The sequence below is a fragment of the Amaricoccus sp. genome, from assembly GCF_017993425.1.
In the GTDB taxonomy this organism is placed as follows: Bacteria; Pseudomonadota; Alphaproteobacteria; order Rhodobacterales; family Rhodobacteraceae; genus Amaricoccus.
The window spans coordinates 1-112,606 of record NZ_JAGOMQ010000002.1 but is presented as its reverse complement, the minus strand read 5'-3'; the positions used below and the strand labels follow the sequence as shown (position 1 = coordinate 112,606).

101 protein-coding genes, 1 other RNA gene and 1 pseudogene (1 of these 103 cut by a window edge) are annotated in these 112,606 nt (G+C 73.2%); 46 read left to right on the top strand and 57 right to left on the bottom strand.

All coding sequences use genetic code 11. The features are described 5' to 3' along the window. The 4 genes in view from KBB57_RS01515 to KBB57_RS01500 are tightly spaced (each overlapping or abutting the next) and all read left to right on the top strand, a layout consistent with a single transcriptional unit that may run on beyond the window. Positions 1–393 carry the end of an HlyD family efflux transporter periplasmic adaptor subunit gene (locus tag KBB57_RS01515; RefSeq protein ID WP_290745706.1) on the top strand. 603 nt of this gene lie to the left of the window's left edge, so 393 of the gene's 996 nt are visible here — the last part of the coding sequence; the start codon falls outside the window, past its left edge; the stop codon is at positions 391–393. Beyond that, positions 390–2,138 (top strand): ATP-binding cassette domain-containing protein, encoded by a 1,749-nt coding sequence (locus KBB57_RS01510; RefSeq protein WP_290745703.1) that lies wholly within the window; start codon positions 390–392, stop codon positions 2,136–2,138. Before KBB57_RS01515 ends, KBB57_RS01510 begins: the two co-directional genes overlap by 4 nt. Next, entirely contained in the window at positions 2,135–3,277 is a 1,143-nt protein-coding gene (locus KBB57_RS01505; protein WP_290745700.1) for an ABC transporter permease, read from the top strand. The genes KBB57_RS01510 and KBB57_RS01505 overlap by 4 nt, the downstream gene beginning before the upstream one ends. Beyond that, positions 3,277–4,389: an ABC transporter permease gene (locus KBB57_RS01500; protein ID WP_290745697.1), complete on the top strand. Its 1,113-nt coding sequence runs from the start codon at positions 3,277–3,279 to the stop codon at positions 4,387–4,389. Before KBB57_RS01505 ends, KBB57_RS01500 begins: the two co-directional genes overlap by 1 nt. 13 nt (positions 4,390–4,402) lie before the next feature. Here KBB57_RS01500 and KBB57_RS01495 read toward each other — a convergent pair whose 3' ends face one another. Genes KBB57_RS01495 through KBB57_RS01480 form a run of 4 tightly spaced genes read right to left on the bottom strand, consistent with a single transcriptional unit; the run spans position 4,403 to position 11,183 of the window. Continuing rightward, positions 4,403–6,478 carry a hypothetical protein gene (locus KBB57_RS01495; RefSeq protein ID WP_290745694.1) on the bottom strand — a complete coding sequence of 692 codons (2,076 nt, stop codon included), beginning with the start codon at positions 6,476–6,478 and terminating at the stop codon, positions 4,403–4,405. 1 nt (position 6,479) lies between these two features. Then, positions 6,480–9,245 (bottom strand): DUF4159 domain-containing protein, encoded by a 2,766-nt coding sequence (locus KBB57_RS01490; protein ID WP_290745691.1) that lies wholly within the window; start codon positions 9,243–9,245, stop codon positions 6,480–6,482. A gap of 10 nt (positions 9,246–9,255) precedes the next feature. Further along, complete coding sequence (locus tag KBB57_RS01485; RefSeq protein WP_290745688.1) at positions 9,256–10,179, bottom strand: DUF58 domain-containing protein; 924 nt, start codon at positions 10,177–10,179, stop codon at positions 9,256–9,258. Beyond that, positions 10,176–11,183 carry a MoxR family ATPase gene (locus KBB57_RS01480; RefSeq protein WP_290745685.1) on the bottom strand — a complete coding sequence of 336 codons (1,008 nt, stop codon included), beginning with the start codon at positions 11,181–11,183 and terminating at the stop codon, positions 10,176–10,178. The genes KBB57_RS01485 and KBB57_RS01480 overlap by 4 nt, the downstream gene beginning before the upstream one ends. 455 nt (positions 11,184–11,638) lie before the next feature. Between KBB57_RS01480 and KBB57_RS01475 the strand changes: the two genes are divergently transcribed. The 7 genes from KBB57_RS01475 to KBB57_RS01445 all read left to right on the top strand — a co-directional run bounded on the left by KBB57_RS01475 (position 11,639) and on the right by KBB57_RS01445 (position 16,260). Further along, positions 11,639–12,046 carry a hypothetical protein gene (locus KBB57_RS01475; RefSeq protein WP_290745682.1) on the top strand — a complete coding sequence of 136 codons (408 nt, stop codon included), beginning with the start codon at positions 11,639–11,641 and terminating at the stop codon, positions 12,044–12,046. Further along, positions 12,043–13,008: a sulfotransferase domain-containing protein gene (locus tag KBB57_RS01470; protein ID WP_290745679.1), complete on the top strand. Its 966-nt coding sequence runs from the start codon at positions 12,043–12,045 to the stop codon at positions 13,006–13,008. Before KBB57_RS01475 ends, KBB57_RS01470 begins: the two co-directional genes overlap by 4 nt. A gap of 22 nt (positions 13,009–13,030) precedes the next feature. Continuing rightward, complete coding sequence (locus KBB57_RS01465) at positions 13,031–13,609, top strand: DUF1285 domain-containing protein (protein ID WP_290745676.1); 579 nt, start codon at positions 13,031–13,033, stop codon at positions 13,607–13,609. Positions 13,610–13,792: 183 nt separating this feature from the next. Continuing rightward, positions 13,793–14,428, top strand: a complete 636-nt coding sequence (locus KBB57_RS01460; protein ID WP_290745673.1) for a TetR/AcrR family transcriptional regulator — start codon at positions 13,793–13,795, stop codon at positions 14,426–14,428. Then, positions 14,425–15,120, top strand: a complete 696-nt coding sequence (locus KBB57_RS01455; protein ID WP_290745669.1) for a glutathione S-transferase family protein — start codon at positions 14,425–14,427, stop codon at positions 15,118–15,120. Before KBB57_RS01460 ends, KBB57_RS01455 begins: the two co-directional genes overlap by 4 nt. A gap of 220 nt (positions 15,121–15,340) precedes the next feature. After that, positions 15,341–15,766: a VOC family protein gene (locus KBB57_RS01450; RefSeq protein ID WP_290745666.1), complete on the top strand. Its 426-nt coding sequence runs from the start codon at positions 15,341–15,343 to the stop codon at positions 15,764–15,766. Between the two features lie 11 nt (positions 15,767–15,777). Then, on the top strand, positions 15,778–16,260 hold the full coding sequence (locus KBB57_RS01445; protein ID WP_290745663.1) for a VOC family protein: 483 nt from the start codon (positions 15,778–15,780) through the stop codon (positions 16,258–16,260). Positions 16,261–16,467: 207 nt separating this feature from the next. On the opposite strand, the gene KBB57_RS01440 is transcribed toward KBB57_RS01445, so the two are convergent. Continuing rightward, positions 16,468–17,451, bottom strand: a complete 984-nt coding sequence (locus KBB57_RS01440) for an AraC family transcriptional regulator (protein WP_290745660.1) — start codon at positions 17,449–17,451, stop codon at positions 16,468–16,470. Positions 17,452–17,616: 165 nt separating this feature from the next. On the opposite strand from KBB57_RS01440, the gene KBB57_RS01435 reads away from it, so the two are divergent. Next, entirely contained in the window at positions 17,617–18,999 is a 1,383-nt protein-coding gene (locus tag KBB57_RS01435) for an FAD-binding oxidoreductase (RefSeq protein ID WP_290745657.1), read from the top strand. Between the two features lie 862 nt (positions 19,000–19,861). Continuing rightward, positions 19,862–20,182: a quaternary ammonium compound efflux SMR transporter SugE gene (gene sugE, locus KBB57_RS01430; RefSeq protein WP_290745654.1), complete on the top strand. Its 321-nt coding sequence runs from the start codon at positions 19,862–19,864 to the stop codon at positions 20,180–20,182. Between the two features lie 740 nt (positions 20,183–20,922). Here the strand turns inward: sugE and KBB57_RS01425 are convergent. Next, entirely contained in the window at positions 20,923–22,743 is a 1,821-nt protein-coding gene (locus KBB57_RS01425) for an ABC-F family ATP-binding cassette domain-containing protein (protein ID WP_290745652.1), read from the bottom strand. A 157-nt stretch (positions 22,744–22,900) separates the two neighbouring features. Between KBB57_RS01425 and KBB57_RS01420 the strand changes: the two genes are divergently transcribed. Further along, positions 22,901–24,100: an aminotransferase gene (locus KBB57_RS01420; RefSeq protein WP_290745649.1), complete on the top strand. Its 1,200-nt coding sequence runs from the start codon at positions 22,901–22,903 to the stop codon at positions 24,098–24,100. A gap of 79 nt (positions 24,101–24,179) precedes the next feature. On the opposite strand, the gene KBB57_RS01415 is transcribed toward KBB57_RS01420, so the two are convergent. Beyond that, a complete protein-coding gene (locus KBB57_RS01415) occupies positions 24,180–25,664 on the bottom strand; it encodes a hypothetical protein (protein ID WP_290745646.1) in 1,485 nt (494 codons plus the stop codon). A 277-nt stretch (positions 25,665–25,941) separates the two neighbouring features. Between KBB57_RS01415 and KBB57_RS01410 the strand changes: the two genes are divergently transcribed. The 7 genes from KBB57_RS01410 to KBB57_RS01380 all read left to right on the top strand — a co-directional run bounded on the left by KBB57_RS01410 (position 25,942) and on the right by KBB57_RS01380 (position 38,133). Beyond that, positions 25,942–27,807 (top strand): peptidylprolyl isomerase, encoded by a 1,866-nt coding sequence (locus KBB57_RS01410; protein ID WP_290745643.1) that lies wholly within the window; start codon positions 25,942–25,944, stop codon positions 27,805–27,807. A gap of 7 nt (positions 27,808–27,814) precedes the next feature. Continuing rightward, a complete protein-coding gene (gene trpE, locus KBB57_RS01405; RefSeq protein ID WP_290745640.1) occupies positions 27,815–29,329 on the top strand; it encodes an anthranilate synthase component I in 1,515 nt (504 codons plus the stop codon). Positions 29,330–29,406: 77 nt separating this feature from the next. After that, positions 29,407–30,489: an efflux RND transporter periplasmic adaptor subunit gene (locus tag KBB57_RS01400; RefSeq protein ID WP_290745637.1), complete on the top strand. Its 1,083-nt coding sequence runs from the start codon at positions 29,407–29,409 to the stop codon at positions 30,487–30,489. Positions 30,490–30,499: 10 nt separating this feature from the next. Beyond that, positions 30,500–33,583: an efflux RND transporter permease subunit gene (locus tag KBB57_RS01395; protein WP_290745634.1), complete on the top strand. Its 3,084-nt coding sequence runs from the start codon at positions 30,500–30,502 to the stop codon at positions 33,581–33,583. Then, on the top strand, positions 33,580–34,773 hold the full coding sequence (locus KBB57_RS01390) for an MFS transporter (protein WP_290745633.1): 1,194 nt from the start codon (positions 33,580–33,582) through the stop codon (positions 34,771–34,773). The genes KBB57_RS01395 and KBB57_RS01390 overlap by 4 nt, the downstream gene beginning before the upstream one ends. A 169-nt stretch (positions 34,774–34,942) precedes the next feature. Next, positions 34,943–36,781, top strand: a complete 1,839-nt coding sequence (locus KBB57_RS01385; RefSeq protein ID WP_290745631.1) for an ATP-binding protein — start codon at positions 34,943–34,945, stop codon at positions 36,779–36,781. Next, the gene (locus tag KBB57_RS01380; RefSeq protein ID WP_290745628.1) at positions 36,778–38,133 is read left to right on the top strand and encodes a sigma-54 dependent transcriptional regulator; all 1,356 of its coding nucleotides are present in this window, start codon (positions 36,778–36,780) and stop codon (positions 38,131–38,133) included. Before KBB57_RS01385 ends, KBB57_RS01380 begins: the two co-directional genes overlap by 4 nt. A gap of 193 nt (positions 38,134–38,326) precedes the next feature. On the opposite strand, the gene KBB57_RS01375 is transcribed toward KBB57_RS01380, so the two are convergent. Then, the gene (locus KBB57_RS01375) at positions 38,327–38,791 is read right to left on the bottom strand and encodes an SspB family protein (protein WP_290745626.1); all 465 of its coding nucleotides are present in this window, start codon (positions 38,789–38,791) and stop codon (positions 38,327–38,329) included. A 140-nt stretch (positions 38,792–38,931) separates the two neighbouring features. After that, positions 38,932–39,284, bottom strand: a transfer-messenger RNA (tmRNA) gene (ssrA, locus tag KBB57_RS01370). A 71-nt stretch (positions 39,285–39,355) separates the two neighbouring features. Between ssrA and KBB57_RS01365 the strand changes: the two genes are divergently transcribed. Then, positions 39,356–39,709 carry a cupin domain-containing protein gene (locus tag KBB57_RS01365; protein WP_290745623.1) on the top strand — a complete coding sequence of 118 codons (354 nt, stop codon included), beginning with the start codon at positions 39,356–39,358 and terminating at the stop codon, positions 39,707–39,709. Here KBB57_RS01365 and KBB57_RS01360 read toward each other — a convergent pair. From KBB57_RS01360 to KBB57_RS01350, 3 genes are all read right to left on the bottom strand, one after another. After that, on the bottom strand, positions 39,688–40,662 hold the full coding sequence (locus tag KBB57_RS01360) for an SGNH/GDSL hydrolase family protein (protein WP_290745620.1): 975 nt from the start codon (positions 40,660–40,662) through the stop codon (positions 39,688–39,690). The two genes, KBB57_RS01365 and KBB57_RS01360, sit on opposite strands and share 22 nt — an antisense overlap. 165 nt (positions 40,663–40,827) lie before the next feature. Further along, entirely contained in the window at positions 40,828–41,556 is a 729-nt protein-coding gene (locus KBB57_RS01355) for a DUF1194 domain-containing protein (protein ID WP_290745617.1), read from the bottom strand. Next, positions 41,523–41,951: a VOC family protein gene (locus tag KBB57_RS01350; RefSeq protein ID WP_290745615.1), complete on the bottom strand. Its 429-nt coding sequence runs from the start codon at positions 41,949–41,951 to the stop codon at positions 41,523–41,525. The genes KBB57_RS01355 and KBB57_RS01350 overlap by 34 nt, the downstream gene beginning before the upstream one ends. A gap of 75 nt (positions 41,952–42,026) precedes the next feature. Between KBB57_RS01350 and thyX the strand changes: the two genes are divergently transcribed. Next, the gene (gene thyX, locus KBB57_RS01345; RefSeq protein WP_290745612.1) at positions 42,027–42,950 is read left to right on the top strand and encodes an FAD-dependent thymidylate synthase; all 924 of its coding nucleotides are present in this window, start codon (positions 42,027–42,029) and stop codon (positions 42,948–42,950) included. Positions 42,951–43,119: 169 nt separating this feature from the next. On the opposite strand, the gene KBB57_RS01340 is transcribed toward thyX, so the two are convergent. The 9 genes and pseudogenes from KBB57_RS01340 to KBB57_RS01300 all read right to left on the bottom strand — a co-directional run bounded on the left by KBB57_RS01340 (position 43,120) and on the right by KBB57_RS01300 (position 54,217). Beyond that, positions 43,120–43,785 (bottom strand): RluA family pseudouridine synthase, encoded by a 666-nt coding sequence (locus tag KBB57_RS01340; protein WP_290745928.1) that lies wholly within the window; start codon positions 43,783–43,785, stop codon positions 43,120–43,122. A 64-nt stretch (positions 43,786–43,849) separates the two neighbouring features. Beyond that, on the bottom strand, positions 43,850–45,454 hold the full coding sequence (gene pgi, locus KBB57_RS01335) for a glucose-6-phosphate isomerase (protein WP_290745609.1): 1,605 nt from the start codon (positions 45,452–45,454) through the stop codon (positions 43,850–43,852). Beyond that, positions 45,454–46,107, bottom strand: coding sequence for a bifunctional 4-hydroxy-2-oxoglutarate aldolase/2-dehydro-3-deoxy-phosphogluconate aldolase (locus tag KBB57_RS01330; protein WP_290745606.1), 654 nt, complete (start codon positions 46,105–46,107; stop codon positions 45,454–45,456). The genes pgi and KBB57_RS01330 overlap by 1 nt, the downstream gene beginning before the upstream one ends. 29 nt (positions 46,108–46,136) lie before the next feature. Then, positions 46,137–46,697: pseudogene (locus KBB57_RS01325) on the bottom strand (dienelactone hydrolase family protein); the annotation flags it as partial. A gap of 841 nt (positions 46,698–47,538) precedes the next feature. Next, entirely contained in the window at positions 47,539–49,347 is a 1,809-nt protein-coding gene (gene edd, locus KBB57_RS01320; RefSeq protein ID WP_290745603.1) for a phosphogluconate dehydratase, read from the bottom strand. A 28-nt stretch (positions 49,348–49,375) separates the two neighbouring features. Further along, positions 49,376–50,092 (bottom strand): 6-phosphogluconolactonase, encoded by a 717-nt coding sequence (gene pgl / locus KBB57_RS01315; protein WP_290745600.1) that lies wholly within the window; start codon positions 50,090–50,092, stop codon positions 49,376–49,378. Next, the gene (gene zwf, locus KBB57_RS01310) at positions 50,089–51,546 is read right to left on the bottom strand and encodes a glucose-6-phosphate dehydrogenase (RefSeq protein WP_290745597.1); all 1,458 of its coding nucleotides are present in this window, start codon (positions 51,544–51,546) and stop codon (positions 50,089–50,091) included. Before zwf ends, pgl begins: the two co-directional genes overlap by 4 nt. A gap of 9 nt (positions 51,547–51,555) precedes the next feature. After that, positions 51,556–52,488 (bottom strand): carbohydrate kinase, encoded by a 933-nt coding sequence (locus tag KBB57_RS01305; RefSeq protein ID WP_290745595.1) that lies wholly within the window; start codon positions 52,486–52,488, stop codon positions 51,556–51,558. An 85-nt stretch (positions 52,489–52,573) separates the two neighbouring features. Next, positions 52,574–54,217, bottom strand: a complete 1,644-nt coding sequence (locus KBB57_RS01300) for an alpha-amylase family glycosyl hydrolase (protein ID WP_290745593.1) — start codon at positions 54,215–54,217, stop codon at positions 52,574–52,576. Positions 54,218–54,546: 329 nt separating this feature from the next. Between KBB57_RS01300 and KBB57_RS01295 the strand changes: the two genes are divergently transcribed. From KBB57_RS01295 to KBB57_RS01285, 3 genes are all read left to right on the top strand, one after another. Further along, a complete protein-coding gene (locus KBB57_RS01295) occupies positions 54,547–56,004 on the top strand; it encodes an APC family permease (RefSeq protein WP_290745591.1) in 1,458 nt (485 codons plus the stop codon). A gap of 195 nt (positions 56,005–56,199) precedes the next feature. Beyond that, positions 56,200–56,586, top strand: a complete 387-nt coding sequence (locus tag KBB57_RS01290) for a helix-turn-helix transcriptional regulator (protein WP_290745589.1) — start codon at positions 56,200–56,202, stop codon at positions 56,584–56,586. Beyond that, positions 56,579–57,115, top strand: coding sequence for an SRPBCC family protein (locus tag KBB57_RS01285; protein WP_290745587.1), 537 nt, complete (start codon positions 56,579–56,581; stop codon positions 57,113–57,115). The genes KBB57_RS01290 and KBB57_RS01285 overlap by 8 nt, the downstream gene beginning before the upstream one ends. A 380-nt stretch (positions 57,116–57,495) precedes the next feature. Here the strand turns inward: KBB57_RS01285 and serB are convergent, their stop codons facing one another. Both serB and KBB57_RS01275 read right to left on the bottom strand, forming a co-directional pair. Beyond that, entirely contained in the window at positions 57,496–58,359 is an 864-nt protein-coding gene (serB, locus tag KBB57_RS01280) for a phosphoserine phosphatase SerB (protein WP_290745585.1), read from the bottom strand. A gap of 7 nt (positions 58,360–58,366) precedes the next feature. After that, positions 58,367–59,737 carry a class II 3-deoxy-7-phosphoheptulonate synthase gene (locus KBB57_RS01275; RefSeq protein ID WP_290745582.1) on the bottom strand — a complete coding sequence of 457 codons (1,371 nt, stop codon included), beginning with the start codon at positions 59,735–59,737 and terminating at the stop codon, positions 58,367–58,369. Positions 59,738–59,899: 162 nt separating this feature from the next. Between KBB57_RS01275 and KBB57_RS01270 the strand changes: the two genes are divergently transcribed. Together KBB57_RS01270 and KBB57_RS01265 are read left to right on the top strand one after the other, a co-directional pair. Further along, a complete protein-coding gene (locus KBB57_RS01270; RefSeq protein WP_290745579.1) occupies positions 59,900–60,877 on the top strand; it encodes a GlxA family transcriptional regulator in 978 nt (325 codons plus the stop codon). A gap of 99 nt (positions 60,878–60,976) precedes the next feature. Continuing rightward, positions 60,977–61,747 (top strand): SDR family NAD(P)-dependent oxidoreductase, encoded by a 771-nt coding sequence (locus KBB57_RS01265; protein WP_290745576.1) that lies wholly within the window; start codon positions 60,977–60,979, stop codon positions 61,745–61,747. A 545-nt stretch (positions 61,748–62,292) separates the two neighbouring features. On the opposite strand, the gene glmM is transcribed toward KBB57_RS01265, so the two are convergent. Genes glmM through KBB57_RS01240 form a run of 5 tightly spaced genes read right to left on the bottom strand, consistent with a single transcriptional unit; the run spans position 62,293 to position 66,803 of the window. Further along, positions 62,293–63,633: a phosphoglucosamine mutase gene (gene glmM / locus KBB57_RS01260; RefSeq protein ID WP_290745573.1), complete on the bottom strand. Its 1,341-nt coding sequence runs from the start codon at positions 63,631–63,633 to the stop codon at positions 62,293–62,295. Continuing rightward, on the bottom strand, positions 63,630–64,658 hold the full coding sequence (gene folP, locus KBB57_RS01255) for a dihydropteroate synthase (protein WP_290745569.1): 1,029 nt from the start codon (positions 64,656–64,658) through the stop codon (positions 63,630–63,632). The genes glmM and folP overlap by 4 nt, the downstream gene beginning before the upstream one ends. After that, positions 64,655–65,320, bottom strand: a complete 666-nt coding sequence (locus KBB57_RS01250) for an HAD-IA family hydrolase (protein WP_290745566.1) — start codon at positions 65,318–65,320, stop codon at positions 64,655–64,657. The genes folP and KBB57_RS01250 overlap by 4 nt, the downstream gene beginning before the upstream one ends. After that, positions 65,317–65,865, bottom strand: a complete 549-nt coding sequence (locus KBB57_RS01245) for a thioredoxin family protein (RefSeq protein ID WP_290745563.1) — start codon at positions 65,863–65,865, stop codon at positions 65,317–65,319. Before KBB57_RS01245 ends, KBB57_RS01250 begins: the two co-directional genes overlap by 4 nt. 5 nt (positions 65,866–65,870) lie before the next feature. After that, entirely contained in the window at positions 65,871–66,803 is a 933-nt protein-coding gene (locus tag KBB57_RS01240; RefSeq protein WP_290745560.1) for a dihydroneopterin aldolase, read from the bottom strand. 598 nt (positions 66,804–67,401) lie between these two features. On the opposite strand from KBB57_RS01240, the gene KBB57_RS01235 reads away from it, so the two are divergent. Further along, positions 67,402–67,896 (top strand): CAP domain-containing protein, encoded by a 495-nt coding sequence (locus KBB57_RS01235; protein ID WP_290745557.1) that lies wholly within the window; start codon positions 67,402–67,404, stop codon positions 67,894–67,896. A gap of 5 nt (positions 67,897–67,901) precedes the next feature. Further along, positions 67,902–68,483 (top strand): CAP domain-containing protein, encoded by a 582-nt coding sequence (locus KBB57_RS01230; RefSeq protein WP_290745553.1) that lies wholly within the window; start codon positions 67,902–67,904, stop codon positions 68,481–68,483. A gap of 10 nt (positions 68,484–68,493) precedes the next feature. Here the strand turns inward: KBB57_RS01230 and KBB57_RS01225 are convergent, their stop codons facing one another. The 11 genes from KBB57_RS01225 to pyk all read right to left on the bottom strand — a co-directional run bounded on the left by KBB57_RS01225 (position 68,494) and on the right by pyk (position 84,146). Next, positions 68,494–69,267 (bottom strand): cell wall hydrolase, encoded by a 774-nt coding sequence (locus KBB57_RS01225; protein WP_290745550.1) that lies wholly within the window; start codon positions 69,265–69,267, stop codon positions 68,494–68,496. Positions 69,268–69,438: 171 nt separating this feature from the next. Next, positions 69,439–70,377 (bottom strand): ArgK/MeaB family GTPase, encoded by a 939-nt coding sequence (locus KBB57_RS01220; protein WP_290745547.1) that lies wholly within the window; start codon positions 70,375–70,377, stop codon positions 69,439–69,441. Then, positions 70,374–72,959 carry a putative PEP-binding protein gene (locus KBB57_RS01215; protein WP_290745544.1) on the bottom strand — a complete coding sequence of 862 codons (2,586 nt, stop codon included), beginning with the start codon at positions 72,957–72,959 and terminating at the stop codon, positions 70,374–70,376. The genes KBB57_RS01220 and KBB57_RS01215 overlap by 4 nt, the downstream gene beginning before the upstream one ends. Positions 72,960–73,661: 702 nt before the next feature. After that, positions 73,662–75,797: a glycine--tRNA ligase subunit beta gene (glyS, locus tag KBB57_RS01210; RefSeq protein WP_290745541.1), complete on the bottom strand. Its 2,136-nt coding sequence runs from the start codon at positions 75,795–75,797 to the stop codon at positions 73,662–73,664. A gap of 462 nt (positions 75,798–76,259) precedes the next feature. After that, positions 76,260–76,835, bottom strand: a complete 576-nt coding sequence (locus KBB57_RS01205; protein ID WP_290745538.1) for a dihydrofolate reductase family protein — start codon at positions 76,833–76,835, stop codon at positions 76,260–76,262. 38 nt (positions 76,836–76,873) lie between these two features. Then, a complete protein-coding gene (gene gltS, locus KBB57_RS01200; RefSeq protein ID WP_290745535.1) occupies positions 76,874–78,085 on the bottom strand; it encodes a sodium/glutamate symporter in 1,212 nt (403 codons plus the stop codon). A 79-nt stretch (positions 78,086–78,164) separates the two neighbouring features. Next, positions 78,165–79,109: a protease modulator HflC gene (hflC, locus tag KBB57_RS01195; protein WP_290745532.1), complete on the bottom strand. Its 945-nt coding sequence runs from the start codon at positions 79,107–79,109 to the stop codon at positions 78,165–78,167. Between the two features lie 8 nt (positions 79,110–79,117). Then, entirely contained in the window at positions 79,118–80,338 is a 1,221-nt protein-coding gene (hflK, locus tag KBB57_RS01190) for an FtsH protease activity modulator HflK (protein ID WP_290745529.1), read from the bottom strand. Between the two features lie 39 nt (positions 80,339–80,377). Further along, complete coding sequence (gorA, locus tag KBB57_RS01185; protein WP_290745526.1) at positions 80,378–81,766, bottom strand: glutathione-disulfide reductase; 1,389 nt, start codon at positions 81,764–81,766, stop codon at positions 80,378–80,380. Between the two features lie 7 nt (positions 81,767–81,773). After that, on the bottom strand, positions 81,774–82,535 hold the full coding sequence (rpiA, locus tag KBB57_RS01180) for a ribose-5-phosphate isomerase RpiA (RefSeq protein WP_290745523.1): 762 nt from the start codon (positions 82,533–82,535) through the stop codon (positions 81,774–81,776). Positions 82,536–82,685: 150 nt separating this feature from the next. Further along, positions 82,686–84,146 (bottom strand): pyruvate kinase, encoded by a 1,461-nt coding sequence (gene pyk / locus KBB57_RS01175; protein ID WP_290745520.1) that lies wholly within the window; start codon positions 84,144–84,146, stop codon positions 82,686–82,688. 126 nt (positions 84,147–84,272) lie between these two features. On the opposite strand from pyk, the gene KBB57_RS01170 reads away from it, so the two are divergent. Together KBB57_RS01170 and KBB57_RS01165 are read left to right on the top strand one after the other, a co-directional pair. Continuing rightward, entirely contained in the window at positions 84,273–85,043 is a 771-nt protein-coding gene (locus tag KBB57_RS01170) for an N-formylglutamate amidohydrolase (RefSeq protein WP_290745517.1), read from the top strand. Next, positions 85,036–85,308, top strand: a complete 273-nt coding sequence (locus KBB57_RS01165; RefSeq protein ID WP_290745514.1) for a DUF1244 domain-containing protein — start codon at positions 85,036–85,038, stop codon at positions 85,306–85,308. The genes KBB57_RS01170 and KBB57_RS01165 overlap by 8 nt, the downstream gene beginning before the upstream one ends. A 99-nt stretch (positions 85,309–85,407) precedes the next feature. On the opposite strand, the gene KBB57_RS01160 is transcribed toward KBB57_RS01165, so the two are convergent. From KBB57_RS01160 to KBB57_RS01105, 12 genes are all read right to left on the bottom strand, one after another. After that, complete coding sequence (locus KBB57_RS01160; RefSeq protein ID WP_290745512.1) at positions 85,408–85,653, bottom strand: hypothetical protein; 246 nt, start codon at positions 85,651–85,653, stop codon at positions 85,408–85,410. Between the two features lie 114 nt (positions 85,654–85,767). Continuing rightward, the gene (locus KBB57_RS01155) at positions 85,768–86,028 is read right to left on the bottom strand and encodes a hypothetical protein (RefSeq protein WP_290745509.1); all 261 of its coding nucleotides are present in this window, start codon (positions 86,026–86,028) and stop codon (positions 85,768–85,770) included. A gap of 220 nt (positions 86,029–86,248) precedes the next feature. Beyond that, positions 86,249–87,472 carry a cysteine desulfurase gene (locus KBB57_RS01150; protein WP_290745506.1) on the bottom strand — a complete coding sequence of 408 codons (1,224 nt, stop codon included), beginning with the start codon at positions 87,470–87,472 and terminating at the stop codon, positions 86,249–86,251. Next, positions 87,469–88,047 (bottom strand): YIP1 family protein, encoded by a 579-nt coding sequence (locus KBB57_RS01145; RefSeq protein ID WP_290745504.1) that lies wholly within the window; start codon positions 88,045–88,047, stop codon positions 87,469–87,471. Before KBB57_RS01145 ends, KBB57_RS01150 begins: the two co-directional genes overlap by 4 nt. Positions 88,048–88,055: 8 nt before the next feature. Continuing rightward, positions 88,056–88,580, bottom strand: coding sequence for a hypothetical protein (locus KBB57_RS01140; protein WP_290745501.1), 525 nt, complete (start codon positions 88,578–88,580; stop codon positions 88,056–88,058). 2 nt (positions 88,581–88,582) lie between these two features. Next, entirely contained in the window at positions 88,583–89,815 is a 1,233-nt protein-coding gene (locus tag KBB57_RS01135; RefSeq protein WP_290745925.1) for a SufD family Fe-S cluster assembly protein, read from the bottom strand. A gap of 77 nt (positions 89,816–89,892) precedes the next feature. Then, positions 89,893–90,648 carry a Fe-S cluster assembly ATPase SufC gene (gene sufC, locus KBB57_RS01130; protein ID WP_290745498.1) on the bottom strand — a complete coding sequence of 252 codons (756 nt, stop codon included), beginning with the start codon at positions 90,646–90,648 and terminating at the stop codon, positions 89,893–89,895. Between the two features lie 102 nt (positions 90,649–90,750). Further along, a complete protein-coding gene (locus tag KBB57_RS01125) occupies positions 90,751–90,999 on the bottom strand; it encodes a hypothetical protein (protein ID WP_290745495.1) in 249 nt (82 codons plus the stop codon). After that, the gene (locus KBB57_RS01120) at positions 90,996–91,169 is read right to left on the bottom strand and encodes a hypothetical protein (RefSeq protein WP_290745494.1); all 174 of its coding nucleotides are present in this window, start codon (positions 91,167–91,169) and stop codon (positions 90,996–90,998) included. The genes KBB57_RS01125 and KBB57_RS01120 overlap by 4 nt, the downstream gene beginning before the upstream one ends. Continuing rightward, the gene (sufB, locus tag KBB57_RS01115) at positions 91,166–92,689 is read right to left on the bottom strand and encodes a Fe-S cluster assembly protein SufB (protein ID WP_290745492.1); all 1,524 of its coding nucleotides are present in this window, start codon (positions 92,687–92,689) and stop codon (positions 91,166–91,168) included. The genes KBB57_RS01120 and sufB overlap by 4 nt, the downstream gene beginning before the upstream one ends. A gap of 11 nt (positions 92,690–92,700) precedes the next feature. Next, positions 92,701–93,768, bottom strand: a complete 1,068-nt coding sequence (locus KBB57_RS01110) for an aminotransferase class V-fold PLP-dependent enzyme (protein ID WP_290745490.1) — start codon at positions 93,766–93,768, stop codon at positions 92,701–92,703. Between the two features lies 1 nt (position 93,769). Then, positions 93,770–94,228 (bottom strand): Rrf2 family transcriptional regulator, encoded by a 459-nt coding sequence (locus KBB57_RS01105; RefSeq protein ID WP_290745487.1) that lies wholly within the window; start codon positions 94,226–94,228, stop codon positions 93,770–93,772. Between the two features lie 184 nt (positions 94,229–94,412). On the opposite strand from KBB57_RS01105, the gene KBB57_RS01100 reads away from it, so the two are divergent. Continuing rightward, positions 94,413–95,063, top strand: coding sequence for an alpha/beta hydrolase (locus KBB57_RS01100; protein WP_290745484.1), 651 nt, complete (start codon positions 94,413–94,415; stop codon positions 95,061–95,063). A gap of 362 nt (positions 95,064–95,425) precedes the next feature. Here KBB57_RS01100 and KBB57_RS01095 read toward each other — a convergent pair whose 3' ends face one another. The 3 genes from KBB57_RS01095 to KBB57_RS01085 form a co-directional block, all read right to left on the bottom strand. Continuing rightward, positions 95,426–95,617, bottom strand: coding sequence for a hypothetical protein (locus KBB57_RS01095; protein ID WP_290745482.1), 192 nt, complete (start codon positions 95,615–95,617; stop codon positions 95,426–95,428). After that, positions 95,614–96,060, bottom strand: coding sequence for a DMT family transporter (locus tag KBB57_RS01090; protein WP_290745479.1), 447 nt, complete (start codon positions 96,058–96,060; stop codon positions 95,614–95,616). Before KBB57_RS01090 ends, KBB57_RS01095 begins: the two co-directional genes overlap by 4 nt. Before the next feature lie 110 nt (positions 96,061–96,170). Next, on the bottom strand, positions 96,171–97,247 hold the full coding sequence (locus KBB57_RS01085) for an anhydro-N-acetylmuramic acid kinase (protein WP_290745477.1): 1,077 nt from the start codon (positions 97,245–97,247) through the stop codon (positions 96,171–96,173). An 85-nt stretch (positions 97,248–97,332) separates the two neighbouring features. Between KBB57_RS01085 and tyrS the strand changes: the two genes are divergently transcribed. Next, positions 97,333–98,580 carry a tyrosine--tRNA ligase gene (gene tyrS, locus KBB57_RS01080; protein WP_290745474.1) on the top strand — a complete coding sequence of 416 codons (1,248 nt, stop codon included), beginning with the start codon at positions 97,333–97,335 and terminating at the stop codon, positions 98,578–98,580. A 15-nt stretch (positions 98,581–98,595) separates the two neighbouring features. Here the strand turns inward: tyrS and KBB57_RS01075 are convergent, their stop codons facing one another. Beyond that, entirely contained in the window at positions 98,596–98,850 is a 255-nt protein-coding gene (locus KBB57_RS01075) for a hypothetical protein (protein ID WP_290745471.1), read from the bottom strand. A 207-nt stretch (positions 98,851–99,057) separates the two neighbouring features. On the opposite strand from KBB57_RS01075, the gene KBB57_RS01070 reads away from it, so the two are divergent. Further along, positions 99,058–100,251, top strand: a complete 1,194-nt coding sequence (locus tag KBB57_RS01070; RefSeq protein WP_290745468.1) for an MFS transporter — start codon at positions 99,058–99,060, stop codon at positions 100,249–100,251. 98 nt (positions 100,252–100,349) lie between these two features. Here KBB57_RS01070 and KBB57_RS01065 read toward each other — a convergent pair whose 3' ends face one another. Together KBB57_RS01065 and KBB57_RS01060 are read right to left on the bottom strand one after the other, a co-directional pair. Continuing rightward, complete coding sequence (locus KBB57_RS01065) at positions 100,350–101,087, bottom strand: SDR family NAD(P)-dependent oxidoreductase (protein ID WP_290745464.1); 738 nt, start codon at positions 101,085–101,087, stop codon at positions 100,350–100,352. A gap of 16 nt (positions 101,088–101,103) precedes the next feature. Beyond that, on the bottom strand, positions 101,104–101,793 hold the full coding sequence (locus tag KBB57_RS01060; protein WP_290745461.1) for a GntR family transcriptional regulator: 690 nt from the start codon (positions 101,791–101,793) through the stop codon (positions 101,104–101,106). A gap of 130 nt (positions 101,794–101,923) precedes the next feature. Here KBB57_RS01060 and KBB57_RS01055 point away from each other — a divergent pair, with 130 nt between their 5' ends. From KBB57_RS01055 to KBB57_RS01005, 11 genes are all read left to right on the top strand, one after another. Then, the gene (locus KBB57_RS01055; RefSeq protein ID WP_290745457.1) at positions 101,924–102,964 is read left to right on the top strand and encodes a TIM barrel protein; all 1,041 of its coding nucleotides are present in this window, start codon (positions 101,924–101,926) and stop codon (positions 102,962–102,964) included. 2 nt (positions 102,965–102,966) lie between these two features. Further along, positions 102,967–104,109: a Gfo/Idh/MocA family oxidoreductase gene (locus KBB57_RS01050; protein ID WP_290745454.1), complete on the top strand. Its 1,143-nt coding sequence runs from the start codon at positions 102,967–102,969 to the stop codon at positions 104,107–104,109. A gap of 5 nt (positions 104,110–104,114) precedes the next feature. Next, positions 104,115–105,206: an ABC transporter ATP-binding protein gene (locus KBB57_RS01045; protein ID WP_290745451.1), complete on the top strand. Its 1,092-nt coding sequence runs from the start codon at positions 104,115–104,117 to the stop codon at positions 105,204–105,206. A 39-nt stretch (positions 105,207–105,245) separates the two neighbouring features. Next, the gene (locus tag KBB57_RS01040) at positions 105,246–106,670 is read left to right on the top strand and encodes an ABC transporter substrate-binding protein (protein ID WP_290745448.1); all 1,425 of its coding nucleotides are present in this window, start codon (positions 105,246–105,248) and stop codon (positions 106,668–106,670) included. A 70-nt stretch (positions 106,671–106,740) separates the two neighbouring features. Continuing rightward, positions 106,741–107,796, top strand: a complete 1,056-nt coding sequence (locus KBB57_RS01035; protein WP_290745445.1) for a carbohydrate ABC transporter permease — start codon at positions 106,741–106,743, stop codon at positions 107,794–107,796. Then, positions 107,796–108,713, top strand: a complete 918-nt coding sequence (locus KBB57_RS01030; RefSeq protein ID WP_290745442.1) for a carbohydrate ABC transporter permease — start codon at positions 107,796–107,798, stop codon at positions 108,711–108,713. Before KBB57_RS01035 ends, KBB57_RS01030 begins: the two co-directional genes overlap by 1 nt. Next, on the top strand, positions 108,713–109,801 hold the full coding sequence (locus KBB57_RS01025; protein ID WP_290745439.1) for an ABC transporter ATP-binding protein: 1,089 nt from the start codon (positions 108,713–108,715) through the stop codon (positions 109,799–109,801). Before KBB57_RS01030 ends, KBB57_RS01025 begins: the two co-directional genes overlap by 1 nt. Then, positions 109,798–110,226, top strand: coding sequence for a hypothetical protein (locus KBB57_RS01020; protein WP_290745436.1), 429 nt, complete (start codon positions 109,798–109,800; stop codon positions 110,224–110,226). Before KBB57_RS01025 ends, KBB57_RS01020 begins: the two co-directional genes overlap by 4 nt. Beyond that, on the top strand, positions 110,226–111,170 hold the full coding sequence (locus tag KBB57_RS01015) for a carbohydrate kinase family protein (RefSeq protein ID WP_290745434.1): 945 nt from the start codon (positions 110,226–110,228) through the stop codon (positions 111,168–111,170). The genes KBB57_RS01020 and KBB57_RS01015 overlap by 1 nt, the downstream gene beginning before the upstream one ends. A 2-nt stretch (positions 111,171–111,172) precedes the next feature. After that, positions 111,173–111,502: an L-rhamnose mutarotase gene (locus KBB57_RS01010; RefSeq protein ID WP_290745431.1), complete on the top strand. Its 330-nt coding sequence runs from the start codon at positions 111,173–111,175 to the stop codon at positions 111,500–111,502. A gap of 325 nt (positions 111,503–111,827) precedes the next feature. Next, entirely contained in the window at positions 111,828–112,343 is a 516-nt protein-coding gene (locus KBB57_RS01005; RefSeq protein ID WP_290745428.1) for a histidine phosphatase family protein, read from the top strand. Positions 112,344–112,606: the final 263 nt, after the last annotated feature.

Genomic DNA, 112,606 nt, shown 5'->3' with positions numbered 1-112,606 from the left:
CAGATCGGCCAGGGCGAGCTGCGCGCGCCCGGCGACGCGGTGATCCGCTCGCGCCTGCGCGAGCCCGGCGACATGGTGACGCCCGCCTCGCCGGTCTTCGCGCTCGCCCTGACCAAGCCGAAATGGGTCCGCGTCTTCGTGTCGGAGCCGGACCTCGGGCGGATCCGGCCCGGCATGACGGCCGAGGTGCTGACCGACAGCCGCCCGGAGCCGGTCCCGGGCAGGATCGGCTACATCTCGTCGGTGGCGGAGTTCACCCCGAAGCAGGTGCAGACCGAGGAGCTGCGCACCAGCCTCGTCTACGAGGTGCGCGTCCTCGTCGAGGACGCCGCCGACACGCTGCGGCTCGGCCAGCCGGTGACGGTGCGCATCCCGGTCGAGGCGGCCTCGTGAGCGAGCGGACGGTCGCGGCCGAGGGCCTGCGCAAGGTCTTCCACGACCGCGACCTCGGCGAGGTCACCGCGATCGACGGGCTCTCGCTCTCCGTCCGCAAGGGCGAGCTGACCGCGCTGGTCGGCCCCGACGGCGCCGGCAAGACCACGCTGATGCGGATGCTCGCGGGCCTGCTGCGGCCCGACGAAGGCAGCCTCTCGGTCCTCGGCGTCGACGTCGCCCGCGATCCGCAGACGGTGCAGGACCGGATCGGCTACATGCCGCAGCGCTTCGGCCTCTACGACGACCTGACCGTGCAGGAGAACCTCGACCTCTACGCCGACCTGCACGGGGTGCCGATGGCCGAGCGCCGCGAGCGCTTCGCCCGGATGCTGGCGATGACCGACCTCGCCCGCTTCACCGCGCGGCCGGCGGGCAAGCTCTCGGGCGGCATGAAGCAGAAGCTCGGCCTCGCCTGCACGCTGGTGCGCTCGCCCGACCTCCTCCTCCTCGACGAGCCGAGCGTCGGCGTCGATCCGCTGTCGCGGCGCGACCTCTGGGAGATCGTCCGGCAGCTCGTCGAGGGCGAGGGGCTGAGCGTCCTCGTCAGCACCGCCTACATGGACGAGGCCGAGCGCTGCGCGCAGGTCTTCGTCCTGCACCGCGGCCGCCTCCTCGCCGACGGCCCGCCCGCGGCGCTGCGGGCGCGGGCTGACGGCCTCACCTTCACCGCGACGCCGCCCGCGGACCAGCCGGCGCGCGAGCTGCAGGCCCGGCTGATCGACGCGCCGGCCCTCGTCGTCGACGCGGTCCCCCGGGGCGGCGCCGTCCGCTTCATCCGCCAGCCGGACGCCGACCCGGCCCGCCTCGCCTCGCTCCTCGGCGGCGCCCCCGTCGAGCCGCGGCCCGCGGAGCTCGAGGACGCCTTCATGATGCTCCTGCGCGCGCAGGCGGACGAGGCGCCCGCCGCGGCCCCGCCCGCCGCGCCCCCCGCCGGCGGGGCGGACGACGGCCGCCCCGTCATCGTCGTCCGCGACCTCGTCCGCACCTTCGGCGACTTCACCGCCGTCGCCAGCACCTCCTTCGAGGTCGCCCGCGGCGAGATCTTCGGGCTGCTCGGCCCGAACGGCGCCGGCAAGACCACGACCTTCCGAATGCTCTGCGGCCTGCTGCCCGCGACCAGCGGCACGCTCGAGGTCGCCGGGCGCAACCTCCGCACCGCGCGGGCCGCGGCGCGGGCGCGGATCGGCTACGTCGCCCAGAAGTTCGCGCTCTACGCCAACCTCTCGGTGCGCGAGAACCTGCAATTCTTCGGCGGCGCCTATGGCCTGCGCGGCCGGGCGCTCCGCGACCGCATCGCCGGAGTGGTCGCGCAGTTCGACCTCGACCCCGCGGCGCGGAGCGGCCTCCTGCCCGCCGGCTACAAGCAGCGGCTGGCCATGGCGACCGGCCTCCTGCACCGCCCCGAGATCCTCTTCCTCGACGAGCCGACCAGCGGCATCGACCCGCTCGCCCGCCGGAGCTTCTGGCGCACGATCACCGCGCTGGCGCAGGGCGGCGTCACCATCGTCGTCACCACCCACTTCATGGAGGAAGCGGAATACTGCGACCGCATCGCCATCCAGGACGCGGGCGAGATGCTGGCGATCGGCACGCCGCGCGAGGTCCGCGCCCTCGCGGGGGAGGACGGCGCCGCGGACATGGACAGCGCCTTCATCGCCATCGTCGAGGACGCCCGCGCGCGGCGCGAGCGGCAGGCGGCGTGACCGGCTCCGCGCCCCGGGCACCCGCCCTCCGCCGCCTCGTCGCGCTGACCCGCAAGGAGACGCGGCAGATGCTGCGCGACCGCTCGAACCTCGTCGTCGGCATCCTGCTGCCCGTGGTGATGATCCTGCTCTTCGGATACGGCCTCTCCTTCGACGTCACCGACGCGCGGGTGGCGGTGGTGATGGAGGAGAGCTCGGCCGCCGCCGTCAACGCGGTCGCCGGCCTCGTCGGGTCGGAATACATCACCCCGGTCTGGACCCGCTCCATGGTCGAGGCCGAGGGCCTCGTCCGCGCCGGCAAGGCCGACGCCATCCTGCGCGTCCCAGCCGACTTCATCCGCACCATCGCCGCCGGGCACGGCGAGCTGCAGCTGATCCTGAACGGCGTCGACTCGAACACCGCCCAGGCGATCGAGGGCTACGCGCAGAGCGCGGTGATGACCGCCCTCCAGCATCAGGCCGACCGCCAGGGCGACCCGCCCACCGCCTCCGCCAGCGTCGAGATCGTCCAGCGCATGTGGTTCAACGAGGCGAACGACTCGACCTGGTTCCTCGTCCCCGGCCTGATCGTGCTGGTCGCCACGCTGATCGGCGCCTTCCTGACCTCGCTCCTCATCGCCCGCGAATGGGAGCGCGGCACGCTTGAATCGCTCTTCGTCACCCCCGCCCGCCCGATGGAGATCGTGCTGGCGAAGCTCGCCCCCTACCTCGTCGTCGGCGCCGTCGACATCGCGCTCTGCCTCCTCGCCGCGCGCTTCGTCTTCGACGTGCCGATCCGCGGCTCGCTGCCGATCATCGTCGCCTCGTCGATGCTCTACCTGCTCGTCTCGCTGGCGCTCGGCCTCGTCATCTCCGGCGTCACCCGCAACCAGTTCGCCGCGAGCCAGATGGCGCTCCTCGCCAGCTTCATGCCGGCGATGATGCTGTCGGGCTTCGTCTTCGACCTGCGCAACGTGCCGGTAGCGGTGCAGGTGGTGAGCCACGTCCTGCCCGCCACCTACTTCATGGGCCTGATCAAGACCCTGTTCATGGCCGGCGACTACTGGCCGCAGATCCTGCGCGCCAACGCCGCGCTCGCCGCCTACGCGATCGCGCTGATCCTCGTCGCCCGGCGGACGCTCGCCAAGCGGCTCGACTGATGCAGGCGGCGCTCCTCTTCGTCTCGCAGACGCTGGCGCTGATCCGCAAGGAGTTGCTCGCGCTCCTCAAGGACCCGGCGAACCGCACCCTCCTTTTCGCGCCGGCGCTGATCCAGGCGCTGCTCTTCGGCTACGGCGCCACCTTCGACCTCACCCACGCCCCCTACGCCGTCCTCGACCAGAGCGGCGGGGCGGCGTCGCGCGACATCCTCGCGCGGATCGACGGCACCGGCGTCTTCGAGCGGATCGCGACGCTCGACGGCGCCGGCCAGATCGCCCCGCAGATCGACAGCGGCGCGGCGCTCCTCGTCGTGGTCTTCCCGCCCGACTTCGAGGCCCGCCTCGCCGCCGGGTCGGCCGCGCCGATGCAGGTGATCCTCGACGGCCGCAACTCCGCCACCGCCGGCGCCGCCTCGGCGCAGGTCGGCGCCATCGTCACCGCCTACAACGCCGGGCTCGGGTCCGCGTCGCCGGTGACGATCGTGCGGCGGGCGTGGTTCAACCCGAACTACGAGTCGCGCTGGAACCTGATGCCCGCGATGATCGCCTCGCTCTCGATGCTGCAAACGCTGATGATCGCCGCCCTCTCGGTCGCCCGCGAGCGCGAGCAGGGCACCTTCGACCAGCTCCTCGTCACGCCGTTGCGCCCCACCCAGATCCTGATCGGCAAGGCGCTCCCGGCCATCCTCGTCGGGCTCGTCCAGTCGACGATCATCTTCCTGATCATCCTCTTCTGGTTCCGCATCCCGATGAACGGCTCGGTGCCGCTCCTCTACCTCGGCCTCCTCGTCTTCACCGCGGCCGCGGTGGGCATCGGCCTCTCCATCTCGGCCGTGGCGCTCACCATGCAACAGGCGATGCTCTACACCTTCATGCTGATCATGCCGCTGATGCTGCTCTCCGGCCTGCTGACCCCGGTGCGCAACATGCCGTGGGCATTGCAGGTCGCCACCTACGCCAATCCGCTGCGCTTCGGCATCGACACGGTGCGGCGCGTCTACCTCGAGGGCGCGAGCTTCGCCGACGTCGCCCCGAACTTCGTGCCGCTGCTGGCGACGGCCGCGGTCACCCTGCCCCTCGCCGGCTGGCTCTTCCGCCACCGCCTCGGCTGACGAAGGCCGCCGCTCAGCGTCCCTCGACCCGCCAGGCGGCGAAGGCGAAGCCGCCGGCGAGGAGCAGCATCAGCCAGCCGGGGGCGAGGCTCACCTGCCTTATATCGCGCAGCTGGTAGGCCTCGCGGTCGGCGAGGCCGATCCAGCCGCGGCCCTCGGCCACCCTGCCCTCGCGCACCAGCCGGACGCCCGGCAGCCCGTCCTCCAGCCGCTTCGCGCCGCCGCCCGTCGCCGCGACGAGCGCCGCCAGCGGCGCCGGGGTCGAGACCGGATCGGCGAACTCGCGCGGCGCCCGTGGCCCGACCACCGCCACCGCGGAGATGTCGCCGTTCACCAGCCGCCATACGCCGTTCTCCTCCGCCGGCAGCCGGCCCTCCCAGCGCCCGGGCGCCACCTCGGTCATCGCCACCCGCGCCGTCTCGCCGGAGGGGCTCGTCACCTCGGTCTCGCCGATCTCCCCGGCCAGCGTGCGGCGGCTGATCAGCAGGTCCTCGTCGCGGCGGACGCCGGACAGCGTCTCCTCCTCGAGCTCCGGCTCCTTCATCAGCCAGTGCGCCAGCCGGCGCAGCAGCTCCGCCTGCGGGCCGCCGCCCTCGAAGCCGCGGCTCCAGAGCCAGGCCTGGTCGGAGGAGAGCGCCGCGACCCGCCCCTCGCCCTCGCGGGCGAGCACCAGCAGCGGCCGCCCCTCCGGCCCCTCCATCACCGCGGTCCCGGTCTTCGCCTCGACCTCGGCCATGCGGAACCAGCGGCCCCAGCCCGGCGTGCCGTCCGCCTCCGGCGGGTGCGGCGCATGGGCCTCGAGCCCCGCGGTCACCGGGTGGCGGGCGCCCACCTCGCTGACGAGCGGCTTGAAGCCCTCCTCGAAGACATGCCCGGTCGGCGTCACCGGCAGCACCGCGTTCAGCGGCGAGCGTGCGAGGCTGTCCGCCCCGGCGATCTCCTCGCCCGAGGAGACCAGCAGCGCGCCGCCGTCGCGGACATAGCGGACGATGTTCTCGAAGTAGTTGTTCGGCAGGATGCCGCGCCGGCGGTAGCGGTCGAAGATGATCAGGTCGAACTCGTCGACCTTCTCCATGAACAGCTCCTGCGTCGGGAAGGCGATCAGCGAGAGCTCGAACACCGGCACGAAGTCCTGCTTGTCCGGCGGCCGCAGGATGGTGAAATGCACGAGATCGACCCCGCTGTCCGACTTCAGCAGGTTCCGCCAGGTGCGCTCGCCCGGATACGGCTCGCCGGAGACGAGCAGCACCCGCAGCCGGTCGCGCACCCCGTTGATCGACACGATCGCCGCGTTGTTGCGGTCGGTCAGCTCGCCCGCCACCGCCGGCGTCGCGATCTCCAGCACGTTCGCCCCGCCGCGGTTCAGCGTCACCGGCAGCGTCACGCTCTCGCCCACCGGCACGTCGAAGCGCAGCGGCGCGCCGCCGTCGAGCGAGATCAGCAGCGGCGCCTCGCCCGAAGCGGGCGGCGCCGCGCCGAGGTCCTCGACCCGCAGGCGCAGCTCCACCGGCTCGCCGACGATGGCGAAGGCGGGCGCCGTCTCGACCACGACCCGGCGGTCCCAGTCCTCCGCCGACCCGGTCAGCAGCTCATGCACCGGCCCCGGAAAGGCGGTCAGCGCCTCGGGATCATGCGCCTGCCCGTCGGTGATCAGGATCGCCCCGGCGATGCGGTCGGGCGGCAGGCCCGCCGCCGCCTCGGCCAGCGCGCCGGCGATCAGGGAGCCCTCGTCGCCGTGGTCGGCGACATGCACCACCCTCGTCTCCAGCCGCCCGCCCTCGCCGAGCCGCTCCAGCGCCGCCTCGACCCCCGCAAGCGCCTCCGCCGTCTGCTCCGGCCGTCCGTCGATGCGGTTCGAGGCGCTGTCGTCGACGACGACGACCGCGATGCTCGACACCGGCGCCCGGTCCTCGTCGCGCAGCGACGGGTTCGCCAGCGCGACCAGCAGCGTCGCCGCCGCGAGCGCCCGCAGCCACCAGCCGCCGAGGCCCCGCCACAGCGCCAGCCCGACCACGACGAGCGACGCCGCCGCCAGCACGGCCAGCGCCGCCCAGGGCAGATGCGGGTCGAAGGCGATCGTCTGCCCCACGCTACTGCCCCAGCCGGTCGAGCAGCGCCGGCACGTGGACCTGGTCGGATTTGTAGTTGCCGGTCATCACATACATGATCAGGTTCACCCCGAACCTCAGCGCCATCTCGCGCTGGCGCTCGCCCGAGATGCCGCGGCCGACCGGGAACATCGGCTGGCCGTCCTCGCCCACCGCCCAGGCCGAGGCCCAGTCGTTGCCGCCGATCACCACCGGCGACACCCCGTCGTTGAGGTTGCGGAACGGCAGGCCCTCGACCTCCTCGGCGTTGGTCGCCGCCTCGACCCAGACCGGCGCGCCCATGTAGCGGCCGGGGAAATCCTGCAACAGGTAGAACGTCCGCGTCAGCACGTGGTCGGCCGGCGCCGGCTCCAGCGGCGGCACGTCGAGCCGCAGCGCGATGCGCTGGAGCACGCGACCGTTCGGCGTCGAGGTCCCGAGCTCGCCGCCGAGCTGCGCGTCCTGCGTGTCGAAGAGGATCATGCCGCCGAGCCGCATGAAGTCGTTGAGCTTGGCGTAGGCCTCCGCCGAGGGGGTCGCCTGCCCCTCGACGATCGGCCAGTAGAGGAACGGGAACAGCGCCAGCTCGTCGGTCTCGAGGTTCACCGCCACCGGCTCGCCCGGCTCGACCGCGGTGCGCGAGAACAGCGCCTCGCCGAGCCCGACCAGCCCCGCCCGGCTGACCGCGTCCACCCGGGCGTTGCCGGTCTCCACATAGGCGAGCACCGTCTCGTTGGCCGCCCGCATCGCCTCGGCGTCGGAGGTCTGCGCGAGCCCCGCCACGGGCAGGAGCAGCGCCAGCCCCGCCAGCACGGCCGCGGCCCGCGCCGCCCGCCCGAACCGCCCGGACAGCGCCAGCGTCGCCAGCACGTCGACCGCGAGCAGCCCGAGCGCCAGCGCCAGCAGCCACGGCGCGAGCGGCGTCTCGCGCGGCCGCTCCAGCGCCTCGACCACCACCTCCGCCGGCAGCGGCGCGAGCGGCGCCAGCGTCGCCCCGGCGCGCAGCACGTTGAGCGCCGCCCGGCGGTCGCCGTTGGCGTAGACGCCCGGCGGCATGTCCTCCGACGGCGGCTCCGCCGCCAGCCGCGCGCCGTCGACGCCCGCGATCAGCGTCGGCGTCTCGACGTCGCCGAAGCCGTTCAGCACCGCGACCGGCGTCCACACCGCGCCGTCGAGCGCCGCCGACCCGCCCGCAAGGCCGCCCGCGCTCTGGGTCAGCCGCTCCAGCATCCGCACGAAGAGGCCCGAGAGCGGCAGGTTCGACCAGTCGGCGTTGGCGGTGACGTGGAAGAGCACCACCCGCCCCTTGCCGAGCGGCGCGCCGGTGACGAGCGGCGTCCCGTCCTCGAGGCTCGCCAGCACCCGCTCCGGCAGGTCCGGGTCGGGCTGCGCCATCACCTGCGCGGTGATGTCGACGTCCTCCGGCACCTCCAGCCCGACGAAGGGGCTCTTCTCCGGGAAGGGCTGCAACGCCCGCGGCGCGCCCCAGGACATCGCCCCGCCCACGCTCCGCCCGCCGGCGCGCAGCCGCACCGGCAGCAGCGGATCGGACTCGAGCTGGCCGGCGCCCGAGGCGGCGAGCCGCGGCCCGGCGAAGCGGATCAGCAGCCCGCCCGCCTCCACCCATTCCGTCAGCGCCGCCCGCTCGTCCTCGCCGAGCGCGCCGACGTCGGCGAGCACCAGCACGTCCGGCGCCGCGGCCAGCATGTCCGAGAGCGGCGCCTCGATCAGCTCGGCGAAGGGCGAGAGCGCGTTCCTCAGGTAATGCATCGGGTCGATCAGCTCCTGCGCCTCGCCGCCCGCGCGCCCGGCCATCAGCCCCACCTTGCGCCGCCGCACGCTGTCGTCGGCGAGCGCCACGCCCCCGGCCGAGCGCCCCTCGGTCAGCGCCAGCCGCTCGACGCGGTTGCGCAGCTCGACCGGCAGGTCGAAGGCGAGATCGACACTGGTCGCGTCCGCCGCGAGCACCCCCGTCGCCGCCCCCAGCGCCCGCTCGATCCCGTTCGGATCCGGCCCGATCGCCGCCGCGCCGACGGGCCGCTCCGCGCCGGCCGCCGGCCGCACCGCCGTCACGATCAGCGCGCCGCCGTCGAGCCGCGGCGGGGTCAGCGCCACCACGTCCGCCCGCGGCTCCACCACCGTCACCGGCCCGCGGTCGAGCAGCGCCGCGGCCAAAGCCGCCTCGCCGCCGTCACTGACCCCGTCGGTCAGCCACAGCGTCTCGAAACCCTCACCCTCCAGCCCGGCGATCCACTCGGCCCAGGCCGCCCGGTCCGGCCCCCAGGCCCGCGGCGCGAGCCCGGCGAGCCGCCCGATCCAATCCTGCGCCGGCCGGAGCGGCAGCGCCGCCTCCGCCGGCGGGCGCATGGCCAGCGACACCACCGCCGCCGGCCGGCCGTCCCGCCCGGCGTCGTCGAGCGCCGCCGCGATCCGGCTCGCCCGCGCCGTCCAGTCCGGTGCATCGCCCCAGCCGCCGTCGACGACGACGAGAAGCGGCCCCCCCGCCCCGCCGCGCTCCGGGTTCAGCACCGGCTCGGCGAAGGCGACGAAGGCGGCGGCGAGCGCCGCCATGCGCAGGAGCAGCAGCCACCACGGCGTCCGCTCCGGCACCCGCTCCGGGTCGCGCAGCCCGAGCAGCAGCCGCACCCCGGGAAACCGCCGCAGCGCCGGCGCCGGCGGCACGGCGCGGAGCAGCCACCACAGCACCGGCAAGGCGACGAGCGCCGCCAGCAGCCAGGGCGCGAGGAACGCGATCGGGCCGATCGTCATCGCCCCCGCCTCACCCGTCGCCGATCGCCATGTAGAGCCAGAGCAGCGCCGCCCGCGGGCTCTCGCTGGTGCGGTGCGGATAGAACCGCCAGCCGAACCGCGCCGCCAGCGCCCGCAGCTCCGCCCGCCGGGCCGCCAGCCGCTCGCGATACGCCTCCTGCAACGCCCGCGCCCGCTGCGTCTCGAACCGCGAGCCGCCGCCCATGCTCTCGAAGATCAGCCGCCCGTCGAAGGGGAACGCCTCCTCGCTCTGGTCGAGCACCTGCACGAAGACGCCGCGCACGCCCTGGTCCGCGGCATGGGCCATCGGCCCGGCCAACCCGTCCAGATCGCCGAGGAAATCCGACAGGAACACCGCCCGCCCGCCGCGCGCCAGCCGGTCCGCCGGCGGCGCGCCATAATCCGGGCGGTCGTCGCGAAACGCGCCCCCGAGCGTCAGCGCCATGCGGTTCAGCTGCGCCCGCCCCGGCTGCGGCTGCGCCGCGTCGGTGCCCATCAGCGCCACCCGCTCGCCGCCCTTGATGAGCAGGACGGAGAGCGCCAGCGACAAGAGCGCCGCCCGCTCGAACTTCGAGCGCGCCTTGGCGTCGTCGGAATCGCGGTAGTCCATGGCCAGCGCGTCGTCGACCCAGAACGAGACGGTCTGCGCCGCCTCCCACTCCATCTCGCGGATGAACTGCTGGTCCGACTTGCCCGACCGCCGCCAGTCGACCGCCGAGCGCGCGTCCCCCGGCATCGCCTGCCGGTACTGCCAGAAATTCTCGCCGTGCCCGGCCCGCCTCCGGCCATGGAAGCCCATGGCGACCGAGGCGGCCAGATGCTCCGCCTCGGCGAGGAGCGGCGGCAGCGCGCCCGCGACCTTCTCCGCGTCGCGCCTCAGCCCGACCGGCCCCTGCGGCTTGTGACGTCCGCGCAGGGGCGCGGGAGCGATCACGCGGCGGCCTCCAGGCCCATGACGTCGCCGACGAGGCGCGAGATCAGGTCGCCCAGCGTCTGCCCCTCGGCCCGCGCCGCGAAGCCGAGCGCCATGCGATGGATCAGCACCGGATGGGCGAGCGCCGCCACGTCGTCGAGGTCCGGCACCAGCCGGCCCCGCACCAGCGCGCGGGCGCGGATGGCGAGCGCCAGCGCCTGCGCGGCGCGGGGACCCGGCCCCCAGCTCACCGCGTCGCGCACCGCGGGATGCGCGTCGTCCGTCCCGGGCCGCGCCGCCCGCACCAGGTCGAGGATGCGGTCGAGCACCGCCTCGCCGACCGGCAACCGCCGGATCAGCCGCTGCGCCGCCATCAGGCTCGCGGTGTCGAGCACCGGCTCGGCGGTGGCCTCGTCGACGCCGGTGGTCGAGAGCACGATCTCGCGCTCCTCGTCGCGGCTCGGGTAATCGACGTCGATCTGCAGCAGGAACCGGTCGAGCTGCGCCTCGGGCAGCGGATAGGTGCCCTCCTGCTCGATCGGGTTCTGCGTCGCCAGCACATGGAACGGCCGCGGCAGCAGCCGCCGCTGGCCGGCGACCGAGACCTCCTTCTCCTGCATCGCCTGGAGGAGCGCCGACTGGGTGCGCGGGCTCGCCCGGTTGATCTCGTCGGCCATCAGGAGCTGGCAGAAGATCGGCCCGTCGATGAACTTGAACGCCCGGCTGCCGTCGGCGCCGGTCTCCAGCACCTCGGCCCCGAGGATGTCGGCCGGCATCAGGTCGGGGGTGAACTGCACCCGGTTGGCGCTGAGCCCGAGCACCGTGCCGAGCGTCTCCACGAGCCGCGTCTTGGCGAGCCCCGGCGCGCCGACGAGGAGGCCGTGCCCGCCGCACAGGATGGCGATCAGCGTCTGCTCGACGACGTTCTCCTGCCCGACGATGCGCCGCGCGATCATCTCGCGCGTGCGCGCCAGCCGCGCGCCGGTCGCCTCGATCTCCGCCACCAGCCCGTCGGCGTCCGTCATGCGCTCCACCTCCTACGCGCGGGGCCGCCGCCCGCCCGGGACCGGCCGCCGCCAACCCGGCGAGCATCGCCCGGATGCAGGAATGCAGCAATGCCCAAGCGCGTCACAATCCCGGCGCCGCAGCAATTGCGCCCTCCATGTGGCGCCGCAGCAATGCCCGCCGCCCCCGATCGCCGCCTGGACCCCGGCCCCTCTGCGCGCGCCCCTTGCGCCAGCCGGACACCCTGCCGGTCCACGCGCCGCCGGGACCCCGGCCCCGCCACGCGAGCCCCCTGCGCGCGCCGGCGGGCCTGCCCGCGACCGGGGCGCCGGCCAGAATTCCCTTGGCCGACTCACCCGTCCCGATGTATGGAGGCCGCTCATTTCGAGACCAAGGGGCGCATTCACGCCTCCCGGCATTTCCAATTGGCGGCCCTCCCGGCCTCGACGGTTCGCAACGAAGAGAGTTCAGCGCCATGCGCATCGCGTATTTCTGTTTCATCGCCGCCGCCCTTTCGGCCCTCTCGGGCATGGGCCTCGGCATCTGGATGGGGATGAACGAGGACTTCACCCTCGCCCCGGTCCACGCCCACATCAACCTGCTCGGCTGGGCCACCCTCGCGCTCTACGGCCTCTACCACCGCGGCGTCACGCGGCGCTGCGACGCGCTCGCCTGGGTCCAGGTCGGCGCCGGCGCCCTCGGCATGCCGGTGATGACCGGCGGCCTCGCCGCCTACCTCGCCACCGGCGCCGACGCCGCGCCGCTGATCATCGCCGGCTCGCTCGCCGTCCTCGCGGGCATGGCGCTCTTCCTCGTCGTCCTCGTCCTCGACCTGCGCGCCGCCCTCCCGGCCCGCCGCCCGGCCGCCGGGCTCCGGGCATGAGCCCCGGCCCCCTTCCCCGGCGGACCCGCGACTACGTCAGCTACATCTTCGACAGCCGCAACTGGGACGCCTTCCGCCCCCGCCCCGGCGACGTGGTCATCGCCACCTCCTACAAGTCCGGGACCACCTGGATGCAGAACATCCTGCGCCAGCTCGTCTTTCCCGAGCCGCCGCGGCCTCCCGTCGGCGAGGTCTCGCCCTGGGTGGACCGCCGCTGCGACGACCCCGCCGCGCTCCACGCCGCGCTGGAGGCGCAGACCCACCGCCGCTTCCTCAAGTCCCACCTGCCGCTCGACGCCCTGCCCTGGTTCCCCGAGGTCCGCTACGTCGTGGCGATGCGCGACCCCCGCGACGTCTTCATGTCGTTCTGGAACCACTATTCCGGCTTCACCGACGCCTGGCACGCGCGCCCGCAGCCCGCGGGCGTCACGCCCATGCCGCGCTGCCCCGCCGATCTCCACGCGCTCTGGCCGCGCTGGATCTCCGAGGGCTGGTTCCCGTGGGAGAGCGACGGCTGGCCGCATTCCGGCAACCTCTACCACGCCGCCAGCTGGTGGCGCTTCCGGCATCTGCCGAACCTCCACCTCGTCCACTTCCAGGACCTCCTCGACGACCTCGACGGCGAGATCGCCCGCCTCGCCGCCTTCCTCGACCTCCCCCTCGCCCCCGACCGCCGCGCGGCGATCGCCGCCGCGACGAGCTTCACCGCCCTCCGCGCCGACCGCACCGCCGGCCCGATGGCCGAGGACCGCGCGCTGGCGACCTGGCGCGACGGCCTCGCCACCTTCTTCCACAAGGGCACGAACGGCCGCTGGCGCGGCGTCCTCACCGAGGACGAGCTCGCCCTCTACGAGGCCGCCAAGGCCCGCTGCCTCCCCCCCGACTGCGCCGCCTTCCTCGAGCTCGGCCGCAAGGCCCTCACCCCGCCCGCCCGCGTTGCCGAGGCGGCCGCGGGGCGCTAGCCTCCCGGGCAAGGAGGACGCCATGGCCGACCCCGCCCCTTCCGCCGACACGCTGGCCACGGCGGCGCGCACCGCGACGCGCCGCGGCCCGCCGCCGGTGCATCTCTGGAACCCGCCCTTCTGCGGCGACATCGACATGCGCATCGCCCGCGACGGGACCTGGTTCTACCTCGGCACGCCGATCGGCCGGAAGCCGCTGGTCAAGCTCTTCTCCTCGATCCTCAAGCGCGAGGGCGACGCCTACTTCCTCGTCACCCCGGTCGAGAAGGTCGGCATCCGCGTCGACGACGCCCCCTTCGTCGCGGTCGACTTCACCGTGGCCGGCGCCGGCGCCGGCCAGCGCATCACCTTCACCACCCCGACCGACGACGAGACCACCGCCGGCCCCGATAACCCGATCCGCGTCGCCCTCGACCCCGCGACCGGCGAGCCCGCGCCTTACGTCCACGTCCGCCGCGGCCTGGAGGCGCTCATCGACCGCAAGAGCTTCTACCGCCTCGTCGAGATCGCCGAGCACCGCCCCCACGCCGGCGCCTCGTGGCTCGGCGTCACCTCCGACGGCACGTTCTTCCCCTTCCTGCCCTCGGACCAGCTGCCCTAGCCAGGATCCGCCCGCAAGGCGCGCCCGAGCCGCCGCCCCACCGCGGACGCCACCGCCTTCCCGGACGCCCGCGTCGGCCAGACGGTCCATACGCGCCGGCGGCGGCCTGGGAGGAAGGGTCGTGATCCTCGCCGCCGGCCGGTCGCTTGACAAAGATACCAACCGGTCGGTATGACTTTACGCATGAGCCAGCCAGCCGACCAGACCCCCCGACGCGGCGAAGCCCGGGACAGGCTCCTGAAGGCCGCGCGCGACGTCATCCGGGCGCAGGGCTTCGCGGCGACGACCGTCGACGATCTCTGCAAGGCGGCCGGGGTGACCAAGGGGGCGTTCTTCCACCATTTCGCCAGCAAGGAGGCGCTCGGGGTCGCGGCCGCCGCCTACTGGGCCGAGACCACCTCCGCCTTCTTCGCCGCCGCGCCCTACCACGACCACGCCGACCCGCTCGACCGGGTGCTCGGCTACATCGCGTTCCGCCGGACGATCATCGACGGCGAGCTCGCCGCCTTCACCTGCCTCGTCGGCACCATGGCGCAGGAGGTCTACGCCTCGCACCCGGCGATCCGCGACGCCTGCGCCGCCAGCATCTTCGCCCATGCCGCGACGATCGAGCCGGACATCGCCGCGGCGATGGCGGCGCACGGGCTCGCGGCGGACTGGACCGCGGCGAGCCTCGCCGTCCACACCCAGGCCGTGCTGCAGGGCGCCTTCATCCTCGCCAAGGCGACCGGCGACGCGCAGGTCGCGCGCGACAGCGTCGACCATCTCGCGCGCTACGTGCGGCTGCTGTTCGGGCGTCAGGAAGGATCGACGCCGTGACCGTGCCCACCATCACCGCCTTCGAGCATTCGCCGGACGGCGGCCAGGGGATGGCCCGCGACATGCGCGTCCGCTGGGCGTTCGAGGAGGTCGGCCAGCCCTATCGGGTCCGGCCGGTCTCCTTCGCCGCGATGAAGGCGCCCGCGCACCGGGCGCTCCACCCGTTCGGGCAGATCCCCACCTTCGAGGACGGCGCCCTCGCCCTCTTCGAGTCCGGCGCGATCGTCCTCCACATCGCCACCTCGCGCGCCGGCCTGCTGCCCGTCGACCCGACAGCCCGGGCGCGCGCGATCGGCTGGATGTTCGCCGCCCTCAGCACGGTCGAGCCGCCGATCCTCGACCGCGAGGCCGCCGAGTATCTGGAGGCCGGCGAGCCCTGGGCCGCGCCCCGCCTGCGGGCGGCCGAGGACCGCATCCACGGCCGGCTCGCCGACCTCGCCCGCCGGCTCGGCGACGCCGACTGGCTCGACGGGCCGTTCAGCGCCGGCGACCTGATGATGGTCGACGTCCTGCGCCGGCTCTCCGGCTCCGGCCTCCTGGAGGAATTCCCGAACCTCCCCGCCTACGTCGCCCGGGGCGAGGCCCGCCCGGCCTTCGCCCGCGCCTTCGCCGCCCAGCGCGCCTTCTTCGACGCCCACGCCGCGGCCGCCTCGCCGGCGCCGCGGGAACCGACCGGGGGGAGACGACCATGATCGTCGTGACCGCCTTCCAGTGGGCGCCGGCCATGCCGACCTGCTCGCGGACACGCCGACCCTCGCCGCCTGCCGCGGGCGCTGCCTCGGGCGCCCCGCCTTCCGCAAGGCGGTCGCCGACCAGCGCCGCCACATCTCCGCCCACGGCCCACAGGGATCCCGCGATGCTCGCGGAACCTGCGGCGCACCGAGCGACCCGACCCCTTCAGGGAGACCCGCAATGGAACCGACCATCTACCTCTTCTTCCGGGGCGACTGCCTCGAGGCGATGACCCGCTACGCCGAGGTGCTCGGCGGCGAGATCCTCGGCGTCTTCCGCAACGCCGACGCGCCCGACGCCGCGAGCCGGATGCCGGGCGGCGACGACCTGGTGATGAACATGAGCCTCCGCCTCGGCTCCGCCACCATCATGGCCTCCGACGCCCCCGGGCAGCACTACTCCCGGCCCCAGGGCTTCCGCATCTCCCTCGCGCCGAAATCGCGCGCCGAGTTCGACCGCATCCACGCCGCGCTCGCCCCCGCGACGGTCGGGGCGGACGAGATGGCCCCGGCCGAGACCTTCTGGGCCGAGCGCTTCGCGATGTTCACCGACCGATACGGCACGCCCTGGATGCTGAACTTCGAGGGCGACAAGGCCCGCAACTGAAGGAGCACGAGATGACCGAGCTCGTCACCTGCCTGTGGTACGACCACGGCGAGGCGCGCAAGGCGGCGGAGTTCTACGCCGCGACCTTCCCGGACAGCGCCGTCGGCCGCGCCAGCGCCGCCCCCGCCGACTTCCCCGGCGGCGACGCGGGCGCCGAGCTGACCGTGGAGTTCACCGTCCTTGGCCGCCGCTTCGTCGGCCTGAACGGCGGCCCGAACTTCAAGGCGAACGAGGCGGTGAGCTTCATGGTCGTCACCGAGGACCAGGCGGAGACCGACCGCTACTGGAACGCCGTCGTCGGCAACGGCGGAGCCGAGAGCGCCTGCGGCTGGTGCCGGGACCGCTGGGGCTTCTCCTGGCAGATCACCCCGAGACGCCTCCTCGAGCTGACGACGACCCCCGACAAGGCCACGGCGCAACGCGCCTTCGCGGCGATGATGACGATGGGCAAGATCGACATCGCCGCCCTCGAAGCCGCCGTCGCCGCCAGCTGAGCCGCCGCGCCGCCGCCGGCGCCCCGACGTCGCGCAGGCGCGGCGGTCCAGAAGGTCATCGAGCGCGGAGCGAGCGGCCCGCGGTCCGCTCGCCCCCGCGGCGGCGCCTTGACCGCCCGCCGCCGTCCGCCGCGGCCCTCGGCGACGCCGGCAAGCGGCTCGACGACCCTGCCGGGGCCAAGGGCGCCGAAGTCTTTCCCGCGACCCTCACGACGAGCCCCCCCGCCCTGCCTGCCGCTGCCGGCGCCAGGCGCCCGGCGGCAGGCCCACGCGCTTCCGAAACGCGCGACTGAAGGCCGCCTCGGACTCGTACCCGACCGCCGCCGCGGCCTGCGCGATGCTGAGGCCGCGGACCTCGATCGCATGCGCGGCGAGCTGCAACCGCCAGTCCGCGAGGTAGTGCATCGGCGAGACGCCGACGAGCCCCGCGAACCGCTCGGCGAAGGTCGAGCGCGACAGCCCCACGGCGTCCGCCAGCGTCGCGATCGACCAGCGGGCGGCCGGATCGCCATGCATCAGCGCCAGCGCCCGGCCGACCTGCCGGTCGCGCAATCCGGCGAACCACCCGGTCGCTCCGGCCGGCAGGTCGGCGACGTGCTGGCGGATCGCCTGCAGGAACACCAGCTCCCCGAGCTTGCCGAGCAGCACCTCCGCCCCCGGCTGCGGGTTCCCGCTCTCGCGCAGCGCCACGCGGGCGAGATCGACGAGCAGCTCCGCCCCGGGGCGTCCGGCGTTCACGTGCAGGAGCCGCGGCAGGGTGTCGAGCACCGGGTTGAACGGGCGATCGTAGCCGAGGAAGCCGCAGGCGTAGCGGGTCGGCGCGCCGCTGCCGCCGAAGTCGTTGAAGACATACGGCAGGGCCTCGCCGCCCGTCGGCCGGTAGATGTCCATCGCCGGCTCGGCGCGCATCCCCGGCGCGCTCGACATCACGTGCCGGTCGCCGCCGGGGACGACGACCGCGTCGCCGGGACCGACGCGGACGGCGCCGGACGGATCGTCCGGCAGACCCGCCCAGCAATGGCCCTCCAGCACGATGTGGAAGAAGATCACCCGCTCGAACTCCGGCATCATCCGCCCGCCGACCCGCTCGGCCGCAGGGCTCTCGGCGACCCAGGGCGCGCGGGCCCGGATGTCGAAATAGACCGCTCCGGTCAGGCGGACGGCCCTCAGCAGGTCCGAAAGAACGTCCATCCCGCGACTATCCGCCGCTCCGGACGCCCGGGCAAGAACGCCGGACGCACGGGCAGCAAAGCCGGACGCCCGGTCAAGTCTTCACGCCGGCGGATCATCGGGCGCCGCGGCCGGGCGCGGTATCCTGCCGGCACTGTTCCTCATTGATTGTCCGGAGACGGTTCCATGCTTGACGAAGACCTTGCGGCGTCCTTCGGGGCGGCCCTGCGCGGCGACGTGCTCGCCGCCGGCGACCCCGACTACGACGCGGCGCGCGCGCTCTACAACGCCGCGATCGACCTCAGGCCGCGGCTGATCGCCCGCTGCGCCGACGTCGCCGACGTGATCGCCGCGGTGAACCTCGGGCGCGGATCCGGCCTGCCCGTCGCCGTCCGCGGCGGCGGCCACAACGGCGCCGGGCTCGGCGGCGTCGACGACGGCGTGGTCATCGACCTGTCGGCGATGCGCGGGGTCCGCGTCGACCCGGCGACGCGCACCGTCCGGGCGGAGGCGGGCTGCACCACCGGCGACATCGACCACGCCACCCACGCCTTCGGCCTCGCCGTTCCCTCGGGCATCGTCTCGTCCACCGGCATCGCCGGCCTCACCCTCGGCGGCGGGCACGGCTACCTGTCGCGCCGGCACGGCCTCACCATCGACAACCTCCTCGAGGCGGACGTGGCGCTGGCCGACGGCTCGTTCGTGACCACAAGCGCCGACCGCCACCCCGAGCTCTTCTGGGCGCTGCGCGGCGGCGGCGGCAACTTCGGCGTGGTCACGAGCTTCGTCTTCCGGGCCCACCCGGTCGCCTCGGTCTTCGCCGGCCCCGTCGCCTACCCGATCGACGCGGCGGCCCGGATCATGCGCCGCTACCGCGACTGGCTCCCCGGCGCGCCGGAGGCGCTCTGCGTCTTCCTCGGCCTCAAGACCGTGGTCTCGGCCGATCCCTTCCCGCGCGCGCACTGGGGCGAGCGCATGTGCCTGCTGATGACCTGCTTCGACGGAGACGAGGAGCCCGGGCGCCGCGCGGTCGCGCCGCTCATCGACGGCCTGCCGGAGCCGCTCCTCGACTGGCGCGGAACGATGCCCTATCCGGCGGCGCAGTCGATGTTCGACGGCCTGCTGCCGGCCGGGCTGCAATGGCACTGGCGCGGCGACTTCGTCCGCGACCTGCCCGACGCCGCGATCGACGCGCACCTCGCCTGGAACGCCAGGGCGCCGAGCGAGCTCTCGGCGATGCACCTCTATCCGATCGACGGCGCGGTGCGGCGCAAGGCGAGCGACGCCACCGCCTGGGCCCGCCGCGACGCCACCTGGTCAATGGTGATCGCCGGCATCGACCCCGATCCCGCGAAGGCGCCGGCGCTGCGCGACTGGGCGCGCGGCTACTGGGAGGCGGTGCATCCCTACGGCGCCGGCGGCGCCTACCCGAACTTCATGGGACCGGAGGAGCCGGAGGGCCGCCTGCAGGCGACCTTCGGCGCGAACTGGCCGCGCCTCGTCGCGGCGAAGCGCCGCTACGATCCCCACAACTTCTTCCGCCGCAACAACAACGTCCCGCCCGGCTGACCCTCCCGACCGGAGCGACGCCGGACGAACGACCGGCGACGGCGTCGCCCCGGACGCCCGACCAGCCGGGCCTCCCGCGCGCGGCGACGGCCGGGCCAGCCGCGCAACAAAATTATCATCTTTCCTATTTCTGATTTAAACCAATCGCTTAACCCGTGCCGCACCGTGCGGCATTCTCCCCGCCGCCTCCGGCTGCGGCGCAAGCCCGCCGGCCCCGCGACACGAGCGCTGCGCCCGGCCCCTGCCGGCGCAGTCTCCCCGGACCACCGCCGGACAAGCGCGGCACGGAGGGGGAAGAGGGGCGACGTGCCCTGCCGCCTCCCGGCCCGAAGCCGAAGGTCGCCCCGCCGCGCTTGTGAGCACACCCCCCGGCAGCCTACGGCATTCACACATCCCGGCTGAAGCCACGGATCGGGAGGAATGGGCCGCGACACTGACGCCAGACGGATTTGACCCGTGGCAAATCCGTCCGCGATCGCCCCTCGGGGGGCGAGCGCGATTCCGCGCTCGCCGGGGCGACCACGGACGGATTGCGCGCGACGGGGAAATCTTCACCCCCCACGGCTTCCGCGCCAACGCGCTCCAGCCGTCGGCGCGGCGAAAGCAATGCTTTCGCTTGTCGCGCCGTGGCCTCGCGGGCGGAGCCCGCTTCGGTCGGCCGGCTATCGGCTTCCTGTCGTTCGGTCCATGGCGGCTGGAGGAGAAGTGTGAATTCGCTAGCCCGGCCGCCGCCCCCGCGTTCCGCCGGCGCGGTTGAAACCCCGCCACGTCCCGCCTATCCTGCCGGGGCGAGGCCACGTCCTCCCCCGATCGGGTTCATGTCCGGGACGGCCCGGCGGTCCTTGCCGTCAGGAGCGCATCATTGGCCTGGTTCCTTCTCGTCATCGCCGGACTCTTCGAGGTGGTCTGGGCCTTCAGCATGAAGCAGTCCGCCGGGTTCACCCGGCTCGGGCCTTCCGTGGTGACCTTCGTCGCCATGGCGATCAGCTTCGCGCTCCTCGCCTGGTCGATGCGCGTGCTCCCGCTCGGGACCGCCTATACGATCTGGACGGGCATCGGCGCGGTCGGGGCCTTCGCCGTCGGGATCGTCGTCCTCGGCGAGCCCGCCAACCCGCTCCGCCTGCTCGCCGCGACGATGATCGTCGGCGGCCTCGTCCTGATGAAGCTTTCCACTCCGCACTGAGCGCCCGCCAGGCGCCTTCCCCGCCCGCGGTCCCGGGGCTCGCGTCCACAGCCACACGACACCACACCAGGGCCGGGCGCCCTCGTGTGGTGTCGTGGCAAGTCTCCACCACGCCGCCACACTGCACGACACCTGTCTGCCCTGCTGGATCCACGGGGCGCGCGCGAGCGCCGACCGACCGAAGCGGGCTTGCCCGCGAGGCCCGGCGCGACAGGCGAAAGCCCGGCTTTCGCCGCGCCGACGGCTGGAGCGCGGTTGCGCGCGGAAGCCGTGAGGGGCGCAGATTTCTCCGGGAGCGCGCCATCCGTCCGTGATCGCCCCGGCGAGCGCGGCAATCGCGCTCGCCCCCCGCAGGGGCGATCGCGGACGGATTTGCCACGGGTCAAATCCGTCTGGCGTCGACGTCGCGGCCAGCCTCGGGCCGGGCTTCCTCTCCACTGTCGTGCAGTGTGCCACTCCGCCTGTTCACAGGCCCGCCCAACGAGAAATCAATGGCTTAGCGAATTTTCACGCGTGAACAGCGCCGCCGTTCACGCGCAAGGCCCTCCTCGGAGCACGAAGTCCGCCGCGCGGCAGGCGGCAGCAAGCCCCCCCGCCGTCCTCGATCAGGAGCCAAAGCTCGAACGCGGCGGCGCCGCCCGGAGCGCCCCCCGTGTCGAGGTTGCGCGCCCGCCGCCCTCCAGCCGGACCCCCCCGCCCGATAGCAGATCAGCCCACGACCCCGCGAGGGCCGGGCGGCTTCAGCCGCCCGCGGCCTCGCGCAGCTCCTCGAGCTCCAGCCATTCCGTCTCCGCGGCGGCCAGCGCCGCCTGCCGCTCGGCGAGCGCCGCGCTCGCCTTGCGGAAGCGGGCCGGATCGCGGGCGTAGAGGTCGGGGTCGGCCAGCAGCGCCTCCAGCCGCGCGATCTCGGCGGCGAGCCGCTCCATCTCCTGCGGCAGCCGCTCCAGCCGGTGGGCCTGCGCGAAGCTGAGCCGCGGCCCCCGTTCCGGCGCGGGCCGGCGCTCGGGCGCGGGCCTCGCCCGGGCCGGCGGCGGGGCGGCGGCGGCGGCATCGGGCCGGCGCTGGCTGCGGTAGTCCGACCAGCCCCCGGCATAGACCGTCGCCGTCCCGTCGCCCTCCATGGCGATCGTGGTCGTCGCCACCCGGTCGACGAAGTCGCGGTCGTGGCTGACGAGGAGCACCGTGCCCGGATAGTCGTCGACCAGCTCCTCGAGGAGGTCGAGCGTCTCGACGTCGAGGTCGTTGGTCGGCTCGTCGAGGACGAGGAGGTTCGAGGGCCGCGCCATCAGGCGGGCGAGCAGCAGCCGGGCCTTCTCGCCGCCCGAGAGCGCCGAGACCGGCCCGCGGGCCTGCGCCTCGGAGAACAGGAAGTCCTTGAGGTAGCCGACGACGTGCCGCGGCGCCCCCCGCACCATCACCTGGTCGTTGCGCCCCGAGACGCCGATCTCGGCGTCGCCGGTCAGCGTGTCCCAGAGCGAGGCGTCGGCGTCGAGCGCGGCGCGCGCCTGGTCGAAGACCGCGAGGTCGAGGTTGGCCCCGAGCCGGACGGCGCCCTCGTCGGGCGGGATCTGCCCGGTCAGCATCCCGAGCAGCGTCGACTTGCCGACCCCGTTCGGCCCGACGACGGCGATCCGCTCGCCGCGCTGCACCCGGAGCGAGAAGTCGCGCAGGATCGTCCGCCCGGCGAAGGCCTTGGCGATCCTCTCCGCCTCCACGACCAGCCGCCCGGAGGTCCGCCCCTCGCCGAACTCCATCCGGGCGGTTCCGGCCCGGGCGATCTGCGCCCGGCGCTCGCCGCGCATCACCGCGAGGCGGCGGACCCGGCCCTGGTTGCGCTTGCGCCGGGCGGAGATGCCCTCGACGGCCCAGCGGCCCTCGGCCTTGATCAGCCGGTCGAGCTTGTGGCGGGCGAGGTCCTCCTCCTCGAAGACCTTGTCGCGCCAGTCCTCGAAGGCCGCGAAGCCCCGGTCGAGCCGGCGGGTCTCGCCGCGGTCGATCCACAGCGTCGCGTCGGTCAGCGCCCGCAGGAAGGCGCGGTCGTGGCTGACCACGACGACGGCGGCGCGGCTGTCGCGCAGCCAGCCCTCCAGCCAGGCGATCGCCTCGACGTCGAGGTGGTTGGTCGGCTCGTCGAGCAGCATCAGGTCGGGCGCCTCGGCGAGGATGCGCGCCAGCGCCGCCCGCCGCCGCTCGCCGCCGGAGGCGGTGGCCGGGTCGAGACCGGCGTCGAGCTTCACCCCGGCCATCGCCATCTCGGCCCGCCAGGCCTCGGCCTCGGGGACGCCCGCCTCGACGAAGGCGCCGAGCGTGGCGAAGCCCGCGAAGTCCGGCTCCTGCGCCATGTAGCCGATCGCCGCGCCCGGCTGCACGAAGCGCTCGCCGGAATCCGCCGCGACCCGCCCGGCCATCAGCTTCATCAGCGTCGACTTGCCCGAGCCGTTGCGGCCGACGAGCGCGATCCGCTCGCCGGGCCGCACCGCCAGGTCGACGCCCTCGAAGAGCGGCTCGCCGCCGAAGGTGAGGCTCACGCCGGACAGGGTCAGGAGGGGGGGCTCGGCCATGCCGGCGAGCTAAGGGGGCCGCCCGCGGCGGTCAAGCCCGCGCGGCGGGCCGCCGACGGGCGGAACCGCGCCTCGACCACGGCCAGGCGCGCGGAAGACCAGCGCCATGGCCGCGAGACCCTTGAAGCCCGGGCGCGGCGCCGCGTAGGGTCGCGCCATGACGCCGCTCAGCCCGCTCATCGCCGCCACCCCGCCGCCGCCGGTCATGGAGGCGCGCCGCTGGATCGCCGACGCCGTCTTTCCGCCCGACCGGCCGCTGATCAACCTCAGCCAGGCCGCGCCGGTCGACCCGCCGCCCGCGCCGCTCCGCGCCGCGATGGCGGAGATGCTGAAGGACCCCGACTGCCACCTCTACGGCCCCGTCCTCGGCAACCCCGACCTCCGCGAGGAGATCGCCGCGCAGTGGAGCGCCGCCTATGGCGGCGACATCCGCGGCGCCGACGTGGCGATAACCGCCGGCTGCAACATGGCCTTCTGCGCCGCCATCGCCACGCTCGCCGCGCCGGGCGACGCGGTGATGCTGCCGACGCCGTGGTATTTCAACCACAAGATGTGGCTTGACTCGACCGGCATCGAGACGATTCCGATCCCCTGCCTGCCCGACATGACCCCCGACCTCGACGCCGCCCGGGCGCGGCTGACCCCGCGGGTCCGGGCGATCGTGCTCGTGTCGCCGAACAACCCCACCGGCGCGGAATACCCCGCCGGCGCCGTCGCCGCCTTCGCGGAGCTCGCCCGGAGCGCCGGCGCGGCGCTGGTCCTCGACGAGACCTACCGCGACTTCGACGGCCGCGAGGGCCGGCCGCACGCGCTCTTCGCCGACCCTGACTGGCGCGACTGGCTCGTCCATCTCTATTCCTTCTCCAAGGCCTTCCGGCTGACCGGGCACCGGACCGGCGCGATCATCGCCTCGCCCGAGCGGCTCGCCGAGGCGGAGAAGTTCCTCGACAGCATGGTGATCTGCGCCCCGCAGCTCGGCCAGCGCGCGGCGCTCTGGGGCCTGCGCAACCTCGGCGACTGGGTGGCCGGCGAGCGCGCCGAGATCCTGCGCCGCCGCGCCGCCGCCCGCGCCGCCTTCTCCGCCCTCCCGGGCTGGAGCATCCTCGGCGCAGGCGCCTACTTCGCCTGGGTGAGCCACCCGTTCGAGACGCCCTCCGACGTGGTGGCGCGGCGCCTCGTCCACGAGGCCTCGCTCCTCCTCCTGCCCGGCACGATGTTCGCCCCCCGCCGCGAGGAGGGCGGCGACGGCTCCGCCGAGCGCGGCCTGCGCGTCGCCTTCGCCAATTCCGGCCCCGAGGGCCTCGCCGAGACCGGCCGCCGCCTCGCCGCGTTCACCGCAGCCGAACCCGCGGGCTGACCTTCGATGGACAGGCCGCGTCGTTCGGCGCGCGGCCGCCACGCACAAGGCGGGCTCCGCGGGCGTTCCGCGCGCGATCTCACGGCACTGGCGTCCCGCTCTCCTCGCGCGCGATCTCGCCCGGCTTGAAAGTGACGTAAAGGCCGGTCGAGAGTCCCATCAGCACGAGAAGCATCGTATCGAACTCCGCGAAGCGGTACTCGCCGAGCGCCAGCCACACGAAGATGGCGCCGAGGACCAGCGTCCACCCGAAGGCCTGGATCCGCGTAAGCTGCGGGGAGCCTTCGATGCAGAGGACGTCCCTGAGATAGCCCTCGGTGAGCGTCTCCCCGTAGGCTTCGCGGCCAAGCATCACGGCGCCGAGCCCGGTGCCCGCGCTGATCCCGAGCAGGGCCACGATCTTGTCGTTCACGATGCCGAGATACTGCCCGATGCTCAGCGCGATGAAGACATAGCCCGCGGTGATGAGGAAAAGCCAGAACGCCATCTGCGTCCGGGCGAGGCTGTAGCTCCCCACGGCGCGGCCGCCGAACCGCTTGCGCGCCGCCTTCACGGCCTCGTCGGCCGCCGCCAGCGCGGGATCGCCCGCAGCCTTCGCCCTGGCCCGTGCGGCTTCGGCGGCGCGGAGTTCCGGGCTGATCGAATCGAGCACGGCCTCGACGCGGCGCTCCTCCTCGCTCGCCTCGCGGAGCGCCTTCTGCGCGGCGGCCTTTGCGTCCGGCGCGACGGCCTTCTTGAGCTCGGCCTTCTTCTTTCGCTTCGCCGCCTGCGCCGCGCGCAGGCGCTCCGGATAGATGTCGCGGAGACGCAAGGCGTTGTCGCGCAGGAGCGGCGTGCGCGCCGCCGCGGCCACCGTCGCCGCCGAGAACAGCGCCAGCGCCACGAACCCGGCGGCGACCGCGCCTCGGGAGAAGACGCGGAGCTCAAAGCCGCCGCTCGGATCGCCCTTCGTCACAGGCTCGGGAGCCTTCCACTCGACGACCCTGGCTCCGTCCTCCACGATCTCAACGCGGCTCCAGGGCGAAAGCTTCGCCGTGGTGAACTCGGGAGTGTCCGCGGCGACGTCCTTGCGCGAGACGCCGAGCTGGACGTGACGCACGCCCGACGATCGCCAAACGAGGCTGCCGAGGAGCTTGGGCCAGAAGCCCGTGGCATCGTCCGCGGCGCTGGCCGGCACGTCGAGCGGAAGGAAGAGCCACTGCGGCTCGGGTTTGCGCTGCGCCATCACGCGCGTCTCCCACTGCGCGTTGTTGAGGTAGAATACGAGCTCGACCGGCGACGTGTCGACCTCACCCTCCTCGCCCTCGCCCTCACCTTCACCTTCACCTTCGATTCTTGGGGCCGCCTCTTCGTCGACGATCCCCGCCACCACCACGCAGACGCCGCCGTCGAGCTCCACGCGCCCGGGCCCGAACCTGACGATGCGGAACCCGCTTCCGGCCGGCTTCTCGTTCTGCATCACGAGCGTGTCGCAGGCCGACGAGTCGATCCGGGGGTTCGCGGTGTCGGGCTGCACGGCCAGCAGCAGACACAAGGCCAGTGCGAGAAGCCCGATCCAGACCAACCCGCGCTCGTTCCAACTCGCCGGATCGGGGAGATTGCCCGACCTCCCCCCTCTCGCCCTCGTCGCCACGATCCTGCCCTCCTGAAATTGCCCCTCTCGAGACTCGGCGTCATCAACGGCGGAAAGGGGCGGCTGGAAAAACGAACCTCGAATCGCAGGAAGTATACGCCGGTCTCGCGGCGCGATCGCTCGCGTTCCGCGCATACCCCTCCCGCTTGCCTCGCCGCGGGGCAGCGACTAAGACGCCGCATCCGCCCGGACGAGGACGCGCGCCCCGATGCTGAAGACCTTTCGCGCCAGCAAATCCAACTATGTCGTCTGGGCGCTGCTGATCATCGTGGTGATCGGCTTCGGCGGCTTCGGCATCACCGCGACCGGCTCCGGTGGCTACTCCGTCGCCGAGGTGGGCGACCAGCAGATCGGCGCCGACGACTTCGCCCGCGCGGTCGACCAGGAGATCGACGCCCTCGGCCGCCAGCTCGGCCGGCAGCTCCCCATGGCCGAGGCGCGGCAGTTCGGCGTCGACCGGATGGTGCTCGGGCGGCTCGTCACCGACGCGGCCCTCGACGACGAGGCGGCGCGCCGCGAGATCTCCACCGGCGACGCGACCGTGCAGGAGATGGTGCTCGCCACCCCGGCGTTCCGCGGCGTCAACGGCGCCTTCGACCGCCAGGCCTACGCCTTCGCGCTGCAGCGCATCGGCCTGACCCCGGAGGCCTTCGAGACGATGCTCCGCCACGAGGCGACCCGCGAGCTGATCGCCGGCGCGGTGCAGGGCGCGGCCGGGATGCCCGCCACCGCGGCGGCGACGCTCCTAGGCTACGCCGGCGAGCGGCGGCGCTTCGACTGGATCGAGCTCGACCCGATGCTGCTGGCGACGCCGACCCCGCCGCCCGCCGAGGACGCGCTCAAGGCCTATCACGAGGCGAACATCGCCCGCTACACCCGCCCCGAGACGCGCAAGATCACCTATGCGCTCCTCGATCCCGCGGCGCTCGCCGCGACGATCGAGATCCCCGAGGCGGACCTGCGCGCGGCCTACGACGCCGCCGGCGACCGCTTCTCGACGCCGGAGCGGCGCAGCGTCGACCGCATCGGCTTCGCCACCCCCGAGGACGCCGCCGCGGCGCTGGCCCGGATTCAGGCGGGGACGGCCACCTTCGACGCGCTGGGCGCCGAGCGCGGCCTGTCGCCGGCGGAGATGGACCAGGGCGAGGTGCGCCGCGCCGACCTCTCGCCGGAGGCGGCCGCCGCGGTCTTCGACGCCGCCGGGCCCGGCGTGGTCGGACCGGCCGCGACGCCGCTCGGGCCGTCGATCTTCCGCGTCAACGCCATCCTCGCCCCGATGACCACGCCGTTCGAGGCCGCCCGGGCGGAGCTCGCCTCCGAGCGGGCGCTCGCCGAGGCGAAGAAGCGCGTGGTCGACGACGGCCGCGCGGTCGAGGACCAGATCGCCGGCGGCGCCACCATCGAGGAGATCGCCTCCGGCTCGGACTTCGAGATGGGCCAGATCGACCTCGCCGCGGACACGACCGGCGGGCTCGCCGACGACAAGGCCTTCCGCGAGGCCGCGGAGGCGGCGGACGTCGGCGAGGAGACCGACCTCGTCACGCTGGCCTCCGGCGGCCTCGTCACCCTGCGCGTCGACGCGATCGAGCCGCCGGCGCCGATCCCGCTTGCCGAGATCCGCGACCGCGTCGTCGCGGACTGGACGGCCGCGGAGGACGCGCGGCGGCTCGCGGAGATGGCCGAGGGGCTGAAGGCGGAGCTCGACGGCGGGCTGCCGATCGGCGACCTCGCCACCCGGCTGGGGCGGCTGGTGCGCTCGGCCGGGCCGGTGGCGCGCACCGCGCCGGTCGAGGGCGCGCCGGCGGGGCTCGTCGAGACGGTGTTCGCAACGGCCCCCGGCAAGGCGGCGATCCTCGATGCGGAGGGCCGGGTCGCGGTGGTCGAGGTGGTCGAGGCGATCCCGTTCGACGCCAAGGGCGCCGAGGGCGCGGGGCTGGTGCAGAGCGTCGGCGGCCAGCTCGGCGCGCAGGCCGGCGAGGACACGCTGGCGCTCTTCACCCAGGCCCTGCAGGCCCAGGCCGGCGTCCGCATCAACCAGGCGCAGGTCGACCGCGTGCTGGCGCAGTTCCCCTGAGGCCGGGATGACGCTCTCGCCTGCCTACGAGGACTTCGCCGCCGGCTACGACGCGGGCCGCAACCAGGTCGTCTGGACCCGGCTCGTCGCCGACCTCGACACGCCGGTCAGCCTGATGCTGAAGCTGAGCGAGGCGCGCAAGGACAGCTTCCTGCTCGAGAGCGTCACCGGCGGCGAGGTGCGCGGCCGCTACTCGATCATGGGCCTGAAGCCCGACCTCGTCTGGGAGTGCCGCGGCCGGCAGGCGCGCGTGAACCGCTCGGCGCGGTTCGATCCCGACGCTTGGGCGATCGAGCCCGACGACCCGCTGGCGAGCCTGCGCCGGCTGATCGCCGAGAGCCGGATCGAGCTGCCGCCCGAGCTGCCGGCGATGGCGGCGGGACTCTTCGGCTATCTCGGCTACGACATGGTGCGCCTCGTCGAGCGCCTGCCGGAGCCGAACCCCGACCCGCTCGGCCTGCCCGACGCGGTCATGCTGCGCCCGACGGTGGTGGTCGTCGTCGACGGGGTGAAGGGCGAGGTCACGGTGATCAGCCCGGCCTGGGCGGGCTCCGGGCTCGGGGCGCGCGCGGCCTATGCACAGGCTGCGGAGCGGGTCATGGACGCGGTGCGCGACCTCGACCGCGCCCCGCCGCGCGCCGGGCGCGACCTCGGCGACGTCGCTCCGGTGGGCGCGCCGGTCTCGAACGTCACCCCCGACGCCTATCGCGCGACGGTGGAGAAGGCGAAGGAATACATCCGCGCCGGCGACATCTTCCAGGTGGTGCCCTCGCAGCGCTGGCGGATGGACTTCGACCTGCCGCCCTTCGCGCTCTATCGGGCGCTGCGGCGAACGAATCCCTCGCCTTACATGTTCTACTTCGACTTCGGCGGCTTCCAGATCGTCGGCGCCAGCCCCGAGATCCTCGTGCGGGTCAAGGAGGGGCGCGTCACCATCCGCCCGATCGCCGGCACCCGCCCGCGCGGCGCGACCCCGGCCGAGGACCTCGCGCTCGAGCGCGAGCTGCTCGCCGACCCCAAGGAGCGCGCCGAGCACCTGATGCTCCTCGACCTCGGGCGCAACGACGTCGGGCGGGTGGCGCGCATCGGCACGATCGACCCCAACGAGCAGTTCGTCATCGAGCGCTACAGCCACGTCATGCACATCGTCTCGAACGTCGAGGGCGCGCTCGATCCCGGCCAGGACGCGCTCTCCGCCCTCCTCGCCGGCCTGCCCGCGGGCACCGTCTCCGGGGCGCCCAAGGTGCGCGCCATGGAGATCATCGACGAGCTCGAGACGGAGAAGCGCGGCGTCTACGGCGGCGGCGTCGGCTACTTCGCCGCGGGCGGCGACATGGACGTCTGCATCGCGCTCCGCACCGGCGTGGTCAAGGACGGCGCGCTCTACGTCCAGGCCGGCGGCGGCGTCGTCTACGACAGCGATCCCGAGGCCGAGCTCCAGGAAACCGTCAACAAGTCCAAGGCGCTGACCCAGGCCGCCCGCGACGCCGGTCTCTTCGTCGGATCACGCGGCGGCAATTGAGGCGCCGTTCCTTATTGCGCCCGCGAAGCTGGCGGGCTACGCCCTCGTCCCAAGGTTCTTGCTGGCGGGAGCGAGGAATGAGAATCGAAGGATGGCGCGCCGTTCTGGCGGCGGCGGCGTTGGGTGCGCTCGTCGGCTGCGACGGCGAGGACGCTCCGGCGCCCGCCGAGATCCGCCCGGTCCGCGCCATCGTCGTGGAGGAGAGCGCCGGCGGCCGCGAGATGGCCTTCGCCGGCGTCGTCGAGAGCCGCACCACGGTCAACCTCGGCTTCCGCATCGGCGGCCGCGTCGTCGAGCGGCTGGTCGACGTCGGCGACCAGGTCGCCGCCGACCAGGTCGTCGCCCGCCTCGACCAGACCGACGAGGAGAACGGCCTGCGCGCCGCCGAGGCGAGCCTCGCCGCCGCGGACGGCCAGCTCTCCGAGGCGCGGATCAACTACGACCGCCAGCGCCAGCTCTACGAACGCCAGATCGCGGCCCGCGCCGCCTTCGAGCGCGCCGAGCAGGTCCTCACCACCGCCCAGGCCGGCGTCGACGCCGCCGCGGCGCAGCTCGGCATCGCGCGCCGCCGCCTCGCCGACACCGCGCTCCTCGCCGACGCGCCCGGCGTGGTCACCGAGGTCGGGGCCGAGCCGGGCGAGGTCGTCGCCGCCGGCCGGATGATCGTGCAGATGAGCCGCGACGGCGGCCTCGACGGCGTCTTCGACGTCGCCGCCGCCGCGATGGAGGCGAGCCCCCCCGACCCCGAGGTCACCGTCGCCATGACGCTGCGCCCCGACGTGACCGCCTCGGGCCGCGTCCGCGAGATCGCGCCCCGCGCCGACCCGGTGACCGGCACCTTCCGCGTCCGCGTCGGCCTGATCGACCCGCCGGCCGAGATGCGCCTCGGCACGCCCGTCAACGCCCGCGTCCACTTCGGCGGCGAGGGCGGCATCGTCCTGCCCGCCAGCGCGCTCACCTCTGCCGACGGCGCGCCCGCGGTCTGGGTCGTCGACCCCGACGCCAAGACCGTGGCGCTGCGCCCGATCGGCGTCGCCCGCTTCGACCCCGCGAGCGTCGCCGTCTCCGACGGGCTCGCCGTCGGCGAGATCGTCGTCACCGCCGGGGTGCAGGCGTTGCGCCCCGGCCAGCAGGTCCGGCTGCTCGGCTCCGGCGCGTGAGGGCGGGCAGGTGACCGGTCCGAACCTCTCCGCCTGGGCGATCCGCTCCCGCGCGCTGACCATCTACCTGATGGTCATCGCCGTCATCGCCGGCGGCTTCGCCTTCGCGAACCTCGGCCGCGACGAGGATCCGACCTTCACCATCAAGACCATGCTGGTCTCCGCCGTCTGGCCCGGGGCCACCATGGAGGAGACGCTCGACCAGCTGACCGACCGGCTGGAGCGCCGGCTCGAGGAGACGACGGGCCTCGACGCGATCCGCTCGATCACCCGCCCCGGCATCACCACGATCTATGTCGAGCTCGAAGGCCCCTTCCCGCCCGACGAGGTCGCCGACGTCTGGCAGGAGGTCCGCAACGGCGTCGCCGACATCCGCCACACCCTGCCCCCCGGCGTCCTCGGCCCGTTCTTCAACGACGACTTCGGCGACGTCTTCGGCATCGTCTACGGCTTCACCGCCGACGGCTTCTCCGACCGCGAGCTGCGCGACGAGGTCGACCGCGTCCGCACCGAGCTCATCCGCCGCGCCCCCGACATCGCCAAGGTCGAGTTCCTCGGCGTGCAGGACGAGCAGATCTTCGTCGAGTTCCTGCCCGACCAGGTCGCCGCGCTCGGCCTCGACTACAGCCAGATCTTCGCCGCCATCGCCGCGCAGAACGCGGTCCGACCCGCCGGCGTCATCAACAGCGGCCTCGAGAACCTGACGCTCCGCGTCACCGGCGCCTTCGAGGACGAGACCGACATCCTCGACACCCCCCTCGTCGCCGGCGGCCGCAGCTTCCGCCTCGGCGACGTCGCCCGGGTCCGCCGCGGGGAGGTCGATCCGCCGGCGCCGATGTTCCGCGTCGACGGCCAGCCGGCGATCGGCCTCGGCATCTCCATGCGCGACGGCGGCGACATCCTCGAGCTCGGCGAGGAGATCGACACGGCCATGGCCGCGATCACCGCCGACATGCCGGTCGGCATCGAGCCGCACCTCGTCTCCGACCAGCCGGTCGTGGTCGACCGCGCCATCGGCGACTTCACCACCTCGCTCTACCAGGCGATCGCCATCATCCTCGGCGTCTCGTTCCTCAGCCTCGGCGTGCGCCCCGGCGCCGTCGTCGCCGTGGCGATCCCGGTGACGCTCGCCACCGTGTTCCTCGTCATGCAGACGCTCGGGATCGACCTGCACCGCGTCTCGCTCGGCGCGCTCATCATCGCGCTCGCCCTGCTGGTCGACGACGCCATGACCACGACCGACGCCATCCTGCGCCGGCTCGCCGTCGGCGACACCGTGGCGCAAGGCGCGACCTGGGCCTATTCCCGCCTCGCCGCGCCGATGCTGACCGGCACGCTCATCACCATCGCCGGCTTCGTGCCGATCGGCTTCGCCGAGAGCATGGCCGGCGAGTACACGATCTCGCTCTTCCAGGTCGTCGCGATCGCGCTGATCTCGTCCTGGTTCGTCGCCGTGCTGTTCACGCCGATCGTCGGCGGCCTGATCCTCAAGCCGCCGCCCGCCGGCACGGAGCCGCGAGAGGGCCGGCTGCTCGGCGCCTATGGCCGCTTCCTCGATCTGGCGATCCGCGGTCGCTGGATCACCATCGCGGTGACGCTCGCCCTCTTCGCCCTCGCCGTCGTCGGCCTCGGCAAGGTCAACCGGCAGTTCTTCCCGCCCTCGGACCGCTTCGAGCTGGTGGTCGATTTCCAGCTCCCCCGGTCGAGCTCGATCTACGCGAGCCTCGACGCCGTGGAGCAGATAGAGGACTGGCTGAACGCCAACGAGGACGTCGACCACTTCTCGTCCTATGTCGGCCGCAACGTCATCCGCTTCTACCTGCCGCTCGCCATCCTGCCGCCCTCCGACCACCACAGCCAGCTCGTGGTCATGGCCAAGGGCCTCGACGAGCGCATCCGGCTCCAGCAGACGCTCGACGCCTGGCTCGTCGAGACCTTCCCCCAGGCGGTGGTGCGCGTCAGCCCGCTGGAGATGGGGCCGCCGATCGGCTGGCCCGTGCAGTACCGCATCTCCGGGCCCGACGTGGAGGTGCTCCGCGACGAGGCGCTGAAGCTGGCCGAGGTGGTCGCGTCGTATCCCGGCGCCCGCCGCGTGCATTTCGACTGGATCGAGCCCGCCCGCGCGCTCGAGATCGACGTCGACCAGGACCAGGCCCGCCGCCTCGGCCTGTCGAGCCGCCAGCTCTCCGACGCGTTGCAGACGGCCGTCTCCGGCGCGACGGTGACGCAGGTCCGCGACGGCATCTACTCCATCAACGTGGTCGCCCGCTCCGACGTCGACGACCGTATCGCCATCGACCGGCTCGCCAACCTCCAGGTGCCGATCCCCGGCGGGCGCACCGTGGCGCTCCAGCAGTTCGCCACCTTCGGCTACGACCAGGAGCAGCCGCTGGTCTGGCGGCGCGACCGCGCCCCGACGCTGACGGTGCTCGCCGACGTCGCCCCCGGCCTCCTGCCGGAGGCCGCCGTGGCCGCCATCGCCGACGACGTCGACGCGCTGGTCGCCCAGCTCCCGCAGGGCTTCCGCATCGAGGTCGGCGGCACGGTCGAGACCTCCGCCGAGAGCCAGGCCGCGGTCTTCGCCGTGGTGCCGCTGATGATCTTCATCATGGTCACGCTGCTGATGATCCAGCTCCAGAGCTTCCGCGCCGCCTTCATCACCGTGGTGCTGCTGCCGCTCGGGCTGATCGGCGTCGTCGGCGCGCTCCTGCTCTTCGGCCGGCCGCTCGGCTTCGTGGCCATCCTCGGCATCCTCGCGCTGATCGGCATGATCGCGAAGAACGCCGTCATCCTCATCACCCAGATCGAGGACGAGCGCGCCGCCGGGCTCGGCGTGCGCGCCGCGGCGATCTCGGCGGCCAAGAACCGGATGCGCCCGCTGACGCTCACCGCCTTCTCGACGGTGCTCGGCCTCCTGCCGATCGCGCCGACGCTCTTCTGGGGTCCGATGGCCTTCGCTATCATGGGAGGCCTCCTCGTCGCCACCCTGCTGACGCTCGTCTTCATGCCGGTGCTCTACACCACCCTCTACCGCGACGCCCCCGAGGGCGGGGCGGCGGAAGGGGCGGCGGCGGAAGGCGAAGCGCCGGCATGACCGCCGCCCCCGGGGCGCGCGACTACGCCCGGCTGTTCTCCGCCTACGTCCTCGCCCTGCTCGGGACCGGGGTGGCGATCGTCGGGCTCGCGCTCCTCTCCTTCGACATCGCCGGCGAGGAGGGCAGCCGCATCCTCGCGACCGCGCTGATGCTCAAGGGCGCGCTCTACGTCCTGGTCCCGCCGGTCGCGGCGGCGCTGACCGGGCGGGTGGCCAAGAAGCCGCTCCTCATCGCGCTCGACCTCGTGCGCGCCGCCGCGCTGCTGTCGCTGCCGCTGGCGACGGAGCCGTGGCAGGTCTACGCCGCCATCCTCGTCTTCACCATCGCGGCCGCCGTGTTCACCCCGACCTACCAGGCGCTGGTCCCGCACCTGCTGACCGATCCCGACGACTACGCCCGCGCGCTCGCCAAGTCGCGGGTCGCGATCGAGCTCGAGAACGGCGCCAGCCCCGCCATCGCCGCCGGCCTCCTCCTGTTCATGAGCGGCCGCGGGCTCTTCGTCGCCGTGGTGGCGGCCTTCCTCGTCTCCGCCGCCTGCATCGCCTCGGCCCGCCTGCCGAGCCTGCCGCCCGCCCCCGCGGGCTTCGCGCTCCGGCGCATGACGCTCGGGATACGGATGCTGGCGCAGCCGGCGCTGCGCGGGCTGGTGCCGCTCCACCTCGCCGCCGCCGCCGGCGTGGCGATGGTCACGGTCAATACCGTGGTGCTCGTCCAGGGCGACCTCGGCCTCGACGCCCGCGCCTCGACCGCCGCCTTCGCGGTGTTCGGCCTCGGCTCCGTCCTGGGCGCGCTCGCGGTCCCGCACCTCCTGCCCCGGATCGGCGAGAGGCGCACCATGCTCGCCGGCTGCGCGCTGGTGAGCCTCGCCCTCCTCGCCGGCGCCGCCCTCGGCGCCTTGGCCGGCCTCCTCGCCGTCTGGGCGGCGATCGGCATCGGCGGCGCGCTGGCGCTGACGCCCGCGCCGATGATGCTGCGCCGCGAGACGCCGGCGCGGCGCCACGCCAGCGCCTACGCCGCGATGTTCGCGCTCGCCAACGCCGCGCTGATCGTCGCCTATCCGGTCGCCGGCTGGGTCGGCGCCGAGCACATCACCCACCGCCCCGGCTTTCTCGCCCTCGCCGCCCTCGCCGGCGCCGCCACCATCGCGACCGCCGCCCTGCTGCCCGCCGCGCCCGCCGGTCGCCGCTGACCGGCACGCTGGCGCACCCGTCTCGCAGCCATGCGGGCCCGGCCCTGGTCTCGCGCCGCCGCCCTGCCGCCGCCCCGCCCCTGCCGACCATGCCGGAGCGCCGCCGGCGCATCCGGCTTGCAGCCAGCCGAGCCCGCGCCCTAGTCTTGCCCCCGGGAGGGTCGCTTGCATGGCCACGCTGAGCGACAGGCGCGAGGAGACGCGGGGACGGCGCCCGCGCGCGCTCCGGGCGATGGCCGTGCTCCTCCTCACCCTCGCGCTCGCCCTCGCCGTCGCCGGGGCGGGCCGGCTCGCCCGCCAGCGCGCCGCCGCCGATCTCGCCGACCGCGCCGGCGGCGCCCTCCCTCTCGCCGCGGCGGCGCTGACCGGCGTCATCGACACCCAGCGCCTCATCCCGGTGATCCTCGCCCGCGACCCCGAGGTGATCGCCCTCCTCGCCGCCCCCGACGCCGCCGCCGAGGCCCGCCTCGACGCCAAGCTCGCCGACATCGCCGCCGAGGCCGGCTCCTCGGTCATCTACCTCGTCGACGCCGACGGCCTCGCCATCGCCGCCAGCAACGCCGGCCTCCCCGACAGCTTCGTCGGCAGCGACTACGCCTTCCGCAGCTACTTCCGCGACGCGATGGCGGCCGGCACGGCCCAGCAATACGCCCTCGGCTCGGTCAGCCGCCGCCCCGGCCTCTACCTGTCGCGCCGCGTCGACGCCGCCCGTGGCCCGCTCGGCGTCATCGTCGTCAAGGTCGAGCTCGACACGCTCGAGGCGCGCTGGCGCGACAGCGGCTACGTCGTCTTCGTCACCGACCCCGCCGGCGTCGTCCTCGCCACCTCCGAGCCGGGCTGGCGCTTCGGCGCGCTCGCGCCCCTCGCCGACCCTGCCGCCGCCCGCGCGGCCCTGCAGCTCGACCCCGCGACGCCGTTCCCGCCCGTCCCCGTCGCGCCCGCCGGCGCCGGCCTCGCCCGCATCGAGCGCGGCGGCCTCCCCGGCCTTTACGCCGGCGCCGCCGCCCCCCTCGGCGCCGCCGCCCCGGGCTGGACGATCTCGCTCTACGCTCCGGCCGGCGCCACGCTCGCCGCCGCGGCGCGCGCCGCCCACGTCACCGTGCTCCTCGCCGGGCTCCTCCTCGCCGCCGCCGGCTACTGGCTCGCCCGCCGCCGCCGCTGGGCCGCCGCCCGCCAGGCCGCGCTCCGCGCCATGAACGCCGAGCTCGAGCGCCGCGTCGCCGAGCGCACCGAGGCGCTCGGCCTCTCCAACGCCGCCCTCGCCGCCGAGATGGCCGAGCGCGAGGCGGCCGAGACCCGCGCCCGCCGCCTCCGCGACGAGCTCGCCCAGGCCAACCGCCTGTCGATCCTCGGCCAGGTCGCCGCCGGCGTCGCCCACGAGATCAACCAGCCGGTCGCCGCGATCCGCGCCTACGCCGAGACCGGCGCCCAGCTCCTCGACGCCGGCGACGCCGCGGAGGCCCGCGAGAACCTCGGCGCCATCGCCCGCGTCACCGACCGCATCGGCGCCATCACCTCGACGCTCCGCGGCTTCTCCCGCCGCGCCGTCGGCGAGATCGGCCCGGTCCCCGCCGAGGCGGCGATCGACGGCGCTCTCGCCCTCCTCGCCGGCCGCATCCGCGACGCGGGCGCGGCGATCGACCGCGGCCCCCGCGCCGACGGCGTCGAGGTCGTCGCCGGCCGCATCCGCCTCGAGCAGATCCTCGTCAACCTCCTGCAGAACGCCCTCGACGCCGTCCGCGGCCAGCCGGATCCGGCGATCCGCATCCGCCTCGCCCCCGGCCCGGAGCGCGTGACCATCACCGTCGAGGACAGCGGCCCCGGCGTGCCGGAGGACGTCCGCGCCCAGCTCTTCCTGCCGTTCACCACCACCAAGGAGACCGGCCTCGGCCTCGGCCTCGTCATCTCCGCCGACCTCGCCCGCGAGTTCGGCGGCGAGCTGCGACTCGAGCCTGCCGCCCCGGGCCGCGGCGCGGCCTTCACCCTGGAGCTGCCGAGGGCGCCATGACCGCCGACCCGCCGCCCACGCCGTCCCCGGTGATCCTCGTCGAGGACGACGACGACCTCCGCCGCGCCACCGCGCAGATGCTGAAGCTCGCGGGCTTCGCGGTGACGAGCTTCGCCGCCGCCGAGGCGGCGCTGCCGGCCATCGACCCCGACCTCGCCGGCCCGGTGGTCAGCGACATCCGGATGCCCCGGATGAGCGGCCTCCAGCTCTTCGACCGGGTGCGGGCGATCGACCCCGACCTGCCGGTGATCCTCGTCACCGGCCACGCCGACGTCGACCTCGCCGTCGCCGCCGTCAAGGACGGGGTCTACGACTTCATCCCCAAGCCCTTCGACGCCGAGCGCCTCAAGGGCGCCGTCGCCCACGCCGCCGAGAAGCGCCGGCTGGTGCTGGAGAACCGCCGCCTGCGCGAGGCCGCCGCCGCCTCGCCCGACGACCTGCCGCTCCTCGGCGACACGCAAGCCATCCGCCGCCTGCGCGAGGCGATCCGCCAGGTCGCCGACGCCGACGTCGACGTGCTGATCCTCGGCGAGACCGGCTCGGGCAAGGAGGTGGTCGCCTCGCTCCTCCACCACTGGAGCCGCCGCCGCGCCCGGAACTTCGTCGCGCTGAACTGCGGCGCCCTCCCCGAGACCCTGCTCGAATCCGAGCTCTTCGGCCACGAGCCCGGCGCCTTCACCGGCGCGGCGAAGAAGCGCGTCGGCCGCATCGAGCACGCCAGCGGCGGCACGCTCTTCCTCGACGAGATCGAGGCGGCGCCGCAGGCGATCCAGCTCCGGCTGCTGCGGGTGCTGGAGACCCGCGAGGTCGAGCCGCTCGGCTCCAACGAGCGCCGCAAGCTTGACCTGCGGGTGGTCGCCGCCACCAAGGTCGACCTCGGCGACCCGGCCGCGCGCCGCGGCTTCCGCGAGGACCTCTACTGGCGGCTGAACGTCGTCACCCTGCGCATCCCACCCTTGCGCGAGCGCCGCGAGGACGTGCCGCTCCTCTTCGCGCATTTCGCCCGCCGCGCCGCCGACCGCCTCGGCCGCCCGGCGCCCGAGATCACGCCGGCCATCCGCGACCGGCTGGAGCGCCATTCCTGGCCCGGCAACGTCCGCGAGCTCGTCCACTACGCCGAGCGCGCCGTCCTCGGCCTCGCCGAGATCGCCAGCGCCGCGCCGCCCGGGCCGGACGAGACCGGCACGCTCGCCGAGCGCGTCGACCGCTTCGAGGCCGCCCAGATCCGCGCCGCCCTGAAGCGCCACGGCGGCGACGTCGCCGCCACCGTCGAGGCCCTCGGCCTGCCGCGCAAGACCTTCTACGACAAGCTGAAACGCCACGGCATCGTGCGGTCCGAGTTCGAGGCCTGACCCGGCCCCCCGGCCGGAGGTTGTGCGCGCCGGGCGCCCAATCCCTGCCGATGCGCCAGCAACGGCCGCGCCTGCCCTGCCCCGGCAGGCGCTTCGCGCCCGCCCTGGGCCGGCGCGCCGATGACCTCTGGAGACGTCGCTTTGCCCAGCGGCGCCCGGCCGAGACAGTAGGCCGGGCGCGGCGCCCGGCCGCTCAGCTCTTGCGGAACTTGTCCAGGCTCACCACCGCGCCCTCGGGCTGCGGCTTCAGCGGCGTCGGCGGCTCCGGGGCGCGCTGCTGCTCCTCCTCGGCCGCCGCCGCCTCCTCGTGGGCGTCGAAGCGCAGGCCGAACTCCACCGAGGGATCGACGAAGGTCTTGATCGCCTCGAACGGAATGACGATCGGCTCCGGCACGTTGCCGAAGTTGAGCGTGACCGTGAAGCGGTCCTTCATCACCGCGAGGTTCTCGAACCACCCCTGCATGACGATCATCATCTGCCCCGGGTACCGCTCGCGCAGCGACGGCGACATGTCGACGCCGGGATGCGTCGTGTCGAAGGTGATGAAGAAATGATGGGCGCCCGGCAGCCCGTCCCGGGCGACCTGGGTCAGCACGTCTGCGATCAGCTCCCGCAACGCCTTGTGCATCAGCTGGCCGTAATTGATCCCCTTCGCCATGCCCCCGGCTCCTGATCCTCGGGGCCGGACCTTACCCGATTCTTTCCGACAGGGAAGGGGCGGCGCGCGCCGGGCCGCCCCGGCGCCCACAGGTCGGGCGACAGGCGGGCAGCGATGAGCAGCAAAGCATCAGGGGATTGGGTGCAGGCTTCTGTTGCCAGGCGCCTGCGAGCCCCGCCAGAACCGGCTAAGGCCCTGGACTTCAGATTTCGGCTAACCGAACCGCATTACGCGGCGAGGCGAACCGGAGCATAGTTGTCGTTGGCAACTATTTGCTTTGAGCCGGTAACGGTGGCGTCCTGCCGGGTGAAAGCTATCGCCTTTACACGTCCGTCGATCCTGTTTCGGCCCCATTCGCCCCCAACGAGGGATTTGGTGGAGCCGCCGGGTACCGCCCCCGGGTCCGATCCGCTTATTACGCGCGCGTTTATCACCATAGTCCGGTCGCCCGGACGCCCCAGATATAGGCCATCCGACCCCACCTGAAAAGCCCCTCCCGCCGCACTTGACGCAGGCGCCGCGGCCGGGCTCCCCTCTCCCGAGCCCGGCCGGAGGAGAACGCCGATGCCCCTGCCCTCCCACGTCGTCCGCGTCACCCGAGAGGGCCCCGGCGAGTCCGCCGACGCCGCGCCCGGCCGCCTCGTCGCCGGCTCCGGCGCCTCCACCGTCTGGAACGCCTTCTCCGACGCCGCCGGCCGCCTCCACGTCGGCCACTGGAGCTCCGAGCCGGGCGTCCGCCGCGTCGCCTATGCCGAGACCGAGCTCTGCGTCCTCCTCGAAGGCCGCGTCCGCCTCGCCGACCCCGACGGCGAGGTCGAGTTCGGCCCCGGCGAGGCCTTCGTCATCGCCGCCGGCTTCGAGGGAACCTGGGAATCCCTCGGCCGCGTGACGAAGATCTACGCCGTCCTCGAGCCCTGACGCCGCCCCGCGAAGCCGAGCGCCGCGATCCCCGCCAACATCAGCCCCGCCGCCGCCGGCAGCGGCACCGGCTGCACCCGCGCCAGCGCCTCCCGGGCGAGCGCGGCATGGATCGTCGAGCTCGGATGCACCGGATCGAAGAACGCGAGCAACGGCGCGTTGTCCGCCCCGCAATAGATCGCCGTCCCCGGCACGTAGCAGGGCGTCGTCGCGTCGATCACGCCGAACGCCGCCGGATCGTCGAGCAGCGCCACGAAGAGCGCATGGGCGTCGATCTTCGTCACCCGCACGCCTTCGTCGCGCAAGCCCGCGATCCGCGCGTCCAGCCGCGCGTTGAACGCGTCCGTCCCCTCCTTCGCCTGCTGCGCGCCGTCGGGATTGATGATGCGGAAGGCCGGGGTCTGGTCGATCGCCGGCAGGTTCCAGATCATCACGTCGCGCACGCCGCGATCCTTCAGCGCCAGCGCCCCGTCCGCGACATGATCCGCCGCCGCCGCGCCCACGGCCGCCGCGGTCCCGGTCGGGATGCCGCCGAAGAAGAGATCGTTCGCCCCGAACCACAGGCTCGCCACCGGCCGCTTGCCGAGCCGCCCCGAAGCCACCGCGTCGAACCGCGCAAGCTGGTCGGAAAGGTTCTGCACCGGCGGCGTCCCCACCGGGCTGAACGGCGGCGGATCGCCCGCGGCCGCATAGGCGAAGGCGAAGTTCTCCGTCGCGAGCCCGTTGCGCTCGAAGCGCCGCGCCACGTGCTCCGCCCAGACCTCGCCGTTCGACACCCGCCCCTCCCAGTAGGGCGGCGCCGGAACCGCCCCGCCGGTCGCGGCGAGGAGGTTGCCGTCGTCCGTCAGGCTGTCGCCGAACGCCCAGAAACTCGTGAAACTCGCCGCCGCCGCCGGCCCCGGGCCGGTGACGAGGCAGGCGGCGAGGCCGCAGGCAAGAAGCGCAATCCGCATGACGACGTCCCCCGGGCCGCCCGGTCCCGCACCGCGTCCGGCCTGCCGCCAGCGTAGCGCAAGGGGTCGGACGGACCTAGCCTCCCGCACGGGTCGCAGCGCAATTTCGGAGCTCTTTCGGGTCTTTCGGCGCCCCGCGGCGGTCCCACGCGGGCCGGAGGCCGTCTACTCCGCCATGCTCACCGCCCGCGGCTGGAGCTCGCGGATCAGCTTCCGCCGCATCGCCCGCGAGAAGTCGCCATGGTCGTCCGCCATCTCCACGAACGCCCCCGGCCCGTGGATGACGAAGGCCTCGTAGTGCCGCAGCAGGATCCGCCGCGTCACCCCGATCACCAGCCCGTTGACCGTCACCCCCTCGAGGAGCGGGCTCTGCCGCGCGACCAGCGGCGAGATCCCGTCGTTGGTCTCGCCGTCGCCCGACACGTCGATGATCCGCTCCGGGCATTCCGGCCGCCCCGCCAGCGCCTCCGCCCCGTAAAGCATCGCCTCCCCGATCGCGGTGGCATGCTGCGCGAACGCCCGCGGCCAGGCCTCCAGCCGCGCGGCCACGTCGAAGAGGTCGTCCTCGCTCGCGACCTCCGTCCAGTCGAGCGCCGTCGCTTGCTGCCGCCGGCCGCTCCACTCGAAGACCGTCAGCTCCACGACCTCGCCCGGCACCGCGAGGAACGCCGCCGCCACCTCCGGGTCGCGCAGCGCCGCGGCGAGCCCGTCCGCCTGCAGCCGATACTCGCCCGCGTCGACCGAGGACGACACGTCGAGCGCCAGCGCCAGCGCGATCCGGCAGTCCTGCGCGGCCGCCGGCACGGCGGCGACCAACCACGCCGCCGGCGCGGCCGCGAGCCCCAGCGCGAGCGCCGCGGCTACCAGCGCCCGACGTTCGCCCGGCTCGCCCACGGCTCCGCCGGCTCGAGCGCCGGCCCCATCTGCAGAAGCTCGATCGAGACGTTGTCCGGGCTCCGCACGAACGCCATCCGCCCGTCCCGCGGCGGCCGGTTGATCGTCACCCCCGCCGCCTCCAGCTCGGCGCACTTGTCGTAGATGTTCTCCACCCCGTAGGCGAGATGCCCGAAATGCCGGCTGTCCGACGGCAACCCCTCGTCGCCGTCCCAGTTATGCGTCAGCTCCACCGGGCAATCCTCGTCCCCCGGGGCCGCCATGAACACCAGCGTGAACCGCCCCTGCTCGCTCTCCGTCCGCCGCGTCTCCCGGAGCCCGAGCAGCTCGTAGAACCGCATCGAGGCCTCCAGGTCCTTCACCCGCACCATCGTATGGAGATATTTTGTCTTCATATAGCGCCTCCCTTGCGCTCTAATGCCATATCTGGTGGGCGCGACTCGCACCGCGCCGCCCTTGGGGACGAAGATATGCCGCTGACGCCGGAACAACAGGCCGAAATCGCCGCCGCCCGCGCCGACACGCAGGTCACCGCGCGCGCCGTCGCCCCGGGGATGGAGGCTTGGCTGCACCGGGCGATCCCGGTGCTCGACCACGGGCTGATCCGCGTCGTCGACTACATGGGCGACGACGCCGCCATCGTGCAGGCCGCCCGCGTCTCCTACGGCGCCGGCACGAAAACGGCGCGCGACGATTCCGGCCTCATCCGCTACCTGATGCGGCACTGGCACTCGACCCCCTTCGAGATGTGCGAGATCAAGCTCCATGTGAAGCTCCCCGTCTTCGTCGCCCGCCAGTGGATCCGCCACCGCACCGCCAACGTGAACGAGTATTCCGCCCGCTACTCGATCCTCGACCGCGAGTTCTACATCCCCGCCCCCGAGCACCTCGCCGCCCAGTCCCGCCTCAACAACCAGGGCCGCGGCGAGTTGCTGGAAGGCGACGAGGCCGCCCGCGTCCTCGCCATCCTGCGCGAGGATTCCGGCCGCGCCTACGACCACTACGAGGCGATGCTCTCCACGGAGGGCCAGTCCGGCCTCGCCCGCGAGCTCGCCCGCATGAACCTGCCGATGAACGTCTACACCCAGTGGTACTGGAAGACCGACCTCCACAATCTCTTCCATTTCCTGCGCCTGCGCGCCGACGCTCACGCCCAGTACGAGATCCGCGCCTACGCCGAGGCCCTCTGCGAGGTGGTGAAGGACTGGGTCCCCGCCGCCTGGTCCGCCTTCGAGGACTACCGCCTCAACGCCGTGCAGCTCTCCGGCAAGGGGATGGCCTGCCTCCGCCGCATGCTCGCCGGCGAGACGGTGACGCAGGAGACCAGCGGCATGAGCAAGGGGGAGTGGCGGGAGTTCGAGGCCGCCCTCCACCCCGCCGACGCCCCGGCCTGACCCCCGCGTGCCGGTCCGCCTCCACCCCCACGCGCGCCCCGCCTCGCCGAGCGAGGCGCCCCAAGATCCTGTTAACGAATACGATAAATCAATAGCTTAGCGAATATTCACGCGTGAACACCCCGTCGCTCCCGCGCGAACCGCGGGCGCTCCACGGGCTCCGGCCGCCTCAGAACGGAACCGCGGCGGAGAACGCGATCCAGGCGCCGCCGTCGGGGTGGCGCAGGCGGAGGCAGGCGGCGTGGAGCTGGAGGCGGTCGGCGGAGGCCGGATCGCCGTAGAGCGGGTCGCCGAGGATCGGGCGCCCGATGGCCAGCAGGTGGACCCGGAGCTGGTGGCTGCGGCCGGTGAGCGGCCGCAGCTCCAGCCGCGTCGCCCCCGCCTCCCGCGCCAGCCGCCGCCACTCGGTGACGGCCGGCTTGCCGCGGAGGTGGCACACCATCTGCCGCGGCCGGTTCGGCCAGTCGGCGATCAGCGGCAGCTCGATCCGGCCCGCCTCCGCCGCGACCTCGCCGGCCACCCGCGCGACGTAGGTCTTCTCCAGCTGCCGCCGCTCGAACTGCCAGCCGAGATGCCGCTGCGCGAGCGCCGTCCGGGCCATCACCACGATCCCGGAGGTGTCGCGGTCGAGCCGGTGGACGAGCCGCGCCCCCGGAAACGCCGCCTTCGCCCGCGCCTCGAGGCAGTCCTGCGTCCCCGGCGGCTTCGCCGGGACGGTATGCAGCCCGGAGGGCTTGTCGAGCACGAGGAGCGCGTCGTCGACATGGACGACGACGAGCCCCCCGCCCGTCTCCGGCCCGCCTGTCTCAGGCCCGCCCGTCTCCGGTCCGACCAGCTCCCGCACGCACGCCTCCGACCGGCCCCGCTCCGGCCCGCTCAGCGCAGGGTCGCCCGGCCGGTCATCCCGCCCGGAGCGCGCTGATCTCGGCGAGGAGACCGGCCGTCGAGCCGTCCTTGGCCTCGAAGCCCTTGCCGGCCTGCACGAGGGGCAGGAGCGCGGTGGCGAGCTCCTTGCCGAGCTCGACGCCCCACTGGTCGAAGCTGTTGATCCCCCAGATCGCCCCCTCGACGAAGACCCGGTGCTCGTAGAGCGCGATGATCCGGCCGAGCGTCGCCGGGTCGAGCCGCGGATAGACCAGCGTCGTCGAGGGCCGGTCGCCCTGGAACACCTTGTGCGGCGCCAGCGCCGGGTCCTTGACCGTCCGCTCCGCCGCGGCGAGGTCGCGGCCGAGCATCAGCGCCTCGGACTGGGCGAGGCAGTTGGCGAGCAGGAGCTCGTGGTGATGCCCCAGCTCCGGCTCGTGGCCGTTGGCGGCGACGAGGAACTCGCACGGGACGACGTCGGTCCCCTGGTGGATGAGCTGGTAGAAGGCGTGCTGGCCGTTGGTGCCCGGCTCGCCCCAGACCACCGGGCCGGAGGCGCGGGCGACGGGCGCGCCGTCGAGCGTCACGCCCTTGCCGTTCGATTCCATGTCGAGCTGCTGGAGATAGGCGGGCAGCCGCCCCAGCCGCTGGTCGTAGGGCAGGATGGCGCGGCTTGGATAGCCCATCACGTTGCGGTGCCAGACCCCGACGAGGCCGAGGAGCACCGGCATGTTCCGCGCCAGCGGCGCCTCGGCGAAGTGCCGGTCCATCGCATGGGCGCCGCCGAGGAAGTCGGCGAAGCGCTCGGGGCCGATCGCGAGCATCAGCGGCAGGCCGACCGCGGACCAGACCGAGTAGCGCCCGCCGACCCAGTCCCAGAAGCCGAACACCCGCTCCGGATCGACGCCGAAGGCCGCCGTCTTGTCGAGCGCCGTCGAGACGGCGGCGAAATGCGCGTCCGCCCCCTGCCCCAGCGCGGCGCGCAGCCAGTGCTGCGCGGTGCGGGCGTTGGTCATCGTCTCGATGGTGGTGAAGGTCTTCGAGGCGACGATGACCAGCGTCGTCCGCGGATCGAGCCGGGCCAGCGTGTCGTGGACATGCGCGCCGTCGACGTTGGAGACGTAGTGCAGCCGCGGCCCGTCGGCGTAGGGCGCGAGCGCCTGCGTCGCCATGGCCGGCCCGAGGTCGGAGCCGCCGATGCCGATGTTGACCACGTCGGTGAAGCGCCCGCCCGCCCCGGCGATCGAGCCGTCGCGCACGCCGGCGGCGAAGGACGCCATGCGGGCGAGGACGGCGTTGACCTCGGGCATCACGTCGGCGCCGTCGACGAGAACCGGCGTGTTCGCCCGGTTGCGCAGCGCCGTGTGCAGGACCGCCCGGCCCTCGGTGGCGTTGATCGCCGCGCCCGCGAGCATCGCGTCGCGCTTGCCCGCCACGTCCGTCGCCTCGGCGAGGCGGACCAGCAGCGCCAGCGCCTCGGCGTCGATCGAGGTCTTGGAGAAGTCGTAGAGCATGTCGACGGCGCGGAGCGAGAACCGGGCGAAGCGGTCCGGGTCGGCCTCGAAGAGCGAGATGATGCGGCGGCCCCTGGCCGCCGCGCCGGCCTCGGCCAGCGCATTCCAGATCGTGTCGGCGCCCATCACTTCCCCCGCTTCAGCTGGCTCGCCTCGCGGGCAAGCCTCTCGATCTCGTCCCAGCGACCCTCGCGCATCATCGCCGGGCTCGCCACCCAGGATCCGCCGACGCAGAGCACGTTGGGCAGCTTCAGGTAGTCCGGCGCGTTCTGCGGCGTGACGCCCCCCGTCGGGCAGAAGGCGACCTGCGGCAACGGCCCGGCGAAGGATTTCAGCGCCGCCGCGCCGCCATTCGCCTCGGCCGGGAAGAACTTCGCCACGTCGTAGCCGCGGGCGAGCATCCGCATCGCCTCGGTCACGGTGGCCACCCCGCCGAGGAGGGGCAGCTCCTCGGCCTCGCAGGCGTCGAGGAGCTCGTCGGTCACCCCGGGCGAGACGCCGAAGAGCGCGCCGGCCTCCTTGGCGGCGCGCACGTCCTCGGGCCGGAGCAGCGTGCCGGCACCGACGACGCCGCCCGGCACGTCGGCCATGGCGCGGATCGCGTCGAGCGCCGCCGGGGTGCGCAGCGTCACCTCCAGCACCGGCAGGCCGCCGGCGACCAGCGCCTCGGCGAGCGGCCGGGCATGGGCGGCGTCCTCGACCACGATCACCGGGATGACCGGGGCGAGGCCGCAGATCTCGCGGCCGTTGGCGGAGGCGTCGCGCGGGGTGATGGGCATGGATCTGTCCCTTCTCGTTGGCCGCGGTCTCAGAGCGCGGCGAGGAAGTCGGTCGCCCGCCGCCACAGCGCCGCCGCAGCAGTGGCGTCGTGGTCGGGCAGGCTCGGGTCGGTGAAGAGGTGGCCCGCGCCCGGATAGCGGAAGGCGTCGAGGGCGACGCCGGCGGCGCGGACGTCGTCCTGCCAGGCGGCGAGGAAGTCCTCGTCGTCGAACGGGTCCGGCTCGGCCATGTGCCATTGCGCCGGCAGGCCGGGCCGCACCCCCGCCGGGATCGGCCCCGGCCCGTGCAGCAGCACGAGCCCGGCCGCGGCGGGGCGGTCGGCGAGGAGGCCGCAGGCGACGAAGGCCCCGGATAACCCCGCCAGAACGGCGTCGCCGGGCAGCGTCGCGGCGGCGGCCGCGGCGGCGACGCGCTCAGGGCCCAGCGCCTCGGCGATCGCCATCCCCGCCTCGGCGGTGTCGGCGGTGCGGCCGTCGAAGAGGTCCGGGGTCGCCACGACGTGGCCCTCGGCGCGCAGCCGCCCGGCGGCGTCGCGCTCCAGGTCGCGCAGGCCGCGGACCGAGTGGATCAGCAGGATGTCGGCCATCCGACCCCCTGCGGGCGCGTTCCCCCGAAACGGGACGACCGCGAACCGAGGCGCAAGCTACGGGCTAACACGCGTGATAGCGTGGTCATGTATCTGATAATATTCATCATTCCCGGATCATCAATCTGCTGGCCACACTGCACGACAGTGGAGAGGAAGCCCGGCCCGAGGCTGGCCGCGACGCCGACGCCAGACGGATTTGACCCGTGGCAAATCCGTCCGCGATCGCCCCTGCGGGGGGCGAGCGCGATTCCGCGCTCGCCGGGGCGCTCACGGACGGATGGCGCGCGACGGGGAAATCTTCACCCCTCACGGCTTCCGCGCGCAACCGCGCTCCAGCCGTCGGCGCGGCGAAAGCAGTGCTTTCGCCTGTCGCGCCGTGGCCTCGCGGGCAAGCCCGCTTCGGTCGGTCGGTCGGTCGGCGCGCGCCCCGTGGATCCAGCAGGGCAGACAGGTGTCGTGCAGTGTGCCTGCTGGCCACACTACACGACAGTGGAGAGAAATATCGGTCGGGAGGGTGCGGGACGGTGACGCCAGACGGATTTGACCCGTGGCGAATCCGTCCGCGATCGCCCCTGCGGTGGGCGAGCGCGTCGCCGCGCTCGCCGGGGCAATCACGGACGGATTGCGCGCGACGGGGAAATCTGGACCCCCGCCGGCCTCCGCGCCAATGCGCTCCGGCCGTCGGCGCGGCGAAAGCCGTGCTTTCGCTTGTCGCGCCGCAGCCTCGCGGGCAGAGCCCGCTTCGGTCGGGGCGAGCGCCGCAGCCTCGGGCGGCGACCGGCTCCTGTCGTGTAGTGTGCCTGCTGGCGACATCTGGCCGCGGGGGAATCATCGCCGGCGCTCAGACCAGCGCGCTCGCGCCCGCCTCGGCCGCGCCCACGGCGCGGCGGAAGTTGGCGAAGATCTCGCGCCCCGTGCCGAACTCGTTGGCGGAGAGGTCGGGCTGCGCCAGCGGCCGGTTGAGCGCGCCGGGGGTCAGCACGTCGAGCGTCCCCGCCACCGCGTCGACCCGCACCACATCGCCGTCGGCGATGCGGGCGAGCGGGCCGCCGTCGAGCGCCTCGGGCGAGACGTGGATCGCCGAGGGCACCTTGCCGGAGGCGCCCGACATGCGCCCGTCGGTGACCAGCGCCACCTTCAGCCCCTTGTCCTGCATCACCGCGAGGATGGGCGTGAGCGAGTGCAACTCCGGCATCCCGTTGGCCTTCGGCCCCTGGAAGCGCACCACGACCACCGTGTCGCCGGTCAGCTCGCCGGCGCGGAAGGCGCGCTTGACCTCCTCCTGGTCGTGGAAGACGCGCGCCGGCGCCTCGATCACGTGGCGCTCCGGCGCGACGGCGGAGACCTTCATCACCCCGGCCCCGAGGTTGCCCTTGAGCCGCCGCACCCCGCCCGTCGGCTGGAACGGATCGCCCGCGGGCCGGACGATCTTGTCGTTGAGGCTCTCCGCCGCGCCGTCCTGCCAGACCAGCGCCCCGTCGATCAGCTTCGGCTCCTGCACGTAGCGGCCGAGCCCGTCGCCCGCCACGGTGCGGGTGTCGTCGTGGAGGAGCCCGGCGTCGAGCAGTTCGCCGATCAGGAACTGCAAGCCCCCCGCGGCGTGGAAATGGTTCACGTCCGCAAGCCCGTTCGGATAGACCCGCGCCATCAGCGGCGTGACGTCGGAGAGCTCGGCGAAGTCCTCCCAGTCGAGCACCACGCCGGCGGCGCGGGCCATGGCGATCAGGTGGATGAGCAGGTTGGTCGAGCCGCCCGTCGCGTTCAGCCCGACGATGCCGTTGACGAAGGCCCGCTCGTCGAGCACGTCGCAGGCCGGCGTATACTGGTTGCCGAGCGCCGAGATGGCCAGCGCCCGCTTCGCGCCCTCGACCGTAAGAGCGTCGCGCAAGGGCGTGTTCGGATTGACGAAGCTCGATCCGGGAAGGTGCAGCCCCATGAACTCCATCAGCATCTGGTTGGTGTTCGCCGTGCCGTAGAAGGTGCAGGTGCCCGGCCCGTGATACGAGGCCATCTCGGCCTCCATCAGCTTGTCCCGGCCCACCTCGCCGGCGGCGAAGAGCTGGCGGACCTTCGCCTTCTGGTCGTTGGGGATCCCGGAGGTCATCGGCCCCGCCGGCAGGAACACCGCCGGCAGGTGGCCGAAGGTCGCTGCGGCGATGACGAGGCCGGGGACGATCTTGTCGCAGACCCCGAGATAGACCGTCGTGTCGAAGGTGTTGTGGCTGAGCGCCACGCCGGCGGCGAGCGCGATCACGTCGCGAGAGAACAGCGACAGCTCCATCCCCGCCTGCCCCTGCGTCACGCCGTCGCACATCGCCGGCACCCCGCCCGCCACCTGCGCGGTGCCGCCGGCGGCGCGGGCGGCGGCGCGGATCAGCTCGGGATAGCGCTCGTAGGGCTGATGCGCCGAGAGCATGTCGTTGTAGGCGGTGATGATGCCGATGTTGCCGGCGGCGCCGACGGCGAGCGCCGACTTGTCGTCCTCGGGCATCGCCGCGTAGGCGTGGGCCTGGTTGCCGCAGGCGAGGTGCGCGCGGCGCGGCCCCTCCTCGCGGGCGCGCGCCATGCGGTCGAGATAGGCGCCGCGGACCGGCTTCGAACGCTCGACGATGCGCTCCGTGACCCGGGCGACGGTGACGTTGAGGCTCATTCGTGGCTCCCCCTTGCGGGCTGGCGGCTCAGGCGGCGTAGTGGACGGTCACCGGGCAGGGCGCGGTCAGCGCGACGCGGATCGGCGCCTCGGCGACGGGCCCGTCGGCGAGCGCCGTGGCGAGCGCGGCGAGCTTGTCCTCGCCGGTGATCAGGATGTGGATGACCTCGGCGCCGCGCAGCGCCGGCGCCGAGAGCGTCAGCCGGGCCTCCGGCTGCGCCGCCGGCTCCACCCGGACGAGCGTCGGCGCGTCGTCGGCCAGCGCCTCGGCGAGCCCGGGCGCGCCGGGGAAGAGCGAGGCGGTGTGCATGTCGGCGCCCATGCCGAGCACCGCGACGTCGATCGGCAGCCGCTCCGCCACCCGCTCGCGGATGGTGTCGAGCACCGGCTCGAGGAAGGTCCCCGCGGCGTGGTAGTGGACGAAATGCGCGTCGATCGCGGCGTTGCGCAGCAGCCGCTCGCGGATCAGCTTCGAGTTCGCCCGGTCGCTGTATTCCGGGACCATGCGCTCGTCGGTGGCGATGACGTCGACGTCCTCCCAGGCGAGCTCGAAGTTCGAGAGCGCGTCGAGGAACGGCCCCGGCGTCGTGCCGCCGGGCACGGCCAGCGTCACCCGCCGCCGGCCCGCATGCTCCGGCCGGTGCTTCGTCGCATGGGCCGCGCGCAGCTGGTCGGCGACGAGCTCGGCGAGGTTGCGCATCAGCGTGTCGCGGTCGGGATAGTCCTGGCGGGCGACCTCGATCACGTCGCGATCTCCCGCCACAGGTGGCCGTCGGAGCTGGTCAGCTTGTAGGCGTCGATCGGGCCGGCGCTGCCCGGGTCGTATTGCTGCGGCTTCGAGCCGGCGTCGGTCCAGGCGTCGATGATCGGGTCGACCCAGGACCAGGCCGCCTCGACCTCGTCGCCGCGCATGAAGAGGGTCTGGTCGCCGCGGATCACGTCCATGATCAGCCGCTCGTAGGCCTCCGGCATCTCCGCCTCGCCGCCGAGCGCCTTGGCGAAGGTCATGTCGAGCGGCACCTCGGTCAGCCGCATCCCGCCCGGGCCGGGGTCCTTGATCGTCACCCGCATGGTGATGCCCTCGTTGGGCTGGAGCCGGATGATCAGCGCGTTGCCGCGCAGGTCGTCGACCTTGGGGAAGATCGAGTGCGGCGGGTCGCGGAAGACGACGCAGATCTCGGAGAGCCGCGCCGAGAGCTTCTTGCCGGTGCGCAGGTAGAACGGCGTCCCGGCCCAGCGCCAGTTCTGGATATGGGCGCGGATGGCGATGAAGCTCTCGGTCCGGCTCTGCGGGTTCTTGACGTCGTCGAGGTAGCTCGAGCCCGACCCGTTGGCGCGGTACTGGCCACGGACGATGTCGGAGAGCTTCAGCGGCTCGAGGCTGCGGATCACCTTCAGCTTCTCGTCGCGCACCATGTTGGGCTCGAAATGCGCCGGCGGCTCCATCGCGGTCAGGCACAGGAGCTGCATCAGGTGGTTCTGCACCATGTCGCGCATGGCGCCCGACTTGTCGTAGTACTCGCCGCGCCCGGCGACGCCGAGATTCTCCGCCACGGTGATCTGCACGTGGTCGACGTAGCGGGCGTTCCACAAGGGCTCGAAGAGGGCGTTGGCGAAGCGGATCGCCATCAGGTTCTGGACCGTCTCCTTCCCGAGGTAATGGTCGATCCGGTAGATCTGCGCCTCGGTGAAGTGCTTGGAGAGCTGCGCGTTCAGCGCCCGCGCCGAGGCGAGGTCCTTGCCGAGCGGCTTCTCGACCACGATCCGGCTCGACGGGGTCGCCACCCCGGCCGCGGCGAGCTTGTCGGCGATGACGGCGAAGAGCGCGGGCGCGACCGAGAGGTAGAAGGCGCGGATATGGTCGGGCTTCTCGCCGAGCTTCTTCGCCAGCTGCGCCCAGCCGTCCTCGCCGCCGGCGTCGACCGGCACGTAGTCGACGGAGGCGATGAACTGCTCGACGAGGTCGGGCTTCAGCAGGTCGGGCGCGACGAACTCCTGCAACGCCGCCAGCGTCTGCTTGCGGAACTCGGCCCGGGTCATCTTCGAGCGCGCCGCCCCGATCACCCGCGCCCCCTCCGGCATCTGGTGGACGGCGAGCCGGCGATAGAGCGAGGGCAGGATCTTGCGCTTCGCGAGGTCGCCGGTCGCGCCGAAGATGACGAGATCGAACGGCTGGACCGGGATGACGGTGGAAACCATGGGCGCCCCTTACGCTGCCAGCTCCGCGGCGCGCGGCAGGTCGGCGCCCCGCCGCGAGCAGGTGATCGCCGCGGCCCGCGCGGCGTAGTCGAGAGTGCGCGCCAGCGCCGCGCGGTCAAGGGCCGCAAGCCCGGCGAGCGGCCCTTCCGGGTGCGCCGACAGCTGCGCGATCAGCGCTGCCTGAAAAGTGTCCCCCGCGCCGACGGTGTCGACGACCTTGACCTTCGGCGGCCGCGCCTCGGCGCTGTCGCCCCGCGCGGTGAAGCCCTGCGCCGTCTCGCCGCCATCGGTGACGACCACGAGCTTGACCCCCCGCCCGATCAGCTCGGCCGCGAAGTCCTCGGCCGAGCGGCCGGGATGCAGCATCTCCAGATCCTCCGCCGAGGTCTTGAGCATGTCCACCGCCGGCAGCAGCACGTCGATGCGGGCGCGCCAGACCGCCATGTCCGGCTCGATCGTCGGCCGCACGTTCGGGTCGAGCGAGATGAACCGCCCCGCCTCCGCCGCCGCCAGCGCCGCCGTGGCGTCGCCGACCGGCGACACCGCGATCGAGTAGGAGCCGAAATGCAGGCCCGTCACCTCCGGCCCGAGCTTCGGCAGGTCGGCCGGCGCGAGCCCGGTGTCGGCCGCGCCGTTGCCGTAGAACTGGTATTCCGGCACCCCCGCCTCGTCGAGGCCGACGAGGCTGATCGTGGTCGGCCGGTCGGTCGGCACCGCATAGCGCGTCGACACCCCCTCGGCCGCCAGCACCTGCGACAGCCGCCGCCCGAGGAAGTCGCTGGAGAGCCCGCTCAGAAACCCCGCCGCGCAGCCGAGCCGCGACAGCCCCACCGCGACGTTGAGCGGCGAGCCCCCGGCGCGCGCCGCGAATCCGGCCGCAGCCGGACCATCCTCGCTCTCGAGGAAGAAGTCGAACAGCGAGTCGCCGCAGACCAGAAACATGGGCGCATCCCCCCGGCTGGCGCCAATTCTTCACGGCGCCTGATTTATCCGATCCCCCGCCGGCGCGCAAGCGCGGCGAGGCCGCTCAGGCCGGCTCGGCGAAAAGCGCCTGGAAGGGGGGCAGCGCCGCCTCGCCGCCCTCGACCCGCCCGGAGAAGCCCGACCCCTCCGCCGCCCGCCAGCCCCCCTCCGGCAACGCGACCCGCGCCGCCTCCGGCCCGAGGTTGAAGAGACACAGGAGCCGCCGCCCGTCCAGATCGCGCTCCAGCGACAGCAGCGTCTCCGTCGCCACCCCGACCCTGAGTCCGCCGCCCCGCAGCTCCGGCCGGGTCTTCCGCCAGGCGATCAGCCGCCGGTAGAAGCTCAACACCGAGTCCGGATCGCCCTCCTGCCCGCTCACCGCGCGCTCCAGATGCTCCGGCGGGATCGGCAGCCACGGCTTCGCCTCGGAGAACCCGCCCCAGCCGTTGTCCCGCGCCCAGGGGATCGGCGTCCGGCACCCGTCGCGGCCCCGGAACTTCGGCCAGAACCGGATGCCGTAGGGGTCCTGCAGCTCCTCGAACGGCACGTAGGCCTCCGGCAGCGCCAGCTCCTCGCCCTGGTAGAGGCAGACCGAGCCCCGGAGCGACAGCAGCACCCCGAGATAGAGCTTCGCCTGCGCGTCGGAGAGCCCCCAGCGGCTCGCGTGCCGCTCGCAGTCGTGGTTCGAGAACGCCCAGCACGCCCAGCCCTCCGGCGCCGCGGCGTAGAACCGCCCCAGCACCTCGGCGATGCGCGTGCCCGTCGGGATGGTCTGCGCGAGGAATTCGAAGGCGTAGCACATGTGCAGCTTGTCGCCGCCCGAGGTGTACTCGCCGACGATCTCCAGCCCCCGCTGCGCGTCGCCCACCTCGCCCACCGAGGTGATGTCGGGAAAATCGTCCATCACCGCGCGGAACCGCCGCAGGAAGCCGACCATCTCCGGCCGGCTCTTGTCGTAGAGATGCTCCTGCCAGTTGTAGGGGTTCACCTCCGGCGCCGTCTCGTAGGTGCGCAGCTCTTTCGGCAGGACAGGATTGCTCCGCAACTCCTTGTCGTGAAAATAGAAGTTGATCGTATCCAGCCGGAACCCGTCGACGCCGCGCTCCAGCCAGAACCGCGCCACAGCGAGCAGCTCGTCCTGCACCTCGGAATTGTGGAAGTTCAGGTCCGGCTGGCTCGCCAGGAAGTTGTGCATGTAGTACTGCTGCCGCTCGGTGTCCCACTCCCAGGCGGGCCCGCCGAAGATCGACAGCCAGTTGGTCGGCGCCGTCCCGTCCGGTTTCGCGTCCGCCCAGACGTACCAGTCCGCCCTGGGGTTGTCGCGGCTCGAGCGGCTCTCCTTGAACCACGGATGCTGGTCCGAGGTGTGGCTCAGCACCAGGTCGATCATCACCCGCAGGCCGAGCGCATGCGCCCGCTCGACCAGCGCCTCGAAATCGCCGAGCGTGCCGAACAGCGGATCGACGTCGCGGTAGTCCGAGACGTCGTAGCCGAAGTCGAGCATCGGCGAGGTGAAGAACGGCGAGATCCAGATCGCGTCCGCGCCGAGCGCCGCCACATGCGGCAGCCGCTCGATGATCCCGGCGAGATCGCCCACCCCGTCGCCGTTCGAGTCCTGAAAGCTCCGCGGATAGATCTGGTAGATCACCGCCCCCCGCCACCAGTCGGGGTCGCGGGCCAGAACGGTCGGGGTCGAGGTCGGCGCCATGCTGCTGCCTCCTGCTATGCGTTGGCCGTCGGGCCGTCCTCGGGAAACGTCGTGTCCGCACGCCCTGCGCGCGAGCGGGGGCCGGCAAACGCGCGCAGGCCCGCCAGCCTTGCGGTCATCGCCATCCCTCCCCGTCGCCGCGTCCGCCGGATCGACCGGCTCAAAGCGCTTTGGACGCCCGCACCCTGAACGCCCCGGCCGCCCCTGTCAAGCGATCTGCGCGCAACTTCCCCCGACGAGGCCGGCGACGCCGCGCCGCCTTCGTGCTTGACCGGGGCGCGGCGCGGACGCAGCGTCAACCGACGGGGTCAACCGCAGGAGGAGCCGCCATGACGCAGGCCGCCGCAACGCCGGGCCAGCCCGAGCTCCACCGGGTGATGGGGCCGAAGCTCCTGCTGCTCTTCATCGTCGGCGACATCCTCGGGACGGGCGTCTACGCGCTGACCGGGTCCGTCGCGGGCGAGGTCGGCGGGGCCGCCTGGGCGCCCTTCCTCGTCGCCTTCCTCGTGGCGACGATCACCGCCTTCTCCTATCTCGAGCTGGTCACCCGCTACCCGCAGGCCGCCGGGGCCGCGCTCTACGCGCACCGGGCGTTCGGGCTGCACTTCCTCACCTTCCTCATCGCCTTCACCGTGATGTGCTCGGGGATCACCTCGGCCTCGACCGCCTCGAACGCCTTCGCGGGCTTCGTCTCGGACGGGTTCGGGCTCGGCTTCGCCGCCGGGTCGGGGGGCATCCTCGTCCTCGCCCTCGCCTTCATGACGCTGGTCGCGCTGGTGAACCTGCGCGGCGTCGGCGAGAGCGTGAAGGCGAACGTCGTGCTCACCCTCGTCGAGCTCTCCGGCCTCCTGATGATCATCCTGATCGGCTTCTGGGCGATGTCGCAGGGGCGGGCGGATTTCTCCGAGGTGATGGTCTTTCACTCTTCGGAGGAGAAATCCGCGTTCATGGCGCTGACGGCGGCGACCTCGCTCGCCTTCTTCGCGATGGTCGGGTTCGAGGACTCGGTCAACATGGCCGAGGAATGCACCAACCCGGTCCGGGACTTCCCGCGGGTGATGATCGCCGGGCTCGGGATCACCGGCACGATCTACCTGCTTGTCTCGATCTGCGCCGTCGCCCTCGTCCCGGTCGGCGACCTGACCGACCCGGAGAAGGGCTCGGCGCTGACGCAGGTGGTGCGCGCCGGCGCGCCGGGGCTGCCTTTTGACAAGATCTTCCCCTTCATCGGCATGTTCGCGGTGGCGAACTCGGCGCTCATCAACATGCTGATGGCCTCGCGGCTGCTCTACGGGCTCGCCAACCAGGGGGTGCTGCCGCACGCTCTCGGCCTCGTCCACCCGACGCGGCGGACGCCGTGGGTGGCGATCCTGTTCACCACGGCGATAGCGTTCGGGCTGATCTACGTGGTGGTGACGAACGGCAAGGCGCAGGCGATCAGCCTGCTCGGGGGCACCACGGCGCTCTTGCTGCTCGGGGTCTTCACCGTCGTCAACATCTCGCTGATCGTCCTGCGCCGGCGGCCGCCGGTCGGGCACGCGCATTTCCGCACCCCGGGGCCGCTGCCGTGGATCGGGGCGATCACCTGCGCCTACCTCGCCGGGCCCTGGGCGCGAAGCGCGGCGCAGATGCCGCAGTACCGGATCGCCGGCTGGCTCCTCGGCATCGGGATCGTGCTCTGGGCGCTGACCTACGCCTGGAACCGCACGGTCCGCCACCGCCCCGGCGGCGGCCTCGGCCATGTCGAGGAGCTCGCCGAGCACCACGGCAGCGGCCCGACGAACTGAGTCCGGCCCCCGTCGAGCAACCGGAGCCGGCGAATTCGCACGCGTGCGAATCGATCATGTGTTTGATATAATTTAGAATTCATACCATTGTACCCTTTGCGTCCGGGCCTCCGCGGCCCCGGACGGGGCCGTTTTTGCGGCCATCAATAAACGAATCGGTTGACTGACAGCTGTCGCCCCGGCACATTCAGCCACATGGTTGAATCATCGCACCCCCTCGACGCCGTCTTCCACGCCCTCGCCGACCCGACCCGGCGGCGGATGCTGCGCGACCTCGCCGACGGCGCGCGCAGCGTCGGCCAGCTTGCGGAGCCGGCGGCGATGTCGCTCGCCGCCGCCTCCAAGCACGTCAAGGCGCTGGAGACCGCCGGCCTGATCCGGCGCGAGGTGCAGTGGCGCACCCATGTCTGCCGCCTCGCGCCCGAGGGGCTCGCCGCCGCCCATGACTGGCTCGTCTTCTACGAGCGCTTCTGGACCGACCGCCTCGACGTCCTCGACCGCCTCCTCCGCGAGGAGGCGCAGGCGGCGGCCGACGCCCCGCCCCCACCACCGCAGCCCGAAGGAGAAAAGTCCGATGACTGAGCTCGCCCCGATCGAGGTCTATGGCGCGCTGACCGCGCCCGACACGCTGACCATCCAGCGGCTGCTGCCGGCGCCGGCGGAGAAGGTCTGGTCCTGGCTGACCGACAGCGACCTGCGCCGGCGCTGGCTCGCCGCGGGCGTCATGCCCGAGACGCCTGGCGCCCGCTTCGCGCTGACCTGGCGCAACGACGAGTTGACCGACCCGCCGGGCGCCCGCCCCGACGATTTCGGGCCGGAGCACAGCATGGACTGCGAGCTGATCGAGCGCGACCCGCCGCGCCGGCTCGCCTACCGCTTCGGCCAGACCGGCGAGGTCTCGTTCGATCTGGAGCCGCGCAGCGGCGGCCGGACGCTGCTGACGCTTGTCCACCGCCGCCTGCCGAGCCGGTCGGCGCTCCTCAATGTCAGCTCGGGCTGGCACGCCCATCTCGACGTCATGGCCGCCCGCCTCGCCGGGATCGAGCCCGACCCGTTCTGGGACGCCTGGACCGTCCTGCGCCGCGACTACGAGCAGCGGCTGCCGGGCTGAGCGCCGGGAGAGGAAGCCCGGCCGGAGGCAGGTCGCGACGGCGACGTCAGACGGATTTGACCCGCGTCAAATCCGTCCGCGCTCGCCCCCCCAAGGGCGAGCGCGATTCCGCGCTCGCCGGGGCGACCACGGACGGATTGCACGCTACGGGGAAATCTGGACCCCTGACGGCTTCCGCGCCAACGCGCTCCAGCCGTCGGCGCGGCGAAAGCAGTGCTTTCGCTTGTCGCGCCGTGGCCTCGCGGGCAGGGCCCGCTTCGGTCTGGCGGGACGCGCGCGCGCGCCCCGGAGATCCCGACCGGCGCGCGCTGCGCCGGCTTGAACGAGACTTACGATTATCTTTTGATATCAGATGCCTAAGCAGTGTCCACGCGTGGACACTACGCCACCCAATCGCTTTCCGGGATGCCCTGCAACGCGAGGATCGCCGTCAGGTCCGAGCGGTCGAGCCGGGCGTCGGCGACCTCGGCCAGCGCCGGCTTGGCCCGGTAGGCGACCCCGAGCCCGGCCGCCGCGATCATGTCGAGGTCGTTCGCCCCGTCGCCCACCGCCACCGCGTCCGCCTCGGCGTAGCCGCCCTGCGCGGCGATCGCCGCCAGCGCCGCCCGCTTGGCGGCGCGCCCGAGGATCGGCTCGGCCACCGTCCCGGACAGGAGCCCGTCCGCGACCCCCAACCGGTTCGCCTGGTTGGCCGCGAACCCGGCCTCCGCCGCCACCCGCGCCGTGAAGAAGTCGAAACCGCCGGAGATGAGCGCGGTGTCGGCCCCGAGCGCGGCCATCGTGCGGACCAGCACGCGCGCACCTGGATTGAGCCGCACCCGCTCGGCGTAGCACGCCGCCAGCACCGTCTCGGGCAGCCCGGCCAGCAGCCCCACCCGCGCGCGCAACGCGCCCTCGAAGTCGAGCTCGCCGCGCATCGCCGCCTCGGTGATCGCCGCCACGGCGGGCTTCACCCCGGCGAAGTCGGCCAGCTCGTCGATGCACTCGACCCCGATGATCGTCGAATCCATGTCGGCGATCAGCAGCCGCTTCCGCCGCCCCTCCGCCGGCACGATGTTGGCGTCGACCGCGGCCGGGGCTAGCCCCCGCGGATCCCCTGCGCCCTCAAACCCGATCTCCACGGCCGTCGCAGCCAGCCGCCGCGGCGCGCCGGGCGCGAGCCCCGCCGCCGCCATCGCGGCGGCGACGCGCTCCGCCTCCGCCTCGGCGACGCCCGCCGCCGCGGTCAGCACCAGGACGCGCAAGCGGCCCTCAGACCGCGGCGCGCCGCGCCTGCCGGCGCTGGTCGAGCGCCTCGGCGACCAGGAAGGCGAGCTCCAGCGACTGCGTCGCGTTGAGCCGCGGGTCGCAGGCGGTGTGGTAGCGGTCGGCGAGGTTCTCGTCCGTCACCGCCCGCACGCCGCCGGTGCACTCGGTCACGTCCTGCCCGGTCATCTCGAAATGCACGCCGCCGGGGATCGTCCCCTCGGCGGCATGGACCGCGAAGAACTCCCGCACCTCGCGCAGCACCCGCTCGAACGGCCGGGTCTTGTAGCCCGAGGCCGACTTGACGGTGTTGCCGTGCATCGGGTCGCAGACCCACAGCACCTTCGCCCCCTCGCGCTCGATGGCGCGCACCAGCCGCGGCAGGTGCTCGCCGACCGACCCGGCGCCGAAGCGGGTGATCAGCGTCAGCCGCCCGGCCTCGTTCTTCGGGTTCAGCCGCTCCACCAGCCGCAGCAGGTCGCTCTCGGTCAGCGTGGGCCCGCATTTCAGCCCGATCGGGTTCTGCACCCCGCGCAGGAACTCCACATGCGCCCCGTCCGGCTGCCGCGTGCGGTCGCCGATCCAGAGCAGGTGCCCCGAGCCCGCCACCGGCACCCCGGTCGTCGAGTCGATGCGGCAGAGCGCCTCCTCGTACTCGAGGAGCAGGGCCTCGTGGCTGGTGTAGAAATCCACCCGGTGCAGCGTGTCGGCGGTCTCGCCGTTCACGCCCGCGGCCTGCATGAACTCCAGCGCGTCGGAGATGCGGTTGGCGAGCTTGTGGTACTGCTCGTAGCCCGCCTGGCCGGCCGTGGAATCCAGCGTCCACGAATGCACCCGCCCGATGTCGGCGTAACCGCCCTGGCTGAAGGCGCGCAGCAGGTTCAGCGAGGCCGCCGCCTGCGTGTAGGCCTGCAGCATCCGCGTCGGGTCGGGGATCCGCGCCGCGGCGGTGAAGGCGAAGTCATTGATGATGTCGCCGCGGTAGGACGGCAGCTCGACGCCGTCCACCACCTCGGTCGGGGCGGAGCGCGGCTTGGCGAACTGGCCGGCCATGCGGCCGATCTTCACCACCGGCACCTTGGCGCCGAAGGTCAGCACGACCGCCATCTGCAGCATAACCTTGAAGGTGTCGCGGATGTTGTCGGCGGTGAACTCGGAGAAGCTCTCGGCGCAGTCGCCGCCCTGCAGCACGAAGGCGCGGCCCTCCGCCGCCTCGGCCAGCGACCGCCTGAGCTTGCGCGCCTCGCCGGCGAAGACCAGCGGCGGATAGGCGGCGAGCCGCGCCTCGACGGCCTTCACCGCGGCGGCGTCCGGATAGTCGGGCATCTGCACCCGCGGCTTCGCGCGCCAGTCGGTCTTGGTCCACTCCGCGCCCATCACGACGCCTCCCCCGGTCAAACCTACGAAGTCGGCCGCATATAGGGCGCCCGGGCCGCGGACGCCAGCGGCAAGAGGGTAAAGGAAAACCCCCCTTGCCGTGGCCGCGCCGGGGCGCCTTAGATCGCACGATCCCCTTGCGCGAAAGGCGCGCCCAGCCAGATGCCCGCTCCCGCGGATGCCCAGCCCGAGAAGTTCGTCTTCCTGCTGCTCGACCAGTTCACCCTGATCGCCTTCGCCTGCGCGATCGAGCCCTTGCGGCTGGCGAACCGGATCAGCGGCCGGACGCTCTACGAGTGGCGGGTGGTGAGCGAGACGGGGGCGCCGGTCGCCTCGTCGAACGGGGTTCAGGTGGTGGCGGACGCCGGGCTGGTCGACGCGGGGCGGGACGCGACGGTGATCGTCTGCGGCGGGCTCGGGATCAAGGCGGCGGTGACGCGGCCGGTGCTGACCTGGCTCCGCCGCGAGAGCCGCCGGGGGATCGCGATGGGCTCGGTCTGCACGGGCGCGCATGCGCTGGCGCGGGCGGGCTTGCTCGACGGGCGGCGCTGCACGATCCACTGGGAGAACCGCGACGGGTTCGAGGAGGAGTTCCCGGAGATCGCGCTGACGCATACGGTCTACGTGGTCGACGGCAACCGCTTCACCGCGGCGGGCGGCACCGCCTCGGCCGACCTGATGCTGCACCTGATCGCGCGGCGGCACGGGCCGGAGATCGCCATGCTGGTCGCGGACCAGATGATCCATACCGGGCTGCGCTCGGACCGCGACGAGCAGCGGCTGTCGATCCCGACGCGGATCGGGGTGCGCCATCCGAAGCTCGCGACGATCCTCGCGCGGATGGAGGGCAACATCGAGGAGCCGATCTCGCCGGCGCAGCTCGCGGAGGACGTGGGGCTCTCGGCGCGGCAGCTGGAGCGGCTGTTCCGGCGCTACCTCAACCGCAGCCCGAAGCGGTACTACATGGAGCTGCGCCTGCAGCGGGCGCGGAACCTGCTGTTGCAGACGGACATGAGCGTCATCAACGTGGCGCTGGCCTGCGGCTTCGCCTCGCCGTCGCATTTCTCGAAGTGCTACCGGGCGCTCTACCAGACCACGCCCTACCGCGAGCGCGGCGCCGGTCCGGCGGCCGCGCAATAGGCTGGAGGGGGGGGGAATGCGCCGGGAGCAAGAGGGCTCGGGTCTGTCGGGAGGACGCGCCATGGCCGGTCGGGTCATCGTCGGGGCGGGGGCGGTCTGATGCGGCTGGGGGCGGGCGTCGCGGCGGTGGTGACCGGCGGCGGGTCGGGGCTCGGGGCGGCGACGGCGCGGATGCTGGCGGGGCGCGGGGCGAGGGTCGGCGTCCTCGACCTCGACGCCGCGGCGGCGGCGCGGGTCGCCGCGGAGATCGGCGGCGTCGCGGCGCCGGCCGACGTGGCGGACGCCGCCTCGGTCGCGGCGGCGCTGGCGACGGCGGCGGCGGCGCACGGGCCGGCGCGGATCCTCGTCGCCTGCGCGGGGATCGTGCCCGGGGCGCGGACGGTGGGCCGCGACGGGAAGGCGCACGACCCGGCGGTGTTCGGCAAGGTGATCGCGGTCAACCTCCTCGGCACCTTCAACGCGGCGACGCAGGCGGCGGCGGCGATGGCGGCGCTCGAGCCGGTGACGGCGGACGGCGAGCGCGGGGTGATCGTGACGACCTCCTCGGTCGCGGCCTGGGAGGGGCAGGTCGGGCAGATCGGCTACGCCGCCTCGAAGGGGGCCGTCGCGGCGATGGCGCTGCCGATGGCGCGCGACCTCGCCGCCTTCGGGGTGCGGGTGGTGTCGATCGCGCCCGGCCTCTTCATGACGCCGATGCTGGAGGGCCTGCCGGAGGAGACCAAGGCGAGCCTCGGCAGGCAGGTCCCCTTCCCCGCCCGCCTCGGCGACCCGACGGAATACGCGGCGCTGGTGGCGACGATCGTGGAGAACCCGATGCTGAACGGCTCGGTGATCCGCCTCGACGGGGCGATCCGCATGGGGCCGCGGTAGGGCCCGGGCCTGTGGCTGCCAGTCCGGGAAATGTCGTGCTGTGTGGGGAAAGATCGCCGCGAAAAGCAAGCGCACTCGATTTTTCAAATATGGATTTGCGCGCAAATATATTTCGAAATATTTTGAATATGAACGGTGAAAATCATTGCACCGTTATCAGCGCCGCATTTCGCGGCGCCGTGCGACTCACTTCGAGGTTCCGCCGTCCCGGCCGCTGCCGCTCCGCGTCGAGCCGGGCGACATGCGCATGTCACCCGGCGGGCGTGGTCGCGGGACGGACCTCGCCGCTGGGGAGGGGCGGAGACGCCGGGGGGCAGGTCGTCGCGGTTAATCGGTTCCGCTGACGGTCCTTCTGATGTCGATCGGACGGAAATCGCCCGGCAAGACATTGCATCGTCACCAGCGCCGCATTTCGCGGCGCCGTGCGACTCACTTCGAGGTTCCGCCGTCCCCGCCCCGGCCGCTCCCCGTCGGGACGGGAGACATGCGCCATGTCGCGTGGCGGGGCGCCCTCGGAGGATGGACCTCGCCGCTCGGGCGGGACCTCAGGCGAAGGCCGCCACCTCGGCCTCGATGTGGCCGAGGACGTCGTCGAGGAGCGCCGGATCCTCGCATTCGCCCATGATCCGCACCAGCGGCTCGGTTCCCGACTTGCGGATCACCAGCCGGCCGCGGCCGGCGATGCGGGCCTCGCCTTCGGCGATGGCCTCGCGGACGCGGGCCTGGTCGAGGGGGGCGGCGCCCTTGCGGTAGCGGACGTTGCGCAGGACCTGCGGATAGGGCTCGAAGACCCGGGCGATCTCCGAGGCGCGCTTGCCGCTCTCGACCATCGCCGACAGGAACTGCAACGCCGCGATCAGCCCGTCCCCGGTGGTGACGTAGTCGGTCATCACGATATGTCCCGACTGCTCGCCGCCGAGGTTGTAGCCGCCGTCGCGCATCGCCTCGACCACGTAGCGGTCGCCGACCGGCGCGCGGAGGAGGCGCAGCCCCTGCCCCGTCAGGTGCCGCTCCAGCCCGAGGTTCGACATGACGCTCGCCACCAGCGTCCCCCGGGCCAGCCTTCCCTCGGCGGCCCAGCGGTCGGCGATCAGCGCCATGAACTGGTCGCCGTCGGCGACCGCCCCGGTCTCGTCGAGGATGAGCACCCGGTCGGCGTCGCCGTCGAGGCAGATGCCGACGTCCGCCCCCTGCGAGACCACCGCGGCGGCGGCGGCGGTCGTGTCGGTGGAGCCGCAGCCGTCGTTGATGTTGAAGCCGTTCGGGGCGACGCCGACCTTCACCACCTCGGCGCCGAGCTCCCACAGCACCTCGGGCGCGGTCCGGTAGGCGGCGCCGTTGGCGCAGTCGATCACCACCTTGAGCCCGTCGAGCCGCAGGCCGCGCGGGAAGGTGGTCTTGGCGAACTCCATGTAGCGGCCGCGGCCGTCCTCGATCCGCGTCGCCCGCCCGATCCGCTCCGGCGCGGCGAGCGCCGGCGGCTGCTCGAGCAGCGCCTCGATCTCCTCCTCGGCGGCGTCGGAGAGCTTGAACCCGTCCGGGCCGAAGAACTTGATGCCGTTGTCCTGGTAGGGGTTGTGCGAGGCGGAGATCATCACGCCGAGATCCGCCCGCATCGAGCGGGTGAGGAAGCCGACCGCCGGCGTCGGGATCGGCCCGACGAGGAAGACGTCCATGCCCACCGAGGTGAAGCCGGCGATCATCGCCGTCTCCAGCATGTAGCCGGAGCGCCGGGTGTCCTTGCCGATCACCACCCGGTGGGCGTGGCCGCCGGTGGTGAAGAAGCGCCCCGCCGCCTGCCCGAGCCGGAGCGCGGCCTCCGCGGTCATCGGGTCGTCGTTGGCGCGGCCCCGCACGCCGTCCGTTCCGAATAGCTTCCTGCTCATGCGATGTCGCCTCTGCCCGGTTCCGGAGCGTTGAAGGCCGCCCACAGGGCGAGCGCCTGTCGCGTCTCTGCTGCGTCATGCACACGTATCACCTGCGCGCCCTGCCGCAAAGCCTCGAGCGCGACGGCGATCGAGCCCGGCGCCCGGTCGCCGGGCTCGGGCGCGCCGCCGATCGTCCCGATGAAGCGCTTGCGCGACGCCCCGAACAGGATGGCGCAGCCGAGCCCGTGCAGGAGCGCGAGGCCGCGGATCAGCGCGAGGTTGTGGGCGACGGTCTTGCCGAAGCCGATGCCGGGATCGACGAGGAGCCGCCCGCGCGGGATGCCCGCCGCCTCGGCGAGGGCGACGCGGTCGGCGAGGAAGTCGGCGACGTCGAGGAGCACGTCGTCATAGGCGGGCGCGTCCTGCATGGTCTTCGGATCGCCCTGCGCGTGCATCAGCACGACCGGCCAGCCGCCCGCCGCGGCCGCGGGCAGGCTTTCGGGATCGTGGCCGAGGGCGGAGACGTCGTTGAGGAGGCCCGCCCCGGCGGCGAAGGCGGCGCGCGCCACCTCGGCCTTGCGGGTGTCGATCGAGATCGGCGCGGCGATCCCGGCGGCGCGCACCGCCTCGATCACCGGCACGACCCGGGCGATCTCCTCCGCCGCCGGCACCGGGTCCGCCCCCGGCCGCGTGCTCTCGCCGCCGACGTCGAGGATATCCGCCCCCGCCGCGACCAGCGCCGCCGCCTGCCGCACCGCGTCCTCGCGGCGGAAGTGCCGGCCGCCGTCGGAGAAGCTGTCCGGGGTGACGTTGAGCACGCCCATGATCCGCGGCCGGTCGAGCGCGAGCCCGCAGACCGCGGCGCGCGGCGCGGTCAGCGCGGCGAGCGCCTCGGCCGGCGCCTCGGCGGCGGGGATCAGCCGGGGCGCGGCGCCGCGGGCGTGGACGGCGACCCGGTCGAACCAGAGCGGCCCGCCGGCGAGCGGCAGCGCGCCCGGCGGGCGGACCGGGTCGGATTGCGGGATCGGGCGGAGCCGGGTCACGCCCGGGCGAGCACCGCGCCGACGAGGCCGGGCAGCTCGGCGTAGTCGCGGAACACCCCGTCGGCGCCGAAGGTCTCGGGCCGGCGCGCGTTGTAGCCCTCGGTGTGGAGCAGGAACCTCGCGCCCGCCGCCCGCGCCGTCTCGGCGTCGGTGGCGCTGTCGCCGATCATGATCTCCGGGCCCGGCGGCAGCCGGTCCGCGGCATGGCGGAAGAGCCGCGGGTCGGGCTTCAGCACGCCCGGCAGGCTGTCGCCGCCGGTCAGCGCCGCGACGTGGCGGGCGAGCCCGGTGCCGTCGAGGATGGCCTGGGCCGGCGCGTCGGGCTTCTGGGTGCAGACGGCGATGCCGTGGCCCGCCGCCGCGAGGCTGGCGAGCGCCGCCTCGGCGCCGGGATAGGGCGCGGTGCCGGTGACCGGGTCGGCCTCGTAGATGCGGCGATAGGCGGCGAGGTGGGCGTCGACGCCCGCCTCCGGCACGCCGCCGGTCGCCTCCAGCAGCCGCTCGACCAGCCGGCGCATCCCGTGCCCGACGAAGCCGAGCACCGTCGCCTCGGGGGCCGCCTGCCGGCCGATCCCGGCGAGCATCGCGTTCGCGGCCGCCGTCATGGTCGGGGCGGAATGCACCAGGGTTCCGTCGAGGTCGAAGACCAGTCGCGCCATCATGCCTTCCATTTTATCGAGCAGCCGATCGAGGCCGTCTGGTCCGCCGGCCCGCGTCCCGTGGCGGCGATCTGCGCCATCGCGGCGTAGAGCTCGCGCGGGGCGTCGGCGCGGGCCTCGCGGCCGCTGGCGTCGAGGCGGCCGCGGTACTGGAGCCCGAGGGCGGCGTCGTAGCCGAAGAAGTCCGGGGTGCAGACGGCGCCGTAGGCGCGGGCGACGCCTTGGGTCGCGTCGTGGAGATAGGGGAAGGGGAAGCCGTGCGCCCGCGCGAAGGGGCCCATGCGCCCGGGCGCGTCCTCGGGGCGGTCGGTCGAGTCGTTCGAGTTGATGGCGACGACGCCGACGCCGAGGGCGGCGAGGGCGCGGCCCTCGGCGGCGAGCTTGTCGGCGATCGCCTTCACGTAGGGGCAGTGGTTGCAGATGAAGACGACGAGGAGGCCGTTCGGACCGCGGACCTCGTCGCGGGTCCGGAGGCGGCCCTCGGTGTCGGGCAGGACGAAGTCCGGCGCGGGGAGGCCGAAATCGCAGACGGGGGGAATGGCGGCCATGGGCGTCAGCCTCCGATCCCGGCGGGCGCGTCGGGGCGGCGCAGGGCGAGGCCGTCGGGGACCTGCGCCGGGACCTCGGCGCCGCAGAGGACGAGCTCCGTCGCGCCGAGGAGGCCGGCGAGCCAGGCGGCGGCGTCCGCCGGGCGGCTCGCGTCGAGGGCGGGTCGCGGCGCGGCGTCGGCGAGCATGCGCGCCGGGGCCCAGACGGCGGGGCTGCCGGCGCGCGCCGCCCATTCCAGCTCGGCGCGGCTCGTCGCCACGGCGAGGCCGGCGGCGCGGCCGGAGAGCGCCCAGGCCGCCTGGTCGAGGGCGAGCAGGCCGATGCGGAACCCGGCCTCGTCGCGCGCCGGCGGCTGGGGCGTGGCGGGGGAGACGGTCAGGACGGCGCGGGGCGCGGCGCGGGCGGCGGCCAGCCAGACGCCCGCTTGCGGCCCGGCGAGCGCCGCGGGTCCGAGGTGGACCACCCGCTCGACCCCGGGGCTCGCCGGCGCCTCGGGCGCGTGCAGGCGGGCGGCGCCCTCGGGCAGGCGGCGCCGCACGATCTCGACGCCGAGCGCGCCGGGGGCACGGTCGAGCTTCTGGACGCGGACGAAGGCGCGGACGGCGCGGCGGTCGGCGAGGCAGCCCGCCGCGACGCGCTCGGCCAGCGTCTCGAGCAGGTTCAGCCGCTCGGCGGCCAGCGCCGCGCTGATCGCGTCGACGATGGTGTCGTAGGAGAGCACGCGGTCGACGTCGTCGCCCTGCCCGGCGAGGCCGGAGGCGACCTCCAGCACCACGTCGAACTGCACGCGCTGGGTGACGCCGCGCTCGGCGTGGAAGGCGCCGATCTCGACGGCGCGGACGTGGTCGCGCAGCGAGATGCGGTCGGGCGGCTGGCCCTCGGCGGAGGCGGCGGCCCGCACGTGCGGCGGCTCGAAGGCGATCGCGGTCTCGTTCATCGGGCTCCCCTGCCCCGCCCCATAGCGCCGCCCGCGCGGGGCCGCAAGCCGCCCGGACCCGGGCGTCGCGGCGGCCGCCCGAGGCCCGCAGGTCGGGGTCACAACCCTTCTACCTCTTCCTCCTCCCCTTGTCCTGTCGGGCAGGTTCCCCCCGCCCTTGGGCGGGGGGAAGGGGGGGTGGGGAAACGCGCGCAACGGCGCGCAGGGCCCCCGCGCGCGCTTGCGCGGGCGGGGAGAAAGGCCCTCGGGGCGCAAAGGCGCCCCGACATGCCTTGAGGATGGGCCCCCGGGGCCCCTGTCCCGCACCGCGTTAACCCGCCGGCAAGCCCCGTGGGGGAGGCTTCGACGCCCGTCGCTCTTCCGGCGGGAGAAAACCTCCACCCGCGCGGGTCGTAGAAAGATGGTTGAAGCGCCAGTGGCCCTGGCGCATCGTATCCCTGCGCCCGCTGCCAGAACAGGTGCAGACCAGATGTTGCGGATCGCCCGGAAGTTGTTGGTTAATATATTGCTTTGTTGCCTCGCGACGGCCGCGGGCGCACAGGATGGCCTTCCGGCGCGGTTCGACCGGGCGGTCGATCCCGATCGTCCCGACGAGCGGATGTTCCAGGAGGCGGTTCTATTCTACGTCAACGTCGAGCGCCGGCGCGCCGGGCAGCGGCCGCTGGCGGACGACCCCAAGCTCGCGCGCATGGCCGCCGGCCATGCCGCGAACATGGCGGCGCAGCGGCTGATGAGCCACCGGCTGGCGACGCCGAAGGGCGGAAGGCTGGTCGAGCGGCTCGACGTCAGCGGCGTCGCCTATCGCCGGGCCGGCGAGAACATCGCGATGGAGAAGGCCTTCCGCCTGATCGGCCGGCCGATCTCGACCCGGGCCGCGGGCTGCGCCTTCACCTACGCCGACACCGGCGAGCCGGTGCCGCGGCACAGCTACGCCAGCCTCGCCGACGCGGCGGTGGCGCGCTGGATGGCCTCGAAGGGCCACCGCGCCAACATCCTCGACCCGAATTTCCGGCGCATGGGCGCCGGGGCCGCGATCGACCCGGGCGGGCCGGCCTGCGGCGACGTCTATCTGGCTCAGAACTTCGCGGGGTGACGATCATGGAGCTCTCTCGACGGCAGGCGACGGGAGGGCTCCTTGCGATCTGGGCGGCGGCCTGCGCGGGGGCGGCGGGCGCGCTGCCGGCGCGGGCCGCGACGATCAGCGACGACGCGCTGCTCTCGGCCGACGACTTCTGCGCGGCGCTCCTCGTCGGGATCAACGCCGAGCGCGCCGCCAACGGCCTGAAGCCGCTGGCGCGCGACCCGAAGCTGACCGCCGCCGCCCGGCATCAGGCCGGCATCATGGCCAACGCCCGCATCATGGAGCACGAGATCCCGGGGACGCCGAACTTCCCGGCCCGGCTGCGCGCGGCAAGGGCGCGGGTGCGCACCGGCGGCGAGAACATCCTGCGCGACAACCTCAGCCGCTACGGCCTCGGCTGCGCCGCGGTCTCGGCCGACCTGCCGCGCCGGCTCGCGCCCGAGGTGGCGACCGTCTCGGTGCCGCGCTGGATCGGCTCGCCGAAGCACTTCGCCAACATCATGAACGCCCGCTTCCGCCGCGCCGGCGGGGCCTTCGCCATCGTCGTGGACGAGCCGGGCTGCGGGCAGATCTACGTGGCGCAGGTCTTCGGCGGCTGAGCCGCCCGGCTCAGCGCTGCGCGACCCGGGTGGGCTGGCGGTAGAACACGTGCGCGCCGATCGCCGCGGTGCGGGTGAAGCTGCGCGACCAGCCCGGCGAGACGTAGGTGGCGTGGAAGTTCGTCGCGCCGTCGGTGATGTCGCGCGGCCGGCCGTCGAGCATCATCCGGGCGATCTTCTCGGCGCGCGAGCGGGCGAGCGCGCTCGTCATCGCGTCGGAGCGGCCGTCGCAGGCGTAGGAGAACTGGCAGCCGCCGCCCGCGCCCTGCCGCGTCACGCCGCAGACCGACTGGGGATAGAGCGGCGAGTCGACCCGGTTCAGCACCACCTCGGCCACCGCGATCTGCCCGGCCAGCGGCTCGCCGCGCGACTCGAAATAGACCGCCTCGGCGAGGCACTGGAAGTCCGCCCCGCCGGCGGCCGGGGCCATGCGGTCGAGCGCCGCGAAGTCGAGCCGCGCCGGCGCGGCCGCGGCGGGAGCCGGGGGCGTCGGCATGTCCGGCGCCGCCTGGCGCGCCGCGAGCGTCACCCCCGAGGCGGCGGCATTGCGCGCCCCGGCCAGCTTCTCGATCCGGCTCGCGCCGACGGCGTCGAGCGCGGCGTGCTCGCGCGACAGGATGCGGGAGAGCTGGTCCGACGCGCCCTCCGCCGCGGTGGACGAGGAGCGCGCCTCGGCCGCGGCGTGGCCGGCCCCGAGCGCCGCGGCGAGGCCGGCGGCCAGCGCCGCGGCGAGGGCGGCGCGCCGCGGCAGTCGCGGCCAGTATGCGTCGACGCGTCCGGTCATGTCCCCTCTCGCCCTTGGCGCGCGGTCCCGATCAGGCCGCGTCGTTCTTGCTTGCGCGGCGAAGAGACAGGGCGGGGGAGAAAATGTCCAAACGATTGCAATGGGTAAGCGGAAACCTGCCAATCGCGGGACGCCACGCGTCCCCGGGGGGCGCACGAAAGCCGAAGGGATTCAGACTTCTTTAAGACAGTCGTGAACCGCCGCGCGGCCCGATTCCAGCAGCCGCGCGACGGTCGCGAACGGGCTCCCGGAGCCGACGAGGCGCGGCCGCAACGCCGCGGCGCCGACCGATCCGAACGAATCGGCGAGTCGCCCCTCGGCCCAGGCGAGCCCCTGGGCGCGGCGGCGCGCGGGGTCGCCGCGGCCGGCGGCGCGGGTCCGGACGAGCTCGATCGCCGCGTCGATCCCGGTCCCGTCGAGCGCCGAGACGATGGCGACGTCCGCCGGCGCGCGGTCGCCGGCGGCGAGCGACAGCGCCCCGCGCAGGTCGGCCGCGGCGCGCCGCGCCGGCAGGCCGAGGTCGCCCTTGGTGACCAGCACCACGTCCGGCACCTCCATGACGCCGGCCTTCATGAACTGCAGCGCGTCGCCCGATCCCGGCTGCGCGCAGAACACCACGAGATCGGCCACGTCGCCGATCTCGGTCTCGGACTGGCCAACCCCCACCGTCTCGACGATCACGAGGTCGAAGACCGCGCGCATCAGCGTCATCGCCGGATAGGCGATGTCGGAGAGCCCGCCGAGGCGGCGGCGCGCCGCCATCGAGCGGACGAAGACGCCGCCGTCCTCGGGATCGGTCTCGATGCGGGTGCGGTCGCCGAGGAGCGCGCCACCCGAGCGCCGGGAGGACGGGTCGACGGCGATGACGCCCACGGTCTCGCCGCGGGCGCGGAGGCTGGCGATCAGCGCGTTGACGAGCGTCGACTTCCCCACCCCCGGCGGGCCGGTCAACCCCAGGGCGAGCCCCCTCCCCTGCGCCAGCGCGGCGTCGAGGAGCGCGGCGAGCCCCGGGTCGGCGGCGTCGGTCTCCAGCGCCGACAGCGCGGCGGCGAGCGCGCGCTTGCCGCCCGCCCGCAGCGCGGCGAGGTCCCCCGGCAGGCGCGGCGTCATAGCGAGGCGTCGGCCTCCCTGTGGGCGAGGATGGTCGCCTGGGCGGCCGCCAGCCGCGCGATCGGCACGCGATAGGGCGAGCAGGACACGTAGTCGAAGCCCGCCACCTTGCAGAACCGCACCGAGGACGGGTCGCCGCCGTGCTCGCCGCAGAGGCCGAGCGTAAGATCCGGGTTGCGCTCGCGGCCGCGGCGGGCGGCGATCAGCATCAGCTCGCCCACGCCCTCGACGTCGAGCACGTGGAACGGGTCCTCGTGGAACACGCCCCGGTTGACGTAGTCGCGCATGAACCGGCCGGCGTCGTCGCGGCTCAGCCCATAGGTCATCTGGGTGAGGTCATTGGTGCCGAAGGACAGGAAGGCCGAGGAGGCGGCGAGGTCGCCGGCGCGCAGCGCGGCGCGCGGCGTCTCGACCATCACCCCGAGCTTGTAGGGGAGCGTCGCCCCCTGCTCGCGCTGCACGTCCGCGGCGATCGCGTCGATGCGGGCCTTGACCAGCTCGACCTCGCGATTGGCCGAGACGAGCGGGATCATCACCTCCGGGGTCACCGGGTCCGCGGCGTCGTCGCGGTTCACCTCGATCGCCGCCTCGAAGATGGCGCGCGCCTGCATCTCGTAGATCTCGGGCAGCACGACGCCGAGCCGGACCCCGCGCATCCCGAGCATCGGGTTCACCTCTGCCAGCGCCTCGGCGCGGGCGCGGATGGTGGCCTCGGGCAGGCCCATCGCCGCGGCGACGGCGGCGAGCTCCTCGCCGCCATGGGGCAGGAACTCGTGGAGCGGCGGGTCGAGCAGGCGGATCGTCACGGGAAGCCCGTGCATGATCCGGAAGAGCTCGCGGAAGTCGTCGCGCTGCATCGGCAGCAGGCGGTCGAGCGCGGCGCGACGCTCGGCCGGGGTCTCGGCCAGGATCATCTCGCGCATCGCGGTGATCCGGCCCTCCTCGAAGAACATGTGCTCGGTGCGACAGAGCCCCAGCCCGTCGGCGCGGAAGTCGCGCGCCATGCGGGCCTCGGCCGGGGTGTCGGCGTTGCCGCGCACCCCGAGGTCGCGCGCCGCGTCGGCCCAGTCGAGCAGCTCGGAGAGCGCGCCGCCGATCTCGGCGGCGATCATCGCCGGCGCGCCGGCGATCACCTGGCCGCGGGCCCCGTCGATGGTGATGAGCGCGCCCTCGCGCAGCACGCGGCCGTCGGGGGTGGTGATCATGCCGGCCGCCTCGTCGATGCGCAGGTCGGCGGCGCCGACGACGCAGGGCACGCCGAGGCCGCGGGCGATCACCGCCGCGTGGCTGGTCATGCCGCCGCGCACCGTCAGCACGCCGCGGGCCGCGTGCATGCCGCGGATGTCCTCGGGCGTCGTCTCGGCGCGGGCGAGGATCGTCGCCTCGCCTTGCGCGGCGGCGGCCTGCGCGGCCTCGGGCGTCAGCACCAGCCGGCCGGTGGCGGCGCCGGGGCTGGCGCCGAGGCCGGTGGCGCAGACGTCGCGCCGGGCGGCGGGGTCGATCTGCGGGTGCAGGTGCTCGACGAGGTTGCGCGGATCGACCCGCAGCAGCGCCTCGCTGCGGGTGATGGCGCCGGCGTCGGCGAGGTCGACCGCGATGCGGACGGAGGCGCGGGCGCCACGGCGGACCGGCACGGCGTCGTGGATCACCACGCGGCCGCCGCCGAGGCCGAAGTCGAACTGGTAGGCCTCGCCCATCCCGGCGGAGGCGGAGGCGGCGGCGGAGCGGAGCGCGGCCACGGCCTGCGGCGCGAGCGCCTCCAGCGCCTCGGGCTCCCCGGCGATCGGGACGGGGCGGCCGGCGCCTCCGGCGGCGAGGAACTGCCCGACGAGCGCGGGGGCGCCGGTGCGGCTGTCCACGGTCTGCACCGACCCGGTCCCCTCGAGCCCGTCGCCGCCGCGGCGGGCGCGCTCCTGCACGATCAGCCCGAGGCCGGCGTCGGCCGGCGCGCCGCGCGCTTCGCGCAGGATGCGCGCCGAGGCGCCGTTCCAGGCCCGCGCCATCGCCCGGGCCGCGCCCTCGAGCTGGTCGAGCGGGTCCTCGGGGAACGGGGCGCCGGTCTCCTCCTCGTAGAGCCGCTTCTTGGCGGCGAGGAGGCTGGCGATCTCGCTCTCGGCGAGCCCGGCGACGGGCCTTCCGTCATGGCCGGCGCCGAGCGCCTCGAAATCCTCGGGATCGAGCTTCGCGACCGAGACCGCGTAGGCCTGCACGAAGCCGCACATCGCCGCCAGCGCGCGGCGCTCGCCGATGCGCGCGGCCACGGCGGGAAGGGTCGCGGCGCCGAGGCCGACGTCGAGGATCGCCGGCGCGCCGCCCCAGGACCGGCTGAGCGGGCTCGAGCGCAGCACGTAGAGGCGGCCGTCGTCGAAGGACACCGGCAGCGCCGGCATCGGCCCGCCCTCGGCCAGCTCGCGCACGCAATCGAACGACAGCGCGAGGCCCGGCAGCACCGGCAGGCCGAGGGCGCGCATCCGGGCGAGCTTGTGGGCGCGTCGGCCGTAGATCGTGTCGCGCACCTTGTCGCCCGCGTCCAGGCTGACGACGGCGTCGAGCGGTGCAGGAGCGATGTCGAGCGGTTTCATTGCAGTGCAACATAGCGGCGAATCGCCGCGTCGCAAACCAAATCGTCATGACCGCGCGTCATGCCGTCCGCGGCCCTCGGCGCCCGGTCCCGCTGAGCCGGACGCCCTCATGGCCGATGCTATCGGACGAGCCCGGGCAGATGCGGACAGGCGGCATCTCGACCATGCTTGCTTGCGCACAAATCTGCGGCAGCCGTCGCGAGGCGAGCCATCGCCGCTGGTCGACCCTTGCCGCCTCCGCCGTGGAGCGCGGCGCCCGGTCACACCGCACGACCCCTGCCTGCCCTGCTGGCTCCACGGGGCGCGTGCCGACCGAAGCGGGCTCCGCCCGCGAGGCCACGGCGCGACAAGCGAAAGCACTGCTTTCGCCGCGCCGACGGCTGGAGCGCGGTTGCGCGCGGAAGCCGTGGGGGGTCCAGATTTCCCCGTAGCGCGCAATCCGTCCGTGATCGCCCCGGCGAGCGCGGCATCGCGCTCGCCCCCCGCAGGGGCGATCGCGGACGGATTTGCCGCGGGTCAAATCCGTCTGTCGTCCCCGTCGCGGCCTGCCTCCAGCCGGGCTTCCTCTCCACTGTCGTCCAGGTGTGGCGCCCGGTAAAGTTGCGTTAACGACTCACGTAAAATCAATGGCTTAGCGAATATTCACGCGTGAACACACCCCGGATTGCGGCTCGGAAGGGGCCGCTGCCTCCCGCGCCGGGGCTAGCCCTCCAGCGCCGAGAACACGGCCACGCGGCCCATGACCACCCGGATCCGGTTGAGCAGGCACAGCCGGTTGCGGCGGACGACCGGGCTCGGGGCGTTGACCGTCGTCGTCTCGAAGAAGGCGTCGATCGGGGCGCGCAGGCGAGCGAGCGCGGTCATGGCGGCGGCGAAGTCCTCGGCCGCGAGCGCCGGGGCGAGCGCCGCCTCCGCCGCGTCGAGGGCCGCGAAGAGCGCCGTCTCGGCCTCGGTCTCGGCGAGGCGCGGCTCGGGGTCGAGCGAGTACTCCACCCCGTCCTTCTTCTCCTCCTGCGCGAGGATGTTCGCGGCGCGGCGATAGCCCGCCAGCAGGTTCGCCCCGTCCTCGGTCCCGAGGAAGTCCTGCAGGGCGCGGACGCGGGCGACCAGCAGCACGAGGTCGTCCTGGCCGCCGAGCTGGAAGCAGGCGTCGATCACGTCGTGGCGCACCCCCTCGCCGCGCAGGTGGACCTTCAGCCGGTCGGCGAGGAAGCCGAGCAGCTCGCCCGCCAGCACCAGCGCGCATTCCCGCTCGATCCGGTCGTCGGAGAGGTCGGGAACCGCGTCCCCCGCCGGGGCGAGCGCCGCCATGGCGGCGCGGCTGCGGCGGACGGGGGCGAGGAAGGCGTCGAGCAGGCGCAGCCGCACGCCGCCGTCGAGCAGGATGCGGATCACCCCGAGCCCGGCCCGGCGCAGCGCGAAGGGGTCGCCCGAGCCGGTCGGCTTCTCGCCGATCGCCCAGAAGCTCGCCAGCATGTCGATCTTGTCGGCGAGCGCCACGGCGACCGAGACCGGCGCGGTCGGGACGGCGTCCGTCGGGCCGAGCGGGGCGTAGTGCTCCTGCGCCGCGGCGGCGATCTCGGGGCGCTCGCCAGCCGCGGCGGCGTAGTAGCGGCCCATCACGCCCTGAAGCTCGGGGAACTCGTAGACCATCGCCGAGGCGAGGTCGGCCTTGGCCCGCCGCGCCGCCCGCTCGGCGACGGCCGGGTCGGCGCCGACGAGGGGCGCGAGCTCGCGGGCGAGATCGGCGATGCGGCCGACGCGCTGGCCCTGGGAGCCGAGCTTGTTGTGGAAGGTCACGCTGTCGAGCTTCGCGGCCATGTCGGCGAGCGGCGTGGCGAGGTCGTTCTCCCAGAAGAACGCCGCGTCGGAGAGGCGCGCCGCCAGCACGCGGGCGTTGCCCGCGAGGACGGCGGCGCCGGCGTCCGAGGTCTCGCGGTTGGCGACGACGACGTAGCCCTCGATCCGGCCGGTCTTCGGGTTGCGCACCGAGAGGAACTTCTGGTGCTCGCGCATCGAGGTGCGCAGCACCTCGGGGGGGAGGCCGAGGAAGCGCTCCTCGATCTGGCCGAGGAGCGTCACCGGCCATTCGACGAGGCCGGCGATCTCGGCGAGGAGGCCCGGGTCCTCGACCACCTCCAGCCCGCGGGCGAAGGCCTGCTGGGCGGCGTCGTGGGCGATGCGCCCGGCGCGCTCGGCCGGGTCGATCAGCACGAAGGCGCGGCGGAGCTTGCCGGCGTAGTCCTCGAACGAGCCGACGACGAGGTCGGCCGGGGCCATGAAGCGGTGGCCGCGGGTGACGTCGCCGGCGGGGACGCCGTCGATGGCGAGGTCCACCGTCTCGCGCCCCGACGGGTCGGTCAGCACGCAGAGGATCGAGTGCAGCGGGCGGACCCAGCGGAGCGAGCCCTCGCCCCAGCGCATCGACTTCGGCCAGGGGAAGCCGCGGACCGCCGCCTCGACCGTCTCGGCGACGATCTCGCGGGCCGGGCGGCCGGGGCGGGTCGTGACGGCGAAATAGACCTGCGACTTCCTGTCGTCGCGGATCTCGAGCTGGTCGCGGGTGAGGCCGGTGGAGCGCAGGAAGCCCTCGATCGCCGCGGGGGGCGCGTCGACGCGGGGGCCCTTGCGCTCCTCGCGCATGTCCGGCGACCGCTCGGCGAGGCCCTCGATCGCCAGCGCCAGCCGGCGCGGGGTGACGAAGGCGGCGGCGCCGGCATAGGTGAGGCCGCGCTCGACCAGCCCGTCGGTGACGAGCTTCCTGAGGTCCGCGGCGGCCCGGCCCTGCATCCGGGCGGGGATTTCCTCGGAGAGAAGCTCGAGCAGCAGGTCGGGCATGGGAGGGGCTCGGGGCTGGAGACGGGCCGGACGGGCAAACCGGATGCGCCGCGCGAGGTCAAGGGGAAAGCGCGGGCCAGGGGCGCGGGAGGGGCAAGTGCCCCACAGTGGGACATACATGATATTTTTCCCCAGCGTTGACCCGATCTCCGCACTACGCGACGCCTGCCTGCCCTGCTGGCTCCACGGGGCCCCGATCGACCGACGCGGGCTGGCCCGCGAGGCCCGGCGCGACAGGCGAAAGCCCGGCTTTCGCCGTGCCGGACGGCTGGAGCGCGGTTGCGCGCGGAAGCCGTGGGGGGCGCAGATTTCTGCGGGAGCGCACTCCGTCCGTGAGCGCCCCGGCGAGCGCGGACGGATTTGCCACGGGTCAAATCCGTCTGGCGTCACCCGTCGCGACCTGCTTCCGGCCGGGCTTTCGTTCCACGGTCGTGAAGCGTGCCCGATCTCAGCCCGGCCGCCTCACGCGGGGGCAGGCGCCCGCGGGACATAGCGCGTCGCCACGGCGCCGGAGGCGAGCTCCGTCCGGCCGACGGGCTCGAGGTCGAGGGGCCGGGTCAGGCCGGCGAAGAGCGTCGGCCCGCGCCCGACGATGCGCGGATGCAGGATCAGCTCGTACTCATCGATCAGGCCGAGCCCGGCCAGCGCCAGCGGCAGCGTCAGGCCGCCGAGGGCGAGGCCGCGGCCGGGCTGGCGGCGGAGCTGGCGGATGGTCTCCTCCAGCCGGGCGCCGCGCACCAGCTCGGCGTTCCAGTCGACGTGGTCGAGGCTGTCGGAGACGACGTATTTGGGCACGGCGTCGATGGTGCGGGCGAAGGGCTCCATCCAGTCCGCCATCCACTCGGCCCGCTCGCCCTTCTGCACCAGCGGGCGCCAGGCGTCCTCCATCATCTGGTAGGTCACCCGGCCGAGGACCAGCGCGTCGGCGGCGGCGATGCCCGCGGCGGCGTGGCGATGCAGCGACTCGTCGGCGATCATGGCGCGGTGGTCGCAGCACCCGTCCAGCGTGACGTTGATCGAGTAGCGAAGCGGCTGCATCCGGCGAGCGTGCCACGACGCGCGCCGGATTGACAGCGTCAGGGCGCCCAGAGGGCGAGGAAGGCCTGGGTGACGAGGGCGTTGGCGATGTCGACGAAGAGCGCCGAGACCAGCGGCAGCACGAGGAAGGCGGCGGCGCAGGGGCCGTATTTCTTGGTGACCGCGGTCATCGTGGCGATCGCGGTCGGGGTCGCGCCGACGACGAAGCTCGCATAGCCCGCCGAGAGCACCGCGGCCTGGTAGTCGCGGCCGAGGAACCGGAAGGCGAGGAAGGCGGAGACGCCGACGGCCAGCGCGGTCTGCACCGCGAGGACGGCGAGGAGCGTGCCGGCCATGCCGGCGAGCGCCCAGAGCTGCAGCGCCATCAGCGAGATGGCGAGGAAGACGCCGAGGGCGAACTCGGAGAGCAGCGACAGCGCCGGGGTGTGCGCCACCGGCGGCAGGCGCGGGAAGAGCGCGAGGCCGTTGCCCATGGCCATGCCGACGAGCAGGCACGGCACGAAGAGCGGCACGGTGATCCCGGTCGCGCCGACGAAGGCGCGGTGGACGAGGAAGCCGCCCGCGATGCAGATCATCGTCACGAGGAGCGCCCGCATCAGCTCGCTCCGCGAGACGAGGAGCGCGCCCGGCGTGGCGTCGGGCAGGCCGACGGGATTGATCTCGCCCGGCTCGTCGGAATGCAGGCCGCGCGGCTCGATCAGCGCCTTGGCGAGCGGGCCGCCGATCACCGCGCCGGCGACGAGGCCGAGCGTCGCCATGGCGATGCCGGCCTCGGGCGCGCCGGTCAGGCCCATGGCGTCGAGCTCGCCCGACCAGGCGATCATCGTGCCATGCCCGCCGAGGAGCGAGGTGGAGCCGAGCGCGACGCCGAAGCCCATGGGCAGGCCCGCGAGCACGGCGGCGAGGCCGCCGACGAGGTTCTGCAGGATGAGCAGGACCGAGGTGAGGCCGATCAGGATCAGGAGCGGCCGGCCGCCGTGGCGGAGGTCGGCGACGCGGGCGTTGAGCCCGATCGACGTGAAGAAGATCAGCAGCAGCACGTCGCGCGCCTGCGTCTCGAAGCGCACCTCGGCGAGGCCGGCCTTCTGGAGCGCGAAGAAGGCGAGGGCGAGCAGCAGGCCCCCGGTGACCGGATCGGGGATGTTGAAGCGGCGCAGCAGGCCGACGCGGTCGTTGATCGCCTCGCCGAGGAGGTAGGCGATCAGGCCGAAGATGACGGCCATGAAGTCCGGGAACTGGATCTGGGTCATGGCGCTGCCGATCGGTCTGGCCCGGGCCGCCGTCGCACGGAGGGCCCCGCGCCCCGGAGGGCGGGAGCCCCGTGCGGGATCAGTCGGCCGCCGTGCGGGAGGCGGCGGAGGGCGCAGCCGAGCTCTCGCCGCCGGCCTCCGGCGCGGGCGGCGGGACGGGCGCGCCGGCGGCGTGGGGCGACTTCAGGTAGTCGAAGAAGGCGCTGTCCGGCTCGACCATCAGCGTGGTGTTGCCGCCGCGGAGCGCGTTCCGGTAGGCCTGCATCGAGCGGATGAAGGCGAAGAACTCCTGGTCCGCCCCGAAGGCCTCGGCGAGGATGGCGTTCCGCTCGGCGTCGGCCTCGCCGCGGATGACGTTGGCGTCGCGCTCGGCCTCGGAGACGATCTCCACCGCGGTGCGGTCGGCCTGCGCGCGCACCCGCTGCGCCGCCTCGTTGCCGCGGGCGCGCTCGTCGGCCGCCTCGCGCTGGCGCTCGGCCTGCATGCGCTGGAAGGTCGCCTCGAGGTTCTGCTCCGGCAGGTCGGCGCGCTTCAGCCGCACGTCGATCACGTCGACGCCGAGGGCGCGCGCCTCGGCGATCGCCTGGTCGCGGATGCGGTTCATCAGCCCGACGCGGTCGGCGGAGAGCACCGCCTCGGAGCGCACCGAGCCGAGCACCTCGCGCGTGTTGGCGTTGAGGATCGATTCGAGCCGCTGCGAGGCGACCTGCATGCCGCCGGCGCCGACGGCGCGGCGGAACTGCCCGACGTCGGCGATGCGCCAGCGCGCGAAGGCGTCGACGATCAGCCGGCGGTCGTCGAGCGGCGTCACCTCGAGCGAGGGCGTGTCGATGCCCTGGATGCGGCCGTCGTAGAAGACGACGTTCTGCACGAAGGGGATCTTGAAGCCGAGGCCGGGGTCCTCCTTGATCGAGCGCACCTGCCCGAACTGGAGCACCATGGCCTTCTCGCGCTCGTCGACGATGAAGAAGGTGTTGAAGGCGATGAAGACGAGGGCGATCAGCGCCCCGATCAGCAGCGGCATGCGGCGGCTCATTCGGAGACCCCCCCGGTAGCGGCGGTCGAGCCGGCCGTCGCCGGCCGGGCCGGCGACGGGGCGGCCGGGGCGCGCCGGAGCTCGTTGAGCGGCAGGTAGGGCACGACCCCGCCGCCGGCGGCGTTCGGCGTGTCGACGAGGAACGTGTCGACGTCGCCGAACACCCCCTCCATCGTCTCGATGTAGAGCCGCTCGCGCGTCACCTCGGGCGCCTTGAGGTATTCGGCGAGCACCGCCGAGAAGCGGCTGGCCTCGCCCTGGGCCGAGTTGACCTGCTGGGCGCGGTAGCTCTCGGATTCCTGGAGGATCTGCGCGGAGCGGCCGCGGGCGGCGGCGAGCGTCTCGTTGGCGTAGGCGTCGGCGCGGTTCTGCAGCGTCGAGCGCTCCTGGCGGGCTGCCTGGACCTCGCGGAAGGCGTCGATCACCTGCTCGGGCGGGTCGGCCTTGAGGAAGTTCACCCGGACGACGTTCACGCCGGAGCCGTAGTCGTCGAGGGTCTTCTGGATCAGCTCCTGCACCTCCTGGCTGATCGCCCCGCGGTCGCGGCTGAGGATCGGCGACAGGTCGGAGCGCGACACCACCTCGCGCATCGCCGATTCCGAGACGGCCTGGATGGTGGCCTCCGGGTCGGCGAGGTTGAAGAGGAAGGCGGCCGGGTCGCGGACGTTCCAGACGGTCTGGAAGGTGATGTCGACGATGTTCTCGTCGCCGGTCAGCATCAGGCCGGCCGAGGTGCCGCGGAGCTGGCCGGAGCCGATCTCCTCGGTACGCTCGCCGGTCGTCTGCACGATCTCGCGGGTGACCACCGGCCAGGGCGCGAAGTTGAGGCCGGGCTGGCCGATGCAGTCGCCGCGGCACTCGCCGAAGGTGAGCTCGACGGACTGCTCCTCGGGGCGGACGGTGTAGAAGGACATGAACGCCCAGACGAGCGCCGCGCCGACGACGGCGAGGTAGACGCCGCGGCGGCCGATGCCGCCGCCCTGCCCGCCCGGCCCGCGCGCGCCGCCGCGGCCGCCGCCCATCAGGATCTTGAGCTGCTCCTGGCCCTTGCGGACGATCTCGTCGATGTCGGGGATCGGCGGCTGGCCGCCCGGGCCGCCGCCTCCGCCGCCGCCGCCGGAGCCGTCGCCGCCGGACCCCTTGCCGCCCCAGGGGCCGCGCCCGCGGCCCTTGCCGCCTCCGCCGCCCCAGGGGCCGCCGTTGTTGCTGTATGGCATCGGGTCCTCAACTCCTCGGTCGTCGCGGGCAGGCAGGCCTCAAGTGACCCCTGCCTCGGCGGTGTCAAGATCGGAGACGCCGCGCCGCATGGTCACGAGCTCCTCCGCGGCGGTGGGATGCACCGCCATCGTCCGGTCGAAATCGGCCTTGGTCGCCCCCATGCCGATCGCGACGGCGGCGAGCTGGACCATCTCGCCGGCCGCGTGGCCGACGATGTGGCAGCCGAGCACGCGGTCGTCGCGGGCGTCGACGACGAGCTTCATCAGGGTGCGCTCGTCGCGGCCGGCGAGGATGTTCAGCATCGGGCGGAAGCTCTCGCGGAACACCCGGACCGGGCCACGCTTGCGCGCCTCGGCCTCGCCGGGGCCGATCGTGCCGATCTCCGGCTGGGTGAAGATCGCCGTGGCGATGAGCTTGCTCCAGGCGGGCGTCGGGCGGGCGCCGAAGACGGTGTCGGCGAAGGCGTGGCCGTCGCGGATCGCCACCGGGGTCAGCGCCGCGCGGCCGGTGACGTCGCCGACGGCGTAGATCGAGGGCACCGCGGTCTGCGACCACTCGTCGACCGCGATCGCGCCGTCCTTGCCGAGCCGCACGCCGAGCGCCTCGAGCCCGAGGCCCGCTGTCGCGGCGGCGCGGCCGGTGGCGGCGAGGACGAGGTCGACGTCGATCGCCTCGCCGGCGTCGGTGGTCACCCGCAGGCCGTCGCCGGTGCGCTCGATGGCGGCGACGTCCGTCCCGGTGCGCAGGTCCACGCCGCGGCGGCGCATGGCGTCGCCGACATGGGCGCGCAGGTCGTCGTCGAAGCCGCGCAGGATCTGCGGCCCGCGGTAGAGCTGGACCACCTCCGTCCCGAGCCCGTTCATGATCCCGGCGAACTCGCAGGCGATGTAGCCGCCGCCGAGCACGACCATACGCCGCGGCTGCGACGGCAGGCGGAACATCTCGTTGGAGCTGACCGCGAGCTCGGCGCCGGGGAACCCGGGCGGCCGCGGCGCGCCGCCGGCAGCGACGAGGATGTGCTTCGCCGTCAGCTCCTCGCCGGTCGAGAGCCGCACGCGGTGCGGGTCGACGAGGACCGCCCGCGCGTCGTGGACCGTCACGCCGGCGGCGCGCAGCCCGTCGCGGTAGGCGGCCTCCAGCCGGTCGATCTCGGCGTCGCGCGCCGCGCGGAAGCGGGCCCAGTCGAAGCGCGGGGGGGCGCCCACGTCCCAGCCGTAGCCGGCGGCGTCCTCGAAGGCGTCGCGGAAGGCGGAGGCGTAGACGAAGAGCTTCTTCGGCACGCAGCCGCGGATCACGCAGGTGCCGCCGACCCGGTATTCCTCGGCCAGCGCCACGCGGGCGCCGTAGCCGGCGGCGATCCGCGCCGCCCGGACGCCGCCCGAGCCGCCGCCGACGACGAAGAGGTCGAGGTCGAAGGGATCGCTCACCGCTCCCTCACGCGTCCGCGCTGCGCATCGCTTCGTCGACGAAGTCGTCGCGCGCCGGGCCGGAGGGCAGGATCTCCTCCACGCGGCCGTCGACATGGCCGATGATCGCCCGCTCGGCCATGCCGACGAAGAGGCCGCTCTCGACCACGCCCGGAATGGCGTTCAGCGCCGCCGCCAGCGCCTCGGCGTCGCCGATGCGGCGGAGGTGCAGGTCGAGGATGAAATGCCCCTCGTCGGTGACGAGCAGCTCCTCGCCCGACATGCGCGGCACGATCTCGCGGCCGCCGACATCGGCGCGGGCGAGCAGCGCCGCGATCGCGTCGCGCGTGGCGGTCCAGCCGAAGCGCACCACCTCGACGGGCAGCGGGAACGCCCCCAGCGTGGTGATGCGCTTGCTGTCGTCGCCGACGATCACGAAGCGGTCGGAGGCGGCGGCGACGATCTTCTCCTGCAGGAGCGCGGCGCCGCCGCCCTTGATCAGCGCGAGGTCCGGGTCGATCTCGTCGGCGCCGTCGACGGTCAGCTCCAGCCGGCCGAGCTCGGCGAGCGTGGTCAGGGGCACGCCCTCCGCCTCGGCGATGCGGACGGTGCCGCTCGAGGTGGCGACGCAGGCGACGTCGAGCCCGGCGCGCACCCGCTCGCCGAGCAGGCGCACGAACCAGGCCGCGGTCGAGCCCGAGCCGAGCCCGAGGCGCATTCCCGGCGTGACGAGCCCGAGCGCCTGGGCGGCGGCGGCGCGCTTGGCGTTGTCGGCGGGGCTGAGCGTCATCGGCGGCTCCTCGGGCTCGGGGTCCGCCGCTTATAGGCCGATCCCCCGCCGGCCGGAAGCGCCGAGCGGCCGAAAACGCCGTGATCGGGCGGAGGACGACGTTGCGGCGCGCCGGGCGGACGCCCGGACCGGACGACGAGGGCGGCGCGGTCAGTCCTCCGCGCCGCCCTCGAAGATGGCCTTCTCGCTGCAGGTGGCGACGCGCAGGATGTTGGTCGAGCCGGCGACGCCGAAGGGGATGCCGGCGGTGACGACGATGCGGTCCTCGGCGGCGGCGAAGCCTTGGTCGCGGGCGGTCCGGGCGGCGGAGACCACCGCCATCTTGAAGCGGTCGACCTCGGGCACCACCACGCAGTGCAGGCCCCAGGTCAGCGCCAGCCGGCGGGCCGAGCGGATCAGCGGCGTCAGCGCGATGATCGGCACGCGCGGCCGCTCGCGCGCCGCGAGCGAGGCGGTGGTGCCGGAATGGCTGAAGCAGCAGATCGCCTTGACCTTCGTCGTCTCCGCGACCTCGCGGGCGGCCGAGGTGATGGCGTCCGAGACCGCGCCGGAATGGATCGAGCTGCGCTGCGCCTCGATCACCGCGCGATAGGTGTCGTCGGCCTCGACCGAGCGGGCGACGTTGTCCATCGTCGTCACCGCCTCGATCGGATAGTCGCCGGCGGCGCTCTCGGCCGACAGCATCACCGCGTCGACGCCCTCGTAGATCGCCGTCGCCACGTCGGAGACCTCGGCGCGGGTCGGCACCGGGGCGGTGATCATGCTCTCGAGCATCTGGGTCGCCACGATCACCGGCTTGCCGGCGGCGCGGCAGGCGCGGGTCAGGCGCTTCTGGATCGGCGGCACCGAGTAGACCGGCAGCTCGACGCCGAGGTCGCCGCGGGCGACCATGATCCCGTCGGAGGCGTCGAGGATCTCGGCGAAGGCCTTCACCGCCGCCGGCTTCTCGATCTTGGAGAGAATCGCCGCCCGGCCCTTCGCGAGCTCGCGCGCCTCATGCACGTCCTCGGCGCGCTGCACGAAGGAGAGCGCCAGCCAGTCAACGCCGAGGCCGCAGGCGAACTCGAGGTCGCTGCGGTCCTTCTTCGAGAGCGCGGCGAGGGGCAGCACCACGTCGGGGACGTTGACGCCCTTGCGGTTGGAGATCTCGCCGCCGACCACGACCTCGGTCTCGGCGTGCGAGGGCGAGCAGTCGAGCACCTTCAGCCGGATCTTGCCGTCGTTGACGAGGAGCGTCGACCCGACCTCCAGCGCCTGGAAGATCTCGGGATGCGGCAGGCAGACGCGGCCGGCGTCGCCCTCGGCCTCGTCGAGGTCGAGGCGGAAGCGGTCGCCCTCGGCGAGCAGGTGCGGGCCGTCGCGGAAGGCGCCGACACGGAGCTTCGGGCCCTGCAGGTCGGCGAGCACGCCGATCGGGCGGCCGACCTCGTCCTCGACCTGGCGGATCAGGTCGAAGCGGCGGCCGATGTCGGCCTGGGTGCCGTGGCTCATGTTGAGCCGGAACACGTCGGCGCCGGCGAGAAAGAGCGCGCGGATCATCTCCAGCGTGTCGGAGGCTGGCCCGAGCGTCGCGACGATCTTGACGCTGCGCTGGCGGCGGGTCGGGTTCATGGCGTCCCTCGCTGTGAGTCCGCGCCGTTATAGCCGAACCGGTTCGGGTTGGAACCGCAAATGGCGGAGGGCGCGCGCGATCGCCGCCCTCTGGCGCTCGCGCCGCCCAAGGCTTAATCAGCCGGGATGGCGGAGCATCCGGCTTTCGAGCATGTCAATCCCGGAGGGGCCGGCCCCGCCCTCCTGCTCTGCGACCACGCCTCGAACGCGGTGCCGCCGGACGTCGCCGGCGGCGACCTCGGGCTCCCCGCGGAGGAGATGGCGCGCCACATCGCCTGGGACATCGGCGCCCGGGGCGTGACGCTGGGGCTCGCCGGGCTGATGGACGCGCCGGCGCTGCTGACGCGGTTCTCGCGGCTGGTGATCGACCCGAACCGCGGCGAGGACGACCCGACGCTGGTGATGCGGCTCTACGACGGGGCGATCGTGCCGGCGAACCGGCGGATCGCCCCGGCGGAGGTGGCGCGGCGGCTCGACGCCTGGCACCGGCCCTACCACGCCGAGATCGACGCGCTCCTCGACGCACGGGCGGCGGCGGGGCGGCCGACGGCGATCGTGGCGATCCATTCCTTCACGCCGCGCCTCGCCGGGCGCTCGCCGCGGCCGTGGCACATCGGCGTGCTGCACGGCCACGACGTGCGGCTGGCGGCGCCGCTGATCGCGCGGCTGCGCGCGGAGCCCGACCTCTGCGTCGGGGTGAACCAGCCCTATGCGGGCGAGCTCGAGGGCGATACGCTGAGCCGGCACGGCACCCGCCGCGGCGGGCGGCACGTGCTGATCGAGGTGCGCCAGGACCTGATCGCCGACGAGGCCGGCCAGCGCGCCTGGGCGGAGCGGCTGGCGCCGATGCTGACCGACGCCATCGCCGCCAGCGAGGAGGAGCCGCGCCATGGATGACCGCACCCGCACCGAGCTGGAGGCCGCGGCGTTCCGCGCCTTGCGCGACCACCTGCGCACGCGCGACGACGTGCAGAACATCGACCTGATGGACCTGGCCGGGTTCTGCCGCAACTGCCTGGCGCGCTGGTATCAGGAGGAGGCCGACCGCCGCGGTCTCGCCATGACCAGGGACGAGGCGCGCGAGGCGGTTTACGGGATGCCCTACCCGGAATGGGTGGCGACCCGGCAGACCGGTCCGAAGATCGACGCCGGCGGGCATTGAGGCCGCTCGGGCGGGCTGCCGGCTTCACGGACGGCCCCTCTTGCTCGACCCGGTTCGGCCCGCCTCAGGCGCCCGCAGAGCGAGGCGATCCGCCGCGCGTCAGACGTGGGCGTGGTGGCGGATGTGGCGGCGGGCGGCGCGGGCGGTGGCGCGGGCCGCGGGGGCGACGATGAGCGCGCCCGAGACGAGCGAGCCGGTCAGCAGGTAGGCGAGGAGCGCGTAGAGCGCCCCCTGCCCGCTCGCGATGGCGACGACGGCGAGGAGGACCCCGCTGCCGACGCCCAGAACGAGCGAGCCGACGATGCCGGCGCCGCCGTGAACTCTCGAAGGAACGTTGTGCCTCATGACCCGGATCCTGTCCGATTCGCGCAGCAACCGCTGCATCACAAGCCGATCATGCCGCGATCGGCTCCAGTCGAAGCTGATGCAGATCAACTTCGGAGACTTTCGCAGGTTCCCTCAGGCGGCGCGAAACTGGCCGCCGCCGCCGCGGCGGTTGCGGCGCACGACGCGCGCGGCGGCCCCGACCGCGAGGGAGCCGGCCAGCGTGGCGCAGCAGATCAGCGAGCCGGAGAGCATGTAGGCGAGGAAGGCGAGGAGGATTCCGTGACCGGAGGCGAGGGTGAAGCCGGAGACGGCGACGGCGCCGAGAACCCCGAGGACGAGCGCGGCGGCGAGCCGCCCCGCGCCCCGGTCCCTGTTTCGCGAACCGCTGTCCATGGTCCCGCTCCCGTCCATTCCTGCGCGGCCGGAGCCGCCTCACGGGTTAATAACGACTCAACCTATCGTGATTTGCAAGATAAAAAACACGATCAGATTGATCGTGTTAAAATTCATTTAATTTCAATGGTTTGAGATAGGCGCGCGGCCCCGGCGGCACACGATCCAGGCCGCGCCGGACCCCGGCCCTACCCGCGAGTCGCGCCCCCGGGCCAGCGCCTCAGGCGAAGATCTCGTGGCAGGTCTCCAGCGCCTCGACGAGCGCGTCGACCTCGCCGAGGGTGTTGTAGAGGCCGAAGGAGGCGCGGCAGGAGGCGGTCAGCCCGAGCCGGGTCATCAGCGGCTGCGCGCAGTGGTGGCCGGCGCGGACGGCCACGCCCTTGCGGTCGACGATGGTGGAGACGTCGTGCGGATGCGCGCCGCCCTTCAGCGTGAAGGAGAAGATCGCGCCCTTGCCCTTCGCGTCGCCCTGCACGTCGAGCCAGTCGAGCGCCAGCAGGCGCTGGCGGGCGTGGTCGCGCAGCCGCGCCTCGTGGGCGGCGATCGCCGCCATGCCGAGCCCCTCGACGTAGTCGAGCGCCACGCCGAGGCCGATCGTCGAGACGATGGCCGGGGTGCCGGCCTCGAGCATCAGCGGCGGGTCGGCATAGGAGACGCCGGCCTGCGTCACCTCGCGGATCATGTCGCCGCCGCCGAGGAAGGGCCGCATCTCGGCGTAGCGCTCGCGGCGCACGTAGAGCGCGCCGGAGCCGGAGGGCCCGTAGAGCTTGTGGCCGGTCACCGCGTAGAAATCGACGCCGAGGTCCTGCACGTCGACCGGCATGTGGACGGCGGCCTGGCTGCCGTCCACGAGGACCGGCACGCCCCTCTCCCGCGCCGCCGCCGCGATCGCCTTCACGTCGACGATGGTGCCGAGCACGTTCGACATGTGGCTGATGGCGACGAGGCGGGTGCGCGGGCCGATGGCGTCGATCACCCGCTGCGGGTCGAGCGCGCCGTCGGGCTCGATGTCGACCCATTTCAGCACCGCCCCCTGCCGCTCGCGCAGGAAGTGCCAGGGCACGATGTTGGCGTGGTGCTCCATGACCGAGAGCACGATCTCGTCGCCCGGCACGAAGCGCGGCGCGGCCCAGGCGTAGCTGACGAGGTTGATGCCCATCGTCGAGCCGGTGGTGAAGACGATCTCCTCCTCGCGCTCGGCCCCGAGGAAGCGGCAGAGCCGGCCGCGCGTCGCCTCGTAGCGCTCGGTCGCGATGCTCGAGAGGTAGTGCAGGCCGCGATGGACGTTGGCGTATTCCTCGGAATAGCCCCGCGAGATCGCGTCGAGCACGACTTGCGGCTTCTGCGCCGAGGCGCCGTTGTCGAGGTAGACGAGCGGCCGCCCGTGAACCTTGCGCGAGAGGATCGGAAAGTCGCGGCGCACCGCCTCCACGTCATAGGTCATGGGGTCCCCTGCGGCGTAAGGCCGGCCAGCGCGGCGATGAAGGTGAGCAGGAACACGAGCGAGACGCCGACGAGCACGACGACGCCGAGCACGATCGCCGGCGAGGCGAAGCCGTGCAGCTCGGCGACGAAGCAGGCGAAGGCCCAGAGCAGCCAGACCAGCGTCACCATGGCGAGCGCCGCGGCGAGCGGCGGCGCGAGGACGAGCGCCACGAGCTGGAGGACCTGCACGACGAGCGTCGCCGCGTTCAGCCAGACGATCGCCGTCGCGGCGCCGAGCAGGTCGCCCCGCCCGCCGAAGCGCCGGCCGAGCGTCGCGGTCAGCCAGGCGACGAGGAGGAGCGCGGCGAGCTGGACGAGGACGCCGACGAGCGGCCGGGCGAGCAGCGCCGCCGAGACCGGGTCGGCCGGCACGCCGTGCGCGACGCGGAGCGCGAGGTAGCCGAGCACGATCCCGAGGCTCGTCACCGCCAGCGCCGCCTCGGCGACCACGCCCGGCGGGAAGCCGGCGGCGAGCACGCGGCGCGCCGCCTCGCGCGGCTTCAGGAAGGTCTGCGCGACGAGCTCGCCCCACATGGCCGGCCTCAGCTCGCGACGCGCCGGGCGCGGCCGAGCCCCTCGGCCTCGGCGAGGCTCGCCGCGAGGAGCCAGAGCCAGAACGCGAGGAGGAGGAGCGCGAGCCCGTCGATCCACGGGGAAAGCCCCGGCAGCCGGGCCGCCGCGGCCGCTGCGCGGGCGCCGGCGACGAGGAGCGCCATCGGCCCGGCGAGCAGCGCGGCGCGGAACGTCGCCCGCCGCGCCGCGGCGAAGCCGCCGCGCGCCCCGAAGGGCCGGACGACCAGATGCAGCAGCGCCGCCGCGCCGTAGGCGAGGAGCGGCAGCAGGAACAGGTATCCGAAGAGATGCGCCGAGACGACGCCGGCGAAGGCGTCCGGCACGTCGAGCCCCGCCGCGGTCTCCGCCGCCGCCGGCAGGCTGGCGACGAGGCCCATGGCGCAGGCGGCCATCAGCTCGACGAGGGGCGGAACCTCGCCCCGCCCGGCCGCGGCCGCGCGCGCCATGGCGCCGCGCGGGTCGCGATAGGCGCGCCAGATCGAGCCGAGGCCCATGCTCAGCCGCGCCGCCGCCGGGCCACCCAGTCGGCGAGCCGGCCGCGGATCTCGTCGGCGAGCCCGTCGTCCTCGATCTCCTGGATCGCCTCGTCGACGAAGGCGAGCACCAGCAGCGCCTCCGCCTCGGCGCGCGGCACCCCGCGCGAGGTCAGGTAGAAGAGCGCCGTCGCGTCGACCGCGCCGCAGGTGGAGCCGTGGCTGCACTTCACGTCGTCGGCGTAGATCTCGAGCTCCGGCTTGGTCAGGAACTGGCTCGCCTCGTCGAGGAGCAGCGCCTGGCTGATCTGGTAGCCGTCGGTCTTCTGCGCGCCCTGGCGGACGAGGATCTTGCCCTGGAACACGCCGACCGCGCCGCTCTTCAGCACCTTCTTGCAGACCTGCCGGCTCTCGCAGCGCTCGGCGGCGTGGGTGACGAAGACGGTGTCGTCGTGGTGGAAATCGGGCCCGTCGCCGACGCAGGCTCCGGCGACATGGGCGATCGCGTCGTCGCCGGTCAGCTCCAGCACGCATTCGTTGCGGGTGAGCCGGCCGTTCGCGGTCAGCGTGAACGACTTGAACCGGCTCTCCGCGCCGAGCCGGGCGAAGATCGCCGTCGCCGCGCGCCGCTCGTGGTCGCGGCCCTGGGTGCGGACGTGGTGGAAGGCCGCGCCGTCGGCGATCTCCACCTCCATGGCGATGTTCGCGCGCGCCGCCGCCGGCCCGCTCTCCAGCACGGTGAGATCGGCCCCGGCGTCGAGCCGCACGAGATGGCGGATCAGCGCATCCGAGGTCTCGGAGCGGTGCAGGTAGACGAGATGCACGGGCCGCGACGCCCGGCCGGTGGCGCGGATCGCCACGCCCTCGCGCGCCCGCGCGGTGTTGAGCGCGGCGAGCGGCCGGTCGACCGGGTCCTGCCCGCGCGCCTCCAGCACGCCGAAGAGCTCGCGCGTCCAGTGAATGTCGCTGGCGAGCGCCTTGGAAAGCGGCAGGATCTCCAGGCCGGCCGCCTCGGGCGCGTCCGAGAGCGCCGGGTCGAAGACGCCGTCGACGAAGACGAGCCGCACCCGCCCGACGCCGTCGAAGGCGGGCGTCTCCTGCGCGTCGAAGACCGCGGCCGGCGGCGCCGGCAGCGCCGTCAGGCCGGTCGGGTCGGTGAAGCGCCAGTACTCGTCGCGCCGCCCGGGCGCGCCACGCTCGGCGAGGCGCGCCGCCGCGCGGGCGCGGGCGGTCCGCGCCCAGCCGGCCTCGCCCATGGGCTCGGGCCAGGCGGCGAGCAGCGCCTGCGCCGCCTCGAGCTTCAGGGCCGGGGCCTTGCGTGCCGTCGTCGCCATCACGCCACCGACCTCAGGATGTCGGCGTAGCCGTTGGTCTCGACCTCCAGCGCCAGATCCGGGCCGCCGGTGGCGACGATGCGCCCGTCCGCCATGATGTGGACGACGTCGGGGCGGATATGGTCGAGCAGGCGCTGGTAGTGGGTGATCACGAGGAAGGCGCGGTCCGGCGAGCGCAGCGCGTTGACGCCCTCGGCGACGAGCTTCATCGCGTCGACGTCGAGCCCGCTGTCGGTCTCGTCGAGGATGCACATCCGCGGCTCCAGCACCGCCATCTGCAGGATCTCGTTGCGCTTCTTCTCGCCGCCGGAGAAGCCGACGTTGACCGGCCGCTTCAGCATCTCGGCGTCGATGTCGAGGGACTTCGCCTTCTCGCGCACGAGGCGCAGGAAGTCGGCGGCGTTCACCTCCGGCTCGCCGCGCGCCTTGCGCTGGGCGTTGAGCGCGGTGCGCAGGAAGGTCATGTTGCCGACGCCGGGGATCTCGACCGGGTACTGGAAGGCGAGGAAGAGGCCCGCCGCGGCGCGCTCCTCCGGCTCCAGCGCGAGCAGGTCGGTCCCGTCGAGGGTCGCCGTGCCTTCGGTGACCTCGTAGCCCTCGCGGCCGGCGAGCACGTAGGAGAGGGTCGACTTGCCGGAGCCGTTCGGACCCATGATCGCGTGGACCTCGCCCGCGCGCACCTCGAGGTCGACCCCTTTCAGGATCGCCTTGTCCTCCTCCTCGAGCTTCACGTGGAGGTCATCGATCTTGAGCATTGTTCTTCCTCGATTTCACCCGGGCCGGCTCCGCCTGCGGCCGCGCCGCCCCGGCGAGCGCGAGGCCCGCCGCGAGCAGGCCCGCCAGGACCACCGCCCCGATCATTCCACCGTCCGCGCCATGCTGCCGGCGGAATAGGCCGCGCCCGCGACCTCCGCCAGCGCCACGAAGACCCAGATCACCGGGTTCGGCCACCAGGTCAGCCACGCGAGCCAGATCCCGAGCCCGCCCGCAAACGGCGACGCCACCAGCGCCGCGACGAGCAGCCGCTCGCCCCGCACGCCCGTCCCCTCGCGCGCGATCGCCACGATCTCGCCCATCCGTCCCCGCAGCGCCTCGCCGTCGGTCATGCTGGCGTTCCTCCTGCCATCGCGCCGCGAAGCGACGCCCAGTCGTCCATCATCCGCCGCATCTCGGCCATCTCCGCCTTGGTGGCGTCCAGGTGATCGCGCATGACGGCCAGATCCTCCTCGCACGCCATCACGAGCCGCAGGATCTCCCGGGCCGTTTCCTCCGTCACCCGACGCTCCCCTCCAGGCTGATCGCCACGAGCTTCTGCGCCTCCATGGCGAACTCCATCGGCAGCGCCTGCAAGACCTCGCGGCAGAAGCCGTTGACGACCAGCGCCACCGCCTCCTCCTCGTCCATGCCGCGGCTCCGGCAGTAGAAGAGCTGGTCCTCGTCGACCTTGGACGTGGTCGCCTCGTGCTCCACGCGCGAGGACGTGTTCTTCACCTCGATGTACGGCACCGTGTGCGCCCCGCACTGGTCGCCGATCAGCAGGCTGTCGCACTGCGTATAATTGCGCGCCCCCGTCGCCTTCGGATGCACCGAGACGAGGCCGCGATAGGTGTTCTGCGCAAACCCCGCGCTGATCCCCTTCGACACGATCCGGCTCTTGGTGTTCTTGCCGAGATGCGTCATCTTGGTGCCGGTGTCGGCCTGCTGGCGGTTGTTGGCGATGGCGATCGAGTAGAACTCGCCCTGCGACCCGTCGCCGCGCAGGATGCAGGACGGATACTTCCAGGTGATCGCCGAGCCGGTCTCGACCTGGGTCCACATCACCTTCGACCGCGCGCCGCGGCAATCCGCCCGCTTGGTGACGAAGTTGTAGATGCCGCCCACGCCGTTCTCGTCGCCGGGATACCAGTTCTGCACCGTCGAGTACTTCACCTCGGCGTCGTCGAGCGCCACGATCTCCACCACCGCCGCGTGCAGCTGGTTCTCGTCCCGCTTGGGCGCCGTGCAGCCCTCCAGGTAGCTCACATAGGCGCCCTTGTCGGCGATGATCAGCGTCCGCTCGAACTGCCCCGTGTTCTCGGCGTTGATGCGGAAATACGTCGACAGCTCCATCGGGCACCGCACGCCCGGCGGCACGTAGACGAAGGAGCCGTCGGAGAACACCGCGGAATTCAGCGTCGCATAGAAATTGTCGCTGATCGGCACCACGGAGCCCAGATACTTCCGCACCAGCTCCGGGTGCTCGCGCACCGCCTCGGAGATCGGGCAGAAGATCACCCCCGCCTTCGCCAGCTCCTCGCGGAAGGTCGTGCCGATCGACACGCTGTCGAACACCGCGTCCACCGCGACCCTGCGCCCCTCGACCGGCGTGTCGCCCGCGCCCTCGACGCCCGCGAGGATCATCTGCTCCTTGAGCGGGATGCCGAGCTTGGCATAGGTCGCCAGCAGCTCCGGGTCGACCTCGTCGAGCGACTTCGGCCGCTGCGCGAAGCTCTTCGGCCGCGCGTAGTAGTACTGGTCCTGGAAGTCGATCTCCGGGTAGCTCAGCATGGCCCAGGTCGGCTCCTCGAGCTCGACCCAGCGCCGATACGCCTTCAGCCGCCACTCGGTCAGCCAGTCCGGCTCGCCGTTCTTCCCCGAGATCAGCTGGACGATGTCCTCGTTCAGCCCCTTCGGCGCATACTCCGTCTCGATGTCGGTCTCGAAGCCGTACTTGTACCGCTCGCCGACCGAGCGCACCGCCTCGACCGTCTCGCGGTCGACGCCCTCGCGCAGCTCGAACTCCTCGCTGACCGCCATGTCGTCTCTCCTCACGCCGCCGTCGCGGCCCGCGCCCGGACCCGCCGGCGCGCCTTTTCCCATGCCTCGGCGAAGGCCAGCGCCTGCGCCTGCGTCGTCGCCGGGCCGATCGACACCCGGATCGCCGAGGCCGCCGCCTCCGCCCCGAGGCCCATCGCGGCCAGCGTCCGGCTCGCCCGGACCTTGCCGCTCGAGCAGGCCGAGCCGGCCGAGACCGCGAAGCCCGCCAGATCCATCGCCATCACCTGCGTCTCGCCCTTCCAGCCGGGCGTCGCGAGGCAGGTCACGTTCGGCAGGCGCGGCCCGCCTTTTCCGACAAAAATAGTCGTTTCGGCGGCGGACGCCAGAGCCGATTCTAGAATTTCTCTAATTTCCGCCACCCGCTCCCAGACGCCGTCCGCGAGGTCCCGCGCCGCCGCCTCCGCCGCGGCCCCGAAGCCCGCGATTCCCGTCACATTCTCGGTCCCGGCCCGCCGACCGAGCTCCTGCCCGCCGCCCCGCAGCGCCCGCCCCGCCTCGACCCCGTCGCGCAGCAGGAGCGCGCCCACCCCCTTCGGGCCGCCGAGCTTGTGGGCCGAGACCAGCGCCATCTCCGCGCCGCTCCAGCCGAAGGCGAAGGGGACCTTCCCGGCCGCCTGCGCGGCGTCCACCACCGCGAGCCCTTGCGGCAGGTCCTGCAGCACCCCCGTCTCCGGATTGGCCGCCTGCAACGCCGTGCGGCCCGGCTCCGCGACCGCCACCCGCCCCCCGGCGTCCACCGCCAGCTCCGCCCGCGTCCACGCCGCCACGCAGTCGTGCTCGACCGGCGCGGCGAGCAGGTCGCGCCCGGCGAGCGCCATCGCCGCCGCCTCGGTGGCGCCGGAGGTGAACACCACCTGCGCCGGGTCCGCCCCGAGCGCCGCGGCCACCTGCGCGCGCGCCCGCTCGACCAGCGCCCGCGCGGCGCGGCCCTCGGCATGGACCGAGGACGGGTTGCCCGCGACGTCGGCCGCCGCCGCCATCGCGGCGCGCGCCTCGGCGCGCAACGGCGCCCCGGCGTTCCAGTCGAGATAGACCCGCCCGTTCCCTCCGCCCGCCACGTCAGTCGTCGACCATCTGCACGAAGGCGGGCACCGCGGGGCACGGGGCCAACTGGTTGCCGACCACGTCGCCGAGCCGGGTCTGGTGCAGGAACACGTAGACGTTGGCCGAGAGCTGCTCCCAGAGCTTGTCGGTCAGCGCCTGCTCGCGGGTGCCGCGCGCCCCGCCGCTCGCGCCCGCCCCGCGCGACAGCGCGTCCATGGTCTCGTCGACGGCCGCGAGGATCTCGGCGATGCGGATCTGCTCGATCGGCCGCGCCAGCCGGTAGCCGCCGCCCGGGCCGCGCACCGAATCGACGATCTCCGCCCGGCGGAGCTTGACGAAGAGCTGCTCGAGATAGGCGACCGAGATGTCCTGGCGCTCGGCGATCTCCGCCAGCGAGACCAGCCGCTGCGGGCCCTGCGCCGCGAGATCGGTCAGCGCGATCATGGCGTAGCGGCCCTTGGTGCTCAGTTTCATGGATCGCCTCCCGACGTCCCGCGCATCGGGACCGACCTACGTGTTGACGATGGCTGGTCAAGCCCTTAACTGCGGGCGGAGCCCGGGGTCGCCTCCACGAGATTTAGAAGCATTCTAGATTGCGGCAGCGATTCCGTCAAGTTTGAGTCGCGCCCGCTCGCGACGCATCAGGAGTCTGGGCCCCATGCCCGAGGTGATCTTTCCCGGCCCCGACGGCCGGCTCGAGGGACGCTACCACCCGCAGAAGCACAAGGACGCCCCCATCGCGATCATCCTGCACCCCCACCCGCTCTACGGGGGCACGATGAACAACAAGGTCGTCTACAACCTGCACTACGCCTTCCATAAGATCGGCTTCACCTGCCTGCGGTTCAACTTCCGCGGCGTGGGCCGCTCGCAGGGGGAGTACGACCAGGGCATCGGCGAGCTCTCCGACGCCGCGGCCGCGCTCGACTACCTCCAGGCGATGAACCCCAACGCCAAGCATTGCTGGGTGGCGGGCTTCTCCTTCGGGGCGTGGATCGGGATGCAGCTCCTGATGCGCCGGCCCGAGATCGCCGGCTTCGTCTCGGTGGCCCCGCCGGCGAACCAGTACGACTTCTCGTTCCTGGCCCCCTGCCCCTCCTCCGGCCTGATCGTCTCCGGCTCGGCCGACCGGGTCGTGCCGGTCTCGGACGTGACCACGCTCGCCGACAAGCTCAAGCAGCAGAAGGGCATCACCATCACCCAGGCGACGATCGAGGGCGCGACCCACTTCTTCGACCCGGGCATGGACGAGATGATCGGCCTCGTCGACGACTACGTCCGCCGCCGCCTGACCGAGACGACGCGCTGACGGCCGGGGCCGCCAACCCCGCACGCACCAAGACAGGGGACGATCAGCGGCGCGGCCCGCCTCGCGACGGCTCCCGCAGGTTGACATGCGCATGTCAACCTGCTCGACGCGGAGCGGTTCGGACAGGGGGGGCGCAAGCTTCAAGTGAGTCGAACGGCGCCGCGAAATGCGGCGCTGATGACTGTGCAATGATTTTCACCGTTTATATTCAAAATATTTGTAAATATATTTCGAAATATATTTGCGCACAATAACGCTCTTCAAAATTCCGCCCATTCGCACCCGCCCGGATTTTCCGACATTTTCGCGGGCAACTACCACAAGGATGCTCGGCCCCTCCTATCGTGGAGTGTGACCGCGCGTCATTGACGCTCGTCGTCATCCGAGTCGTCATCCGATAGGAAGCGACCAGCTTCGACCAGTTCGGGCCGCTCCCGCAGGAAATCGGGATCCGCCGCGGGCTCGGCGGCGAGGGACGTCCAGCCGGGACGGTCTGGCCCCATGATGCCTGACATACGCTCAATAGCCGCGCCGGGCCGGCGGCGCGCGGTCATCCCCGCCGCACCAGCATCGCGCCGCCGAGGACCAGCGCCAGCCCGGCCGCGCGTTCCAGCGACAGCGGGCGCACCGCGAGGCCGAAGAGGCCGAAATGGTCGGCGAGGGTCGCGCCGAGCAGCTGGCCCGCCACCACCGTGGCGAAGAACAGCTGCGCCCCGGTGACCGGGGCGATCACCACGCCGCCGGCGACGAAGAGCGAGCCGATCAGCCCGGCGAGGAACACCCACCACGGCACGCCCGCCAGCGCCGCCCGGCTCATGTCGCCCCTCCCGGCGACCGCGGCGATGACGATCCCGCCGAGGCCGGCGACGACCAGCGACACCGCCGCCGCCCCGTAGGGACTGCCCACGGCCCGGGCGAGCACCGCGTTTATCAGCGGCTGGAAGGAGACCAGCATCCCCATTCCCAGCGCCGCCGCGAGGTAGAAGAAGATCGCCACGGGAGCCCTCCTCGTCGCCGGAACCGCGGGCCGCCGGCCGCCGCCGCGCAAAAACCCGCTCAAGCAATTTCAACAGCTTACCGAATATTCACGCGTGAACACCCCCCGTTTCACGGCCGGCTCACCCGCCCCCCGGAGACCGGCAGGCGCGCGCCCGTGGTCGAGGGCGCCGAGGTCGGCAGGCCCCGCAGCACCCGCACCGCGAGGAAGGCGAAGGCCTGCGCCTCGAGGAGGTCGCCGTCAAGCCCGACCGCCTCGACCGGCTCCACCGGCGCATTGGTCCGCGCCGCCAGGAGCCCCGTCAGCGTCGCGTTGCGCCGGCCGCCGCCGCAGACCAGCCAGCGCTCGACCGGCTCGGGGAACCAGCGCGCCGCCGCGGCCACGCAATCCGCGGTCACCGCCGCCAGCGTCGCCGCCCCGTCCTCGGTCGAGAGCCCCGCCACCGCGTCGAGGAAGCCGTGGAAGTCCTGCCGGTCGAGCGACTTCGGCGGCCGCCGCGCCAGCCAGGGATGCCCCGCCAGCCGCGCCAGCACGCCCGCATCGGCCCGCCCCCGCGCCGCGACCGCGCCGCCCTCGTCGAAGGCCTGCCCGAGCCGGGCGGCCAGGAAGTCGTCGAGCAGCGCGTTCCCCGGCCCGGTGTCGAAGGCGAGCAGCGCCCCCGCCGCCTCCGGGGCCGCCGCCCGCGGGTCGACCCAGGTGACGTTCCCCACGCCCCCGAGGTTCAGGAACGCCACCGGCCGCGCCGCCCCGATCCGCCGGGCGCAGGCGAAGTGGAAGAACGGCACGAGCGGCGCCCCCTCGCCGCCGCTCGCCACGTCGGCCGAGCGGAAGTCCCAGACCACGGGCCGCCCCAGCGCCGCCGCGAGCCGCGCCCCGTCGCCCGCCTGATGCGTGCCCCGGCCGCGCGGGGCATGGGCGAGCGTCTGGCCGTGGAACCCCACCACCTCCGCCTCCGGAAACTCCGCCGCCGCCTCGGCATGGGCCGCCTCGACCAGCGCGGCGATCCCCGGCGCCTCCGCCGCCTCCGGCCAGAGCCCCAGCCCGGCGCGCAGGGCGGCCCGCTCCTCCGGCGCATAGGGCCGGAAGCCGCCGCGGCCGAAGCCGGCGATCGTCTCGCCGTCGGTCTCGACCAGCGCCGCGTCGACGCCGTCCATCGAGGTGCCCGACATCATCCCCAGCGCCAGCATCGCCCCGCCTTCCCCCGCGCGCCCTTCCCTAGCCTCGGCCGAGCCTATAGAGACGGCGCGGCGCCCGGAAAAGGACGGAACGGCCATGACCTGCCAGCCGAAGAGCGAGTTCCTCCAGGTGATCCGCGCCCGCGGCTTCGTGCAGGACTGCACCGACCTCGCCGGCCTCGACGCCGCGCTCGCCGCCGGGCCGGTCACCGCTTACGTCGGCTACGACGCCACGGCGCGCTCGCTCCATGTCGGCCACCTCGTCAACATCATGATGCTGCGCTGGCTGCAGAAGACCGGCCACCGGCCGATCACGCTGCTCGGCGGCGGCACGACCAAGGTGGGCGACCCCTCCTTCCGCGACGACGAGCGCCCGCTGCTGACGCCCGAGCAAATCGCCGGGAACGCGGCCGCCCTCGCCGCGGTCTTCGACCGCTACCTCGACTACGGGCCGGGCGGCGCGCTGATGCTCGACAACGCCGAGTGGCTCGACGGGCTCAACTACCTCGGCTTCCTGCGCGACATCGGCCGGCACTTCTCGGTCAACCGGATGCTCGCCTTCGAGAGCGTGAAGTCCCGGCTCGACCGCGACCAGAGCCTGTCGTTCCTCGAGTTCAACTACATGATCCTCCAGGCCTACGACTTCCTGGAGCTCCACCGCCGCGAGGGCTGCCTCCTCCAGATGGGCGGGTCGGACCAGTGGGGCAACATCGTCAACGGCATCGACCTGACCCGGCGCGTGCTCGGGGCCGAGGTCTTCGGCCTGACCTCGCCGCTCATCACCACCTCGGACGGCCGCAAGATGGGCAAGTCGCAGGGCGGGGCCGTCTGGCTCAACGCCGCGATGCTGCCGCCTTACGATTTCTGGCAGTTCTGGCGCAACACCACCGACGCCGACGTCGGGCGGTTCCTGAAGCTCTACACCGAGCTGCCGGTCGACGAGTGCGACCGCCTCGGCGCGCTCGGGGGCGCGGAGATCAACGCCGCCAAGGTCACGCTCGCCAACGAGGCGACCACGCTCCTCCACGGCGCCGAGGCCGCCGCCGCCGCCGAGGCGACCGCCCGCGCGGTCTTCGAGCAGGGCGGCGTCGGCGACGACCTGACCGCGCTCACCATCCCCCGCGACGCGCTCGCCGCGGGGATGTCGAGCGCGCACCTCCTCGTCGCCGCGGGAATCGTGCGGTCCGGCAAGGAGGCGAAGCGGCTGATCGGCGAGCGGGGCGTCCGCTTCGACAACGCGCTGGTCACCGACCCCAACCTCCCCGTCACCGCCGAGACCCTCGGCGCGGAGCTGAAGGTCTCCGTCGGCAAGAAGAAGCACTACCTCGTCCGCCTCGCCGGCTGAGGCCGGCGACGCCGTTCAGCGGTCCTCCTCCTCCTTGTCGTCCTCGATGCGGATCTCCTCGGCGCGGAGGCGCGCCTCGATCTTGTTCATCGTCTGCTGGGCGGCGTCGTGGTCGTCGTGAACGACCTTGTCGAGCTCGTCGTTGAGCCCGCCGAGAACCGCGCCGATCGTCTCGTTGTCGCCGCGCTCGCGCCGCTCGAGCAACGCCCTCGCCGCGGCGATCCGCGCGCCGAGCGCCTCGCTGCGCTCCTCCAGGGTCTTCTTCGTCATCTCGGACCTCCTCCTCGCCGGGCGGCGCCACGGGCCTGCGCCGGTCGATCGACACTTGGCCGATCCGCCCCCCGGTAAGCAACCCGTCACGCGCGAAAGCGATCCCGCGACGGGCCCCGTCGACACCGCCCCGCCTGCCGGCTAAGACCGCGGTCGCCCCGGTCGCCCTCGGCCCGACGGGCCCGCGAGCAAGGGGGAAGCGGCCGGATGCGCCTCGGGATCGTCGTGCTGGTGCTCGCCTACGGGCTGAGCCAGTTCTACCGCGCCTTCCTCGCGGTGCTGACGCCCGCCCTCGGCGCCGACCTCGGGATGGAGCCGGCGGACCTCGCCCGCGCCTCCGGCGTGTGGTTCGCCGTCTTCGCGGCGGCGCAGATCCCCGTCGGCCTCGGCCTCGACCGGCTCGGGCCGCGGCGGGTGGCGGCGACGCTGTTCCTCGTCGGCGCGGGCGGCGGGGCGGCGGTGTTCGCGCTGGCGGCGTCGCCGGCGTGGATCGTCGCGGCGATGGCGCTGATCGGGCTCGGCTGCGCGCCGGTGCTGATGTCGATGCTCTACATCTTCGCGCGGATCTATTCGCCCGCCGCCTTCGCGAGCCTCGCCGGGCTCGTCATCGGGCTCGCCTCGATCGGCAACCTCGTCGCGGCCGCGCCGATGGCGCTCGCCGCCGACGCCTTCGGCTGGCGGGGGGCGATGGCGGGGATCGCGGTCTTCTCCGTGGCCGTGGGGCTGATGCTGCTCGCGGTGGTGCGCGACCCGCCGCCCGCCCCGGCGCCGCCGGCGGAGAGCACGGCGCCGGGCGGGCTCGGGGCGCTGCTGCGCACGCCGGCGCTCTGGGCGATGGCGCCGCTGGTCCTCGTCAACTACGCCCCCGCCGCCGGGGTGCGCGGGCTCTGGGCCGGGCCCTACCTGCGCGAGACCTTCGGGCTCGACGCCGACGGGATCGGCACGGTGACGCTGGTCATGGCGGCGGCGATGATCCTCGGCAACTTCGCCTACGGGCCGGCGGACCGCCTGCTGCGCACCCGGAAATGGACGCTGGTCGCCGGGAACCTGCTGGCGGGCGGGGCGCTGATCCTGCTCGGGCTGACGCCCGACCGCGGCGTCGGCTGGGCGACGGCGCTCCTCGCGGCGCTCGGGTTCTTCGGGGCCTCGTTTCCGCTCGTCATGGCGCATGTGCGGAGCTACTGCCCGCCGCACCTGGTCGGCCGCGGGGTGAGCTTCGCCAACATGCTGGCGATCGGGACGGTCGGGCTGCTGCAGTTCGGCGGCGGGCGGCTCTATGGCGGCCTCGTCGCCGGAGGCGCCGCGCCCGCGGCGGCGTTCGGGACGCTGTTCACGGTCTTCGGCGCGCTCCTCGCGCTCGGGGCGGCCGTCTACGTCCTCGCCGAGGATCGGCTGGACTGATCCCCGCCACGACTTGCGACGGGGATCATGACATTGATATCTCCACTATAATCTCGGTATCCCATAGTTACCCACAGGACGCGCCCGCGTGGCGCGCCTCAATAGACCGCCCTGCCCCCGGTCATGTCGAAGGTGAAGCCGGTGGTGAAGCTGCACTCGGGCGAGACGACCCAGCCGATCATCGCCGCCGCCTCGTCGAGCTCGCCGCAGCGCTTCATCGGGATCCTGTCCGTCATGTACTTGACCTGCGCGTCGGGGAGCGCCGCCACCATCGGCGTGCGGATCACCGCGGGGGCGAGCGCGTTGATGGTCACGCCGCTCTCGGCGTATTCCTTGCCCATCACCTTGACGAGCCCGATCAGCCCCGCCTTCGAGGCCGAATAGGCGGCCATCCCGGCGTTGCCCTCCTTGCCGGCGATCGAGGCGACGTGGAGGATGCGGCCGTAGCCCGCCTCGCGCATCCGCCGCAGCGCCGGCTGGCTCAGGTAGAGCGCGCCGGTCAGGTTGATGCGCACCACCGCCTCGAAATCGGCGCGGTCGACCTCCTCGGAGATGATGTTGGTCTTGCCGACGACGCCGGCGCAGTTGACCAGCGCGTCGAGCTTGCCGAACCGCGTCCACAGCCGGTCGATCGTCGCCTCGCAGGCACCGGCGTCGGTGATGTCGAGCGCCTCGGCCACCGCGCCGCCGCCGATGCCGGCGGCGACCTCGGCCGGGTCGTGGCGGTCGAGGCAGGCGACGCGCACGCCGGCGCGGGCGAGCCGCTCGGCGACGGCGCGGCCGATGCCGCTCGCCGCGCCGACGACGGCGGCGGCATAGCCTTCGGGATAGGTCATCTCGGGTCTCCTGGGGTCATTGCGCCGGCTCCGCGAGCAGCGCGTCGAGGTATTGCAGCGTCTTGTGCTGGGCGGCGTCGAGATGCCGCAGCATCGCCGCCGCCGAGGCGTCGGGGTCGCCGCGGCGCAGCGCGTCGACGATGGCCTGGTGCTCGACCAGCGTCGCCGGGCCGCGGCCCTCGAGCGGGATGGTCAGGTGCCGGCAGCGGTCGAGCTGAGCCTTCGATATCTCGATGGCACGCCACAGCATCGGATAGTCGGAGATCTCGGTGATGGCGCGGTGGAAGGCGTCGTCCTGGGCGATGGCGTCGACAAAGGCGCGGCGCTCGATCGCCGCGGCGTGCAGGAGCTGGATGTCGGCGAGCCGGTTCAGCCAGGCGGGCGTCATCCGCAGCGCCGCCTGCCGGGCGCTCTCGCCCTCCAGCGCGCGGCGGATCACGTGGGCCTGCTCGATCTGCCGGCGGTCGAGCGGCGCGACGGTGGTGCCGGACTGGGCGCGGACCTGAAGGAGACCCTCGTCGGCGAGCTTCTTCACCGCCTCGTGGACGGGCGTGCGCGAGACCTCGAGCCGCGCCGCGATGGCCTTCTCGTCGAGCGACACGCCCGGCTCCATCGACCCGGTGAGGATCAGCTCGCGCAGCACCGCGTAGACCTGCTCGCGGAGCGGCCGCGTCCGGTCGAGCCGGGTGTCGAGAAGCGCCGCCATTCCTCCCCCTGTTCCGTCCGAGGCCGCTTGCGCGGTCGCTTTTTCGTGATACTAATATACCAGTTCAAGCCTGTCACCGGGGGCGTGCCCCCGAAAAAGAAACGAACGGGCCGGACGGGGAGGATGAGGGGTGAAACAAGCTTTTCCCAAGCTGCACAACGCCATGTGGCCGGGTCTCGTCGGCAAGGGTCCGGATTCGGAGCCGCCGATCGACCTCGACACCATGCTGGCGCTGACCGCCGCGGCGGAGGTCGACGGGCAGAGGTTCGACGGCGTCGACCTGTTCCTGTCGCTGCCGCACACGCCGATCGACGCGGACGACGACGAGATCAGGCGGCTCGCCGACAAGGTGGGCTCGCTCGGCCTCGTCGTCGGCTCGGCGGTGGCGCCGGTCTGGCCGCCGGTGGGCGGCGGCTCGGCGATGGGGAGCCAGGAGGAGCGCGACCGCTTCGTCGAGATGGTGGCGAAGTCGTGCCGGATCATGGGCCGGCTGCGCGAGCTCGGGGTGCGGCCCTACGGCGTCATCCGGATCGATTCGGCCTGCTCGCCGGGGGACTGGGCGAAGGATCCGGCGGGGAACACCCGGCTGATCGCCGACACCTTCCGCCGGGCCTGCGACATCGCCGCCGACCACGGCGAGCGGCTGGCCTGCGAGGGCGAGATCTGCTGGGGCGGGATGCACTCGTGGAAAGCGATGGTCGACACGCTGGAGGCGACCGACCGGCCGGGGATCATCGGCTTTCAGGCCGACATGGCGCATACGCTGCTCTACGCCCTCGGCTACAACGCCCCGGAGGCGCGGCTCGTGCCCGAGGGGTTCGACTGGGAGCCGGACGCGCTCGACGCGGCGCTGAGGACGCTCACCGACGCGCTCCGGCCGTGGACGATCGACTTCCACGTCGCCCAGAACGACGGCTCGGTCTACGGCGAGGGCTACCACGACAAGACCGGCCGCCACTGCATGGCGACCGACCCGAAGGGCAAGCTCGACATCGCCCGCCACGCCGGCCTGTGGCTGCGCGACGGGGACGGGAACCTGACCAAGGCGTTCCGGCACATCTGCTGGGACGGCTGCATGTTCCCGAACGCCGAGTTGATGAAGGCGCAGACCTGGAACGACGTGCTCGCGGCGATGATCTCGGTCCGCGACGCCCACGGCTGGAGCGAGTGACGATGGCGAAGGCGAAGCTCCGCGTCGGGCTGGTCGGCTACGGGTTCATGGGGCGGGCGCATTCCAACGCCTTCCGCAAGGTGGGGAATTTCTTCGACCTCGACCGCGAGGTGGAGCTGGTCGCCGTCTGCGGCCGCGACGGCGCGAAGGCGCAGGCCCATGCCGACACCTGGGGGTTCCGGCGGGCCGAGACCGACTGGAAGAAGCTCGTCCGCCGCCGCGACATCGACCTGATCGACATCGCCGCGCCGAACGACATGCACAAGGACATCGCCATCGCCGCCGCCAAGGCCGGCAAGATGGTGATGTGCGAGAAGCCGCTGGGGCGGAACGCCCGCGAATCCGAGGCGATGGTCGCCGCGGTGGCGAAGGCCGGCGTGCCGAACATGGTCTGGTACAACTACCGCCGCATCCCGGCGGTCAGCTTCGCCAAGCAGCTGATCGACGCGGGAAAGCTCGGCCGCATCTACCATTACCGGGCGAAGTTCCTGCAGGACTGGACCATCTCCGAGGACCTGCCGCAGGGCGGCGCCGGGCTCTGGCGGCTCGACGTCGGCGTCGCGGGCTCGGGCGTGACCGGCGACCTGCTCGCGCATTGCATCGACACGGCGATGTGGCTGAACGGCCCGATCCGCGAGGTGACGGCGGCGACCGAGACCTTCGTCAAGCAGCGCATGCACACTCTGACCGGCAAGGTCGAGCCGGTGGGCATCGACGACGCCTCGCTGTTCCTCGCCCGCTTCGACAACGGCTCGCTCGCCACCTTCGAGGCGACCCGCTACGCCCGCGGGCACAAGGCGGCCTACACCTTCGAGATCAACGGCGAGCACGCCTCGATCGCCTGGGACCTGCACGACCTGACCCGGCTCGCGTATTTCGACCACCGCGACGAGGGACCGGAGCGCGGCTGGCGCTCGATCCACGTCACCGACGGCGACCATCCCTACATGGGCCACTGGTGGGTGCCGGGGCTCTCGATCGGCTACGAGCACAGCTTCGTCCACCAGGTGGCGGATTTCGTGAAGGGGCTGGAGACGGGTCAGCCCGCCGCGCCGACCTTCGCCGACGCGCTGGAGACCGACCGCGTCACCGACGCCGTGCTGAAGTCGGCGCGCTCGGGCCGCTGGGCGGCGACGGGGCTCTGAGGCGGATGGCGCAGCCGATCCTCGCCCTCTCCGGCCTCTCCAGGCGCTACGGCGCCACCGTGGCGCTCGACGGCATGGACCTGGAGGTGGCGGAGGGCCGTTTCTTCGCGCTCTTCGGGCCCTCCTCCGTCGGCAAGACCACCACGCTCCGCGCCATCTGCGGGCTCGTGCGGCCCGACGCCGGCACGATCCGCATCGACGGCCGCGACGTCACCCATGCCGAGATCCGCGGCCGCGGGGTGGCCATGGTGTTCCAGTCCTTCGCGCTCTACCCGCACCTGACGGTGGCGCAGAACCTCGCCTATCCGCTCAAGGAGGCGGGCGTCGCCGCGGCCGAGATCCGCAGGCGGATCGCCGACACCACCGAGATGCTGCGCATCGCCCACCGGCTCGGCAACAAGCCCGGCACGCTCTCGGGCGGCGAGCAGCAGCGCCTCGCGCTCGGCCGCGCCCTGATCGCCCAGCCGCGCATCCTGCTCCTCGACGAGCCGCTGACCAACCTCGACGCCAAGCTCCGCCACGACATGCGCGCCGAGCTGAAGCGCCTCCACCGCGACCTCGGCACCACCATCGTCTACGCCACCCCCGACGAGCTCGAGGCGCTCTCCATGGGCGAGGAGATCGCCGTGATGGAGCACGGCCGCGTGGTGCAGAAGGGCACGCCCGACAGCCTCTACGACCGGCCGACCAGCGTCTACGTCGCGGCCAAGATCGGCTCGCCGCACATGAACCTCTACGAGGGCCGCGTCACCGCCGACGCCCGCGCCGTCGCCACGGCGCTCGGTCCCATTCCCGTCGCCCATGCCGGCCTCGCCCCGGGCGCGCCCGTCACCCTCGGCGTCCGCCCGGCGGACGTCCGGCCCGGCGCGGCCCCCGAGGGCGCGGCGGCCGTCGACGCGGCGGTCAGCCTGATCGAGCCGCTCGGCGACGTCACCATCGTCTCGCTCGCCACCGAGGGCCAGCCGCTGCGCGTGCTGGTCCCCGAGGCCCGCGCCAGCCACCTGCGCCGCGGCGACCGCTTCCCGGTCGCCATCGCGGCGAGGGACGTCCACCTGTTCCGGCCCGGCGACGGCGCCGCGATCGAGAGGCCGAGCTGAGAAACCCGGCCATGAAGCAGAAGGGGAGGAACAACTAAAATGAAGCTGGACTGCCGCAAATCACTCACCCGCCTCGGCGCCGCTAGCGCGCTCGCCCTGATGGCGGGCGGCGCCTTCGCCGAGGAGATCGTCCTCAACATGGCGGTGCCGGACTGGCCCCCGACCCGCATCATGAAGGACCTCTTCGACAAGAACTACAAGGCGCCCTCGGGCAACGACGTGAAGCTCGAGATCGACTTCATCCCCTGGGGCGACTACTACACCCGCCTCAACGCCTCGCTGGTCTCCGGCGAGCAGAAGTACAACATGGCGGTCTCCGACAGCCAGTGGCTCGGCGCCTTCATCGAGGGCGGCTACTACCGCAACCTCAACGACATCCTCGAGAAGGACCCCGACCTGCAGAAGGTCCTCGAGGGGATGCATCCGGCGCCGCTGCAGGCCTACGCGACCTATCCCTACAAGTCGGACAACATCTACGGCTTCCCGCAGTTTCCCGACATCCTCGTCACCTACGCGCGGTCGGACGTCCTCTGCGACGAGACCGAGCAGAAGGCGTTCCAGGAGAAGTTCGGCCAGAAGCTGCCCTGCACGCCCGAGGAGCTCGACGAGATCGACTGGGATCTCTTCGAGAAGATCGGCCAGTTCTTCCAGCGCAAGGCCGGCGACAACCTGATGGGCCAGCCGCTGAAGGAAGACTTCTACGGGATCGCCTTCCAGGCCGGCAAGGCCTACGACTTCAGCTCGATGCAGATCAACGGCTTCATCTGGGAGCACGGCGGCGACATCTGGGACGAGACCAAGATCCCCGAGGGCCAGGCCGAGGGCGTCGTCAACTCCGAGATCGCGGTGACCGCGCTCGACCACTACATGCGCATGCTGCAATACATGCCGCCGGTGGTGAAGACCGGCTCGATGGACATCTTCGTCACCGACGAGCTGTTCCGCGAGGGCAAGGTCGCGCTCAACGTCAACTGGATCGGCTTCGCCGAGAGCTCGATCAACCCCGAGACCTCGCAGGTCGCCGACAGCGTGATCTTCGCCAACCCGCCGGGCCTGAAGAAGGACGACGGCACCGTCGACCGCACCCAGAACATCGGCGGCCAGCCCTTCGTGCTGATGACCTGGAACACCGACACCGAGGTCAACGAGGCGATCGACTTCGTGAAGTGGTGGCTCTCGCCCGACATCCAGCACATGTACGCCTCGCAGGGCGGGCAGAGCGCGATCAAGGCGGTCTACGAGGATCCGAAATACGTCACCTACCGGCCGTGGAACCGCGCCTGGGCGAAGAACCTCGACTGGCAGCGCGACGTCTGGCACATCCCGCAGTTCTACGAGCTCCTCGTCGAGCAGCAGGAGCAGTTCGACCTCGCGATCACCGGCCAGCAGGACGCGAAGACGACGCTCGACACCATCGCGGCGTTCCAGCAGCAGCTGCTGACCGACGCCGGGCTGATCCAGTAGCGATCCGACCCGATCCGCGCGCCGGGAGAGCCCGGCGCGCGCCTCCGCCGAAACGAGCCGCGCGAGACCGATGACAGCAGCCGTCCTTCCCGATCCCGCGCGCCGCCCGGGGCTCCTCGCGCCGGACTGGCGCAACTGGCGCCTCGCGCTCCTCGTCGCGGTGGTCGGCGTCCCGCTCGCCGCGGCGCTCCTGCCCGCGGGCGCGGGCTTCTGGGTCGCCTTCGCGCTGGCCGCCCTCGTCGCGGCGACCGCCGTCGTCAACGCCTGGGGCCGCCATACCGGCGGGCTGCTGGTCGCGCCGGCGATCGCGGTCCTCGTCATGATGAACATCTTCCCGCTGCTCTGGTCGCTCGGGCTGTCGTTCTTCGCCTACCGCGCCGACCGGCAGACGATGGGCTTCCTCGGGGTGCGCAACTACGAGCGCGTGCTGACCGACCCCGTGGTCTGGGACCGCCTGACCACCACGGCGCTCTTCGTGGTGCTGACGGTCGCGGCGCAGATGGTGGTGGGCTTCCTCCTCGCCATGCTCTTCGCCAAGCAGTTCCCGCTGCGGCGCTACCTGCTCATCCTCGTGCTGACGCCGATGATGCTGAGCTTCGTCGCCGTGGGCGCCTTCTTCCGCTACTACTACGACCCGACCTTCGGGCTCGTCAGCCAGTTCGCGCGGCTCTTCACCAACGAGAACTTCGTGCTGATCTCCTCGACGCCGGGCGCCATCGCCGCGATCGTGATCGCCGACGCCTGGATGTGGTCGCCCTTCGTGATGCTTCTGGTGCTCGCCGGCCTCGTCTCGGTGCCGAAGCACCTCTACGAGGCCGCCGCCATCGACCGCGTGCCCGCCTGGCGGCGGTTCTGGTTCATCACCTTCCCCTACGTGAAGGGCCTGCTGCTGCTCGCGCTGCTCTTCCGCACCATCGAGGCGTTCAAGCTCTTCGACGTCGTCTTCATCCTGACCGACGGCGGCCAGCGCACCGAGACGATCGCGCTCTACGTCTACCGGCAGGCGATCCAGTTCAACAAGACCTCCGAAGCGGCTGCGCTGTCGTACATTCTCCTCTTCACGGTGATCGTGCTGACCAACCTCTACCTCTACCTCGCCAACCGGCGCAGCCAGGGAGCCGCGTGATGGCCCTCTTCGCCTCGCGCGGTCGCGCCGTCGACCAGGCCGGCTGGGGCCGCACCGCCTTCGCGGCCGCGGTCAGCCTGATCTACTTCTTCCCGGTCCTCGTGATCATCCTGACCTCGTTCAAGATCCACGCCGACGCCCTAGCCGTTCCGGCGAAGCTCTTCCCGACCACGCTCTTCGGCCTGATCCCGGAGCGCTTCACCTTCGAGCCGACGCTGCAGAACTTCGTCAACGTGTTCTCCCGCTCCTACGCGGCGGGCGCCGACGCGCAGTCGACGGGCTTCGCGCTCTACTTCTTCAACTCGGTGTTCATCGCCGGCGCCTCGGTGGCGCTCGCCCTCGTCATCGGCACGCTCGCCGCCTTCGGCTTCTCGCGCTATCCGCTCAAGGGCAACGACACCTACCTCTTCGTCATTCTGACGACGCGGATGCTGCCGGCCATCGTCGTCATCATCCCGGTGATGCTGCTCTTCCGCGTCACCGGTCTCTCCGGCACCTATACCGGCATCATCCTGCTCTACACCGCCTTCAACCTGCCCTTCACCATCTGGATGATGAAGAGCTTCTTCGACGAGCTCTCGCCGGACGTCGAGGACGCCGCCCGTCTCGACGGCTCGACCGACCGGCGGGTGTTCTTCCGCATCTGCCTGCCGCAGGTGGTCGCCGGCCTCGCCGCCACCGCCGTCTTCGGCCTGATCCTCACCTGGAACGAGTTCCTCTTCGCGCTGCTCCTGACCGGCATCCACACCCGCACCGTCCCCGTCGCCATGAGCCAGACCATCGGCGGCGACATCGGCGTGCGCTGGGGCCTGCTCGCCGCCATCGAGACGCTGTTCCTCATCCCCGTGATCCTCGTGACCTTCTTCCTGCAGAACCACCTGCTCCGGGGCGTCACCTTCGGCACGGTGAAGCGCTGATGTCGACGATCGAGCTCAAGCGTGTCACCAAGCGGTTCGGCACCTTCACCGCCGTCCGCGAGGTCGACCTCGCCGTCGCCCCCGGCGAGGTCGTCTGCCTCCTCGGCCCCTCCGGCTGCGGCAAGACCACCACGCTGCGCATCATCGCCGGCCTCGAGCAGGCCAGCGAGGGCGACGTCCTGATCGCCGGCCAGCGGATGAACGACCGCACCCCGGAAGAACGCGACATCGCCATGGTGTTCCAGTTCTACGCCCTCTACCCGGCGCTGACCGTGGGCGAGAACCTCGGCTTCCCCCTCCACGCCGAGGGCGTCTCCGCGGCCGAGCGCGCCCGCCGCGTGCGCCAGGTGGCGGAGACGCTGCAACTGACCCACATCCTCGACCGCCTTCCCGGCCAGATCGCCGAGGGCGAGAAGCAGCGCGTCGCCGTCGCCCGCGCGATCATCCGCGACCCGAACTGCTTCCTCTTCGACGAGCCGCTCTCCCGCCTCGACGTCGAGCTGCGCCAGACCATGCGCGGCCAGATCAAGGAGGTGCTCCAGGGCCTCTCCAAGGCCACCGTCATCGTCACCCACGACCAGCTCGAGGCGCTGACGATGGCCAACCGCACCGCGATCATGCGCGACGGGCTGATCGAGCAGATCGGCACCCCCCACGAGGTCTTCGCCAAGCCCGCCAACGCCTTCGTCGCGAGCTTCATCGGCACGCCGCAGATGAACCTGATCGGCGGCGAGCTGGTCCGCGCCGAGGGCGGCACGGCCGAGATCTGCATGGAGGGCACGAACGTCCGCCTGCCCGTCGACCCCGCCGTCGCCGGGATGAGGCCCGGCCGCGTCACCATCGGCATGCGCCCCCGCGCCGTCACCCTCGCCCCCGACGCCGGCCCCGAGGCCTTCACCGCGCTGGCCGAGCTGATCGAGCCGATGGGCGCCGAGACGCTGATCCACGCCCGCACCGTCAACGGCGACGACATCCGCGTCGTGCTGCCCCGCGCCCGCCGCGTCGCGGTCGGCGAGACGCTGCACCTCGTGCCCGAGGCCGGGCAGACCCATGTCTTCGACGAGGCCGGGAGGGCCGTCCGCTCATGAGCCAGCCCCCCGGCCCCGGCATGTCGCCCGCCGTCGCCTTCCGCATCGAGGCCGCGATCATCGGCCTCGGCGTCGTCGCGCTGGCGATGATCTTCCAGCCCTTCTCGCTCGCGGTCTTCACCCTCGGCTGCATCCTCGTCGTCTGCGCCGCGCTCGCCAACAACATGCTGCCCTTCGCCCAGGCCGGCCAGCCGCTCCGCAAGGTGATCTTCGCCGGCGTCATCGTCCTGATGATCTTCTGCATCGCGCTCGTCGTCTCGATCGCCGCGGCGCATCTCTACGGCGTCGTCTTCCTCAAGCCGCCCCCCGCCGGAACCTCGCTCGCGCCGCCCGCGCCGCCCTTCTGGCGCCAGCCGCTGGTCTGGGGCCTCGCCGCCGTCGCCGCCGCGCTCGCCCTCGTCGTCCGCGCCATGACCCGCCGCTGATGCCCGACGTCTCCGTCATCGGCCTCTACATCCTCGACGTCCTCGGCCGCCCGGTCACGGCGATCCCCGAAGGCGGCGGCGTCGACTTCATCGAGGAGATCCGCCTGACCGTCGCCGGCACCGCCGGCGGCACGGTCGTCGACGCCGCCAAGCTCGGCCTCTCCTGCCTCGCCGTCGGCGCCGTCGGCGACGACGAGAAGGCCGACTGGGTGATGCTGACGCTCGCGAAGCACGGCATCGACACGTCGCTGATGCAGCGCATCCCGGGCGTCGCCACCTCCGCCACCATCCTCAACGTCCGCCCGAACGGCGAGCGCCCGGCGCTGCACGCCCGCGGCGCCTCGGACCATTTCGACGTCGCGCCGGAGACCTACGACCGCGTCCTCGCGCCCCCCGTCATCCACCTCGGCGGCACCGGCCTCCTCGCCCGCCTCGACGGCGCCCGCTCCGCGGAGATCCTGCGCGAGGCCAGGGCCCGCGGCCGCACCACCACCTGGGACCTCGTCGGCGCCCGCGCCGAGACGGCGGAATTCGTCCTGCCGCTCCTGCCTTACATCGACTACTTCATGCCCTCGATCGAGGAGGCCGCCGTGATGTGCGGCCTCTCCGACCCCGAGGACGTCGCCCGCTTCTACCTCGACCGCGGCGTCACCGCCTGCGTGCTGACCATGGGCGCCGAAGGCGCCTTCTACGCGCACCGCGACGGGACCCGCCTGCGCTCGCCCGCCTTTGACATCGACATCGTCGACACCACCGGCTGCGGCGACGCCTTCGACGCGGGCTTCATCGCCGGCCTCGTCCGCGGCATGGACGTCGAGACCGGCCTGCGCTTCGCCCAGGCCGCCGCCGGCCTCGTCGCCGGCGGCCTCGGCTCCGACGCGGGCATCGTCTCCTTCGAGGACACCGAGGCCGCGATGCGGCGCTGGAAGATCAGGCGGAGCTGAGAATGGAACGCATGGCCCAGATCATCCGGCTGAAGCCGGAGGTCCTCGACGAGTACAAGCGCATCCACGCCGCCGTCTGGCCGGAGATTCTGTCGCTCATCTCCGCCTGCAACATCCACAACTACACGATCTTCCTCAAGGAGCCGGAGAACCTCCTCTTCGCCTACTGGGAATACCACGGGACCGACTTCGCCGCCGACATGGAGCGGATGAAGGCCGACGCCCGGATGCAGGACTGGTGGAGGATCACCGACCCGATGCAGGAGCCCCTCGACACCCGCCGGCCCGGCGAATGGTGGGCGCGGATGGAGAACGTCTTCCACACCGACTGACCGCCCGCCCGACCGCCCCGCCCCGTCCCGACCCGGGGGAGCGCGCTCGGCTCCGGCTCCCGCCCGTCCCATGCATGGTGACCGCATCCGCCGAGGCACGGGGTGGGACAGGGCGCTGGCGCCCTACGGGACCGGCCCGAGCCGGCGCTGGCGCCGCCGCCTCCGTAGTCCTTGGACGTGACGTGGCCCGGTTTCCCCGCCCGAAAGCCGGCATGACCCGTGGGTCATGGGCAGGACCATGCCCGACCAGCGCTCGCCGCCGGCGACCCGCCCCGCTCCGCATGACCCCTTCCGGCCCCGCCGCTTCCGTGGCATGGGACGGGCCATGCTCACCCTGATCCTGATGCGCCACGCCAAGTCGAGCTGGGCCGACCGCGGCCAGGCCGACGTCGACCGCCCGCTCAACGCCCGCGGCCGCCGCGCCAGCGCCGCCGTCGGCGACTGGCTGGCCTCCAAGGGCCTCATCCCCGCGGCCGCCCTCGTCTCCGCCGCGGCGCGCACCCGCGAGACCTGGGAGCGCCTCGGCCCCGGCTTCGCCGACGTGCCCGCCCGCTTCCTGCCGGAACTCTACCACGCCGGCCCCGAGACGCTGCTGCGCGTGCTCCGCGCCGCGCCGCAGGCGTCGCCGCTCCTGCTCCTCGGCCACCAGCCCGGCATCGGCGAGGCGGCGCTGCGCCTGCTCGCCGCCCTGCCCGACGACCCGGACTACGCGCGCTACCCGACAGCCGCCACCGCGGTGATCGCCTTCGAGGCCCCCGCGTGGTCCGCCGTCGCGTGGGGCTCCGGCCGCCTCGCCGACTTCGTCACCCCCGCCGCCCTCGCCGCCGGCGACGACGACTGAGGCCCCTGCCCTAACCCGACGCGCCCCGCCCCGGGCGGCGACCGGCCGCGCCCGCAAGCCGAGACGCCACTCACCCCGGGATCCGCAGCCGCCCCGTCGTCCCCCCGTCGTCCCGATCCGCACATCCTCCGCGGCCGGGAAGCCCGCGCCGACCGCCTGGAACGCCGACCGCGCGACCGCCGGAGCCCCCGCCGCCGGCACGGCCGCCGTGCGCCGCTGCCCGGCTCTCCCACGCGCCGCGCCCGGACGAGCGACGATCGCGC

Excerpts from the sequence above, each read along its gene's own strand:
- KBB57_RS01500 (WP_290745697.1), top strand. The coding sequence starts at position 3,277 with ATGCAGGCGGCGCTCCTCTTCGTCTCGCAGACGCTGGCGCTGATCCGC.
- KBB57_RS01490 (WP_290745691.1), bottom strand. The coding sequence starts at position 9,245 with ATGACGATCGGCCCGATCGCGTTCCTCGCGCCCTGGCTGCTGGCGGCG.
- KBB57_RS01480 (WP_290745685.1), bottom strand. The coding sequence starts at position 11,183 with ATGACGGACGCCGACGGGCTGGTGGCGGAGATCGAGGCGACCGGCGCG.
- KBB57_RS01475 (WP_290745682.1), top strand. The coding sequence starts at position 11,639 with ATGCGCATCGCGTATTTCTGTTTCATCGCCGCCGCCCTTTCGGCCCTC.
- KBB57_RS01470 (WP_290745679.1), top strand. The coding sequence starts at position 12,043 with ATGAGCCCCGGCCCCCTTCCCCGGCGGACCCGCGACTACGTCAGCTAC.
- KBB57_RS01465 (WP_290745676.1), top strand. The coding sequence starts at position 13,031 with ATGGCCGACCCCGCCCCTTCCGCCGACACGCTGGCCACGGCGGCGCGC.
- KBB57_RS01460 (WP_290745673.1), top strand. The coding sequence starts at position 13,793 with ATGAGCCAGCCAGCCGACCAGACCCCCCGACGCGGCGAAGCCCGGGAC.
- KBB57_RS01450 (WP_290745666.1), top strand. The coding sequence starts at position 15,341 with ATGGAACCGACCATCTACCTCTTCTTCCGGGGCGACTGCCTCGAGGCG.
- KBB57_RS01445 (WP_290745663.1), top strand. The coding sequence starts at position 15,778 with ATGACCGAGCTCGTCACCTGCCTGTGGTACGACCACGGCGAGGCGCGC.
- KBB57_RS01440 (WP_290745660.1), bottom strand. The coding sequence starts at position 17,451 with ATGGACGTTCTTTCGGACCTGCTGAGGGCCGTCCGCCTGACCGGAGCG.
- KBB57_RS01435 (WP_290745657.1), top strand. The coding sequence starts at position 17,617 with ATGCTTGACGAAGACCTTGCGGCGTCCTTCGGGGCGGCCCTGCGCGGC.
- KBB57_RS01425 (WP_290745652.1), bottom strand. The coding sequence starts at position 22,743 with ATGGCCGAGCCCCCCCTCCTGACCCTGTCCGGCGTGAGCCTCACCTTC.
- KBB57_RS01420 (WP_290745649.1), top strand. The coding sequence starts at position 22,901 with ATGACGCCGCTCAGCCCGCTCATCGCCGCCACCCCGCCGCCGCCGGTC.
- KBB57_RS01410 (WP_290745643.1), top strand. The coding sequence starts at position 25,942 with ATGCTGAAGACCTTTCGCGCCAGCAAATCCAACTATGTCGTCTGGGCG.
- trpE (WP_290745640.1), top strand. The coding sequence starts at position 27,815 with ATGACGCTCTCGCCTGCCTACGAGGACTTCGCCGCCGGCTACGACGCG.
- KBB57_RS01400 (WP_290745637.1), top strand. The coding sequence starts at position 29,407 with ATGAGAATCGAAGGATGGCGCGCCGTTCTGGCGGCGGCGGCGTTGGGT.
- KBB57_RS01390 (WP_290745633.1), top strand. The coding sequence starts at position 33,580 with ATGACCGCCGCCCCCGGGGCGCGCGACTACGCCCGGCTGTTCTCCGCC.
- KBB57_RS01385 (WP_290745631.1), top strand. The coding sequence starts at position 34,943 with ATGGCCACGCTGAGCGACAGGCGCGAGGAGACGCGGGGACGGCGCCCG.
- KBB57_RS01380 (WP_290745628.1), top strand. The coding sequence starts at position 36,778 with ATGACCGCCGACCCGCCGCCCACGCCGTCCCCGGTGATCCTCGTCGAG.
- KBB57_RS01375 (WP_290745626.1), bottom strand. The coding sequence starts at position 38,791 with ATGGCGAAGGGGATCAATTACGGCCAGCTGATGCACAAGGCGTTGCGG.
- KBB57_RS01365 (WP_290745623.1), top strand. The coding sequence starts at position 39,356 with ATGCCCCTGCCCTCCCACGTCGTCCGCGTCACCCGAGAGGGCCCCGGC.
- KBB57_RS01360 (WP_290745620.1), bottom strand. The coding sequence starts at position 40,662 with ATGCGGATTGCGCTTCTTGCCTGCGGCCTCGCCGCCTGCCTCGTCACC.
- KBB57_RS01350 (WP_290745615.1), bottom strand. The coding sequence starts at position 41,951 with ATGAAGACAAAATATCTCCATACGATGGTGCGGGTGAAGGACCTGGAG.
- thyX (WP_290745612.1), top strand. The coding sequence starts at position 42,027 with ATGCCGCTGACGCCGGAACAACAGGCCGAAATCGCCGCCGCCCGCGCC.
- pgi (WP_290745609.1), bottom strand. The coding sequence starts at position 45,454 with ATGGGCGCCGACACGATCTGGAATGCGCTGGCCGAGGCCGGCGCGGCG.
- KBB57_RS01330 (WP_290745606.1), bottom strand. The coding sequence starts at position 46,107 with ATGCCCATCACCCCGCGCGACGCCTCCGCCAACGGCCGCGAGATCTGC.
- edd (WP_290745603.1), bottom strand. The coding sequence starts at position 49,347 with ATGAGCCTCAACGTCACCGTCGCCCGGGTCACGGAGCGCATCGTCGAG.
- zwf (WP_290745597.1), bottom strand. The coding sequence starts at position 51,546 with ATGGTTTCCACCGTCATCCCGGTCCAGCCGTTCGATCTCGTCATCTTC.
- KBB57_RS01305 (WP_290745595.1), bottom strand. The coding sequence starts at position 52,488 with ATGTTTCTGGTCTGCGGCGACTCGCTGTTCGACTTCTTCCTCGAGAGC.
- KBB57_RS01300 (WP_290745593.1), bottom strand. The coding sequence starts at position 54,217 with ATGGCGCCGACCTCGACCCCGACCGTTCTGGCCCGCGACCCCGACTGG.
- KBB57_RS01295 (WP_290745591.1), top strand. The coding sequence starts at position 54,547 with ATGACGCAGGCCGCCGCAACGCCGGGCCAGCCCGAGCTCCACCGGGTG.
- KBB57_RS01290 (WP_290745589.1), top strand. The coding sequence starts at position 56,200 with ATGGTTGAATCATCGCACCCCCTCGACGCCGTCTTCCACGCCCTCGCC.
- KBB57_RS01285 (WP_290745587.1), top strand. The coding sequence starts at position 56,579 with ATGACTGAGCTCGCCCCGATCGAGGTCTATGGCGCGCTGACCGCGCCC.
- KBB57_RS01275 (WP_290745582.1), bottom strand. The coding sequence starts at position 59,737 with ATGGGCGCGGAGTGGACCAAGACCGACTGGCGCGCGAAGCCGCGGGTG.
- KBB57_RS01270 (WP_290745579.1), top strand. The coding sequence starts at position 59,900 with ATGCCCGCTCCCGCGGATGCCCAGCCCGAGAAGTTCGTCTTCCTGCTG.
- KBB57_RS01265 (WP_290745576.1), top strand. The coding sequence starts at position 60,977 with ATGCGGCTGGGGGCGGGCGTCGCGGCGGTGGTGACCGGCGGCGGGTCG.
- glmM (WP_290745573.1), bottom strand. The coding sequence starts at position 63,633 with ATGAGCAGGAAGCTATTCGGAACGGACGGCGTGCGGGGCCGCGCCAAC.
- KBB57_RS01250 (WP_290745566.1), bottom strand. The coding sequence starts at position 65,320 with ATGATGGCGCGACTGGTCTTCGACCTCGACGGAACCCTGGTGCATTCC.
- KBB57_RS01245 (WP_290745563.1), bottom strand. The coding sequence starts at position 65,865 with ATGGCCGCCATTCCCCCCGTCTGCGATTTCGGCCTCCCCGCGCCGGAC.
- KBB57_RS01240 (WP_290745560.1), bottom strand. The coding sequence starts at position 66,803 with ATGAACGAGACCGCGATCGCCTTCGAGCCGCCGCACGTGCGGGCCGCC.
- KBB57_RS01235 (WP_290745557.1), top strand. The coding sequence starts at position 67,402 with ATGTTCCAGGAGGCGGTTCTATTCTACGTCAACGTCGAGCGCCGGCGC.
- KBB57_RS01230 (WP_290745553.1), top strand. The coding sequence starts at position 67,902 with ATGGAGCTCTCTCGACGGCAGGCGACGGGAGGGCTCCTTGCGATCTGG.
- KBB57_RS01225 (WP_290745550.1), bottom strand. The coding sequence starts at position 69,267 with ATGACCGGACGCGTCGACGCATACTGGCCGCGACTGCCGCGGCGCGCC.
- KBB57_RS01220 (WP_290745547.1), bottom strand. The coding sequence starts at position 70,377 with ATGACGCCGCGCCTGCCGGGGGACCTCGCCGCGCTGCGGGCGGGCGGC.
- KBB57_RS01215 (WP_290745544.1), bottom strand. The coding sequence starts at position 72,959 with ATGAAACCGCTCGACATCGCTCCTGCACCGCTCGACGCCGTCGTCAGC.
- glyS (WP_290745541.1), bottom strand. The coding sequence starts at position 75,797 with ATGCCCGACCTGCTGCTCGAGCTTCTCTCCGAGGAAATCCCCGCCCGG.
- KBB57_RS01205 (WP_290745538.1), bottom strand. The coding sequence starts at position 76,835 with ATGCAGCCGCTTCGCTACTCGATCAACGTCACGCTGGACGGGTGCTGC.
- gltS (WP_290745535.1), bottom strand. The coding sequence starts at position 78,085 with ATGACCCAGATCCAGTTCCCGGACTTCATGGCCGTCATCTTCGGCCTG.
- hflC (WP_290745532.1), bottom strand. The coding sequence starts at position 79,109 with ATGCCGCTGCTGATCGGGGCGCTGATCGCCCTCGTCTTCATCGCCTTC.
- hflK (WP_290745529.1), bottom strand. The coding sequence starts at position 80,338 with ATGCCATACAGCAACAACGGCGGCCCCTGGGGCGGCGGAGGCGGCAAG.
- rpiA (WP_290745523.1), bottom strand. The coding sequence starts at position 82,535 with ATGACGCTCAGCCCCGCCGACAACGCCAAGCGCGCCGCCGCCGCCCAG.
- pyk (WP_290745520.1), bottom strand. The coding sequence starts at position 84,146 with ATGAACCCGACCCGCCGCCAGCGCAGCGTCAAGATCGTCGCGACGCTC.
- KBB57_RS01170 (WP_290745517.1), top strand. The coding sequence starts at position 84,273 with ATGGCGGAGCATCCGGCTTTCGAGCATGTCAATCCCGGAGGGGCCGGC.
- KBB57_RS01165 (WP_290745514.1), top strand. The coding sequence starts at position 85,036 with ATGGATGACCGCACCCGCACCGAGCTGGAGGCCGCGGCGTTCCGCGCC.
- KBB57_RS01160 (WP_290745512.1), bottom strand. The coding sequence starts at position 85,653 with ATGAGGCACAACGTTCCTTCGAGAGTTCACGGCGGCGCCGGCATCGTC.
- KBB57_RS01155 (WP_290745509.1), bottom strand. The coding sequence starts at position 86,028 with ATGGACAGCGGTTCGCGAAACAGGGACCGGGGCGCGGGGCGGCTCGCC.
- KBB57_RS01150 (WP_290745506.1), bottom strand. The coding sequence starts at position 87,472 with ATGACCTATGACGTGGAGGCGGTGCGCCGCGACTTTCCGATCCTCTCG.
- KBB57_RS01145 (WP_290745504.1), bottom strand. The coding sequence starts at position 88,047 with ATGTGGGGCGAGCTCGTCGCGCAGACCTTCCTGAAGCCGCGCGAGGCG.
- KBB57_RS01140 (WP_290745501.1), bottom strand. The coding sequence starts at position 88,580 with ATGGGCCTCGGCTCGATCTGGCGCGCCTATCGCGACCCGCGCGGCGCC.
- KBB57_RS01135 (WP_290745925.1), bottom strand. The coding sequence starts at position 89,815 with ATGGGCGAGGCCGGCTGGGCGCGGACCGCCCGCGCCCGCGCGGCGGCG.
- sufC (WP_290745498.1), bottom strand. The coding sequence starts at position 90,648 with ATGCTCAAGATCGATGACCTCCACGTGAAGCTCGAGGAGGAGGACAAG.
- KBB57_RS01125 (WP_290745495.1), bottom strand. The coding sequence starts at position 90,999 with ATGACCGACGGCGAGGCGCTGCGGGGACGGATGGGCGAGATCGTGGCG.
- sufB (WP_290745492.1), bottom strand. The coding sequence starts at position 92,689 with ATGGCGGTCAGCGAGGAGTTCGAGCTGCGCGAGGGCGTCGACCGCGAG.
- KBB57_RS01105 (WP_290745487.1), bottom strand. The coding sequence starts at position 94,228 with ATGAAACTGAGCACCAAGGGCCGCTACGCCATGATCGCGCTGACCGAT.
- KBB57_RS01100 (WP_290745484.1), top strand. The coding sequence starts at position 94,413 with ATGCCCGAGGTGATCTTTCCCGGCCCCGACGGCCGGCTCGAGGGACGC.
- KBB57_RS01095 (WP_290745482.1), bottom strand. The coding sequence starts at position 95,617 with ATGACCGCGCGCCGCCGGCCCGGCGCGGCTATTGAGCGTATGTCAGGC.
- KBB57_RS01085 (WP_290745477.1), bottom strand. The coding sequence starts at position 97,247 with ATGCTGGCGCTGGGGATGATGTCGGGCACCTCGATGGACGGCGTCGAC.
- tyrS (WP_290745474.1), top strand. The coding sequence starts at position 97,333 with ATGACCTGCCAGCCGAAGAGCGAGTTCCTCCAGGTGATCCGCGCCCGC.
- KBB57_RS01075 (WP_290745471.1), bottom strand. The coding sequence starts at position 98,850 with ATGACGAAGAAGACCCTGGAGGAGCGCAGCGAGGCGCTCGGCGCGCGG.
- KBB57_RS01070 (WP_290745468.1), top strand. The coding sequence starts at position 99,058 with ATGCGCCTCGGGATCGTCGTGCTGGTGCTCGCCTACGGGCTGAGCCAG.
- KBB57_RS01065 (WP_290745464.1), bottom strand. The coding sequence starts at position 101,087 with ATGACCTATCCCGAAGGCTATGCCGCCGCCGTCGTCGGCGCGGCGAGC.
- KBB57_RS01060 (WP_290745461.1), bottom strand. The coding sequence starts at position 101,793 with ATGGCGGCGCTTCTCGACACCCGGCTCGACCGGACGCGGCCGCTCCGC.
- KBB57_RS01050 (WP_290745454.1), top strand. The coding sequence starts at position 102,967 with ATGGCGAAGGCGAAGCTCCGCGTCGGGCTGGTCGGCTACGGGTTCATG.
- KBB57_RS01045 (WP_290745451.1), top strand. The coding sequence starts at position 104,115 with ATGGCGCAGCCGATCCTCGCCCTCTCCGGCCTCTCCAGGCGCTACGGC.
- KBB57_RS01040 (WP_290745448.1), top strand. The coding sequence starts at position 105,246 with ATGAAGCTGGACTGCCGCAAATCACTCACCCGCCTCGGCGCCGCTAGC.
- KBB57_RS01035 (WP_290745445.1), top strand. The coding sequence starts at position 106,741 with ATGACAGCAGCCGTCCTTCCCGATCCCGCGCGCCGCCCGGGGCTCCTC.
- KBB57_RS01030 (WP_290745442.1), top strand. The coding sequence starts at position 107,796 with ATGGCCCTCTTCGCCTCGCGCGGTCGCGCCGTCGACCAGGCCGGCTGG.
- KBB57_RS01025 (WP_290745439.1), top strand. The coding sequence starts at position 108,713 with ATGTCGACGATCGAGCTCAAGCGTGTCACCAAGCGGTTCGGCACCTTC.
- KBB57_RS01020 (WP_290745436.1), top strand. The coding sequence starts at position 109,798 with ATGAGCCAGCCCCCCGGCCCCGGCATGTCGCCCGCCGTCGCCTTCCGC.
- KBB57_RS01015 (WP_290745434.1), top strand. The coding sequence starts at position 110,226 with ATGCCCGACGTCTCCGTCATCGGCCTCTACATCCTCGACGTCCTCGGC.
- KBB57_RS01010 (WP_290745431.1), top strand. The coding sequence starts at position 111,173 with ATGGAACGCATGGCCCAGATCATCCGGCTGAAGCCGGAGGTCCTCGAC.
- KBB57_RS01005 (WP_290745428.1), top strand. The coding sequence starts at position 111,828 with ATGCTCACCCTGATCCTGATGCGCCACGCCAAGTCGAGCTGGGCCGAC.